This is a genomic window from Hyphobacterium lacteum (assembly GCF_036330345.1).
In the GTDB taxonomy this organism is placed as follows: domain Bacteria; phylum Pseudomonadota; class Alphaproteobacteria; order Caulobacterales; family Maricaulaceae; genus Hyphobacterium; species Hyphobacterium lacteum.
The window spans coordinates 1-112,895 of the sequence record NZ_JAZDRP010000001.1; the positions used below are offsets into that span (position 1 = coordinate 1).

Consider the following 112,895-nt stretch of genomic DNA (forward strand, 5'->3'; position numbering starts at 1 on the left):
CCCCCTCGTCCCTACGGGACACTCCCCCCGCAAGCAGGGGGAGAAAAGGACAATGCCATGAGATTGGGCGGACGCATCGCAGCCGCGATCGAAATTCTCGACGCCATCGAAACCCAACACCGCCCGGTCAAGCTGGCGGTGAAGGAATGGGGTGCCGCCCACCGCTTTGCGGGATCGGGCGACCGCGCCTTCATTTCCGGCCTGGTGATGGATGCGCTGCGCCGCAAGGCGTCTCTGGGTTTTGCCATGGGCGATGACAGCCCGCGCGCGCTGGCCATGGGCGTTGTCGGCCGTATCTGGAAGATGACGCCGGCGGATCTGGCGCAGGCCTTTGCCGACGACCCGCACGCGCCCGAACCCCTGACGGACGCCGAGATCGAGGGCTTCACCCGCGATATCCATGACGCGCCCGCCCATGTGCGCGGCGATTATCCGGAATGGCTGGACGAAAGCCTGCTGCGCGTCTTTGGCGAGTTCGCCGCGGAAGAGGGCGCCGCCATGTCCGACCGCGCGCCGGTCGATCTGCGCGTCAATGAGTTGAAATCCGATCCGGACAAGGCGCTTTCTGCTGTCACGGCGAAAATCCCCACCGCCCATGCCGGGCATCTGGCGCGCTCCTGCATCCGCATTCCGCAGACCGATCCGACGGGCAAGTCGGCCCCGGCAGACTCGATCCCTGCCTATGGCAAGGGCTGGGTGGAAGTGCAGGATGAGGGCAGCCAGCTGGCCGGGCTCGCCGCGGGTGTGAAGCCGGGTGATCAGGTGCTCGATCTGTGCGCGGGGGCCGGCGGCAAGACGCTGGAGCTCGCCGCCATGACCGGCAATACCGGACAGATCCATGCCTGGGATATCGACTGGCGGCGGCTGCGCGCCATCTGGCCAAGGCTCCAGCGGGCGGGCTGCAGGAACGTTCAGGTCCATGACGGGCCGGAAGACGAGCTGGCCGAGCTGGAAGGCAAGATGGATGTGGTCTTCGTGGATGCGCCGTGCACCGGCACCGGCACCTGGCGCAGGCGGCCGGATGCCAAGTGGCGGGTCAGCGAGAAAGCCTTGAATCAACGCATTCAGGAACAGGATCAAGTTCTTGATACGGCAGCGAAATACGTAAAGGCGGGCGGGCGCCTCATCTATGTGACGTGCTCCATATTGCCGGAAGAGAATAATGACCGCGTCGAGGCGTTCCTGACGCGCGATCGCGACTTTTCCCAGCTGGACACGCTGGCGGAACTGACCCGCTCCGGCGGGCTCGTCGAGGGTGCGGAAGCCACACTTTCCGGTTGCAATGTGCCCGGCGGTGCGCTCCAATTATCGCCGCGAAGAAGCGCCACGGATGGCTTCTTCATCGCGGTGATGAAGCGGGCAACCTAGCCACCACCCCCACTTCTTCCTTGCGTCACCACCGGCTTTGACTAGCGTTCTCCTTAAGGGGGAGATACGCAATGATCCTGGCAAACTTGGCCAAGGCGCTCCGGACACAGAACTGGTTCGCGGTTTTGGTCGAATTCCTGATTGTCATCGCCGGTGTGGTGATCGGTTTCCAGATCACGGCGTGGAATGCCGACCGCGCCGAGCGCGAGATCGGACGGGAATACGTGGTGCGTCTGCAGGGAGAGCTGGAGGCCAACCGGGACCAGCTTGAATACAATATCGCCTATGCCGACTGGGTGCGGGGCCACACGATTGCGGCGCTGGACGCGTTACGGGGTGATCCCGCCGGCCTTGATGAGGATTTCATCGTCGACGCCTATATTGCCGGGCACGGCATTGGCGTCCGGGTCCAGGCCGATACATTCGACGAATTGCTGTCGACCGGGGCTTTCCAGACCATTCCCGATGCCGATGTGCGGCAAAGTCTCGTGCGCTTCTATCGGATCGCGGAAAACTCCGAGAGCTTCATGATTGATGTGGGGCAGTACCAGTCCGCCCTGCGGCGGGCCATGCCCTATGACGTGATCACACGGCTCCGCGCCGTGTGCTCGGCTGTGTTCGAGGTGGATGAGCAGGGATCGACGATCTTCAACATCCCGGATACCTGTCCACCTGACCTCTCATCGCAGGAATTTGACGAAGCCATTCAAAGCCTTCTTGCGGCCGATCTGGTGCCCGAGCTCCGCGAATCTCTGGCGCTGATAGAGGTGAAGACCGTCGCGTTCCTGCGGGTTGGTTCCGCCGCCGCCGATGCGCTGGCCGCGCTGGAGCGGCTGGAATAGGGGAGGCCGCGATGGACACCGAGCGGATCTACGGACGCCTGTCGCTGGACAATGCCCTGTTGATGGTCGGTATTCCCGTGGCGCTCCTCTTCCAGATGTTTTTCGGTCCCAATCCGCCCGAGGAGATCCGCGTCTTTCTTTATGCGCTGTTCTGGCTGGTCATCGTGATTGTCGCCGTGCAGCACGCTGTCTTGCTGTTCCGGATCTATTACCTGGAACTGACGCCGGAAGGCCTGCGCGAACATGGCTCGGTGATCCGCCGCGAGGCTGCCTGGCGCGACATTCACAGCTTCTACGTTGCCGCACCGGGCATGACGGGCTGCCGCCTGACCAATGGCAAGAGCTTTTCGATCAGCCATCTGATCGGGCGTTCGCCGAACACGCTGATCCCGCTGCTCGAAGCCAGACGGGCCAAGGCGCTGGGGCTGGGCTCATAAGCGGCACGTTTTGTCGGCGCTGAAGGTCCAAGTTCATTCCTCGTCTTCCTCCGGTCCCCTGCATTCGCGAGGACAGGCAAGCCGGAGAAAGACGCGGTCTGTATTGTTTTCCTCCCCCGTTCACGGGGGAGGTGCTGAGCGTATGCGAAGCGGAGGGGGCCAGCCCCCCTCGGTCCTTTTCCCCGCCTTCGCGGGGACAGGCGGACCACTCCCCCCGCAAGCAGGGGGAGAAAAGCAGTGCTCCGGAATGACGAATTGATGGGTTCAATTCGTAGTGAGCGGACTCGCCAACTGCACCACTTGGGCCCAAAACTCCCGCTCATGACGAAAAAGCTCTCCTACGCCGCGCTTGACAAACTCGGACGGGTGCGCCTGTCGCCGAATTTCTTCTTCCGCGATTTTCTCTATTCCGAGATCTCCAATTATCACGGCATCCCCAATTTGCCGCATTATCCCGATGTCGCGATCGAAGCGGCCACACACTATTGCGAGCAGCTTCTCGAGCCCCTGACCGCGGCGTTCGGCAAGATATCGATCCGCTCGGCCTATCGTTCGCCGGAGGTGAACGCCTATGGCAATGAGCACGATCTCAACTGCGCCTCCAATGAAGCGAATTACGGTCGCCACATCTTCGATTATCGCGACAAGGACGGTGCGCTGGGCGTAATGGCGACCATTGTCGTCAATGCCTGGGTAGACGAATTCGAGGCCAGCAAAAACTGGCCCGCCATGGCCTGGTTCATCCATGATCACCTGCCATATTCGGTGCAGATCTTTTACCCCAAACTCGGCGCCTTCAACCTGTCCTGGTCGGAAAACCCGGAGCGCCATATCCGCAGCTGGGTGGAGCCCGCCGGCACGCTGACGAAGCCGGGCATGGATAATCATGAGGATGATCATTCGGCGCAATACGACACGCCGTTTTTCCGGGCGGCCGGGGAACGTTTGCGGGCGTATCTAGATCGATGACAATCGTCATCCCGGACAGGCGTCAGCCTGATCCGGGACCCATTCCGTGACGGTGAGGGTCCGGAATGGGTCCCGGGTTCACGCCCGCGGCGCGCCCCGGAATGACGAATAAGCGTAAACCTGAACATCCGGACTCGCGTTTCCCGCTGACTCGCGCTAATCGCTCGCCATGACAGACCTCTCCCAAGATCTTGCCAAGCATCATGAACGCGTCCTGGTGGTCGATTTCGGCTCCCAGGTGACCCAGCTGATCGCCCGCCGCCTGCGCGAAAGCGGCGTCTATTGCGAAGTCCATCCGTATAATCGCGCCGACCGGGCCTTTATCGAAGGCTTCGGCCCTCAGGCGATCATATTGTCGGGTTCGCCGCACTCCACGCACTGGGAGAACTCGCCGCGCGCAGATGACGCCGTGTTCGAGCTGGGCGTGCCGGTTCTGGGCATCTGCTATGGCGAGCAGACCATGATGGCCCAGCTGGGCGGTTCGGTAGAAGGCAGCGAGGACAAGGAGTTTGGCCGCGCCGACATCCAGATCGTCGCCGAGAGCCCGCTGTTTGACGGTTTTGGCGGTGTCGGCCATGAGGAACGCGTCTGGATGAGCCATGGCGACCGCGTCGCCAGCCTGGCGCCCGGCTTCCACGTCATTGCCACCTCGCACCATGCGCCCTTTGCCGCCATCGCGGACGAGGGACGGCGCTTCTATGGCGTGCAATTCCACCCGGAAGTCGTGCACACGCCGCGCGGCGCGCTCCTCTTGCGCAATTTCACCCACAAGATTGCCGGGCTGAAGGGCGACTGGACGATGGCGGCCTTCCGCGAGGAGGCGATGGCCAAGATCCGTGATCAGGTCGGCTCCGGCCGGGTGATCTGCGGTCTCTCCGGCGGTGTCGACAGCGCGGTCGCGGCCAAGCTGATCCATGATGCGATCGGCGACCAGCTGACCTGTGTCTTCGTCGATACCGGGCTGATGCGCCTGAATGAGGCGGAGGAAGTCGTTGGCCTGTTCCGGGACTCATTCAACATCCCGCTGGTACATGCCGACGAGGAAGCGCTCTTCCTCGGCGAGCTGGACGGCGTCACCGACCCGGAAGCCAAGCGCAAGACGATTGGCCGGCTCTTCATCGACGTGTTCGAAAAGCACGCCAAGGCCGCGGGCGGGGCGGATTTCCTGGCGCAGGGCACGCTCTATCCGGATGTCATCGAGAGCGTCTCCTTTGATGGCGGCCCGTCTGTGACGATCAAGTCGCACCACAATGTCGGCGGCCTGCCCGAACGTATGAACATGAAGCTGGTCGAGCCGCTGCGCGAGCTGTTCAAGGACGAGGTGAGGGCGCTGGGCCGCGAGCTGGGCCTGCCCGATGCCTTTGTCCAGCGCCATCCCTTCCCGGGGCCAGGCCTCGGCATCCGCATTCCCGGCGCGGTCTCCAAGGAAAAGGCCGACATCCTGCGCAAGGCCGATGCGATCTATATCGACGAGATCCGCAAGGCGGGGCTTTACGATACGATCTGGCAGGCCTTTGCCGTGCTCTTGCCGGTGCAGACCGTCGGCGTGATGGGCGATGCCCGCACCTATGACCACGTCCTCGCCCTGCGCGCTGTGACGTCAGTGGACGGCATGACGGCGGATTATTTCCCCTTCGATCATGACTTCCTCGGCCGCACCGCCACGCGCATCATCAACGAGGTGCGCGGCGTCAACCGCGTTGTCTATGACGTGACGTCCAAACCGCCCGGCACGATCGAGTGGGAGTAGGGGGGTGAGTTCGGACCGCCTCGATGCCCTGGAAATGCTCGCCGCTGAACAACAGCGCACGATTGACGAGCTGTCCGAGGTGATGACCCACCAGCAGCGCGAGATCGAACGGCTGAAAAAGCGTCTGGAAGCCTCGGACGACCGCATTGCCGAGCTCGAATCCGGCCTGCCCGCTCCGGGCAATGAAAAACCGCCGCATTATTGAGGTCGGACCTCCGGCGTTGTTTTTCCTCCCCCGTTTACGGGGGAGGTGATCGCGAAGCGAGCGGAGGGGGCCAAATCAAGCGTTAATCGCCCCCCTCGGCCTTTCAGGCCACTCCCCCCGCAAGCAGGGGGAGAAAACAAGCCTTCGCCACCCCGCGCAGGATGGCATCGCCCGCAAGTCCTGCTAACCTCGGCGGCAGGGGGAGTTTCCATGACGATTCAGCGGCGTTTGGCCGATGCGCTTCGACGGCAGGACTGGGTGACGGTGCTGATCGAGTTCGCCATGGTTGTGCTGGGCGTGCTCCTCGCCCTGCAGGTCAATACCTGGAATGAGGCGCGACACGCGCGAAGCCTTGAACGCCAGTATCTCGAGCGCCTGTTTGACGATCTCAACGGTTCGATCGAAGATTTCAACACCAATATCGGATGGGAAGTCAGCCGGCTGGAAACCCAGTACCTGGTCCTCGAGAGCCTGCGCGCCGGGGCGCTCGATCCCGGGGCCGAAACCATGTTTGAATCCGGTCTCGCCTGGGCCGGGATACACAATCCGCAGCGCCGCCGCTGGGGCACGGTCGAGGAATTATTCTCGACCGGCAATATTGCCCTGATCCGCGATGTCGAGCTGCGCTCGGAGATTTCCCGCCTGGGCGGCTGGTATGACCGCAATGACGCGATTGTCCGCGACGCCTCGGCCCGCGTCATCCCGCTTCGCGCCCAGCTGACCCGGCATTACGAGATCGTCCGTGCTGAATCGACTACCCACGGTGGACAGGCGGAAGTGAACTACGATTTCGAAACGCTGGCATCGGATCCGGCCTTCCTCAACACGTTTTCCGATCTCCATGTCCAATCGGAGCTCATATACGGCTTCTCCTATGGATCCATGGAAGAGTTCGCCGATCTGAGGGACCGCCTGGCCGGGGAACTGGGCATCCCCACAGAGGGGCTGCCGCAATTGCCGGACCATCCCGAACGGCCCTGGCGGAACTTCGATGAGGATGGCCAATGATCCTTCGGCGCCTGTCAGAACACGTTCGTGAGCAGAACTGGACGGCCATTGCGCTGGATTTCCTGGTCGTGGTGCTGGGTGTCTTCATCGGTCTGCAGGCCCAGCAATGGAATGAACGGCGGATGGATGCGGCACGCGGCCAAGCCTATCTGCACTCGCTTGCCAGTGATTTCGACGTGATCACTGCACGCCTGGAGGATGGGCAGGCGACCTTCCGCATCAGCGTGGAAAGCGCCGAGCTCCTGCTGCTCGCCCTGGCTGTCCACAATGGCGAAAGCGACGCCCCCATGCCGTCTGAAGATGATCTGGCAGGCGCGGCAATCGGCATTGGCGCAGGCCGTGTGCCGTCCGGACCCGCGGCCACCTTCGAGGAAATGGTGTCGCGCGGCGACCTGGCGCTCCTGCAGAACACGGAGTTGCGCAACCTTCTGTTCGAATATGCGGAATTTGCCTCGATTGCGCGCGATGCGTGGCGCACGATCCGGCAGGAATATGTCGAAAACCGCACCGCAATGGGCGGGTTGGTGCAGGTAGATATCGGCTTCGAGGAAAACGGGGATACAACCACTTCGCCCACCGCTTTCGACGACCAGCGCTTTTTCAGCGATCCCGATATTCCCGGCCATCTGACGATGATCCAGATGGTTCAACTGAACAATTACCAGCTGCTGGTCACCCAGTTACGCATTGCCGAGGAGATCGAGGCACTGATTGCGGAAGAACTGGGTGAAACCGTTACCGACTGACGCGGCGGTGCGTGCCTGCTAGTCTCCCCGCCAACAGGGGAGGAAATGCCATGTCCTATGTCGATGGATATGTGATCGCTGTGCCGACAGCGAACAAGGACGCCTACAGGAAACTGGCTGAGGCCATGGCGTCGAATTTCAAAGACCATGGCGCCCTCAGCGTGGTCGAAAGTTGGGGCGATGATGTCCCGGACGGCAAGCTGACAAGCTTTCCGCTGGCGGTGAAAGCCGGGGCCGACGAAACCGTGGTGTTCTCCTGGGCCGTCTGGCCGGACAAGGCGACACGCGATGCTGGCATGAAGGCAGTCATGGAAGATGAGCGCATGCAGGCGATTGGACCCGACAGCATGCCGTTCGACGGCCAGCGCATGATATTTGGCGGTTTCGAGGTCATCGTGGAGGCCTAGCCCGCCGTTGGCCCGTGTTCCAGCTCGCGGATAATGGTCTCGCGCAGGCGTTCTGCAGCGACGGGAAGAGACGGGGCTTCAATCAGCGCCATTTCCGTATCCTGAAGGTCCGGCAAACCACTTTCCTCTCCATCCAGCAGGGTGAGGTCGGACGGCACCATTTCCTTGGGCAGCACACTGACGCCCAGGCCGGCCCGCACCGCCGCATGCGTGCCCGCCAGCGATGTGCAGGTATAGGCAATCCGCCAGTGCCGCCCCGCCGAATCCAGCGCCTGTGTGGCCCGGCTGCGATAGACGCAAGGCGAGGGTGAAACCACCAGCGGCAAATCCTCCCGCTTGAGGATGTCCTCGCTATTGGCGACCCATACGAGGGGTTCGCGCCAGACCCGCCGGCCGGCAACACCGGCGCCCGGCTCGCGCTTGACGAGGGCGAGATCGAGCCCGCCCGCCTCGAAGCGGTTGATCAGATCCAGCGTCAGCTCGCAGGTCACTTCCAGCACCACGCCGGGATGGCTCCGGGAAAATCGCGACAGCACGCCGGGCAGGTGCGAGGTGGCAAAGTCCTCTGGTGCCCCCAGACGGACCACACCGGTCAGCGCCTGCTTGTCGAAGCGATTGGCCAGATCATCATGCAGGCTGAGGATCTTCCTGGCCTGTTCCAGCAGGGCCTCGCCCTCATTGGTCGGGCGGACCAGGTGCGGATTTCTTTCCAGCAATTGTACGCCCAGCCTTTCCTCCAGACGCTTGATCTGGAGTGACACCGCCGACTGGCCACGATTGAGCCGCTTGGCGGCCGCACTGAAACCCTGATGGTCGACGACGGCCACAAAGGCGCGCAGGAGATCGGGATGCAGGGCGTTTGGCATGATTGCAGAACGTAATAGTAAAGTTCATAACAATCAATTTCCAAAATGAATTGGACCGCCCTATATCGCGCCCGAACCTCCCCGGATTGCAAAGGAAATGGTCATGAATGCGCCCACCAAAACACAGGACTTCCCGCAATTTGCCGAAAAGGCCGAGACACCGCGCGTCACGGTTGCCTTTGGTGACGGGATTGGCCCGGAAATCATGCAGGCTGCTCTGGATGTACTGATTGCCGGCGGTGCGCAGATGGAAATCGAGCCGATCGATATTGGCGAGAAAGTCTACAAGTCTGGCATCAGCGCCGGCATCACGCCGGCCGCCTGGGACAGCCTCCGCCGTACGCGGGTTTTCTACAAGGCGCCCATCACCACGCCGCAAGGGGGCGGATACAAGAGCCTGAACGTGACGGTTCGCAAATCGCTCGGCCTGTTTGCCAATGTCCGGCCCTGCACGGCCTATGCGCCCTATATCGCGACCCGCCATCCGGACATGGACGTCGTCATCGTCCGCGAGAACGAGGAAGATCTCTATGCCGGCATCGAGCACCGCCAGACCGACGAGGTCTATCAGTGCCTGAAACTGATCACCCGCCCGGGGTGTGAAAAGATTGTCCGCTATGCCTTCGAATATGCGCGCGCCTATGGCCGCCAGAAGGTGACCTGCATGGTCAAGGACAACATCATGAAGCTGACCGACGGCCTGTTCCGCAAGGTCTTTGACGAGATTGCAAGCGAATATCCCGAGATCGAGGCCGATCACTACATTATCGATATCGGCACAGCCCGCCTGGCCGACCAGCCCGAGCGCTTCGATGTCATCGTCACGCCGAACCTCTATGGCGATATCATTTCCGACGTGGCCGCCGAGATTGCCGGGTCCGTCGGCATGGGCGCTTCGGCCAATATCGGCGAAAGCTGCGCCATGTTCGAAGCCATCCACGGATCGGCACCGGACATTGCCGGACAGAACATCGCCAACCCGTCAGGCCTGATCCTCGCCGGTGTCATGATGCTGGTGCATCTGGGGCAGGGCGAAGCCGCGGCCCGCATCCACAATGCCTGGCTGAAAACCGTGGAAGACGGTGTCGGCACCGGCGACATGAAGCCAGAAACCGAAACCCTCGGGACTAAGGAATTCGCGCGGGCCGTGATCGCGCGCCTTGGCCAGAAACCGTCCAAATTGCCCGAAGCCAGCTATGAGGCCGATCAGAAGCCGATCATCATCGAAACGCCGGAGCGGGCGGCGCCTGCCAGCAAGGCTCTGGTTGGTGTCGATATCTTTGTTCACGACTGTGAAAGCGCCGATGATCTGGCGGATCGCCTGAATGCGGCCGCCGAGGGTCCGTTCAAACTGGTGCTGATCACCAATCGCGGTGTGAAGGTCTGGCCGCAGGGATTGCCGGAAACCTTCTGCACCGATCACTGGCGCTGCCGTTTCGAGGCCGATGGCGAGGTTTCGACCACCCATGTCGCCAGCCTGATGGCGCAGCTGGCCGGCGCCGCGATCGACGTGGTGAAGACGGAAAACCTCTACACCTTCGATGGCGAACGCGGCTATTCGCTGGGGCAGGGTCAGTAGCCCTGGCGGCTGAGTGCGCTCCTGACCTTTGGCATGATCCGCCGGCTAACCGGGATGGTGTCAGAGGTCGAGAGCGCGAGCAGCCCCACGCCGCTGGCCTCGCGTGTCAGGCTGACAACAAAAGCAGTGTTCACAATATGTGAGCGGTGGACGCGCAGGAATGTTTCCGGGAGCTGACTCTCGATGTCATTGAGGCTGGTGGAGAAAAGCCTCGCACCACCATTGCTGAAATGAATTTCGACGTAATCGCCGGCCGCCTGCAAATGGACGATCTCGGAGATATTGAGCCGTTCCAGCTTGCCGGCGCTGTGGAGCTGGATCTGGACAGGCTCGGCCCGCAGCCTGGCCTGCTCCAGTGCCATTTCCAGCCGTTCGGCGCGATGAGATTCGGTTGCCGCGAGGCGTCGGGCACGGGCAAGGCTGACCGCTGAGTCGAAGAATTGCAGAAATAACAGCGCGCTCGCGAAATAGAAGATCGAAACATCGATGAAACGGTCCAGCGAAACAAAAAGCGCAAGTCCGAGCAGGCTGAAAACCAGCAGGTGGATGCGTACCAGTGCCCCGCCTTTGCGGCTCCACCAGGCCAGAAGGGGTAATGCGATCAGCAGCGGAATGATCAGTGCCAGCAATGTCTTGGGGTCATAACTGGCTGTGAAGGCCGTCACGACCAGCACAACAGTGCTCGACAGTGCAACCACGCCCCAGCGCAGGCGGGCGGACCAGCCGGAAAAGCGCTTCAGGATGTGCGCCAGCGCCAGCGCGCCAAAACCCGCTGCCATGGTAACCACACCGAACATTCTCCAGGCATGGAGCGGATAAGCGTAACCGAACAGGCCGCGGCTGGTTTCCAGGATGAGTTGCGCCGAAATGACCAACGCTGCCAGCGTCAGGATCAGAGCACCCTCCTTGTCTTCTCCGCGCAAGGCCGAGAAGCCGAAGACGAAAAAGGCAATGACAAAGACACCAAGATTGATCAGCGCGGGCCAGTATGCCCGCAGGATACGTTCGCGCGGCGAGGCAAATTCGGCCATCATCAGATAGTGAACGGGGTAAGCGAACTCGACCGGCCCGTGATGCGACGACATCAGGGCGGCGATTTCATTTTCGCCGGGCCGCAGAGTGTCCGGCGGTACAAACAGGACGGCATCCATCTGGCCGGGCTGCTCAGAGCTGCGGTTCAACCCCGGCCGGCCGTTGGAGCCAATCAAGCGACCGTTGATGAATATCGTTGTGGCCATCGCTCCACCAACGAACATGCCGAGCGGACGGTCTTCCGGCACGGCTGTGATGTCCAGTCTCATCTGGACCCAGATCAGCCGGCCCTGCGGATCGATTTCATGCAGATTGGTCGTCACGCAGCCTTCGCGTCCGAAATCCGGCGGCAATGTATCCGAAGGCCCGGCCTCACAGATGCGGGCCCCGGCCAGAGCCACGCTGGTCTGGCCGTGCGCAGCGGCGGCCAGGAAGATCAGCCCGAACAGAATGGAAACAGCTCTCATGGCGCCTTTCTACCGCCATTCACCGGAAACGTCCTGCCGCTGGACGGATAATCACTGCCGCTGACCGATTTCTTCCGGCCAGCGCCGGGCTCATCGGCCTAGCCTCGCCCGGATTGTCGATTGGAGGCACAAATGAAAACAATCTCTCTCGCCATACTCACGGGGCTGGCTCTGGCCGGATCCTGCTTTGGACAACCGGCCATTCTTCCCGATGAGACCGAGATCGAGTTTACCGCGTCCTCGGGCCAAACCGTCACCGCTTATCAAGGCGCGTTCCTGGTTCCTGAAAACCGGAATGATCCCGGTACGCGAACGATCGAGATCGGCTATATCCGTTTCCCCGCAACGACTGACAATCCGGGCTCGCCCATCGTCTATCTTGCCGGAGGGCCGGGAGGCAGCGGAACCGGCACCGCCCGTGGTCCGCGTTTCCCGCTTTTCATGGAGATGCGGCAACATGGCGATGTCTATGCTTTCGACCAGAGAGGGACCGGACTTTCGGCGAATGGAATTCCGGTTTGCACGTCCAGTGTTCCGGATCCGCAGGCAAGTCCGGTTACCGATACGGAATGGACGAGCCGGCACCTGCAGGCGGCCAGGGAATGCGCGGCGTTCTGGGACGATGAAGGGATTGATCTTCGCGGCTACACCACGATGGAAAGCGTCCGCGACCTCGAGGCGTTGCGGCAACATGCCGGAGCCAGTCAACTCAGCCTCTGGGGCATTTCCTACGGCTCTCATCTGGCTCTGGCCGCCATTGGCGAAATGGATGAGCAGCTTGATCGTGTCATCATCGCGAGCGCAGAAGGACTGGATCAGACGGTGAAGCTGCCGGAATACACGGCCGCCTATTTCCAACGCCTGCAGGATGCCGTCGACAGTCAGCCAGCCGCCGCAGCGGCCTATCCAGATATTCTGGCGCTGATGAACCGGGTTCATGACCAGCTGGAGCAACGCCCGCTGCAACTCGAGATTCCGCAGGAAGATGGTTCGACACGTGGCTTCCTGTTACAGCGCCACCACCTTCAATGGTTTGCCGGCGGCTTGTTGGCAGATCCCGAAAGAGCGCCGGTCATGCTCCAGCTATACGCATCTCTGGACGCCGGCAATGCGACGATTGCAACCGCCTTGATCCAGCGGTTTGTGCCACTGACCGACCATATCAGCCTCCGGGCCATGCCACTGGCGATGGACCGGGCATCCGGCATTACGCCGGAGCGGCTGGCGCGGTTCAATGAAACGGTCGCAGAAAGCCCAGTTGGACTTTATCTGAATGCACCCATGCCCCAATTGCTGGATTTCATGCCCGAAATTGATCTCGGAGATGAGTTCCGCGCGGGTCCGTCCGGCGACACACCGGTCCTGTTGCTGACAGGCACGCTCGACAGCCGGACCTATATCGAGGAGCAGGCGCAATCTGTTGCTGGCCTGGACAATGTCACGCAGGTGATCGTGAGGAATGCCGGCCATAATCTCTTCATGACCTCTCCTGCAGTCGCCGATCGGATGCATCAATTCATGCGCGGCGAGGCGGTCGATGCGGATGAGATCACGATTGATTTGCCGGACTTCACTGCCAGTCCGTTCAGCCGCTAACGCTCCCTGGAATGCAAACTTCAACTTGAATCGATACTTTAAGAGCGGGCATTCCGGTGGCCGCTCTTTTTGTACCCGCCGGCCCGGGTGAAGGCGAAAACCGATTCCGCACCAGACACTTGGGGGCAGAACATGAATCGATTTCTTACCTGGCGACTGACGCTGACCGGTGCTCCGGCGCTGAGGCAGATGCCGGATCAAGTCGGCTATTCAGGATGTTGCACGCGGCGGCGGAATTAATTTCAGACCGCCTGCCTCCAAATCACGTTAGCGTGGCGACTGACAGATTGAACGGCCGGTAAGGGCCGGGTCGATTGGAGGACAACAAGATGGAATTCACGGAACTTTTTTCCCGCTTCTGGTGGCTGCTTTTCCCGCTGATCTTCTTTATCTCGGCGGGCTGGAACAGCTTCATGAGCTATAAGCGGACCAAGGCGAAGGTCGAGCTTCTCAAGACCTATGCCCAGTCCGGCAACACCCCGCCGCCCGAACTGATCGCTGCGCTCGACAAGGATGAGCAACACAGCCGTCACGGCACGTCCGGCGGCGACGCCGATGACATGGCGGCCTGGACGCCCTTCCTCGTGGTTCTGTTTGCCGGCCTTTCCGCCGTCTTTGCCTTTGTCGGCTACCAGGAATGGCTGGGCGATGCGAATTCGATGTATTTCGTCGCCATGATCCTTGGCGTTCTGGCGATCGCTTTCCTGTTCAGCAGCCTGTTTGGCGGACGCCGCCGGAAATAGTTCCTGATGCCGCTGAGCGATGCCGACCTCGTCGCCGCAGCGCGGCGCGGGCGCGATGCGGCCTTCGGGCAGCTCGCCGTCCGTCACAGCCCGGCCCTGCGGAGTTTTCTCCGCGGGGTCTGCCGTGATCACGCACTGGCCGATGACATGGCGCAGGAAACACTGATCAAGGCCTGGCGGAATCTTGCCAGCCTTGAAAATCCGGATGTCTTCCGGAGCTGGTTATTCGGGATTGGCTGGCGGCTCGTATCGCAGCATCGCCGCGCGGCGGGCCGGCGTTTGCAGCGCGAGCAGGACTGGTCGGATGTACAAGGCCAGCAACGCTCCGAGGGCATATCACAGCAGGAAAGCCTCGCACTTGAAGCCGCCATGCACGCGCTGACACCGGATCAACGCGCCTGCATTTCCCTTTGCCTGGCGGGCGGATGGTCACATGGCGAGGCTGCCGAAGTGCTGGACATGCCGGTCGGAACCATCAAATCTCATATCAAGCGTGGGCGGGCGAAACTTCTGGCCGCGCTGGGAGGTGAAGCATGAGCCCGAATGAAAAGCTGACCTCATTCCTGATGGCAGATCAGGCCCCCGCCTTTGATCCGGGCTTCATTGCCGGGCTGGAAGAACGCATGGCACGGGATCGCCTGCTTTCGCGCTTGTGGCAGCTTGCAGTGCTGGCGATTGCCATAGGTGCCGTTTGCTTCGGACTGGCGATGGCCTCGGGGCCGCAAGTGCTGGCCACGGCGTTTTCAGGTATGGATGGCGTGATCGAAACGCCCGGCCTTCTGCTGGCGGCCATTATCGTTGCAGCGGGCGTATATCTGCCCCGGATCTTGCCTCGCGCGCTGATACGATAGTCGCGAACAAAAATCCTCATCCTTCGGCTTGCCTGCCCGCGCGAAAGCGGGGAACCGGAGGACCTCGCCAAGCCCGCAAGACTCGTCTTAACCTGCAGCTCAACTAGCGGGGGCGCTCATGATTTTCCTGATTATCGGTCTGGTTCTGTTTATCGGCATCCACTCGATCCGGCTGATACCGGGCGGCCGCAATGCCATGATTTCCGGCTTCGGGCCGGGTGGTTTCAAAGTGCTGTATTCCCTGATCTCGCTGGTCGGCTTCGGCCTGATCATCTACGGAAAGATCGAGGCCCACCCTACGGACAGCCTCTATTATCCGCCGGAATGGGGGCGAACACTGGCCCTGTTTGCGGTGCCGGCGGCCCTGATCCTGATTGTGGCGGCCTATACGCCCAGCCATATCCGCCGCTTCGTCCAGCATCCCATGCTGCTGGCGGTCGTGTTGTGGTCTGGCGCCCACCTGATGGCCAATGGCGAGCGGGCGGCCGTCTATCTGTTCGGTGCCTTCTTTGTCTGGTCAGTGCTGACCCTGATCGCCGCCTTCATCCGGGGGGATCATCCGCCCAAGCCGCCAGAGGGCTGGGGAGGGGATGTTGTTGCCATCGTGATCGGCGCCCTGTTTGCGGCTCTTCTGGCGCGTTTCCACCTTTACCTGTTCGGCGTCGGCATCATCGGATAGGGTTTGCATCCAATTTCGTGTGTCGCTGCATCTTAAGTCCGGAAGCGCCAATGGAGGCGCATTCGAGACACGAAAGGAAATGATATGGGACCCGATGTTCTTGCTCCCCTTACTGTATTTGGATCGGTCGTACTGATCGTCTGGATTGTTTATCATCACGGTTCCAAGAACCGCCGTGAAGTTCTTGAAACTGTCAGGCAGGCCGCCCAGAGCGGCACGCAGCTCACGCCGGATGTTATTCGAGCACTGGGCATGCCTCAGAAGAAAAAAGGCGGTGATATCCGCGCAGGAATCATTCTGCTGGCCGTAGCAGCGGCCTTTCTTGCCCTCGGTTTGGCTATCTCGGGTGCTGAAAGCGACCCTGAAGTGATCTGGATTATGGCAGGCGTGGCCGCCTTCCCTGGCTTTGTTGGCGCAGCATTGGTCCTGATGGGCGTGTTGTTCCGCGACAAATCGGAAAACGCCTGACGTAACGGCTGGACAGGAGGACGATTGTGTCTCGAGGTGCTTCGGACGAGGAATTGATTGCGCTGGTTGTCGCCGCCAGGGATGGCGCGGCCTTCGGCGAACTCGTCCGCCGGCACCAGGGAGTTGTGCGGGGGCTGATGCAGCGTATGTGCAGTAATCACGCCCTCGCCGACGACCTGGCACAGGAAGCCTTCATCAAGGCCTTTAACAAGATCGGCAGCTTTACCGGCAAGGGTTCTTTCCGCGCCTGGCTCTGCCGCATCGCCTACAACGAGTTTCTGATGTCCGCGCGCAAGCGCAAGGCAACGGAGAAAGCCATGGAACGCTTCAAGCACGATGTCGACGATGTCGAAGCCCCGCGGGACATGGGATCTGTGGTCGATCTGGACCGTGGATTGAAAACACTGAAGGAAGACGAGCGGGTTTGCGTCACCCTGTGTTATGCTGGAGGCATGTCTCACGCCGAGGCAGCCGAAGCGACCGGAATGCCGCTGGGAACCGTGAAGTCACACGTAAACCGGGGACGGGAAAAGCTGAAAGCCTGGTTTGAGGCCGAGGAGGCCATGGCGTCATGACCATGAATGATCCATTCGAAGACCGTTTGCGGGCTGCCTTTGCGGCCGCCCAGCCGGCCGATGACGATGCAGAGGATTTCGTCAAGAAGGTGCAGGGACGATTGGCGCGTCCGGACCGGCGCCGTGCGCTCGTATTGGGCGGTGCCGGGTCCACAGGGTCAGCCGTCGCCGGAACCCAGCTGGAAGGGTTCTTCTCCAATCCTGATCTCTTGCCGACAGATGGCATTATGGGACAGGTCTTCACCTACACCTCGCCGGAAATGCTGGCGGCGGGTGTGCTCGCCCTGATGATTGCGGGATTTGCTGTTGTGGTGCCGAAGAATCTCTATGCCGGCTAGCGGATAGCGATCTATCGCTGCGCTGCAACATGCGCTAGAGAAGCGGCTATGTCCGCTCAGAACAAGATCAAACGTATCGGTGTCCCGGAAATTCGCGCCCGCAAGGGTGGCGAGCCGCTGGTTTGCCTGACGGCCTATGATGCGCCGATGGCGCGGCTTCTCGATCCGCATTGCGACATCCTGCTGGTCGGCGACAGTCTGGGCATGGTGGTCCACGGGCTGGACTCCACCATTGGCGTCACCCTCGACATGATGATCCTCCACGGCAAGGCGGTGATGCGCGCTGCGAAGCAGGCGCTGGTGGTCATTGATCTGCCCTTCGGCAGCTATGAGAAATCCCCGCAGCAGGCGTTTGAAAGCGCGTCGCGCGCCCTGGCTGAAACCGGCGCCCAGGCAGTGAAAATCGAAAGCGGCGTCTATGCTGCCGAGACCATCCGCTTTCTCACCGAGCGCGGCATCCCGGTCATGGGCCATGTCGGCCTGCGTCCGCAGGCAGCACTCAATGAGGGCGGGTTCAAGGCCAAGGGCCGTGATGACGCCGAACGCGAGCGTGTTTTCCGCGAAGCCAGAGAAGCCGATGCCGCTGGCGCTTTCGCCATCGTCATCGAGGGCGTGGCCGAGGAAATCGCCCGTCAGATCACCGCAGAGATTGCCGCGCCAACGATCGGCATTGGCGCTTCAGCCGCCTGTGACGGGCAGATTCTGGTCACGCAGGACATGCTGGGCCTGTTTGACTGGACGCCGAAATTCGTCCGCCGATACGCCCAATTGTCCGGCGTCGTGGAGGATGCGGTGAAGGCCTATGGCGCCGATGTGAAATCCCGCGCCTTTCCGGCGGCTGCGGAAACCTATTCCTTCAAGCCGAAGAACGGCTAAGCGCGGTTGCCGCTGCGGTTTCACGCGGCTAGTGTCCGGCTCCGATTGACCAGAGAATTCAGGACGTTTTCCCGTGGCCGATATCTTCCACGAAGTTGAAGAAGAGCTCCGCAAGGACAAGTATAACGAGCTGTTGCGCAGCTGGGGGCCCTGGGCGCTGGGCGCCGCCGTGGCCATTGTGCTGGGCGCTGCAGGCTGGCAGGGCTGGGAATATCTCGAGCGCCAGTCGCGCTGGGAAGAGTCCGATCGCTATTTTGCGGCCCTCGATCTGATCGCAGATGACCAGCTGCTGGAAGCCGATCTCGAGCTGCAACGCCTTACCGAGGAAGGCTCGCCCGGCTATGCCGGCCTGGCGCTGATGCAGCGCGGCGAATTGCTGCTCCAGTCCGGTGACAATGAAAGCGCCGGCTACATGTTCGAGCAGGCCGCCGAGGCGTTCACCTTTCAGGCCTTCGCCGATCTGGCCCGCGTGAAAGCCGCCATGGCGCTGTTTGATATCCTGTCGATCGACGATCTCCAGAACCGGCTTGGCGAAACCATGCAGCCCGAGCGGCCATACCGCCTCCTGGCCATGGAAGTCATTGCTGCCAAGGCCTTCGCGATTGGCGATTATGCCCGCGCGGAAAGCGAGTATGACGCCATCGCCAACGATCTTGATGCGCTGACCCTGCCGGTCGCGCAACGGGCCCAGATCGCGCTCGACCTGATCCGCCGGATCCGGGCGACCGAAGGCGACACTGCCGAAATGCCCGCTGAAGAGAGCGCTGCCGAAACGTCATCCGGCGCCGGGGACGCGCCAGCCGAAGCCGGCGACGAGCCCATGCAGTTCAATTTGAACATGGGCGATGCCGCTGACGAGGACGCCGCAAATGGCCTCAATGTGGATTCGCCGGCCCTGCCAGATGCAGCCGGCTTGCTGAACACCGAAACCGAAGACGACGGACAGGACTGACCGCATGACATTCAATTACTCAGCCCGCCTGATCCTGCTGGCCGCCATGCTTGGCCTCGCCGGATGCTCGTCGGTCTCGGATACCGCTGCGACCCTGAACCCGTTCCGGGCACAGGAAACCGACGACCCGAATGCACCGGCCATTGATGATCGCGTCTCGATCCTGTCTTTCGAGCAAAGCCTGCAGGCTGACCCGGATGCCGCCTCGCAACCGGTGGACCTGCCGACGGCTTACGTCAATTCGATCTGGGCACAGCCTGACGGTTATCCAACGCACGCGATGCAACACACGCAGGCCAGCGGTAATCTGGATATCCTGTTCCGCCGCAGCTATGGCGCGGGCTCTGACCGCTCCAGCCGCATCAATACGCGCCCGATCTATGCCGATGGCCGCATCTATGTGATGGATGCCGAAGCGCGGGTGTATGCGCTTGATCCGGAAACCGGCTCGGAGATCTGGGAGCGCCGCATCCAGTCGGACAGCCGTAATGACCGGATCGGTTTCGGCGGCGGTCTGGCCTATGATAATGGCCGCCTTTTCGTGCATACGGGCCGCCGCTTCATGGCCGCTCTGGATGCTACCAATGGCAGCGAGATCTGGCGCGCTTCCTCGCTGACCCCTTTCCATTCCGGCCCGACTGCAGTGAATGGCACGGTGTTCGTTTCCACGGATGATAACGAGCTCTATGCCATCGACCAGGCCAGCGGCGATGTGATCTGGAACCACCAGGGCATTTCCGAGCCGGCCCGTCTGATCACCGCTCCGAGTGCGGCGGTCTTTGGTGAAACCGTTGTCGCACCCTATGCCTCCGGCGAGCTGACGGCCCTGCGTATCCAGAACGGCAACCCGATCTGGAACGACGCGCTGACCCGTTCCGGCGGCCTGACGCCGATCTCTGCCATTAATGATGTGGCCGGCAGCCCGGTGATCGTGGACGACCATGTCTATGCGATGAGCCATTCCGGTATTCTGGCGGCCTATGACCTTCGGACGGGCGAGCGCAACTGGACCCAGCCCGCCGGGGGGCTTCATGCCCCATGGGTCGCGGGCAATTTCCTTTTCCTGGTTACCACGGATGGCGAAGTCGTCTGCGTCCAGCGCGACGATGGCACCATTCGCTGGATACGCCAGCTGGCGACCTATCAACGCGCGGAAAGCCGCCGCGAGCGTATCGCCTGGGCTGGTCCGGTTCTGGCCGGTGGCCGCCTCTTCCTTGCCTCCTCGGGTGGCGATGGCGTTGTTCTGGATGCCACGACAGGTGAGATCATTCGCGAGATGAACCTTCGGGACCCGGTCTATGTCGCGCCGATCATCGTGAACGAAACGATTTATATCGTGACCGATGAAGCGCGCCTGATCGCGCTGCGCTAACCGCCATGGCTGTCCCCACAATTGCGGTGGTGGGCCGCCCGAATGTCGGCAAATCGACTCTGTTCAACCGCCTGGCGGGCAAACCGCTGGCTATTGTCGATGACCGTCCCGGCGTGACCCGTGACCGGCGCGAGGCGAGGGGCCGCCTCGGCGATATCCCGCTGCGCATTATCGATACGGCCGGCTTTGACGATGCCGATGCCACCAGGCTAGGCACGGATATGCGCGCCCAGACCGATGCCGCCTTGCGCGAAGCCGATGTCTGCCTGTTTGTCATTGATGCCCGCGAAGGCATTACCGCACTGGATCAGGCCTTTGGCGATGTAATTCGCCGATCCGGCAAGCCCGTTATCCTGATTGCCAACAAGGCGGAAGGCCGCGCTGGCGTGGACGGCATCACCGAAAGCTATGCGCTGGGATTTGGCGAGCCGGTGGCGATTTCCGCTTCCCATGGCGAGGGCATGGGCGATCTGCACGCCCGTCTGACACAGGAATTGGGCGATTTCGACCGGCTGGATGATGATCGCGAGGACGAGCCACCGCTACGGATCGCCGTGATCGGCCGTCCCAATGCCGGCAAGTCCACCCTGATCAATGCGCTGATCGGCGAAGACCGTCTGATCACCGGACCGGAGGCGGGCGTGACCCGCGATGCCATTGCCGTTGACTGGCTATGGGATGGCCAGCGTGTGCGCCTGCACGACACGGCCGGCCTGCGCAAGAAAGGCAAGGTCAATGACCGGCTCGAACGGATGAGCGCGGCCGATACGCTGCGCGCCATCAAGTTCGCCGAAGTGGTCCTGCTGCTGGTGGATGCCGAGCACCCGTTCGAGAAACAGGATCTGACACTGGCGGATCTCGTTCTGCGGGAAGGACGCGCGCTGGTCATGGTGCTGGCGAAATGGGATCTCGTTCCCAACCGTCAGGCGGCTCTGAAAGAGCTGCAATACGAGTTCGAACGCCTGCTGCCGCAGGCCAAGGGGGCGCCGCTGGTGCCGGTTTCGGCGCTGAAGAACAAGGGTCTCGAGGACATCATGCCGGCGGTCACCCGCCTGCACCGCGACTGGTCAGCCAAGATCAAGACCCGCGACCTGAATGACTGGTTGCAGGAAATGGTCTCGCGTCACCCGCCGCCCGCTGTTCAGGGAAAGCGGATCAAGCCGCGTTATCTGTCGCAGACGAAATCCCGTCCGCCGACCTTCGTGTTGATGTGTTCGCGCGCTGCCGATTTGCCGGAAAGCTACAAGCGCTATCTGATCAACGGCATACGCGAGGCCTTCGACATGCCCGGCGTGCCGATCCGCCTGATTGTGAAGGGCGGCAAGAACCCTTACGCAAAGGGGTGAAATTGCGTGGTTCGAGGCTGGCCTGCGGCCAGCACCTCACCAAGAGGTAAGCAGATAGATCAAACACACCTCATCCTGAGGTGCGAGCGGAGCGAGCCTCGAAGGACGAGGTGATCACCCCTCGCTGGGAAAGTCGATCCATTCGCCATGGCGGGTCACGTCCGGGCCCACCAGGGACAGGATCAGCGGCACCAGCGCATCCGGTGGTGGCAGCGTATCCTGGTCCTCGCTCGGGAAGGCTTTCTTGCGCATGGCGGTACGCATCGGCCCCGGATTGATCAGATTGATCCGCAGCGCGTCCTTACCATGTTCGTCGGCCCATGACTTCACCAGCGCATCGAGTGCCGCCTTGCTGGCTGCATACGGCGCCCAGAAGGCGCGGCACGATTTGGCCGCACCCGAGGTCAGGAAGACAGCGCGTCCGGCATCGGATTTCAACAGCAGTGGTTCAAAGGCGCGGATCAAGCGGGCCGGCGCGATCACATTCACGCCCATAACCTCATTCCAGGTCCTGGCGCTGACCTGAGAGGCCGGCGTCAGCTCGCCGAGCTGTCCGGCAGCGGCGACCAGGATATCCAGCTTGCCCCAGCGCTCGCCGACGATTTCCGCCAGCTTCTCGATCCCTTCCGGGTCCATCTGATCCAGTGGCACCAGCGTACACTGGCCGCCCGCGGCCTTGATCTCGTCATCGAGGGCTTCCAGACCACCTTGTGTCCGGGCCGTGGCAATCACATGGGCGCCTTCGGCGGCCAGTGCTTTGGCAATGGCGCGGCCAATGCCGCGCGAAGCGCCGGTGACCAGCGCCAGCTTGTCCTTCAACATCAATTCACTCATGCATCGACCAGCAACGAGAGCTGGCGGTCCTTGTCGGAAGCGGCGCGCTCATGATCGAGCAGCCGGGTGGTGTATTCGCCAGTAAAATAATGGTCGGCGAGCTGCGGTGACGTGTCGTTCCGGGTTTCACCCAGAACCGCCTGGTAAAGCCCGTCGATCGATAGAAAGCCCAGCGAGTCAGCTTTCAGAGCCCGCGCCATTTCATCGGCCTCCAGGGTCGAGGCCATCAATTCTTCCCGGCTGGGCATGTCGATGCCATAGAAATCCGGAAATTTGATCGGCGGGCAGGCCGAGCGGAAATGCACCTCTGTTGCACCGGCATCACGCATCATGTCGACGATCTTGCGTGACGTGGTGCCGCGCACGATGGAATCGTCCACCAGCAGCACGCGCTTGCCCTTCACGACAGGCGGGTTGGCCGAGTGTTTGCGGCGCACGCCCAGATCGCGCTTGGCCTGCGTCGGCTGAATGAAGGTGCGACCGACATAGTGGCCACGGATAATGCCCATTTCGTAGGGAACGCCGGCAGCCTGCGCATAGCCGAGGGCAGCAGGAACACCGCTATCGGGCACCGGAATGACGACGTCGACATCTGCCGGTGCATCCTTGTAGAGCTGGGCGCCCATGCGCTTGCGCGCCTCATAGACACTGAGGCCGGCAATGACCGAATCCGGACGGGCGAAATAGATGTATTCGAAGGCGCAAGGGCGCGCCGGACGGACCGGTGCAAAGCGTTCCGAAACAATGCCGTCCGCACTCACAATGATGGCCTCGCCGGGCTCGATATCCCGGACATAGCTGGCGCCGATGACATCAAGGGCGCATGTCTCCGATGCCACAATCGTCGCCCCGTCCAGCGCGCCCAGCACCAGCGGACGGATGCCGAACGGATCGCGGGCCGCGATCAGCTTGCCATTGACGAGGGCAACGAGGGCAAAAGCTCCCTCGATCTGTTTTAGGGCCGACAGGAAACGCCGCGTCGAACTGGCGCGATTGGACCGTGCGGCGATCTGCAGGATCACTTCGGTATCGCTGGTCGACTGGAAAATGGCACCGGATGCCACCAGCTCGTCCCGCAGCGTGCGGGCATTCGTCAGGTTTCCATTGTGGGCAACGGCAATACCACCGCCACGGACATCGGCATAAAGCGGCTGGATATTGCGGATGACCGTTCCGCCCGAGGTCGAATAGCGCACATGACCGATGCCGATATTACCCGGCAGGCGCTTGTGGGTTTCACCATCGGCAAAGTGCTCGCCGACCAGGCCCATATGGCGCTCTGCGTAGATCCGCGAGCCGTCATGAGTGACGATGCCACAGCTTTCCTGTCCCCGGTGCTGCAGGGCGTGAAGGCCCAGAGCAATCAGCAGCGCCGAGTCCTCGGCGCCATAGCTGGCGAAGACACCGCATTCCTCCCTCAGATGATCCGACTCCGGATCATAGGGGAGCGGGGGAGCTGGGAATTTCATCCGTCGTCATCCTCGCTGGCATCGCCGATCAGATCGTCGAGCCGGTTGCGGTCCCGTTCATCATAGGACTCTTCGCTGCGCCGGTCGGGCGTTTCCGCCGGCGATATAGGATCAGTTTGGCCAATACGCGAATCCCCGGGTGCGAGAGATTGCAGCAGGCGGGCCGAAGTGTTCACCAGCGGATAGAGCTGGGCATTGGTCAATTGGCTGGGCGGCTGTCCGGCATTCGCCAGGCTGGCAATGATCAGGAAGAAGCCCAGCGCCAGCAGCGCCCGGACAATGCCGAAGAAAAAGCCAAGCGTCCGGTCAACGAAGCCGACATCATCACCGCGCTTCACATTGGCGCGCATCGGCGCAGTCAGAAAGCTGACCGCCATGAAAACGAGTGTGAAGACGATCCCCAGCGTCACCAGATTGGCGATCCAGCCGCCCGGCACAAAATCATCGGCCAGCGTTACGAAGAGTGGCCGGCTCCACAGCGCGGCGATGGCGGCCACGATAGCAGCGGTCATCGACAGGGCTTCACTGACAAATCCGCGGACCAGCGCGTGATAGGCGGAGGCTCCGATGAAAAGGAGAATGGCGCCATCAATCGGGGTCAGTCCGCCCATGGTCTAGTCCTCCAGCCGCCAGGCACTCAGCGTCGTCACCAGATCACCGATCCCGGACAGGCCGCGCACCGTGACGGGGGGTGATCCTTCTGTCGCTGACATCGGGGCCAAAGCCTGGGAAAAGCCCAGCTTGGCAGCTTCCTTGAGGCGGGTCTCGTTGCGGCCCACAGCTCGGATGTCTCCGGACAGGCTGATTTCGCCGAACACCACTGCGTCCGCCGGGATGGGCGCGTTAAGCGCAGAAGACACGATCGCTGCTGCCACTGCCAGATCCGCTGCCGGTTCACCGATTTTCAAGCCGCCTGCAACGTTCAAATAAACGTCACGGCCGCCAAAAGATAGCCCGCATCTGGCTTCGAGTACTGCCAGCACCATCGACATCCGCCCGGAATCCCAGCCGACCACAGTGCGGCGAGGCGTGCCGAGAGGCGAGGCCGCGACCAGTGCCTGGATCTCGGTCAGCACCGGACGCGTGCCCTCCATGCCCGCGAAAACCGCCGAACCGGGTGTCGGATCGCCGCGATCATTGAGGAAGAGGGCGGACGGGTTTTCAACCTCCCTCAGGCCGGCATCGCCCATCTCGAAAACACCGATCTCGTCGGTCGGGCCGAAGCGGTTCTTCACCGCGCGCAGGATACGGAATTGATGGCTGCGATCGCCCTCGAAATACAAGACGGCATCGACCATGTGCTCGACCACGCGTGGCCCGGCGATCTGACCGTCCTTGGTAACATGGCCGACAAGGATGACAGCACAGCCGGACTTCTTCGCAAACCGCACCAATTCCTGCGCACAGGCCCGCACCTGTGCCACCGTGCCGGGCGCCGCCGCAAGCTGGTCGGACCAGAGTGTCTGAACGGAATCGATAACGGCGATATCAGGCTTTTCCGACTTCAGCCCGTCGAGAATGTTTTCCAGCGAGGTTTCCGCGGCCAGCGCCACGGGCCGGTCCGACAGGCCCAGCCGCCGGGCGCGGCTGCGGACCTGGTCGATGGCTTCTTCGCCGGAGACATAGACGGACTTTGCGCCCGATCCGGCCAGCTGTGCCACGGCCTGCAAGAGCAGGGTGGATTTGCCGATGCCGGGGTCGCCTCCGACAAGAAGCGCAGAGCCGGGAACCAGCCCGCCGCCGCAGACACGGTCGAACTCGGCGACGCCGCTCTGATGGCGCGGCGGTTCATCGCCTTCGCCCTGCAGCGGCAGAAGTTCCAGCCCGCCACGGCGGCCGGCCTTGCGCGGCTTGGCCTGAGTGCCAAGAGGGGCCGAGGCGATTTCCTCGACCAGCGTGTTCCAGCTGCCGCAATCGGCGCACTGGCCAGCCCATTTGGCATGGACCGCCCCGCAGGACTGGCAAACAAACTGGCTGTCTCCACGCGCCATAAACGAATCACTTCACTGCTTGAACAATCAGTGTCCGGCGCAGGGCGTCCGGCTTCAAGGCGCTAATGCGCGATCCCTTCATAGCGGTCATCGCGGGTGAGGTCGGAGAACTTGGTGCGGGCGGCATCGAAGGCCAGATCGACCGTGCCGATCGGACCATGACGCTGCTTGCCGATAATGACTTCCGCGCGCCGTTCGATCTGACGGAATTCCTCTTCCCAGGCGAGGTATTCCGGCGTGCCTTCCTTCGGCTTCTCGCGTTCCTTGTAATAGCTTTCGCGGTAAACAAACATCACCACGTCGGCGTCCTGCTCGATCGAGCCGGATTCTCGCAGGTCAGACAGTTGCGGCTTCTTGTCCTCGCGCTGTTCGACCTGACGCGACAGCTGCGACAGGGCAATCACCGGGACCGACAATTCCTTGGCCAGCGCCTTCAGCGCCTGGGTCACCTCGGACACTTCCTGCACCCGGCCCTGGCTGGCCTTGTTCTCAGACGCCGTCACCAGCTGCAGATAGTCGACCACGATAACGTCCAGCCCGTGCAGGCGCTTCAGCCGGCGGGCCCGCGCGCAAAGCGCACCGATGGACAGGCCACCGGTATCGTCGATGTAAAGCGGCAGGCCCTGGATTTCGAGCACCGCATCGCGGATCTCTTCATACTGGGCCGGATCGATATCGCCGCGGCGGATCTGATAGCCGGGGATTCCGGTGTAATCCGCGATCAGGCGGGTCGCGAGCTGTTCGGCGCTCATTTCCAGCGAGAAGAAGCCGACCACGCCGCCCTGTTCGGTCTTTTTGGCGCCATCGGGCAGGGTGGAATACTGGTAAGCCCGCGCCACGGCGAAAGCGATATTGGTGGCCAGCGCTGTTTTGCCCATCGACGGACGGCCGGCGAGGATGATCAGATCGGACGGGTGAAGCCCGCCCAGTTTTTCATCCATCGCCCGGAGGCCCGATGACATTCCCGACAACCCGCCTTCGCGTTCATAGGCGGCGGCGGCCATTTCGACCGACTCAGACAGGGCATCCTTGAAGGAGACAAAACCGCGCTGATTGCCACCGGTCTCGGCCAGCTGGAACAGCTTGCGTTCGGCGCTCTCGATCAGGTTCCGCGCATGGGTCTCGGGCGTGGCCTCTGTCGCCTCGTGGGACAGTTCCGCCGAGACGCGGATCAGGGCACGCCGCAGGGCGAGATCATAGATCAGCTGGGCGTATTCAACGGCGGCAACCGAGTCGGATGCGCTCTCCAGCAGCAGTGCCAGATAGGCAGCGCCACCAATCTCCTTCAGCCCGCCATCGCGTTCGAAATCTGTTTTAAGAACAATGGCATCGGCCAGAGCGCCGCGCTGGATCCGGTCGGATGTGGCCTGGTAGATGCGGCCGTGAACCGGATCATAGAAATGCTCGGCCCGCAGCCAGTCACTGACACGGTGCAGCACCTCGTTATCGTACAGAAGCGCGCCCAGAAACGCCTGCTCCGCCTCGATATTGTGCGGGGCTGCGTCGGTGCCGGTCTCTTCCGGATGGGGGAGGTCATGCAGTGCCATGAGATGGTTCTTAACGAAGTCCTAATTTGCAGCAACAGGCGCTTTTCGGTTGACATTGAGCTTTTCGAATTCGCCCACAGAAAAATGCCGTTCTGTGGATAACTCGAGTCGCCGGACAAGAAAAAAGGCGGACCGTTTCCGGCCCGCCTTTGATCCTTGGAAGGAGGAAAGGGCTTACGCCTTGTCTTCCTCTTCGCCGGCTTCGGCTTCGGCCGCGGCCTCGGCTTCGATCTCGGCATTTTCTTCGGCCGCGATCAGATCTTCCGGCTCGGCACCGGCTTCAAACAGCTCGGCTGCCTGGGCTTCGGCAATAGCGCGATCTTCGTCGGCCTGGGCCGCGATCACGTCTTCACCGGCAGCCTGACGCTCGGCTTCATCTTCGGAGCGAGCAACATTGATCGACACCGTGATGGTGACTTCCGGGTGAAGCTTGATTTCAACCTCGTGCAGACCCAGCGTCTTGATAGGGTCGTGCAGGACCACCATTGAGCGGGCGACCTTCAGAGTGTCGGTCGAAACGGCATCGGCAATGTCGCGCGTGGTGACAGAACCGTACAAGTGTCCGGTTTCACCAGCTTGACGGATCATGATGAAGGTTTCGCCATCAACGCCGTCAGCCGATTTGGCGGCTTCGTCGCGACGTTCCGCATTACGCTTTTCCAGCGCTTCGCGTTGCGCTTCGAAACGCTTGCGGTTGGCTTCGGTTGCACGCAGAGCCTTTTCCTGCGGCAGCAGGAAATTACGGGCATAGCCCGGCTTTACGGTGACTTCCTCACCCATGGCGCCCAGATTGTCGACGCGTTCAAGAAGAATGACTTGCATCTTGAGGTCCTCCTTAATCGACCGCGTAGGGCAGGATAGCCAGCTGGCGGGCGCGCTTGATGGCGCGGGCCAGTTCACGCTGCTTCTTGGCAGACACAGCGGTGATGCGGGCCGGGACGATCTTGCCTTTTTCCGACATGTAGCGCTGCAGCAGCTTGGGATCCTTGTAATCGATCTTCGGGCCATTCTCGCCAGAGAACGGGCACACTTTCCGGCGGCGCTGGAACGGGCGGCGGGCCGGGATGTTCGAGATATTCAGATCAGACATGTTTGTGTCTCCCTCGTCCTAGCGATTGTCCCGGCGGCGCCGGTCATCTTTTTTGGACAGGATGGCGGACTGGTTCTCGGTGTGCTCTTCAACACGAACCGTCATGTAGCGGATGATGTCGTCAGACAGGCGCTGACGGCGATCCAGCTCTTCCAGGGTTCCGGCCGGCGCGTCAATGTCCAGCAGGCCATAATGGCCCTTGCGGTGCTTGTGGACGCGGTAGGCGAGATTGCGAAGGCCCCAATACTCGGTCTTGCCGACCTTGCCGCCTTTGGATTCGACAAGGGTTTTGATCTCTTCGGTCAGAGATTCAACTTGCGCCGGCGAAATGTCCGGGCGCGCAATGAAGACATGCTCGTAAAGAGCCATGTTGGTACTCCCTTCTCTCATGGGTGCGGCGCCGATCAACCGAAGGGTCGGGATGATCCGCGGTGGCTCCTTTTCCCATGCGCCCTGTGCGCACGTTACAAGCGGGAGAAAGGACCGCATCCGTTCGAAGCGGCGGCTCTTACAGGAAAGGCCTGGAGGTGGCAAGTGGGGCAGGGCTATTCGCTGCCATCCGTTCGGGTGTGAACGATCCTGGCGATTTCGATCAGATCGTCATCGACCCGCCGATAGATGATCTTGTGCTCGCCCGAGAGAAAATACCGGCAATCGATCCCGCGAAAAACGACGCGGATGCCCATGCCCGGAAACCAGGCCAGCTGGTCACAGGTCTCGATGAGGTGATCGATGTAAACTGCCGTCTGTCGCACACCCCAGTTCTGGCGTGTGTATTCGGCAATCTGACGCACATCGTCCAGCGTCAGTTCGGAAAAGCGGAAGGCTTTCAATCCTCGGCGACCCGGTTCACCAACTCGTTCTTCAGCTGCATCAGTGCTGTGCGGCCATCGACAGTCTTGCCGGCATCCAGCTGGTCAAATCCTTCCTGAATCGCCGCGCTGATTTCCGGGTCCTGGACCAGTTTGTAGAATTCGAAGGCTTCGGCGGACATTGCGATAATAGCCCCCCGCCCGTGTTTTTCGATCCGCACCGGCCCGCGCTGGGCATCATCCAGCAATTGCCCGAACTTGTTCTTGGCTTCGGTCGCGGTGTAGGTCTTCATGGCTTTGTCCAGAATGGCTAATTCAGCTAAAATAGCTAAAACGGTCCGTATCGCAAATCACTCCGCTTCCGCCTCCTCGCACCAGCGCCCGGCGATATGAAACGTCCCGCCGCGTTCCTCGCAGCGTTTCATCGGGTCGGCCACGATCGCGATGCCCATCAGGATGGACCCGCCGACGACCAGGAACAGCACCACATAGAGAAAGCGTAAGGCAAGCGGCGGACGTTTGCGCATGGTCTTTGCCTCTTTCCGGTGAAGCACGGGTTATCCAGCTTGTCCTGACTGCGTCGAATTGTCATTCGAAATCAGAGCGATCCGCTCTGGCCAGGACGTTCTGCCGCTTTATGTATCTGGACGGGCGTTGCGATTCAGCCAACAAGGCCATAACCGGCAGCGGGCCCTAGGGGGAGACGGCCATGCCCTACACGATACGGTATCTGCCCGAACACAACGTCTTCGAGATGCGCACGCATGGCGAGATGAAGATCGAAGAGATCGCCGCCTATTCCCCCGACTGCATGTCACGTCCGGAATGGAATGAGGACTGCCAGATTCTGGGCATTGCGGGCGTTGAAGCCGATTTCAGCGGCTTCACGCTGGAGGGTTACAGGACGGTCCTTATCCCCGCCATGAAGGCTGCCCGCTCAGGCAAGTATGCCGACTTGAAGGAAGCCATTCTGGTCGAGAAAGACCTCGATGTCGGCATTATCAAACTGTTTGAAATGCTGGCCACCGATGTGCCCAGCCTCAACACACGTGTGTTCCGCAGCCGCAATGAAGCGCTGGACTGGCTGACCTCTGACGATTGATTAAACGCGCTGCGCTGTTTATCCGTGCCCCTGATGTTGCGAGGGAGAAGCGCGGCCATGACACTGGCATTCGTATTTCCGGGACAGGGATCCCAGGCCGTCGGAATGGGTACGGAGCTGGCGGGAGCCTTTCCGGCCGCCCAGGCCGTACTCGACGAGGTCGATGAGGCGTTGGGCCAGAAATTGTCCCATCTGATGGCGGACGGTCCGATCGAGGATTTGACCCTGACGGAAAACGCCCAGCCGGCCATCATGGCAGCCTCACTCGCCGTGATGCGGGTGCTGGAAACCCAGTACGGCATTGATGTGTCCGCCGCGAAATTCGTCGCCGGTCACTCGCTCGGTGAGTATTCCGCGCTGGCCGCTGCCGGATCATTGTCGATCACCGATGCAGCGAAGCTGCTGAAACTGCGCGGCCAGTCCATGCAGGCGGCCGTGCCGGTCGGCGAGGGGGCGATGGCGGCCCTGATCGGCGCCGATATCGAGACCGCTCAGGCGGCCGCTGATGCCGGGGCGAAGCACGGCGTCTGCCAGTTCGCCAATGACAATGCGCCCGGTCAGATCGTGATCTCCGGCGCCAGGGCTGCCGTTGATGCGGCCATTGAATTTGCCAAGGAACAGGGCGTAAAGCGCGCCATGCCATTACCCGTCTCCGCGCCTTTCCATTGTTCCCTGATGCAGCCCGCCGCCGACGCCATGGCCGAAGCGCTGGCAGCCGCCACCATCAACGCTCCGAAAGTGCCGGTGGTGGTCAATGTCCGCGCCCGTCCGGAAAGCGATCCCGATACGATCCGCAGCCTGCTGGTCGAGCAGGTCACCGGCCGCGTGCGCTGGCGCGAAAGCGTTGAATGGATGGCCGGCGAGGGCGGTATAACCGAATTTGCTGAGGCCAGCGGCAAGGTCCTCTCCGGCATGCTGCGTCGCACCGCGCCGGATGCCACCGGCACGCCGCTCATCACTCCGGAAAATCTCGACGCCTTCGCGTCGTCTCTGAAAGGATAATTCCCATGTTCTCACTGGATGGAAAAACCGCACTGGTTACCGGCGCTACCGGCGGCATTGGTGGCTCGATCGCCCGCGCGCTGCATGCCCAGGGCGCAACAGTCACCATTTCCGGCACGCGTCAGGAAAAGCTGGACGAGCTGAAAGCCGAGCTGGGCGAGCGTGTTCATGCCATCGCCTGCAATCTGTCTGACGGAGAGGCGGTCGATGCCCTGCCGAAACAGGCCGCCGAAGCGATGGACGGGCTGGATATCCTGGTCGCCAATGCCGGCATCACCAAGGATGGCCTTCTGATGCGCATGAAGGACGAGGACTGGGAGCAGGTCCTGAAGATCAATCTGGAAAGCTATTTCCGCCTGTCACGCGCAGCCCTGCGCGGCATGATGAAGGCGCGCCATGGCCGTATCATCGGCATCACCTCGGTGGTCGGCGTGATGGGCAATCCGGGTCAGGCGAATTACTGCGCCTCGAAGGCCGGCATGATCGGCTTTACCAAATCCCTCGCTCAGGAAGTGGCTGCCCGCGGCGTCACCGCCAATTGCGTGGCGCCGGGCTTTATCGCCTCGCCGATGACCGATGCTCTGAATGATGAGCAGCGCGCCGCCATCATGGCGAAGATCCCGGCCAATGATCTCGGCAGCGGCGATGACATTGCGGCCGCCGTGGCATATCTGGCCAGCAACGAGGCCCGCTACGTGACGGGGCAGACCCTTCACGTTAATGGCGGCATGGCGATGATCTAAAAGACACATTCACAAGCGGCACCGGCTGGCCAATCTCAAAAGAGCGTGCTAGGTGCCGATTTCCGGTCATGGAGGGGCCGAAGCGCATGTCATAAGCGCTTCACGAATAGTCCAGCCCCGCATAAGGTTTTGCGAGAGTTTGCAGAAGGGAATCGCTTATGTCCGACGTTCTTGCCCGCGTTACAAAAATCGTTGTCGAGCATCTCGACGTTGAAGAAGACAAGGTCACCGAGAAGGCCTCCTTCATTGACGATCTCGGCGCTGACTCGCTCGACAATGTCGAGCTGGTCATGGCGTTCGAGGAAGAGTTCGACATCGAGATCCCGGACGATGCCGCCGAGCACATCCAGACGGTTGGCGACGCTGTGAAGTTCATCAGCGAGAAAGCCGGCTAAGCACGGTTTGTGATGCGCCGCGTTGTCGTTACCGGACTGGGCATCGTATCGCCGCTGGGATGCGGTGTGGAGCCTGTCTGGAAACGGCTGATATCCGGTGCATCGGGCGTCAGGCCCATCGAGCATTTTGATGCCAGTGATCTGGGAAGCCGGATCGCTGGCATTATTCCAAGGAAGGACGGCCGGGGGGGCGGAGCGGATGACCCGCACGCTTTCGATCCCGACACCGTCATGCCGCCGCGCGAACAAAAGCGCATCGACGAATTCATCCTTTATGGAATTGCTGCCGCCGACGAGGCGCTCGCGGATTCCGGCTGGAAAGCCGAAACCGAAGAGCAGGCCGAACGCGCCGGTGTTCTGATCGGATCCGGCACGGGCGGCCTCAACACCATTTACGAGACCTCGATCCTGCTGAAGGAAAAGGGTCCGCGCCGCGTTTCTCCCTTTGTCATCCCCGGCATCATCATCAATCTGATTTCCGGTCAGGTTTCGATCCGTCACGGATTGAAGGGGCCGAACCATGCTGTGGTCACGGCGTGCTCGACCGGCGCGCATGCCATTGGTGATGCCGCCCGAATGATCAGATATGGCGATGCCGACATGATGGTGGCCGGCGGTGCCGAAGCCGCCATTGGCCGCCTCGGCGTTGCCAGCTTCGTCGCTGCGCGGGCCATGTCCAGTGGCTTCAATGATCGGCCGGAAAAGGCTTCGCGCCCGTATGACAGGGACCGTGATGGTTTCGTCATGGGCGAGGGGGCCGGTGTCCTGGTGCTCGAGGAATTTGAAAGCGCCAGGGCGCGCGGTGCGAAGATCTATGCCGAAGTGGCGGGCTATGGCCTGTCGGGTGATGCTTTCCACATCACCGCACCGGCCGAGGATGGCAATGGCGGCTACCGCTCCATGAAGGCGGCGCTGAAAGATGCCGGCATGGAGCCTTCGGACATCGATTACGTGAATGCCCATGGCACGTCGACGCCCAAGGGCGACGAGATCGAACTGAAAGCCGTCGAGCGCCTGTTTGGCGATCACGCAGGCAATATCGTCATGTCTTCGACCAAATCCTCTGTCGGGCACCTGCTGGGGGCGGCCGGAGCCGTGGAGGCGATCTTTTCGATCCTTGCCATGCGTGACGGGATCTGCCCACCAACGCTCAATCTCGACAATCCGTCCGTCGAAACGCCGATCAATCTCGCTCCACACAAGGCTGTGGAGCGGCCTGTCCGGGCGGCCCTGTCAAATTCCTTCGGCTTTGGCGGCACCAATGCCACTGTCATCTTCCGCGCCGTGGATTAACGTGCGCTCATGAGTGAAACGCGTTCCGAGAAAAAGAGTTCCGGCCTGATCGGCAAGCTGCTTGTCTGGGCCCTGATCCTGTTGCTGGGCGGTGCTTTGCTGCTGGCGGGTGGCGCGTTTCTGGCCTGGAACTGGATGCAGGGTGAAGTGGCCGAGCCCGGTCCCGCCGCCGAGGAAACCATCGTCACCTTGCCGCGCGGCTCCGGCCTGATCGCGATCGCCAACCGGCTGGAAGAGGCGGGTGTCATCGAGGATGCCCAGCTCTTCCGGATCTGGGTGACAATCGATGGCGGCGACCGGGATTTGCGGGCCGGCGAATATGCCATTCCGGCAGGGGCCAGCCTGCAGGACATTTATGACCAGTTGCGATCCGGCGATACGATCCAGTATTTCGTCACTGCTCCGGAAGGCCGCACCAGCGCCCAGATCGTGCGCATCCTGAACGAAAACCCGGTCCTGACCGGCGAGATCACTGAAGTGCCGGCCGAAGGCACGCTGCTGCCGGAAACCTACAGCTTCCATCGCGGTGATACGCGTCAGCATATTCTCGACCGCATGCGGGAGGATCAGCAGGCCTTGCTTGACCAGCTCTGGCCCGACCGGGCGGATGATCTGCCCTTCGATACGCCGGAAGAGGCGATCATTCTGGCATCTATCGTTGAAAAGGAAACCGGCGTGGCGTCCGAGCGTCCGCTGGTCGCCTCGGTGTTCGTCAACCGCCTGCGCCGCGGCATGATGCTGGAGAGCGATCCGACGATTATCTACGGCATCACCGGTGGCGAGCCTCTGGGCCGCGGTATCCGCCGCTCGGAACTGGATAATGACCAGAACCCCTACAACACCTATTTTATCGATGGTCTGACACCGACGCCGATTGCCAATCCGGGCCGCGACGCAATCGCGGCGGTCCTGAATCCGCCGGATACCGGCTATCTTTTCTTCGTGGCGGACGGCACGGGCGGCCATGCCTTTGCCGAGACCTATCGCGAACATCAGCGGAATGTGGCTAACTGGCGCCGTATCGAGCGGGAACGGCGATAATGGCAGCCTTATCCGGAATGACGGGATTCGCCCGGGCAGTGGCCACGCATGGCGGTTGCACGATTACCTGGGAAATCAAGAGCGTAAACGGCAAGGGGCTGGAGGTCCGCTTCCGAACGCCTCCGGGCTTCGACGCACTGGAGCTGGCGGCCCGTGATCGCGCCAAGACGGCCTTCGCACGCGGCTCCCTTCAGGCAGGGCTGACCATCACACGCGAAGCCAGCGAAGCCGGTATCGTGATCGACAGTGACAAACTTCAGGCCCTGATTGACGCCAGCCGTCCCTTTGTCGAGCGCGGAGAGGCCAGTCCGCCCGCCTTTGATGGCTTGCTGGCGATCCGGGGTGTTCTGAAGGGCGAGGATGACTGCGCCGATGACGATCGCGAAGGTCTGGAAAAAGCGGTTCTTGTAACCTTCGACGAGGCATTGAGCGCGCTGAAATCGGCGCGCCGCGAAGAAGGCGCTGCGCTGTCCGGCATTCTGTCCACCGTGCTGGATGAGATCACCGCATTGCGCGATCAGGCCGCCGATGTGGCCGCTGCGCGCCCGGAGGCGATGCGCGACAAGTTTGCTGCCAAATTGGCCGATCTGCTTGATGGTGATTTGCCCGAAGACCGGCTCGCTCAGGAGGCCGCCATCCTGGCGGTCAAGGCGGATATCCGCGAAGAACTGGACCGGCTGACCGCTCATATCGACAGCGCCCGCATCCTGCTGGACGGAGGATCGCCGGTTGGCCGCAAGCTGGATTTCCTGTCGCAGGAGTTCAATCGCGAGGTCAACACGCTATGCTCCAAGTCCGGCGATTCGGAGCTGACCCGTATCGGGTTGGCGCTGAAGGCGTCCGTGGACCAGTTCCGGGAGCAGATCCAGAATGTCGAATGACCGCCCCAAGGCTCCCCGTCACAGGGGCGGACGCAGAGGCATGATGCTGGTCCTGTCCAGCCCTTCAGGGGCTGGCAAGACAACGCTCTCGAAGCGATTGATCATGCATCATCCCGATGTGGTCCTGTCGGTCTCCTCGACAACCCGTGCGCCGCGTCCGGGTGAGGTGGATGGGCAGGATTATTTTTTCGTTGACCACGCCGAATTTGAGCGCCAGATCGCTGCGAACGAGTTCTTCGAGCATGCCAAGGTGTTCGATCAGTATTACGGCACGCCCAAGTCGCCGGTCGAGGAAGCTCTGGCCGATGGCCGCGACGTCGTGTTCGACATCGATTGGCAGGGCGCTCAGCAGCTGGCCGAACAGGCGCCGCGTGATGTCGTCCGCATCTTCATCCTGCCGCCATCCATGAAGCTGCTGGAAGATCGGCTGCGCAAGCGCGGACAGGACAGTGAAGACGTCATCAACGGGCGCATGGAACGCTCCGAGGATGAGGTTTCGCACTGGGAAGAATACGATTATGTCATCGTCAATGAGGACTTTTCCGGCGCGCTGGACGAGCTTGAACAGATCCTGAGGGCCGAGCGCCTGAAACGCCAGCGCCGGCCCTGGCTGCGCCGCTTTGTCGACGAGCTGATGAACGAGCGGCGCTAGCCCTTCGCTGCCCGCCAGGCCTCGGCCAGTCTGAAAAAGCCGTTCGGATCAATGGTCTCCGCCCGTGCGCCCGGATCAATGCCGGCGGTTTCCAGCAGGCTCTCGGAGGACGTACCGGCTTTTCCGGCGGCAATGCCGAGGCTCTTGCGCAGCGTCTTGCGCCGTTGTCCGAATGCGCTCTCGGTGACGATTTCCAGCGCTTCTAGATCGGCAAAGCGTTTATCTTCCGGCAGCGGATCGAGAACCACAACGGCGCTGTCGACTTTTGGGGGCGGGGTAAAGGCCCGGGCCGGGGCTTTCAGCGCGAGGCGGGCTGAGGCCACGGCTGCGGTCAGGATGGCCAGCCGTCCATAGGCCTTCGATCCGACAGGGGCGACCACGCGGTCGGCAACTTCTTTCTGGAACATCAACACCATGCGCCGCCAGTAGAGCGGGTTGGCCTTGAGCCATTTGATGAGAAGGGGCGTACCGACATTGTAGGGCAGATTGGACGCGATCACTGCCGGGCCATCGCCGATCAGCGCCGCCTCATCGGCTTTCAGCGCATCCCCCTCAACAATCTCGAAGGGGGTCTCATAGGCTTCACCCGTCTGCTCGAGAACCGGGATGAAGCGCGCATCCATTTCGATAACGACCATTTTTTGCGGACCCAGCGCCAGCAGGGGGCGTGTCAGCCCGCCCGGACCCGGGCCAACTTCGATCAGCGCCGCATCGGAGACATCGCCGCACAGGCTGGCAATCTTCGCTGTCAGGTTCAGATCAAGCAGGAAGTGCTGCCCAAATCCCTTGTCCGCCCGCAGACCGTGCTCGGCGATCATGTCACGAAGGGGCGGCAGATCATTCATTGGCTGCGTCGTTCGGCCATGCCGGACGCCATCCGGATTGCAGCGATCAGGCTGTCGGCGCGCGCCCGGCCCTGACCGGCAATCGCGAAGCCGGTGCCATGGTCCGGCGAGGTGCGGATCACGGGCAAGCCCAGCGTGACATTCACGCCGCCCCAGAAATCCAGCGCCTTGAACGGGATCAGGCCCTGATCATGATAGAGACAGATGGCGGCGTCATAGCCGGCGCGGGCCTCTTCGTGGAACAGGGCATCGGGCGAGACCGGCCCGGAAACGTTCAGCCCCTCGGCCTGCAGGCGCTGAATGGCCGGAGCGATGATCTCGATCTCCTCCTGGCCCAGAGCGCCGTTTTCACCGGCATGCGGGTTGAGCCCGGCGACCGTAAGGCGTGGCGCTGCAATGCCGAAATCCCGCGCAAGCGCCTGCGCCGTGACTCTGGCCGTATGCAGGATTTTCGCTTCGCTTAGCCCGTCAATGGCCGTCCGTAAGGGTTCATGGATCGACACCAGTGAAACCCGTAGCTTGTCTCCCGCCAGCATCATCACCGGTCCGCGATCGCCAGCAACAGGCAAATTCTGCGTCAGCATGGCCAGATACTCGGTATGGCCGGGATGCCTGAAGCCGGCCTCGTAAAGCACGGACTTGGCGATCGGATTGGTGACGATCCCTGATGTCAGGCCTGATGCGGTCAGATCAACGGCCTGTTCGATCGACGACAGGATGGCCGCCGCATTGGCGCCGTCCGGAGTGCCAGGCCTGCAAGCGGATGCCAGCAAGACCGGAAGAACAGGCAGTTTTTCGTCAAAGACGGCAAACGCCTCGGCAGGCGTCCCGACAGCCTGCGCCCCATCGCCATAAAGTGCCGGATCGCCAATCACCAGAAAGGGCTGATTTTGATTTCGCAGGGCCTGCCATGCGGCGAGCGTGATTTCCGGTCCGACACCAGCCGGATCGCCCATCGTCACCGCAAGCGGTGCGGTCATTACCGGATCTCGATCGTGGAATCGCGGCGAAGGTCACGCAGCCAGCGGCGCGACAGCATGGACAGCTGCTGATTGCGCAATTGGCGCTCAATGTCTTCGCGAGTCGGAACGCCGGGACCCCCGATGGAACGGTCGCAGACAAAATAGACCTGGCGCCCGGCCGGCGTCTCGATGGCCCCGGTGTTCTCACCCGGTCCAAGCGAAGACAAGCGCTCGGCGATTTCCGGCAGCAGCGCATTCAACGAAATCTGGCCCAGCCGCGAAGAGAAGGCTCCTTCCACAGCGCTGATACCACTGTCGATTCCATCACAGGAATTGATACGCGAAATGGCCCGGTCGAAAGCGGCCACGGAGGCGTCATTCACGCGGCTGGCGGGCAGGGTCGCCTGGACAAGGTCATACTGGATGGACGCGGAGCTTTCGCGCTGGTCGATCAGGGCAATGATCATCAGACCGCCCGGCACGCGGAACGGACGTGACAGTTGTCCCGGTTCGAGCGCGCGCGCTACCTGGGCCACTTCCGGCCGCATCTGGCCTTCCAGCAGCCAGCCAACCTCACCGCCATTCGCCGCGGACGGCGCATCGGAGAATTGCTGGGCAACGGCCTGGAATGGCGCGCCCTGCGTCAGCTGGGTCATGACAGCGACCGTGCGCTGTTGGGCTTCTGCTTCGCTGGAGGACACCGGAATTTCAATGAAGATCTCGGCGAGGCGATACTGTGGCTGCGAGGCGGAAGCAGCAACGCGTTCCAGCGTGGCCTCGATCTGCTGGTTCGAGATCCGGATCCGGTTGTTGTAGCGGCCGCCGACAATGATCTGCCAGGCAATTTCGGCTTCCAGCTGGCGGCGCAAGGTGATGATATCGACACCGGATGCTGCGAGCTCGGCTGCAATCTGGTCCGGATCGGCATTGTTCTGGACAGCGATATTGGCAATCGCCGCATCAATTTCAGCCGGATCGACCTGGATTTCATATTCCAGCGCTTCCTGGATCTGCAGCGTCTCGTCGATCAGCGAACGCAGGGCTTCCTGCTGGATGCGGACCAGCGCTTCTTCAGTCGGCTGGATGCCCGATGACACGATGATAAGGCGCATCCGGTTGCGGACGTCGACCGTGGTGATCGGATAATCATTCACCAGGGCGGCAATGCCTTCGACCTGCTGGGCGTGCGCGTGGCTGCCCCAGAAAGCGGTCATCAGCAGGGCAAGAAATGCGGTAAGGCTGCGTTTCATCGTAAAGCCAATAAGTCTCTGTTCGGAGCCGAAAATACCCATACGAGCGTCATAAGCAACGCTCTGGAACGGCAAGGCGCTGTTATTCGGAGCCTATGCCGCCGAGTGTGAAGAGAGTGACACGGAACTGGATCGATTCCGAGGGGCCAAGTGCACCTACATTCAGGTTCTCACGCTGATAGAGAACTTCGAAATCGGTACAGAAGTCCCGATAGCGGAATCCGACCTGCTGGCGCCGGTTCACATCGGCGTCCAGATCGCGCTGGAGATTGTAGACAAGGCTCCACCGGTCGGTGAGCCGGGTCTGCGAAGTCAGCTGGATTTCCTCGCTGGTTCCCGCCCGGTTCAGGGCGTCGTCAAAGCCGAAATAGCGAATCTGCCCGTTGAAGCGGTCATTCGTATAGGACGCCACAACATCAACCCGGTTCAACGTGCCATCATTGGAGTCGACGCGCGTGCGCGCCATGACCGAGAACTGGCCGAGATCGACCTCGCCCGCCACGATGATATCGGAATCATCGTCGAACAGGCCACTATTGGCCGGGAAGACCGGATTGCCGTCGATGCGCCGGCTCTGGCCGATGAAGCCGCGCAGGCGGTTATTTTCGCCCCAGAATGTTGTGGACCGCAGGCCATAGGTAACACGCGTACCTTCTTCCCATAGATCATAACCGGTGGCCCGGTTGTGATCGAACAGCAGCGTCTCATCGAGCTCGGCAGTGAGGCTGTCCTCATTTATGATCCGCGCCTGTTCGCTGGCGTCGGAGGCAAACAGGCCCTGGATCATCGGTTCGAGGATGGTGTCGGTTTCACCGGATGAATTGATCAGCGGCCAGCTCAGCTCGGCCCCGGCATAGCCCAGGAAGCGGCCGAAGGAATCCTCGGTCACCGGATCCGTAGGCAGGGCGCCAGGCACGTCTTCAAAGCTGTAATAATCAGCGCGGCCCGCCGCGAACGGTTCGAAGACCAGGCCGGCAGGCGCGATAAACCGGGCCTGCCAGTCGACGGAAGCCGATGCGCGTTGATAATCCACGCCGTCATTCCGGGTCAGAACGGCGGTGGATGCAATGGTCCGTACGCGGCCAAAATTCTCGCCGGCCGGGTAGGTCAAGCGGACTTCACCAATCGGCGCCATCACCGGCAAACGATCGTCAATTTCTGTTTCGCGCAGGCTTTGCACACCGGCCGTAGCCAGCTCGGCATAGTAGTGATCGCCGCGCCCGCGAATGTAGAGCTGGTTCATCAACCGTCTCGGGGCCGGCTGGAACAGGCCCGGATAGTCATTATACGTTTCCGAGATGTCATAGGTGCGCAGATGGAAGTCGTCTGACGCCAGCTGTACGCCAAATCCCCAGACCCAGTTCTCGTTAAGGTCAAACTCGCCGCCGCCGAACAAATGCCAGCGGTGTTCGGAATCGTTGAAGAGGTTGCCGTCACTGTCGAGGTCCCGCTCATTGGTATAGCTGGCCTCGAATTCCATATCTCCGGACCAGAACCGTTTGCGATAGGCGATTTCCATCAGCGGATTGGAATTCGCCATGACCCGGGGTGTCAGTGTCAGGTCCTGATAGGGTGAAATCGCCCAGTAATAGGGCTGGCCATAAAAGACGCCGAGCCTGGAGGATGCGCCGAAAGACGGAAACAGGAAGCCGGAACGCCGCTGCGAGGACGGGTCTGCATGCGCGAAGGCCGGTGCATAGGCGACCGGAACACCCAGCACTTCCAGCCGAACATCACGGTAATAGATCATCTCGGCTTCGGTATCCTGCACGGCACGGGCGGCCCGCAGGCGCCAGGTCGGTTCCTCGCCATTGCCGCCTATCCGGCAGGCCGTGTAGTACGCATTGGTCAGCTCCAAAGAGCCATTGGCCCGGCGCGCAGCGAACGCTGCGGCGGCGCGGCCATTATTTTCCAGCAAGGTCGAGAAGCCGACAGCAAGGCCTTCACCCAGCTCGTCATCCAGCTCGACCTCATCGGCATATTGAGGCGGTGCATTATCCGAGAAGATGGCAACATTGCCGCGCGCAATGACGCGGTTCTGGCCTGGCCGGTATTCCAGTTCGTCGGCCTCGACCGTGCGCCCGCTCTGGCGGGCCACGACATTCCCGCGCGCGATATAGCTGCCGGCTTCGCGGTTCTCGATCAGCGTGTCGGCTTCGATGTAAACCGGTTCGTCACTGGTTTCCGCCGTCAAAAGCCCGGTCTGCTTGTCCAGCCCGATCTCGCATTCCGAGGCAAGGGATGCGCCCGGAACCAGAACGCTCAGACAGACCGCAGACAAAAGCAGTGACCGCATCAAAAACTCCTCAAGGCGCGCGCCGCCCTGACAACGCTTAAACGGTTCGCCGCGAACCGTCCACGCCTAGGCTAACCATCTTCTGTTGAAGCAATATAGGCAAGCGCCAGAAGCGTCGTGATCATCGGCGCAGCCCAGGCGGCGGTGATCGGCGGGAGCGTGCCGTTTTCGCCCAGCGTGTGCAGGACTTCCTGCACGAAGTAGACAAGGAAACCGGCCGCACCGCCGGTCAGTGCGAAGGCTGCCGCTCCACCCAGCCGGTAAAGCCGCAAGGTGGCGGCAGCGGCAATCAGGCTGGCGGCGATCAGCGTCAGCGGCAAGGTGAGAAGCCCTTGCCAGCGCAGTTCGAACCGCTCCACGGCCAGTCCGGAGGCTTCCGCAGAAGCAATCAGACCCGGCAAATCCCAGAAGGATACCCCGCGCGGCGACCGGATGCGCTCGAACAGGGATTGCCGGTCGATCGAGGTCGGCAGAGAAACCTCTCCGATTTCGAGTGGCTCAGCCCCCGGCGAAAGTTCAACCGCGTTCTCCAGCGTCCAGAACCCGGCTGCGAGCCGTGCCAGATCAGCGGAAACCCGGCGGTCGAGATCCGGCGTGCCGTTCTCGCTGGTCACATAGAAATGGAAGACCGGGTGCAGCAATTCACGGACGTTTTCTTCCAGCTGTCCGGCGGAGATCACGATAAAGCCATCACTGGTGGTTTCCCGTAGCCAGATCTGCTCGGCCCGCGGTGTATCCGTCTCGATTTCCGTAAGCTGGTCGCGCCGGGCTTCGAACTCGGCATTCAGGGCTGAGCCCAGCGGATTTAGAAGGGTGGCTGCCAGGAGGCCGAAAACCAGGGCGATCATCACCGCCGGCGTCACGATCCGCCAGGCCGAATAGCCGGAAGCGCGCATCACGACGAGTTCGCTGCGCCGGTTCAGGCGGAAGAGGGCAAACAGCACACCGAACAGAAAGATAAAGGGCAGGGTCTCCTCCAGCAGGAGGGGCGCACGCATCATCGTCAATGTCAGAAGCTCGAAGGCTGAAATCTCGATGCGCGTGCCGATGGCGCGCGATTGTTCGACGAAGTCCACGAGGATGATGATGGTGGCCACAATGGCGCCGGCGACCAGAAGACCGAACAGGATCTGCCGCGCCAGATACCGCCCCAGCTTGTTGGGAAGCAGACTCATGACGCGGCTCCCTCGGCGACCGGTGCCCGGCGCCGGGTTTTCGGTTTGCGCCACCAGATGACCATGATGGAACCGATGATTGCCGCAATGGGGATGGCGTACTGCACATAGTTGAACGCCATATCGTCAGTGGCCGCGGACTGGGCGGCAAAGCCTGACAATCTTACCGCCAAAGCAATGGCAACGGCGATCACGACCTTGCGTGTATTGCCCATCCGCGAATGGGCGCCCGACATGTAGGCTGCCGCCGCGATCAGCGCGAGCGCGATATTATACAGGGGGCCGGCGAGGCGGTAATGCGCCTCGGCCTGCAGGCGTTCCACGCCCCGCGCCCGGGCCAGCGAGGCGGCGCTGGGATAGAAAAGCTCGTGCAGGAAAAGGTCCGATTCCTTGAAGAAGAAAATCAACTGGGGGTCGACGAAATCGCCCAGATCGAACTCATAGCGGTCGAAGGTCAGGAAGCTGAGCGCGCCGGTCTCGTCGATCTGCTGCACATTGCCGTCGATCAGCACCATGGACGGGCGCTCCGCGCCGCGCACGATCACGCCCTCGCGTGCCGCATAGCTGGATACCTCGTCCGGATCGCGGGCATCGTGAATGAAGATATCACTCATCCGCCCGCTGCCATCGGATTCGCGTGCATAGAGCGTCACGCCAGCGGCAAGATTGGCGAATTCGCCTGGCCGCACGAGGCTGGCAGCAACATCCGTACGCAGCTCGTATACGCTGCGGCGCATTTCCTGATAGGCCAGAGGCTGGATGAAGAGGTTGACCACCAGGTTCAGCAAGGCGGCCAGAAAGGCCAGCCGCATCACCGGTGACAGCAAACCCCAGCGCGACAGGCCGGAGGCCGATGCCACCGTGGCTTCTGAATCCGAATACAGCCGCGAAAGCCCCGCCAGCACGGCGATGAACAGGGCAAAGGGTGATAAAAGGGCAATCAGCTGCGGCAGCGCCAGAAAGGTCACCTTGATGAAGGTGAAGGCGGTTTCCCGATAATTCGAGATGAAATCGATGTTCGACAGCGATTGTGTCAACAGCGCCAGACCCGCAAACGCAACGGCGGCGGTGAGGAACGGCATCAGCAATTGCCGGAACATATATCTCTGTACGAGAATCATTCGACCTGCAGTCTCTTGCGGTTTCGGCCTTCTATATCACCGTTTGATCGGATACCACTTCGCCGACACATTTTGCGCGGCAGTTTGCATCGCGCGTCAACCACCACCGAGGGATGAGGCATGGAAATCAAGTTTGCAGCAGCACCGAAATCCGGCTCGATCGCCGTCGCGGCGTTCGAAAAGGCGGCGTTGTCCGATGCGGCCAAGGCCGCTGACAAGGCGAGTGGCGGGGCGATTTCCCGCGCTATCAAGGGTTCCCGCTTCAAGGGCGGTGCCGGCGAAACCCTCGTTCTGTCAGCGCCGTCCGGCATTGATGGCGATCGCGTTGTGGTATTCGGCGTTGGCAAGAAAAAGACCGATGGAAATACGATGGAGCAGGCCGGTGCCGGCCTGACCAAGGCGTTGCTGACCTCGGGTGAAAAAGCCCTCCACGTTGATCTGGCCGGCGTTTGCGATGCCGAGTGTGCGGCGCGATTCGCACTGGGCGCCATGCTGGCCGCCTACCGCTTCGACAAATACCGCACAAAACTGTCCGACGACAAAAAGCCGTCCCTGTCCAAGCTGACCATCGCGACCGACGACATGAAGGCGGCCAAAGCGGCCTGGACACACGCCAGCGCGGTGGCCGATGGCGTCTATATCGCCCGCGATCTGGTCAACGAAGCGCCGAATTTCCTGCGTCCGCCGGAATACGCCAAGCGCGTCGAGAAGCTGGCCGATCTGGGTCTCGAGATCGAGATTCTCGGCGAAAAGGAAATGAAGAAGCTCGGCATGCACTCCCTGCTGGGCGTCGGCCAGGGTTCGGTGGCTGAAAGCAAGATCGCCATCATGAAATGGAATGGCGGCAAGAAGGATGACAAGCCGCTGGCCTTCATCGGCAAGGGTGTCACTTTCGACACCGGCGGCATCTCGCTGAAGCCCGGCCAGGGAATGGACGAGATGAAGGGCGATATGGGCGGGTCTGCCGCCGTTGTCGGCCTGATGGCGTCGCTGGCGAAGCGGAAAGCCAAGGTCAATGCAGTCGGTCTCATCGGGCTGGTCGAGAACATGCCCGATGGTGATGCACAGCGCCCGGGCGACATTGTCACCTCCATGTCCGGTCAGACCATCGAGATCCTCAATACAGATGCTGAAGGCCGCCTCGTGCTGGCTGATGTGCTCTGGTATGCGCAGGACAAGTATGATCCGGAATTCATGATCGATCTGGCTACGCTGACCGGAGCGATCCTGATCTCGCTGGGCCATGAGCATGCGGGCATCTTCTCCAACAATGACAAGCTGGCTGACACGCTCACCAAGGCCGGTCTGGCCACCGACGAGAAGGTCTGGCGCCTGCCGATCGGTCCGGAGTATGACCGCCAGATCGACTCACCCGTCGCTGACATGAAGAATATCGGTGAGGGCCGTTTCGCCGGCTCCATCACGGCTGCGCAATTCCTGCAGCGCTTTGTCAATGACAAGCCATGGGTACATATCGACATTGCCGGTACCGGAATGTGGTCAGGCGCAAAGGATGCCCGCCTGCCGACCTTCGGTACGGGCTATGGCGTGCGCCTGCTCGACCGCTTCGTCGCCGACAATTACGAGAAGTAGGCAGGTATGCCCGGCGAGCTGTGGTTCTATCATCTCGAGCGGACCACGCTCGCCGACGCCTTGCCGGAATTGCTCGAAAAGACACTCGAAAAGGGCTGGCGGGCGCTGGTGCGCACGTCCAGCACGGACCGGCTGAAAGAGCTGGACCAGCGCCTGTGGACGGTGAAGGAAGACAATTTCCTGGCCCATGGGCGCTCGGACGAGCCCGACCCGGATCGTCAACCCATCCTGCTCTCTCTCGAAGAAGACAATGCCAACAAGGCTCAGGTCCTGTTCACCCTCGACGGGGTAGAGCCGGAAAACCCGGACGGATTCGAACGCTGCTGCGTGATGTTCGATGCGGCCGACGAGGCTGCCATCAACGCGTCCCGCGCACTGTGGAAGAAAGCCAAGGGCGAGGGACGGTCCGTCGCCTATTGGCAGCAATCGGTTGAAGGACGCTGGGAGAAGAAGGCCTGAACATGATGAAACAGACAAGATTTTTCGCCATCCTGCCTTTCCTTGCCCTGTCGGCTTGCGCCACCCCGCCCGCCGAAGCGCCGATCGAACGCCCGGTTTTCGACGATAATGCCTGCGATGCCGATGCGCTTTTCTACCTGGTTGGCCAGAATATCAACGAGGTCGACACCGACACGCTGCCGCATCCCTACCGGGCTATTTCGCCGGGCATGGCCGTGACGATGGATTACCGGGCTGACCGCACCAATTTCGAACTCGATGAAAACGACCGCATCGTTCGGGTCTATTGCGGGTAGAAAAGCTTTTCCTCCCCCGTTCACGGGGGAGGTGGCAGCGAAGCTGACGGAGGGGGCAGCGGGAGCAGCGAACGCCCCCCTCGGCCTTTCAGACCACTCCCCCTGCAAGCAGGGGGAGAAAATCTCCAACTAACTAGTCCGCCTCCGCTGCTTCCAGCCTCTCCAGCGCGTCCAGCCATTTCGTTTCCGCCGCATCGATCAGCTCTTCGGCCTTGGCCCGCTTGATCTGCAGCTCGGTCGCGGTTTTCGGATCTTTCTCGTAAAGGCCCGGCGCAGCCAGCCCCTTGTCGATGGTCGCCAGCACACCGCGCAAACGCTCGGCTTCCTTTTCCCATTTCGCCGCTTCCTGTTTCAGCGGCTTGATTTGTTCGCGGCGCTGCGCCGCCTCTCGGCGGCGTTCGGTCTTTTCGTCAGCCGGCGCACGATTGCGCCCGCGCTCGTCTTTCGGCGTCTTGCCGGTGACGAACAGGCGGTAATCCTCCATGTCCCCGTCATAGGGCGCGATGCCGCCATTCGCGCATAGCCACAAACGGTCCACACAGCTCTCGATCAGATGCCGGTCGTGGGCGATCAGGATCACCGCACCTTCATAGCTGTTGATCGCATCGATCAGGGCCGCCCGGCTGTCCATGTCGAGATGGTTGGTCGGTTCGTCGAGGATGAGAAGGTTCGGCCCTTCAAACACGATGAGGTTCAGCAGGAGTCGCGCCTTCTCACCCCCCGAGAGCTGTTTGGCCTTGGTTTCCTGCAGATGGATAGGCAGGCCGAAACTGGCCAGCCGCGACCGGCGCTGGGCCTCTGTGGCCTCTTCCATACGGTCCAGCACATGGTCATAGGCGGACTTTTCCGGTGGCAGCACGTCCAGCTGATGCTGGGCAAAGAAGGCGGTCGTGATTTTCTTGTGAAAGCGGAAATGCCCGTCCATCGGCACCAGCCGTCCGGCCAGCATTTTGGCAAAGGTCGACTTGCCTGAACCGTTCTTGCCGAGGAGGGCAATCCGGTCATCCGGATCGATCCGCAGATTGAGATCGCGCAAGACGGCCTTGCCGTCATAACCCAGAACCGCATTCTCGATCCGCATCAGGGGCGGGGCCATATCCCGGTGCGGCGAGGGGAAGACAAAGGGTGCAACCGGATCTTCGACAACCGTGGCCACGGGCTGCATCTTCTCCAGCCGTTTGATCCGGCTCTGGGCCTGCTTGGCCTTGCTGGCCTTGGCGCGGAAGCGGTCGACAAAGCTCTGCAGATGGCGGCGTTCATCGTCCTGCTTGGCCTTCAGCTTCATTTGAAGGCGTTGGCGTTCGGCCAGCGTCTTTTCGAAACTGTCGTAGCCGCCTGCATAGATGGTGATCTTCTTCGCACGCAGATGGGCGATCTTGTCCATGGCGTTCAGAAGATCGCGGTCGTGACTGATGATCAGCGCCGCTCCGGGGAATGAGCGCAGATAGCTTTCCAGCCAGATCGCGCCTTCCAGATCGAGATAATTGGTCGGCTCGTCCAGCAGGAGCAGATCGGGCCGCGCAAACAGCGTCGCCGCAAGCGCGACCCGCATCCGCCAGCCGCCGGAGAATTCCGAACAGGGGCGGCGTTGCTCTTCCCCGGTAAAGCCCAGGCCCGCCAGAATCGTGCCGGCGCGCGCTTCGGCGGAATGCGCTTCAATGTCTGACAGTCTTGTCTGGATCTCGGCGATGCGGTGCGGATCGGTGGCGGTCTCGGCCTCTGCCAGCAGGCTGGCGCGCTCGGTATCGGCGGCCAGCACCACATCCATCAGGCTTTCCGGGCCGCCAGGGACTTCCTGATCGACCGAGCCCATCCGCGCACCCTTGCGGATGGAAAAATCCCCCGCTTCGGCGCCGAACTCGCCCTTGATCACGCGGAACAGGGTGGACTTGCCCGAGCCATTACGTCCGACCAGACCCATCCGGGTCTTCGGCGGCAGGTGGAAAGTCGCCTGATCGATCAGGACGCGGCCTTCCATCCGGCAGGTGAGGTCGTTGACGTGCAGCATGGGAGGCAGCGGCTAGCACGGCTTCACAAGAGACGAAAGCGTCTCTATAAGCCCGCGCGACTCTTCAACTCCTCCCCAAGAACCGGAGCATTTCAAATGGCGATCCAGCGCACCTTCTCGATTATCAAGCCCGATGCCACTGCCCGCAACCTCACTGGCAAGATCAACGCCAAGATCGAGGACGCCGGCCTGCGCATCATCGCGCAAAAGCGCATCCACATGACCAAGGAACAGGCAGAGGGCTTTTACGGCGTTCACCGCGAGCGTCCTTTCTTCAATGACCTTGTCAGCTTCATGATCTCCGGCCCGGTGGTCGTGCAGGTGCTGGAAGGCGAAGACGCCATCGCGAAATACCGCGAAGTCATGGGCGCCACCAATCCGGAAAATGCCGAGCCGGGCACGATCCGCAAGGAATTCGCCGAGTCGATCGAAGCCAATTCCGTGCACGGTTCCGATGCTCCGGAAACCGCCGCCCAGGAAATCCCCTTCTTCTTCTCCGACGACGAGATTGTTGGATAAGGAGATAGGTTTTCCTCCCCCGTTTACGGGGGAGGTGGTCGCGAAGCGACCGGAGGGGGCCGGCGCGTAACGTCATTGCCCCCCTCGGCCCTTTGCCCCGCTTTCGCGGGGACAGGCGGACCACTCCCCCCGCAAGCAGGGGGAGAAACAAAAATTCATAAGCCCGGCCAGGTGCCGGGCTTTTTCTTGTCTGTTTAGGGGGATAGCCCGCTGACCGGTCCCAGTTGCCGGTAGGCGGACGTGTCTGGCAAAGGTGGGCGCGCGTCAGGGGGCGCCAACAAGAAACGAAAGCTTTGCCATGTTATCCCTTATTGCCAGCGCGGCGTTGACCGCCACTCTTTCCGCCGACCCGGTGTCGGCCGAGTTCCAGTCCAACGAGCACCACACCTTCAGCGCAGAAGAAATCGCGCTCATCGATGCCCGGCTGGACGCTGTTCATGCCGAGGTCGAGGCTGTCTATCCGGCACTGGCGGATACCGTATCAGTCACGGTGATCCCGGTTCACCGTCCGGCGCTGGATGCGCTGGGAGGCGTGACCGGCCGGGCCGAGCGCCCCGGCGAGCTGGTGGTCGAAATTTCCGTTACCTATCCCGGTGGCATCGAGGCGGCCGTCGAGACCGGCCTGCGCACAACAATGGCCCACGAGCTGCACCATACCGTCCGCGGCTGGACGATGCAGGGCAATCATTATGGCCACGGCATCCAGATTGCCGTGATCAATGAGGGCCTGGCCACGGTGGCGGCCGAGGAGATCACTGGCGCGGTCAATGCTTCCGATCTGCCGCCGGAGAATATCGAGGAATGGGCCGAGGAAGTTCTCGCCCTGCCGCAACGCTCTAACTATGGCGAATGGATGTTCATGCATCCCGACGGGCGCGAGGCGATCGGCTATCGCACCGGCCGCTGGGTGGTCCGCCAGGCCATGGAGCGTTCGGGTCTGACCATCGAGGAGCTGACGGATCGCAGCCCGGCGGCGATCTGGGCTCTGGCCGGGTTCGATTGGGACCGCACGATGCGCTAGGCGCGCTAGTCCTCCCGGGCCGGTTTCTGGCGCAGTGCTTTCGTCTGGGAGCGCTGCGCCTTGCCGGCCTTCACCTTGCGGATGGAAGCAAGGGAAGGGCGGCTCTTCTTGCGCGGTTTGGGCTTGTACAGGGCCCGGATGACAAGCGTTTTCAGACGTTCGCGCGCCGCAGCGCGATTGCGCTCCTGCGAGCGGGATTCGCTGGCTTCGATGATCAGCACGCCATCTTTTGACATTCGCCGTCCGGCTAGCCGCGTCAGGCGCGCCTTGACCTCGTCTGAAAGCGCGCTCGTCCTCGCCACATCAAAGCGCAACTGCACGGCGCTTTCGGTCTTGTTGACATGCTGGCCACCCGGGCCGGAAGCACGGATAAACCGCTCTTCCAGCTCGCTTTCCTCGATGAAGATGGCCTCATTGATTTGCATGCCGTGTGACTAGCACAGCTTTCGCAAACACGCCGGATAGAGCGTGTGTTCCTCGATCAGCACGCGCTTTTCCAGCGTCTCGGCCGTATCGCCGGGCAGAACCGGTACGCTGGCCTGTCCGATGATTTCACCGGCATCCATTTCAGGCACCACGTAATGCACCGTACAGCCGGCCTCGGCATCGCCCGCATCCAGCGCGCGCTGGTGCGTATGGAGGCCGGGATATTTCGGCAAGAGGGAGGGGTGGATGTTGATCATCTTCCCGGCCCATTTATCGACGAAACCCGGCGTCAGGATCCGCATGAAACCGGCCAGGCAGATGATATCGGGCCTGGCAGCGGATAGCACTTCGTGCAGGGCCGCGTCGAACGCTTCCCGCGTGGCATATTCCTTATGATCGACCACGGCATGCGCAATGCCTTCAGCCGCCGCATATTCCAGACCGCCCGCGCCGGGCCGGTTCGAAAGGACCAGAATCGGCTCCGCCGGAAAATCCGCGGCTTTCATGGCCTCGCACAGGGATCGCATGTTTGATCCCCGGCCGGAAATCAGGATGGCGACACGTTTTGTCACTTCGCGGTCAGTTCGCCACAGATGAAGGCGTCCTCGCCGGCATCATTGAGGGCGACCACAATCGCTTCGGCATCTTCTGCCGCGACCGCCAGCAGCATGCCGATCCCGCCATTGAAGGCGCGCCGCATCTCGCTTTCATCAATGCCCCCGGTCTGCGCCAGCCAGTCAAAGACCGCCGGGCGCTGCCAGGACGTGCAATCCAGCTCGAAACCGAGATGATCGGGCAGCATGCGCGGTGGATTTTCAACCAGCCCGCCACCGGTGATATGGGCAAGGCCCTTGATCAGCCCCTCGCGGATCAGTGGCACGCAGGATTTGATATAGAGCCGCGTCGGCGTCAGCAGAGCCTGACCGACGCTCTCGCCGGGTGCAAAAGGCGCATCGTCGGTCCATTTCAGACCGGAAATCTCGACGACCTTGCGGATGAGCGAATATCCGTTGGAGTGCGGGCCTGATGAAGCCAGCCCGATCAGCACATCACCGGCCTGCATGTCGTCCATTCGTGGCAATAGCGAACCGCGCTCGGCAGCCCCCACGACAAAGCCGGCCAGATCGAAATCATCGCCTGCATACATGCCGGGCATTTCCGCGGTTTCACCGCCGATCAGGGCACAGCCGGACTGGCGGCAACCTTCTGCAATGCCGGCGACAATGGCTTCGCCGCGGGCCGGATCGAGCTTGCCTGTAGCGAAATAATCCAGAAAAAACAGAGGCTCGGCGCCCTGGGCGAGCACGTCGTTGGCACACATGGCGACCAGATCGATCCCGATCGTATCGAAAATGCCGGTCTCGATCGCGATCCGCAGCTTGGTGCCCACACCGTCCGTGCCGGATACCAGGATCGGATCCTCATAGCCGGCCGCTTTCAGGTCGAAAGCACCGCCAAAACCGCCCAGAGCGACCTCGGCGCCGGGCCGGGCCGTGGACTTTGCCAGCGGCTTGATCCGGTCGACCAGTGCGTCTCCGGCATCGATATCCACACCGGCATCGGCATAGGTCAGGCTGTTGCGGCGGTCTTCGGTCATGGCAGGTTTTCCAGATTCGGCCTTGCGGGAATGTCCCTCAAAACTCAGCTTTGGCGCAAGACACGGGCTTCACCGCGCGTCTCAGGCGGGTATAACGGGGCGTATAGCTCAAAGCGAAGGGAAGCGCGCCATGATGCGTCAGTTATTTGCAGCCATCGCCGCGATTGTGGTCTGGACCGGTCTCGCAGAAGCGGATTCGCCTTACACGGTCGTGGGCGTGCCCATCGATGCCACGGCGGATAACGCGCTGGAAGCGCAGACGATTGCCATGCGGCGCGGCCAGGTGGCGGCGGTTCATGCACTGCTCGCACGGCTGACCCTGCCGGAAGACCGGCTGCAAGTGCCCGAGATTACCAATGAGGCTGCGGCCGAGATGATCAGCGGCCTGCAGGTTCGCAATGAACAACGCAGTGCCACGCGCTATCTGGGCGAGCTGACGGTCAGCTTCGATCCCCGGGCGGTTCGCATCTGGCTGAACGGGCTGGGTGTTCCTTTTGTCGAAGGCCAGGCGCGAGAAATTCTGGTCCTGCCGGTGCTGCAGACAGCTTCGGGCAATTACTGGCTCTGGAATACGACCAATCCGGAAACCGGCGAAGTCAACGAACAGCCCTGGCTGCGCGCCTGGCGCACGGGTGGTTACCAGCACGCCCTGTCTCCGGTCAGCGCACCGTCGGGGGATGCCGGCCGCATGCTGATTGATGGCAACAGTGCGGTCCAGATGAATGAAAGCCAGCTGCGCTCGGTTGCACAAGCCTATGGCGTCTCGCGCGTCGCGGTCATGGTCGCGCGCCAGGGCGAGGGCGGTGTCCGCGTCGACGGGCGTCTGTTTTCCTTCGATGGATCCGGTGAAGTCTCCAGCCAGCAAATCCCGACCATCGCCACGAACACTTTCCGTGGCGCAGCAACCCGCTTCGTGACAGATCTGGAGAATGCCTGGAAAGCGGAAGCGATCGTTCGCGGCGGCGGTGCTGAATCGCTGAATGTCACCGTGCTCTACAACTCCCTGAGCGAATGGCGCCGCCTGCAGAACGCGATCACCGGCACTTCGCTGATCCGTTCGGCCCAGCTGGATGCCATCGCGCCGACCGGCGCGATGATGACGCTGGAATTCCGCGGCCAGTTCAGCCAGCTGCAGCGTGAACTGGATGCGCGCGGCGCACGTCTGATGGAAGATCCCGACCTCGGCCTTGTCGTCAGGTCGCGATAGAAAGAGACCCGATGGGTGAACAACTCGCGCTTGGCCTGCCTCCGCGAGAGGATTACAGCGCGGCCAGCTTTATCGCCGGCGCTGCGAATGCATCTGCGCGCTCGGCGCTGGCGGGATGGAAGGCCTGGCCCGGCCGGGTTCTTGTCCTTTACGGGGCGCCCGGTACCGGCAAAACCCATATGGCGCATCTCTGGGCGGAGGAAACCGGCGCCATTCTGGTGCCGGGAGAACATCTGGCGGTCATGCTCGAACGCTTGCCTGACGGCCGGCCTGTCATTGTCGAGGATGCCGACGCCCGGGCCGACAGGACGGCGCTGTTCCATCTGATGAACCGGGCGCTGAATGAAGCGCTTCCGGCTCTCCTGCTGACCGGGCGGGAGGCGCCGTCGCGATGGGACACTGACATTCCCGATCTCAAATCCCGTTTGCTGGCCGTCTCGACCGCGGAGCTTGAAGAGCCGGATGATGTCCTTCTGGTCCGCCTGTTGAAGAAACTGTTTGCCGATCGACAATCCCCGCTGGTGGACGGGCTGATCGAATACCTGCTGCCGCGCATGGAACGCTCGGTGGAAGGCGCACGGCGTCTGGTTGAGGCACTGGACCGCGAAGCTCTGGCGCGGCGCACGCCGATCAATCGCGGCGTGGCACGCCGCGTGCTTGGCGGTCAGGACAGTGACGAGGACGTTTGATGGATGATGCCGTGACACCGCAGGCTGCAACGGCCGAGCCGGAGCTGATGGGCTCGCCAGAGCGTTTCCTGAACCGGGAATTGTCTTGGCTGCAATTCAATACGCGTGTCCTCGAGGAGGCTGCGAACAAGGACCACCCCGTCCTGGAACGCCTGCGTTTCCTGTCCATATCCGCCAGTAATCTGGACGAATTCTACATGGTGCGCGTGGCCGGTCTGCGGGCCCAGATGCGCAATGGCGTTTCCACGCCATCGATTGACGGGCTGACGCCGGCCGAACAATTGCGCCGCATCAACCAGTTTGCCGGTGAGCTGATGCAGGAACAGCAGATCCGCTGGCAGCAATTGCGCAAGGAGATGACGCGGGTGGGGGTCAAGGTGCTGGATGCCCAGGATATCTCCCAGCAGGACCGCGATTGGCTGGCGGAAGATTTCCTGAAGCACATCATGCCGGTGATTACGCCGCTGGCGATTGATCCGGCGCATCCTTTCCCTTTCATTCCCAATCTCGGCTTCTCGATGGTCTTCAAGCTGCGGCGCAAGAAGAACCGCAAGCCGATGACCGCGCTGATTCCCATGCCGTCTGGCGTGAACCGTTTCATCCAGCTGCCGGATCGCCGTTACAACAAGGCCGGCCACCCGATCCGCCGCTATGTGGCGCTGGAGACGGTTTTTTCCATGTTCCTCGACAAGCTGTTTCCGGGACATGTGCTGGAGGGCTATGGGGCGTTCCGCATCATTCGCGACAGCGATATCGAGATAGAGGAAGAAGCCGAGGATCTGGTCCGCGAATTCGAGGAATTGCTGAAGGAGCGCCGCCGCGGCGTGCTAGTGCGCCTGAAGATAGAGACCGGCATGCCTGAGGATCTGAAAGCCTTCATCATCCAGCATTTGAAGGCCGAGCCCGACGATGTGATCGAGGTGGACGGCATTCTGGGCCTCGCCCAGCTATCCCAACTGATCCCGGATGAGCGCCCGGATCTGGTCTTCAAGCCCTATGAGCCGCGCTTTCCCGAGCGGATCAAGGATTATGGCGGCGATTGCTTTGCCGCGATCAGGGCCAAGGACATTCTCGTTCACCATCCCTATGAAAGTTTCGATGTGGTGGTCCAGTTCCTGCGCCAGGCGGCGCTGGATCCGGACGTGGTGGCGATCAAGCAGACGCTCTACCGGACCTCGAAGAATTCGCCGATCGTTGCGGCCCTCGTGGAAGCGGCGGAAAGCGGAAAGAATGTCACGGCCCTGGTCGAGCTGAAGGCACGCTTCGACGAGGAAGCCAATCTGAAATGGGCGCGCGACCTGGAACGGGCCGGTGTGCAGGTCGTCTACGGCTTTACCGAATACAAGACCCACGCAAAGGTCAGCCTGGTTGTGCGGCGCGAGGCCGGTGAGCTTCAGACCTATGCGCATTTCGGGACCGGCAATTACCATCCCATCACGGCGCGGATTTATACCGATCTGTCGCTTTTTACGGCCGATCCGGCATTCGGCCGCGATGCAGGACGGATATTCAACTATGTCACCGGTTATGCGCGTCCCAAGGACATGGAGCGCCTGTCGATCTCGCCGGTCAGCCTGAAAAAGAATTTGATCAAGATGATCAATCGCGAGATCGACAATGTGAAGGCCGGAAAGCCCGCCGGCATCTGGGCCAAGCTGAATTCGATCACCCATGACGAGGTGATTGATGCACTTTACCGGGCCAGTCAGGCCGGGGTCAGGATCGAGCTTGTGGTCCGCGGCATCTGCTGTCTGCGGCCCGGCGTTCCGGGCCTGTCGGAGAATATCCGGGTCAAGTCGATCGTCGGCCGCTTCCTTGAACACTCGCGGATTGTCTGCTTTGCCAATGGCGAGGAAATGCCCAGCCCCTCGACCCGGGTGTTTATTTCGTCCGCCGACTGGATGCCGCGCAATCTGGACCGGCGCGTGGAAACGCTGTGCCCGATCCAGAACCCCACCGTGCACCGCCAGATCCTCGATCAGATCATGGTGGCCAACCTCAATGACGAGGAACAGAGCTGGTATATGCGGGGCAATGGAGAATATGAGCGGGTCGATGTCAGCGATGTCGCCAGACCGTTTAGCGCGCACGAATATTTCATGACCAATCCCAGCCTGTCAGGGCGCGGGCAGGCGGTGAAGAATGATCAGCCGCTGACCTTGCCCTATGCCGGACCTCGCCTTTGACAAAAGCCTCGAAAAAGCTGAGCGCCGAAAATGCCATCGAGCGCGACATCGCGGTGATCGATGTCGGTTCGAATTCCATTCGTCTCGTGCACTTCCGGCTTGAGGGAAGAGCGCTCTGGCCGGTGTTCAATGAAAAGACCAGTGCCGAACTTGGCAAAGGGGTCGGCGAGACCGGAAAGCTGAACCCTGAAGGCGTGGAGAGCGCGCTTCGGACCTTGCGCCGCTTCACGATATTACTGGATGCCAAGGGCGTCAGCGAGCGTATCGTCTTTGCCACCGCCGCTGTACGCGATGCCGAGGACGGTCCCGTTTTTGTCAGGCGCGCGAAAGAGGAAGCCGGTGTCAAAATCAAGGTTCTGACCGGCAAGCAGGAAGCGCTGATGTCAGCGCTCGGCGTTGTGGCTGGCATTCCCAATGCGACCGGCGCGGCGGCCGATCTCGGTGGCTCCAGCCTCGAGATCATTCCGGTATCTCTGGCGGCACCGGGCAAGGGCATCACTTTGCGGCTGGGGCCTTTGGCAGCGCCGGACGGTTTGATGTCCAGCCGAAAGGCAGCCAAGGCCTGGATCGACGAGCGCCTGAAGGAAGCCGGACCGGTCTTCAAGGAATGCGGCGACACTCTCTATGCCGTGGGCGGCGCCTGGCGGGCTCTGGCCCAGCTGGCGATTGCCGAGGCGGACTATCCTTTGCAGGTCATCCACCAGTTCCAGCTGAGCCGGGGTGCTGCCAAGCAGATTGCTGATTTTGCCGCGCGGCTGTCGCCAGCGTCGCTGGCCGGAACACCGGGTGTCAGCCTGCGCCGTGCGGAAATGCTGCCCTATGCCGGGCTTTTGCTGAAGCGGTTGATGAAGAAGGGCAAGTTCAACCGGGTCGTGTTTTCCGCCTTTGGTTTGAGGGAAGGCGCTGTATTCGATCGGCTGCCGGAGATTATCCAGGCCGTGGACCCGCTTCTGGCGGGGGCCGAGGCGGTAGCCCGTCCGGCTGCGCCCAGTCCCAGCTTCGGACGTGCGATTGCTGCCTGGCTGGAGCCGGTCTTCGCCAGCCGGGATCATTTCTTCGGCAATCGAAGCCCGTTGATCCGCGCGGCCGCCGCCCGTCTCTGTGATGTCGGTGCGCGTCACCACCCCGATCACCGCGCGGCCCTTGGCCGCGAGCTCGCCCTGTTTGCGCCCTTTGCCGGCGTGGCTCATGCCGAGCGGGCCTATATGGGCCTGGCCTTGCACCATCGCTATGATGGCAAGCGGACACCGGCTGACAGCCGGGTTTTCCATCATCTGCTGGATGAAGAAACCCGCCAGATGGCGATGAGCTACGGGCTGGGCTTGCGCTTCGCTGCTGCCTTGTCAGGCCGTTCGGAAGCGTTGCTCAGCCGGTTTTCGTTGTCGGTGGAAGACGGCAAGCTGGTTCTCAGCGCGCCGGAAGCCGATACGGATCTTGTGGTGGAACGCGCGCGCGGGCGCTTCGAACAGATGGCCGTATCGCTGGATCTCGAACCGGTACTGGTCAGCGTCTAGAGCTGTTTTGCCGTCACCCGGCCGTTTTCCAGCATCAGCCCGATCTTGCCGTGCTTGAGGGCGAGGGCGGTTTCCCCGAACACATCACGCCGCCAGCCGCGCAGCGCAGCCACATCGGCCTCATCGCTGGTGGCAATCTCTTCCAGGTCCGGCACGGTCGCAATCAGGCGCGCGGCAACACCGGCTTCCTCGGCTACCAGCTTCAACAGCACTTTCAGCAATTCCACCGTGGCGCTGGCGCCTTCCGGACGTTTGGGCGGCGGCGGCAGTGTGGGTGCGTAGGCTTTCGGGTCGGCCAGTGCCGGTTTCAGTTTCTCGATCAGGCGTTCAGCCGGGCGCGAGCGCTCGAAACCGCGGGGCAGGGCACGCATGCCCTTCAGATCATCCGGTGTTTCCGGCGCGGCATGCGCAATCTCGTAAAGGCCTTCATCCTTGACGATGCGCTGGCGCGGAATGTCGCGGCTTTGGGCTTCTTCCTCGCGCCAGGCGGCAGCGGCTTTCAGCGCGGCGAGCCATTTCGGATGGTTTTTCCGGACTTTCAGGCGCTGCCAGGCGTTTTCAGGATGCTGCTCATACGTCGCCGGATCGGTCAGAATGGCCATTTCCTCGGCCACCCAGCTCATCCGGTTGGCGCTTTCGAGGCGTTCGCGGATGATCGGGTAGAGGTCGCGCAAATGCGTGACGTCGGCGATGGCATAGCCTTCCTGCGCCTTGGTCAGCGGCCGGCGCGCCCAGTCGGTAAAGCGCGAGCCCTTGTCAATCGGCCGCTTCAGAACGGCATGGACCAGCTTGTCATAGGCAATCGAGTCGCCGAGCCCGAGCGCCATGGCGGCCACCTGGCTGTCGAAGATCGGATGCGGGATCAGCCCGTCAGCCATGTGGAAGAAGATTTCCAGATCCTGCCGAGGGGCATGAAAAACCTTCATGATCCGGTCGTCGGCCATCAGGTCCCAGAACGCTTCCAGATCAATGCCATCCGCCAGCGGATCGATCAGCACTTCGGTCTCACCGCCGGCGGCCTGGATCAGGCAGAGCTGCGGCCAGAAGGTGCTTTCGCGTATGAACTCGGTGTCGACGGCGATGAAATCCTGCTGCCGCAGATCATCGCACGCCGACTCGAGCTGTTGTGTGGTCGTAATGAGTTCCATTGACCACCGCGTTTAACGGGCTTCACCTAACTTGGCGAGGGGCTTTGACCGCGAAGCTTCATCATCCTGATAAAAGCAACGATGGCGACGATTGCGCTGACCCCGGCGATATACAGGAAGGCGGTTTGAAGAGGCAGTGCAACAAAGGCGATGGCGGCCAGCGTGAACTGTCCCAGGGTTGCCGTGAAGGCGTTCATCAGCCCGCCAGCGGCCAAAAGGCGCCCGCGAATGGACTCCGGCGCACGGCGTTGCGCCATGGCCTGTAGCGGAACCACGAACAGGCCAGCGGACACAGCCGCCAGAACGAGATCGATCAGCAGCCGGCGATTGGCGGGATCCTGAACAAATTGCATGCCGGGAATGAGTTCCGCATCGGCCGGTACGGGCGGATTGTTCCAGGTGATCATGGCCACATCGACATTGAAAATGACGAGGCCGATCGCCCCGGCGACCGAGAAGGGGAGCGCATCTCCCTTGCCCGAAAGCGCGCCACACAGGATGGCGCCGATTGCCGCACCGATCGTGAACAGCGCGCTGAAAAGCAGAACGGCGGTTTCATCCGTCCCCAGCACGCCGCGCGCAAAATTGGGAATGAGTGTGACAATGGACGCGGCCAGCATCCAGAACCACGCCGCGCCGAGGAGAGGGCGCAGAACCTGAGGATTCTCGAAGGCCGACCTCAGCACACGCACAATCTCCCAGATGAAATTGTAGGACAGTTTCATTTCGGGGTTGCTGGCAGGTGCGGGTGGCAATTGCCGCATGGCAATCCAGCCGATCACCGCAACACCGACAAGTACTGAGCCCACGATCAGCGGCCCATTTTCGCGGGTGATCAGGACGGTGCCGAAGCCGATCCCGATCAGCACCGAAATGTTCAAAAGGCCGGAAATCATGGCGTTTCCGGGCACCAGTTCATGGGGCTCGAGGAGAGTTGGCAGGGCTGAATTCTTGGCCGGGGCAAAAAAGGCCGACTGCACACCCATGAAGAAGAGGGCAACAATCAGGAGAAGTGGCTCTCGCAGCATGAAACCGCAAGCCACGATCAGCATCAGCCAGATCTCGGCAAACTTGGCAAACCGCATGATCCGAGTGCGGTCCACCTTGTCCGCCAATCGCCCGGCAAAGGCCGAGAAGAGGAAGATCGGCAAAGTGAAGGCCGAGGCCGCGATCGGCACCAGCATTTCTGAATTCAGCCCGAACAGGGTGACGCCCTGGAAGGCGACAATCGTCACCAGAGCATAGCGGAAGAAATTGTCATTGAAGGCGCCCAGAGACTGGGCCACGAGCATCGGCCAGTAACGGCGCTGGCCGACGAGATTGATGGCGATCTTGGCACTCATTGCTGCGCCTCCTTTTCCAGGCGGCGCGTGTGCGCCTCGACCGTGGTTTCCAGCGTGGCCATGAAAGAGGCCGCGTCAAGTTTCGGGGATAAGGGTTCCAGGAATTCGATGACCGCTATGCCGGGGTGCTTGCTCCATTCCTGTTGCGGCCAGAAACAGCCCAGATTGGTGGCAACCGGCACAACGGGCCGCTCCAGCTGCGTGGCCAGGCGGTATACGCCCTTGCGATAGGGTTTGCCATGGCCCACCGGCACCAGATGGCCTTCCGGATATATCAGGATCGGGCGGGTTTCTTCCTGTGAGCGGCCAATCCCGTCATTCAGCGACTGGTGCGCCTTCCGCCCACCCTGATTGTTCACCACGATGGCACCGACCCGCGTCAGCACCCAGCCGATCAGCGGGTATTTCAGCATGTGATCACCGATCACGAAGTTCACATTCCCGGTCTTGGCCACCAGCACGATGCCATCGCCCCAGGACTGGTGCTTGGCAGCGATAATCACCGATTTGTTCTTCGGCGGCTGGCCGCGCACCTCGACTTTGATGCCGCAGATGACGCGCATCAGAAGGACGGTCAGGCGGCAATAGGAACGCACGCCATGCATCAGGAAGAATTTCCCCGGGATCAGCGCCAGAATGGCGCACAAAACCGCGTAGATGCCGGAAATCGTCCAGTAGAGAATGTTGAAGATCGTCGAGCGCATGGCGCTTATCCTTCGCTTCTCAGAACGGCCATGACGCCAGCCGTGAACGTATCGATCAGGTCGGTCAGCGGCGTGGTGATGCGGCCATAAAGGCGGTATTCGGCCGATTGCAGCACGACCCCCATCGCCATGGCGGATTTCAGCTCCGGATCGCCCCTGGGCACCTCTCCGGCGCCCATCGCCGCTTCCAGCCGGCGCGCCAGCAGGGTGGACGGGTCCGCCCCGCCATCGCCGGCGCGGGCCAGAACGGTGTTGCGCGCGGTCAGGTGATAGGCAAAGGCGGCGGGATCGCTCTCGGCCAGTTCGCAATAGGCGGCGACCAGCCCGCGGACAGTGGCTTCCAGCCCGTCATAGGGCGCGACCTTTTCCTTCAGAACGCCCAGCAGATTGGCATGAATGGCCTGGAACAGTGTGTGGGCGAGGGAATCCTTGCTGTCGAAATGCCGGTACATGGCGCCATCGGATATCCCGCAGGCCTTGGCGATTTCCTTGATCGAGACACCATCCACGCCCTTGGCCGCGAACAGTTTCAGCGCATTGCGTTCGATCCGGGCCTTGGTCGAGCCCGGCCGGCCGGTAATTCCCCGGTCGTCGGGGCCTCGCTCCAGCAAGCTTTGATCCAGATATGTATCCATGACCAACCTCCGTTGTGAATGATCATTTACAACGGGTATGGCGAGCGCCTGATCTTTATGCAAGTGAATAATCACTTATATCGCAAGTTTCGGGTGGAAAGCCCCGCAGGGAAACGGCATCAAGCGTGCGAAAGTCTGTATAGGAGACCGTAATGTTCCGGATCGAATCCCTCGACCCCACGCCCTTTGCCCCGCTGTTCGCCCTCGACGAGGCAGAACTGGCCGATCGTCTGGCGAGGAGGGTCGTGGCCAGCGCTGACATGGGCTTTCCATGCCGTGCGAGCCTGCGCGATGCGCCGAGGGGCGAGACGTTGATCCTCGCCAATTACCAGCACCAATCGGCAGCTACGCCGTATCAGGCCACGCATGCCGTCTACATACGCGAAAACGCGGAGAAGGCGGAGCTGAGGCCCGGCGAGGTCCCGGCGATGTTCGAAACTCGGACGCTATCGCTACGCGGCTTCGATGCCAGGGGATTGATGCGCGATGCGGCGGTCGTCGAAGGCCGGGATTTGGCCGGCGCGCTCGATGCTCTATTCGGCAATCAGTCGATCGCGGAAATCCATATCCATTTCGCGGCGCCGGGCTGCTTTGCGGCGCGGGCCGTGCGGGCAGGGTAGATTACACGCCACAGCCGCCTCGTTTCCTTGACAGGCAGGGTGCTTCGCGGGCACATCGCGCCCTTCTGAACGATATATCCCAGAGGGGCTTCGCCGCCATGCATGCCTATCGCACCCACACTTGCGCCCAGCTTCGCGCCAGCGATGTCGACACCACAGCCCGTATCTCGGGCTGGATCCACCGCAAGCGGGACCATGGCGGTCTGCTCTTCGTCGATCTGCGCGATCATTACGGTCTGACGCAGTGCGTTCTCGAGCCGGAAAGCCCGCACTTCCAGACGCTGGAACGCGCCCGCGTGGAAAGCGTTGTGACGATTACTGGCAAGGTCGTGGCGCGTTCTGCCGAGACGGTAAACGCCAATCTTCCCACCGGCGAGATCGAGGTTCGGGTCGAGGATCTGACCGTTCAGTCTGCCGCAGAGGAATTGCCGATGCCGGTGTTCGGTGAGCCCGAATGGTCGGAAGAAGTGCGCCTGAAGCACCGCTTCCTCGATCTGCGCCGTGAGACCCTGCACAACAACATCATGCGCCGCGTGGCCGTGATCCGCGCCATGCGTGACAAGATGGCGGCTGCGGGCTTTTTCGAGTTTGCCACCCCGATCCTGACCGCGTCGTCGCCGGAGGGCGCGCGCGACTTCCTGGTGCCGTCGCGTCTGCATCCCGGTAATTTCTACGCACTGCCGCAGGCACCGCAGCAATACAAGCAGCTGATCATGGTCTCCGGCTTTGACCGCTACTTCCAGATTGCGCCTTGTTTCCGCGACGAGGACCCGCGCGCGGACCGTCTGCCGGGCGAGTTCTACCAGCTCGACGTGGAAATGAGCTTCGTCGAGGAAGAAGACGTCTACACCACGATGGAGCCGGTGATCCGGGAGGTCTTCGAAGACTTTTCCGAGGGCAAGCCGGTCACGGCCGAATTCCCGCGTATTCCCTACGATGTTGCCATGGCGAAATACGGCACCGACAAGCCGGATTTGCGTAACCCGATCGAGATGCAGGACGTGACGGAGCATTTTGCCGGCTCCGGTTTCAAGATTTTCGCCGGCATGATCGAGAAGAACCCCAAAGTGCGTGTCTGGGCAGTTCCGGCCCCGTCGGGCGGATCGCGGGCTTTCTGCGACCGGATGAATTCCTGGGCGCAGAAGGAAGGCCAGCCTGGCCTGGGCTATATCTTCTTCCGTGACGGTGAGGGCGCGGGCCCGATCGCCAAGAATATCGGTGAGGAGCGGACAAATGCCGTGCGTCAACAGCTCGATCTGAATGATGGGGATGCTGTCTTCTTTGTGGCCGGTGTGCCGTCAGAGTTCGCGTCCTTTGCCGGCAAGGCCCGTGACCGTGTTGGTACAGAGCTGAACCTTGTTGACGAGGACCGGTTCGAACTAGCCTGGATTGTCGATTTCCCGATGTATGAATGGGACGAGGACAACAAGAAGATCGATTTCTCTCACAATCCGTTCTCCATGCCGCGCGGCGGTCTGGCGGCGCTGGAAGCCGCCGAGAAGGAAGGCAATGAGGCGCTGTTAGCCCTCAAAGCCCAGCAGTATGATCTGGTCTGTAACGGCTTCGAGATCGCCTCTGGCTCGATCCGGAACCATATCCCGGAGACCATGATCAAGGCGTTCGGCATTACCGGCCTCGGCCCGGATGTGGTGAAGGAGCGTTTCGGCGCCCTCTACCGGGCATTCCAGTATGGCGCACCGCCTCACGGTGGCATGGCTGCCGGTGTGGACCGGATTGTCATGCTGCTGGTGGGGGCGAAAAACCTGCGCGAAGTCAGCCTGTTCCCGATGAACCAGCAGGCGGCCGATTTGTTGATGAATTCGCCGGCTCCGGCAGATGCAGCGCAGTTGCGCGATCTGAGCCTGCGCGTGGTTCTGCCAGACGCCAAAAAGGGCTGATCAGTCTTCGGTGGATTCCGGGGCCGGAGGCGGAGCAGGCGCTTCGCCGGGCCCTTTGGGTCCCAGCGGTTCAGAGGCGGGCATTTCAAAGACCCACTCATACCGGCCATTCAACTGATAGCGGTTGCCGTTGACGACCACGGAAGGACTGCGCGGATCGGGATAATGGCTGCCTGTCTCGTCGATGAAGATCAGACGTTCGCCTGACTGCCTCACCAGGCGGAGCATGTCAGGATTGGACCGCATCTGGTCTGCGAAATCAGCCTCGCGGACCTGCAGTTCGATTTCCATCTCGCGGACCTCGCGCAGCTCCTCCTCGATCTCTGCGGCAAGCTCCTGACGCGTCCCGATATCGATCTCCGTATCTCGGAGGATGCTTTCTGCTTCGACCATGGCACGTCGTGTCTCCACGATGGAACGCCGCACCGCCTCGAATTCCGCAACAGCCCGGGCCTGTTCGGCGCGGATTTCCTCGATGCGTTGCACGTTCTCGGCGTCGCGCACGATAAACACATTCTGCTCGGGACCACTGGTCGTGAAAGACAGGCGCAGCGGACGGCGCGGTTCAGGCGCGCGCGTCGTGCGTTGTGGCAATTCACTGCAGTCGCGCAGCTCGATACCATCGGGAAGCTGGCTGGCGGCCGTGGAACAGGCGTCCCGCAAGGCTTCGGGTGTCAGGCCCGTCACCTCGATCATGATCGTCCCTTCCAACCGTGCGCCTTGCAACACGGCTCCGGAAAAATCAGCGCGGACAAAATGTGCGCCGGACAGATCGACACCGCGCATGTCGGCTTCGCTGAAATTGACGTCGCGCCCCTCTGTGCCGCGCATGATGGCGCCCGGCAGGTTGGCCGCCGTGAAATTGGCACCGTCCAGCGTTGCACCGTCAAAACGGGAATTGAACAGGCGGGTTCGGACGAAGCTGGAATCCGTCAAATCGGTTTCCATGAAATTCGCCAGTATCAGTAGCGAATCCGTCAGGTCCACACCGGTCATGATGGAGCCATCAAACCGCAGGCGCTCGCCATGCAGACTGACCAGCACGGCGCCTTCCAGCTCGGACTCCTGGAACATCACGCCCGAAAGACGCGATGTGGTGAAATCAGCCCGGTTCAGGCTGGAGCCGATAAAACGCGTCTCGACCTGGACGGAATGATTGAGGTTGGCGTCGTTGAGATCGGAGGCGATGAACGTCGCGCCGATGATTTCGGCACCATAAAGGTTTTCGCGTGCCAGATCGCAGCTCTGGCATTGCCCGGAAATCGTGATTGTCCGGTGAGGGTGTTCATCACCCGCCCGGGCCGCGCCGGAGACGCCGATCAGGCAAAGCCCGGCAAGGATATGTCTGGCAATTTCTTTCACGGAATGAGCAAATAAAGAAAACTTGTCCGCATGACGACTTAAATCGCTGTAAGCCCGCAGACATTTTCTAATCAGCATACGGGTATACGCAAGCCCCTTGGAAGTTGGGTGGCTCCGTCACCGCAAGCCCCGTCCAGCTGTGTCTGGGTCAGTCCGCGGACCCGCTCCATCTCGGCACCTGACAGGATCGCACCGCTGAGGCGCGCCCCGGAAAAGTCAGCGCTGCCGAAATAGGCTCCTACCAGATTGGCGTTCTCCAGATTGGCATTGCGGAAGCTGGCACCCGTAAACCGGCCGCCGAACAGGTCGGCAATGGACAGGTCCGCCCCGCTGAAATTCGCGCGGTTCATTGTTGCGAGGGCCAGGCTGGCTTGCCGCAAGCGGGCATTAGAGAGGTTCACGCCGGGCAAATCACGATAGGACAAATCGGCCTGGAACAGATTGCAGCCGCTGCAGGACTGACCGCTCTGGACGCGCGCGATCTCGCCAGCATTCTGCGCCGCAGCGGCGGCAGACAGGCTCAGCATCAGGACGGCAAGACAGGCCAGGCGTTTCATAGCGGTGCGCTCCAGTACATTTCCCCTGACGGTTGCAAGATCGGGGCCGGGCTCAACTAACGGCCTTCTTATCGGATTTCATTGAGTTAATCCTTAATCCATGGCATTTCGTGTGGCAGGGGAGATTCCATGGGCAATTTGGTTCGCGAATTACAGCGCCGGAACGTGATTCGGGTGGCTGCGGCCTATCTCGTGGTCGGCTGGATCGTGATGCAGGTGGTTGATGTCATCGGCGCCGCCTCTGGCATGCCCGGCTGGGCGAGCAGCTTTGCGCTCATCATCCTGATCGTTGGCTTCCCGGTCGTGCTGTTTATCGCCTGGGCATTCGAGCTGACGCCTGAAGGCATCAAGCAGACCGCATCGGTTCCGGAATCGGAAAGCCGTACGGCCGAGACCGGACAGATCCTGAATTATGCCATCCTCGGAGCGGTCATCGTTCTGGTTGCCATTATCGGCTGGCGCCAGCTGGCGCCGTCCGACACTGGTTCCGGCGCGCAAATGGCCGCGACCCAACCTGTTTCCGGGCCGGAGGCGGTTCAATCCGAGACGGAAAATGTCGCTGAACCCGCGCCGGCGGCCTCCAGCGATCATTCCATTGCCGTCCTGCCGTTCGAGGCTTTCTCCAATGAGGATAGCGACCGCTTCTTTGCCGACGGACTGACCGAGGAAATCCTGAATGCGCTGGCGGCTTTGCCGGATATCCGGGTGACATCGCGCACCTCGTCATTCCAGTTCCGCGGAGCAGAAATCCCTCCCATTCCTGAAGTCGCTGCCCGCCTCGGCGTCAATCATGTGCTGGAAGGTTCGGTCAGAAGCAGCGGTAATCGCGTCCGGGTGACGGCCCAGCTGATCCGGGCTTCAGATGATGCACATCTCTGGTCCCAGACCTATGACCGGACGCTGGACGATGTTTTTGCCATCCAGGAAGAAATAGCGGTCAGCGTCGCTGATATTCTCGAAGTCGCGATGGATGAGCGCGCGCGCCAATTGATGCGCGATTCCGGTGCGCGGAGTATCGAGGCCTTTGTCGCCTTCCAGCAGGGCCAGGAGATTTTCCGCGAGCGGCATCTCAACGATACGGAAACCCAGCTGGGCGACGCCAGCGCGTTGTTTGAACGCGCCACCGAGCTCGATCCGAGATTTTCGGAAGCCTATCTCTTGTGGAGCGACCAGTATGCCCATGAGATGATTGTTCTGGTCGAGCGTTCTCTTCAGCGCGTGCAGGAGGATGCATCCGGCGAGCCGGTTACGGCCACGTTTGATCAGGAAGCGTTTGATGCGGCCCATGCCGAACATACGCGTTTGCTGGAGCTGGCAGAGGAAACGGCGCCGGATGAAGTGCGCGGCGCGATCGCTCATGCCAACCGCCTGCTTTTTTCGGACGACTGGCAGCTGGCCTACCCGATTATCGAGACGGTCATGCAGACCGATTTATGCGTCGAGGACAATTACCTGAACACGCTGGTCGCATTTGCCGAGCCGTCGATGGAGCACGTGAACTTCTATTCCGAACAGGTCGCCTGTGATCCCCTCAATTCCACAATTTGGAGTTCCTATGAGCGTGTCCTCTTTGCGAATGGCCTCTACGACCGTGCGCTCGAGGCCCACAGGGAGCACCTCGAACTCGGCATTGTCACCACTGCGCTTGGACAATCGGAATTTCTGGCGATGGATATCATGATGGCGCAAGGCCGTTTTGATGAGGTCGACGCGATATTGCAGGAGCCCGGTCTGGATCCCCGCGGTGTGATTTTCTTCGCCCTGAGATTGGCGTCGCTGCGCGGAGATGCGGAGGCTGCCAGTGAATTGGCAGAACAGGTGCTGGCGATACCGGGCTTACCCACGCAGTTCGAGGTACTGGTTTATGCGATGATCGGCGATCGAGAGAATGCGAACGCGGCGGCCGCACTGGTGGATAGCCGCCCGCTGTCGCCGGTCGTTTTAAGTCAGATGATAGGATTTTGCAGTTGCGGTGCCCCCTTCGATCTGGAAGCCGCGCCGAATTTCGCCGCCCGGCTCGCAGAGGCCGGTTTTCCATGGCCGCCCGCGACCGATTTCGGCTACCCCTTGAAGGACTGGTAGGGGATGGGCCGTTTCCTGCACGAGCTGAGACGGCGGAATGTTTTCCGGTTTGCAGCCGGCTATCTGGCTGTTGCCTGGGTCACATTCGAGGTGATTTCCGGCGTCAAGAATGCCGCGGGATTGCCCGTCTGGGCCGACAGCGTTGCCCTTATCATCCTGGTCGCAGCCTTCCCGGTCATTCTGTTCGTCGCGTGGACGTTCGAACTGACGCCCGATGGCATCCGCACAACCCGTAGCCCGGAGTCAGGCGCGAATGACGTGCCTCTGACGCCGCGGCCGATGGATTACGTGTTGATGGCGGCCATTATTCTGTTCGCCGGATTATTGGCCTGGCAGCCCATCAACAGGACAATCCGCACCGGTGCGCCGCCTCTGGCCCGGACGGGTGAGGAAGTGAACATCGTCTCGTCCGCTGAGACGGAAGGCGGCGCCGAAGCTGAAACCGATGGGCAGGAACCGGCAGCCATTCCCGAACTGACCGTTGCGGTTTTGCCTTTTCTGGCGATGAGCTCAAACGAGGATGACGGCTATTTCGCAGACGGGCTGACCGAGGAGATCCTGAATTCGTTGGCCGCCGTGCCCGAATTGCGCGTCACCTCGCGGACGTCGGCCTTCCAGTTCCGCGGTAATGATCTTCCGTCCATTCCCGAGATCGCGAACAGTCTGGGCGTGGCCCATGTCCTGGAGGGCTCGGTCCGGCGCTCGGGCGATCAGGTGCGCATCACGGCCCAGCTGATCCGCGCGGAAGATGATGTGCACCTCTGGTCCCAGACCTATGACCGGTCACTGGACGATGTTTTCGCCATTCAGGAGGATATTGCCGAAAACGTTGCCGGCGTGCTCCAGATCGTTCTCAGCGAAAACAATCGCCGGCAGATGCGCAATTCCGGGACCCGGAACATTGATGCTTTCATCGCGTTCCAGCAGGGCAAGACGCTGTGGGACCGGGGCCATCTCGAGGATGATGGTGACGCGCTTCTCGAACAGGCTGATGCATTCTTTACACGCGCAACGGAACTCGCCCCGGATTTCTCCGAAGCCTATCTGCTGCAGAGTGATTATTACGCCCATATCCTCAGCGAGTATGCGCTGGAAGAAGAATTCGGCGAGGACGAGCTGGACGCTGCGCGCGAGCGCCACACCGAATTGCTGGAGCGCGCTCACGAGACGGCGTCAACGGATACGCGGCGGGCGATTGTCGAGGCCAACCAGATCTTCTTTTCCGATGACTGGCGTAATGCCCGGGGTGCCATCGAGGATGCCCTGACCTCGCAGGAATGTGCCCACGACAACTGGCTGCAGGATTTTGCCCGTGTCTATGACAATCTGGATCATCGCCTCGACTATGCCGAGCGCCAGGTTCGCTGTGATCCGCTAAACCCCGATACCCGCCTTTTGCTGGGCAACACGCTTCTGGATCGCGGTGATTATGACGCGGCGCTGACGCTGGCCGACGAACTCGTCAATCAGGGCATGGACTATGAGTCCGAAGTGATCCGCTTTGACGCGTTGCTGGGGTTGGGGCGGCTGGACGATGCCGAGGCCATGTTACAGCCGCACTGGGAATGGGAACGGATCCGGCTGGCGGCGATGCGCGGCGGCGATGAAGCCGAGACGGTGATCCGCCCGTTCGCGACCGATGAAACCGGCTGGTTCGACATGCTGATGCATGCCTTTCTCGGCGATCGCGAGGCCGCCAATGCGATGGCTGCAGAGATTGATGCGCGGCCTTACGGTTTCATCGACCTGATGACGGCTATCGATTCCTGCCGGTGTGGCACCCCGTTCGACAGAGACGCAGCCCCTGATTTCTCGATGCGTTATGCCCAGTCCGGTTTCGCCTGGCCACCAGCCGGTGATCTGGGCTTTCCGTTGATGGAGACGACAAGCGATGAGTAACCTGATCAGCGAGCTTCAGCGGCGAAACGTCTTTCGGGTTGCAGCAGCCTATCTGGTTGTCGGCTGGATCGTCATGCAGGTGGTGGACGTCATCGGTTCGGCGGCCGGGATTCCGCCATGGGCCAATGCCTTTGCCCTGATCGTCCTGATCGTCGCTTTTCCGGTGATCATATTTATCGCCTGGGCATTCGAACTGACGCCGGATGGCATGAAACGCACCGCCGATGTACCGATGGAGGAAAGCCGGACCGGACAGACCGGTTCGGTCCTGAATATCGCCATCATTGCCGGTCTGGCGATCGTGGTCGTGTTGCTGGTCTGGCAGCAATTCTCTCCAACGGCGGATCAGCCGCCAGCTGTTGTTGATACCGCGCAAGCCAGCGACGATGACGAAGGCAATGATGATCTCATAGACGCCGTGGCACCACCAGAGCGGTCTGTGGCGGTGCTGCCCTTCCTGTCATTCAGCTCGAACGAGGACGACCGGTATTTCGCCGATGGCCTGACCGAGGAAATCCTCAACTCGCTGGCCTATGTGCCCGAGCTGATCGTGACCTCGCGCACCTCTGCTTTCCAGTTCCGCGGTGACGATTTGCCATCCATTCCCGAGATCGCGGAGCGGCTGGGCGTGGCACACATCCTCGAAGGCTCCATCCGCCCGTCGCGCAATGGCGAGCAGGTGCGGATCACCGCCCAGCTGATCCGGGCGGCCGACGATGCCCACCTCTGGTCCCAGACCTATGACCGGTCCTACGAGGACGTTTTCGCCGTCCAGGAGGACATTGCCGAGAACATTGCTGCCGTGCTCGGGGTCGCTCTGGATGCCGAGGCGCGCGAGCGCATGGACGATGCCGGCACCAACAGCCTGGAAGCCTTTATCGCGTTCCAGCGAGGCTATGCCCTGCATTCGGCAGCGCATGATGGCAACGGCGCGATTGTCGGGGAGCTGGAGGAAGCCAACGCCTTCCTGATGGAGGCGGTATCCTATGACCCGGACTTCAGCGAGGCCTACAATATTGCAGCGGATCTCTACGCCCACCGCATGCTCGAAATCTTGCGTCTGGAGCCCGAGATCGATGAACAGCAGTTCGAGGCGGCGCGGCAATCCTATTTCGACCTGCTCGACCAGGCCGCGGCCAACACACAGGATGCCTCGACGCGCGCTCTGGTGGCACTGGACCGCTTGTATTTTTCCGACAACTGGATCGGCGTGAGCGAACAACTGGACAATGTCGATCCACAGCAGGGATGTGGCCGGGGGGCGTGGTTGCCGGAGTTTGTCGCGATTTCCGGCAGGGCGGAGGAATTCCTGCCCTATTACCGGCGCTGGGTGCAATGCGATCCGCTCAACCCGCTGGCATGGTCGGTTCTGAACCGGATCGCGTTTGCAGCCGGTGATTTCGAATTGTCTGCGGAAGCCGCCCGGCGCGATCTTGAGTTGAACCCGGACGGCAATTTGGGCCGATATTCGCTTGTTGCGGCCGTGGCAGCGTCGGGTGACCGAGAGACGACCTTGAGGCTGTTGCGGGAATTCTCGGCGCCGGCCGGATTTGTCAGCACATTCGAGGCCATACTGGCCGGCGGCGAAGGTGACGCCGGCCCGGCCCGGGCGCTCATTGAAAGCGAGGCAGAAGGAAATTCCCAGGAAGGCTTTCGGGGACTCGGACAGTTTACCCTTCTTGCCATCGTGGATGATCGCGAGCGGCTGAATGCCTTGGTCGCCGACGTCGATCAACGACCGCTGGGCTATTACCAGATTATCCGGGTTCTCATTGATTGCCGCTGTGGTGTTCCCTTCGATATGGAGGCCGCGCCGAATTTCGCCCGCCGGATCGAGCAGGCGGGCATCGACTGGCCACCGCCGGGTGAAGGGCGCTTTTCGGACGCGGACTAGGTTCCGCTTTCCTCGCGCTTGGACCATCCACAGGCCTGGCAATCCAGCGTACCGTCATTAAGGCGCGCAACGGTGAAATGCCCGCATTCAGGGCAGGGGTCGCCATCATAATTGTCCGGTGTCAGCACTTCGGCTTCTTCGGCGTCGATAGCACCGCGTTCCTCTGCCTTCGCCTTGCGCATGTCATTGGTCAGCATGACGACATTGTCGGGTAGCTGGCCGCGCGAGAAGCCCTTGGAGATGAAGCGTGAAGCGTCTTCCTCGAGGATTTTTTCCTGCGCCACGCCGCGGCCGATGCCGCCGCTGACATCCGGCTGTACCTCGGCCAGATCGGTCCGTCCGAGATAGGAAACGGCCAGTTCGCGGAACAGATAATCCAGGATAGAGGTCGCATGACGGATTGAGTCATTGCCTTCGACCTCACCAGCCGGTTCGAACCGGGTGAAGACAAAGGCATCGACGAATTCTTCCAGCGGCACGCCGTATTGCAAGGCGATCGAGATCGCGATGGCGAAATTGTTCATCAGTGAGCGGAAGGCCGCGCCTTCCTTGTGCATGTCGAGGAAAATCTCGCCCAGCTCGCCATCATCGAATTCACCGGTATGCAGATAGATTTTGTGCCCGCCGACCGTGGCTTTCTGGATATAACCCTTGCGCCGGTCCGGCAATTTGCGGCGGTTGATCGGCTTTTCAACGATCTTCTCAACGATCTTTTCAACGATGCGTTCCTCGCCGGGCTCGAGATCATCGCCGATCTCGTCGAGCAGCGCGGTCAGACCCGTTCCAGCCCGCTCGATCCGCATCTGGGACAATCCGGCCTTGCCGGCTTGCCGCATCAGCCGCGCAACGACATCCGGGCCGGCATCAGCGGGCAGGGACAGATTGACCAAAACGGGGCCGGTGAGTTCGGTCTGCAGCACGTCAGCCAAAGCTATGACGGCATCAGGCGCAGGCCGGGCAAAGGCGGTCATGGCGCTCTTGTCCGCCATGCCGAGACCCAGGGTCTTCAGGCCCTCGATCACGCTATTGCGGAATTCGCGGCTCGCACCTTTTTCGACAAGAATGTCATTCAGCGGCGACAGGCCGATCGAGTCGGCTTCCATCATCCGGGCCAGATCGCCGTCCGGAGCCTCGGCAGAGACGATCACCCGCTCGCCTGCGGCAGATATGGCCGCTTTGGCGATAGTGCGAGCCAGCTCACGGGCCTCTTCGCTGTCATAGGCCAGACCTTTGGCTGCAAACATCGCAGCAAACCCGGTCAGGGAGATCGTCCCGGCTGTCTCGGATTTCCTGACGCCGGAGCGCAGCGCGCCTGACCAGCGGGAAATCACCGCCTTGAGGGTCTTCAGGTCACCGGATGTGGCAGGCAGGTTGAGATAGAGGTGTGGCCCGGCGGCTGTTCGTTCCGGCGCAAAGCTCAGCGCGGGCGCACCGAAGCTCCAGATCGACTGGGCGATCTGTTGCCACCAGGCCCGTGCGGGCTCCTCGGTACCGTCATGGAATGCCCAGTCACTGTCGGCGGCTTCGGCTTCGATCAGATCAGCGGGAATTTGCAATGCGGGAATATCAATCGGCGCGGTGGGCTGGAAACCCAGATCAGGTTCATCGAACTCGCCTTGCCGTGCCAGAGCCAGCGCATGCTCAATGGCTTCATCGGGAGCGCCATCGCGCCGTGCCGCCTGCAGTGCCTTCTTCAGCGCTGGATTGGTGGCCGGGTCGAGACAATCCTCGACATCGCCAGCGCATTGGGCGATCGCATCGCCAATCGCCATCAGCCTGTCACGCAGCACGCGCGCACCAACATCACCAATCGCGGCTTCCAGATGCGCTTTGCTTATGTCATGGGCCAGCGTGCGGGCCTCGCTCGTATCCGCGCCGATCTGCGTGACCGCGGGAATCCGTGCCTGGCCCGGCAGTTTGTCGCCATAGGCGATGTCTGTCCCCGCATTCGCCCACAGGAAAGGCTCGGGCGATATGAAGCGTTTCTCGAAATCGGCCTTCAGCGCCCCCATCAGCGCCTTGTCCTTGGCTGGCCGGGCGAAATGCAAGGCGATCCGGTTGAAAACTTGCTCGGCATCGCTTTCAAGCGCCCGGTCTTTTCCATCAGCCACCCGCGGGCGAAGCCAGTCGGGACCTTTCGTTCCAGGCTTGGGCTTGGTCGCAACCGGGCGCGGAGCGGCGCATAATTCTGCCAGGGCAGCTACCGCACCCACATCCCAGCCATCGGGCGCGCGGAAGGAAACATCCTCCCCGCCATCGGGATCGCGGAGCGTGAAAGTCGAATACTGGATCTTGCCGGATTTTGTCATGGGAATGCCGCCTGAAAGAATCACCCGAATCAACGCAAAGCATACGCCTCGCTGCGGCACTGCCCAATGCAGGCAAAGCCCACTGGACCAATAGGGTGTGGATAGGCATATTCCGCGCCGAGTCTGATCCCTTCAAAGGACACGCGCCATGCTCGGAAAACTGTTCGCCTGGTGGAATGATGCCACGCCCGGTACCTATCTGACCCTCGCCATGAAGGGGGCAAGGAAGGTGGGCGAGGATGCCTACGGCAATCGCTATTTCGAGGAAAAGAAGGCCACCGGCTCGGATGGCCGGGTGCGCCGGTACGTGGTCTATAAGGGCTATGCTGATGCCAGCCGCGTTCCGATGGAATGGCATGGCTGGTTGCATCACACTTTCCAGGATCCGCCGACGGGCGATGAGCCGCGTCACGCCTGGGAACAGGAACACGAGCCGAACCTCACCGGCACGGTCCATGCCTACAAGCCGTCCGGCTCGCTGTCGCGCGGCGGACATCGTCAGGCCAATAGTGGTGATTATGAAAGCTGGTCGCCTGAGGGGTGATCGCTCTCGACGCGGGGGCCGCATCGCGGCATCATGAAGCCATGACTGTTATCCGGCGTCTTATCCTTTGTGTTCTTCTGGCCCTGCCGCTGGGCCAGGCTGCAGCCCAGAATCTGTCCAGCCGTCCCGGCACGGTGCTGGTCATGCGTGGTCTCGACAAGGTCACGGCCCGCACTCAGGACTTTGAAATCCGTATCGGCGAGGAATACCAGTTCGGTTCGCTGACCATCTTGCCGCGCTATTGCCGCGAGCGTCCGCCAGAAGAAACGCCGGAGACATTTGTCTTCGTCGAGATTTTCGAGCGCCGCCAGGACGATGGCAGCATGCTGGAAGAGGGCGGCGAGCGGATTTTCTCGGGCTGGATGTTCGCCTCCAACCCGGCGCTCAATCCGCTGGAACACCCGGTCTACGACGTCTGGCCGATTGACTGCAGGGCCTGAGCCCCGCTCGCATTTTCCGCTAACCGGTGAAAGTCTGCGTCGATGGCAACAGCCTCGGCAAGCCTTTGCTTGTAGATTTCCGCGGTAACTTCCTCGGTTCCGAACTGGCTGAGATGCCGGGTCATGAATTGTGCATCCAGCAATCTGAAGCCGCCGGTGATCAGCCGGGCGACCAGGTGGACGAGGGCGACTTTGGAGGCATTGCTGGCGCGCGAGAACATGCTTTCGCCGAAAAAGGCGCCACCCAGCGAAACCCCGTAGAGGCCGCCTGCCAACTCTCCCTCGAGCCGGCATTCAACGGAATGGGCATGGCCCATCTCGAACAATTCGCCATAGAGCCAGCGGATCGGCCGGTTGATCCAGGTATTGTCGCGGTCGGGTGCCGGCGCCGCGCACATCGCCACGACCTTGTGGAAGTCCCGATCGATCGTGATCTCGAATTTGCCCTGTCGAACCAGCCGCTTCAGGCGCCGCGGAACGTGGAAACCCTGCAGCGGAATATTGGCGCGTAGAGGCGGATCAACGAGGAACAGGCTGGGATCATCGGCGGAATCCGCCATCGGGAAGATGCCGTCACGATAGCAATCCAGCAGGTCAGCCGGTCCGAAGCCCGGCATCGCCTAGTCTTTCGCGCGGTCGGCAAGCCAGCTTTCGAGCCAGCGGATGTGGTAATCGCCGGACCGGAAGGCCTCTTCTTCCAGCAGGGCGAGGTGTAGCGGGATCGTTGTCTTGATACCGCCAACCACCATTTCTTCCAGCGAGCGCTTCAACCGCAGCAGGGTTTCCTCACGCGTCTTGCCGGAAACGATCAGCTTGCCGATCAGGCTGTCATAATAGGGCGGGATCGAATAACCGGCGTAAAGGCCGCTATCGAGGCGCACACCCAGACCGCCGGGCGCATGGAATTCCGTGACCTTGCCCGGAGAGGGCGCGAATGTTGCCGGATCTTCCGCATTGATGCGGCATTCGATGGCCCAGCCTTCAAACGTGATGTCATCCTGCGTGTAGCCCAGCTTCTCGCCAGCGGCGATGCGGATCTGCTCGCGCACGAGGTCGAGACCGGTGATGGCTTCCGTGACCGGATGTTCCACCTGCAGGCGGGTATTCATCTCGATGAAGTAGAATTCGCCATTCTCGTAGAGATATTCGACCGTGCCGGCGCCACGATAGCCGATGGCGGCCACAGCATCGCGTGTGATCTCGCCGATCCTGGCGCGCGCCTCGGTATCCAGAGCCGGCGAGGGAGCCTCTTCCAGCACTTTCTGGTGACGGCGCTGCAGCGAACAGTCGCGCTCGCCCAGATGCACGACATTGCCATGCTGATCGGCCAGGACCTGGATCTCGATATGGCGCGGCTTGCCGAGATATTTCTCCAGATAGACGGCACCGTCGCCGAAAGCGGCCTCAGCCTCGCGGGAGGCCGTTTCCACCGCTTCACGGAAATCCTTCGGCGTCTGGGCAACCTTCATGCCGCGCCCGCCACCACCGGCAGCCGCCTTGACCAGGACGGGATAGCCGATCTCGTCGGCGATCTTCTTGGCTTCTTCGATGTCGGTAATACCACCATCCGAGCCGGGAACGACCGGGATGCCGGCATCCTTCACGGCCTGCTTGGCGGTGATCTTGTCGCCCATCAGGCGGATATGCTCAGCCGTCGGACCGATAAAGACCAGGCCATGGGCTTCGACGATTTCGGCAAAGCGGGCATTTTCCGACAGGAAGCCATAGCCCGGATGGATGGCCTGGGCGCCGGTAATTTCGCAGGCAGCGATGATCTGCGGGATTTTCAGATAGGACTGGTTGGCCGCATTCGGCCCGACGCAAACGCTTTCATCCGCCAGTTTGACATGCATGGCTTCGCGGTCGGCCTCCGAGTGGATGGCCACCGTCTTGATGCCCATTTCACGGCAGGCGCGGTGAACCCGGAGCGCGATCTCGCCGCGATTGGCGATGAGGACTTTATCGAACATCTCGCCCGCGCCGATCAGTCGATCACAAACAGCGGTTCACCGAATTCGATCGGCTGGCCGTCTTCCACCAGCATGGCGGTGAGCTTGCCGGATTTCGGTGCGATGATCGGGTTGAAGGTCTTCATGGCCTCCACCAGCAAAATGGTATCGCCTTCTTTCACCGCATCACCGATCTTGGCGAACTCGTCAGCGTCCGGATTGGGACGGAGATAGACTGTGCCGACCATCGGCGAAGGAACGGCATTGTCCGGAGCTCCCCCCGAAGCGGCCGGTGCCGCAGGCGCAGCAGAAGGTGCCGGAGCCGCAACAGGCGCCGCGGCAACAGGCGCAGCAGCAACATGCTGGACAGGGGCGGCCTGAACAGTGCGGGCGACATACATGCGCAGCCCGTCGCGCTCGACCTCGATCTCGGTCAGTTCGGTTTCGCGGAGGATCTCTGCGAGTTCCCGCACCAGTTTCGGATCAAAAGCGGTGTCCTGCTTCGTACCTGCCTTGGATGACGTGGCCATGCTTGTCGTTCGCCTCTCGGGTTTCGGATTCGGCGTGTTCTAGATCAGCTTGGCGGCAATCGCCACCGCTTCGGCATATCCGGCAGCACCTTTCCCGGAAATCGTCCGGTTGGCTACCAGGCCGACATAAGACTGATGCCGAAACGCCTCCCTCTTCTCTGGATCGCTGATATGCACTTCTATCACCGGTATGGATACCGTCTTTAAAGCGTCATGAAGAGCAATGGAAGTATGCGTGTAAGCCGCCGGATTGATGATGATGGCAGCAAATCCGTTGCGCGCTTCCTGTATCCAGTCGATCAGCACGCCTTCATGGTTGGACTGGCGGAAATCGATCGACAGGCCGTGCTCGGCGGCAGCCTTCGCACAGAGCGATTCGATGTCGGCCAGCGTCTCATGGCCGTAAATCTCCGGCTCACGCGTGCCGAGCAGGTTCAGATTGGGTCCGTTCAGGATCATCAGCGTGGATGACATGTGTGCCTTGCCCCTTGACGTGAGGGCCGGGTTCTACGACCTCCAGACGGTAGATTACAAGCAGGCGAGGCCGCTGGCGTGAAACTGACGATCAATGGCGAGACACGCGAATTCGCTGACGGGCTGACGATTTCCGGCCTGGTAGAAGCGCTTGGCCTGAATCCGAAAAAAGTCGCTGTCGAGCGCAATCTGGAAGTCGTGCCCAAATCACTGCACCCGGAAACCGTGCTCGCCGATGGCGACAGGATCGAGATCGTCCAGTTCGTGGGCGGAGGATAGTTTCATGGAAGATACCCCCTTCATCGTCGCCGGCCGCGAACTGAAGTCGCGCCTGATTATCGGCACCGGCAAGTATGAAAGCTATGAGCAGAATGCCCGCGCACTGGAGGCTTCCGGTGCCGAGATGATCACCGTGGCGGTGCGGCGGGTGAATCTGACCGATCCGGACCAGCCCTTGCTGGTCGATTACATCGATCCGGAGAAATACGTCTTCCTGCCCAATACGGCGGGCTGCTTCACGGGAGAGGATGCCGTGCGCACACTGCGCCTGGCGCGCGAGGCCGGCGGTTGGGACCTGGTCAAGCTCGAAGTCCTGTCCGACCCGAAACATCTCTACCCCGACATGGAAGAAACGCTGCGGGCCGCCGACATGCTGATCAAGGACGGATTCCAGGTCATGGTCTATTGCTCGGACGATCCGGTCTACGCAAAGAAGCTGGAGGAGGCGGGCTGCTGCGCAATCATGCCGCTCGGTGCGCCGATCGGTTCAGGGCTCGGCATTCAGAACCCGGTGAATATCCGGCTCATCATCGAAGCCGCGAATGTGCCGGTCATCGTCGATGCCGGTGTTGGCACGGCCTCGGATGCCGCTGTGGCGATGGAGCTGGGCTGTGATGGCGTCTTGATGAATACGGCCATCGCCGAAGCGAAGGACCCGATCCGCATGGCCTCGGCGATGAAGCATGCCGTCATCGCAGGGCGGGAAGCCTATCTGGCCGGCCGCATGTCCAAGAAGCGCTATGCCGACCCGTCCAGCCCGCTCAGCGGTATGATCTAAACAAATTTGGCGTCGCCCTCCGACTTGATCGGAGGGCCTGAACGCCAGGCCGCTCTTGCCGAGGTTCTCCGGTTAAATCGGAGGAAAACGGAATTAGAAGTTCAGCCTACTGGCCACCACCATTCTGTGCGCGGCGCACGGCGGCGATCTCGCTGGCCAGCGCCTGATCCAGGGCATCACGATTGGCACCGGAAATCGGCCGGCCATTGATGATGAAGAAGGGTGTTCCGTCCGCACCGATCGCGCGCCCCAGCGCGTAGACCTGTTCGATATGCGTCTGGATCGCCGGATCGGCCATGTCTTCCTGCATTTGCTCGATATCCGCGCCGGCGAGCCGGGCGAAATTCTCGATCCGGCCAGACGGTAGCGGGCCGCTGGACTGGATCATGGCCGTATGGAAGCGCCAGTAAACATCGTCGCCCTGACGCAGCACGGCCAGTGCGGCGCGCGCGGCTTCGCGTGATTCCTCGCCGAGGATCGGATACTCCTTGAATACAAAGCGGATATGCTCGCCATAGGCTTCGCGGGCTTCGTTCACCCATTGCGAAGCGATCCGGCAATAGCCGCACTTGTAGTCCATGAATTCGACGATCACGATCGGCGCATCGTCATCCCCGAACGACGGGTCGCGGGCATCGTTGAAGATCAGGTCGGCATTGGCGCGGATCGCGCCCATCATGGCTTCGGTCTCGCGCTGGCGGGCGCGCCGCTGCAGCTCGATCAGGGCTTCCTCGATGATCTCGGGATTTTCCAGGATGTAATCGCCGATCATCTCGCGGATTTCGGTGCGCTGCGCATCCGACAGCGATCTGTCAGATTGTGCTGAGGCCGGGCCGGCAAATGCCAGCAGGGCAAGGATACCGGTCAGAGCGGCAAAAAACGCTTTCATGAAACTTCCCCGTTAAATACCCGGACTGATTTAGCCGGATGCGATGCGCCTGCCAATGACGATGCTGTTAACGGTCGCGGCGGCTCTGGCGGGGCGCCTCGTCGGCCATGCGGGCCTGTGCCACCGCCATCAACTCGCCAGCCCGGAACCGGTCGACCGATCCGACCTCGAGATGCGGCATGGCGCGGGCAGCAAACTGGATGGCCCGGCCGTTATTGCCGACCGCAAAGGCCTGTTCGGCGATCGCCAGCTGGGCGCGCGGCGTGTCGCCATTGCGTTCATGGACAATGGACAACTGGTACCAGGCAAAGCTGTTGTCCGGCTCGATATCCAGCGCGACGCGCAGATGCTGGCCTGCAGCTTCGAGATATTCCGCATCTTCCGAGGCGATCATCGACATGGCGAGATTGACCCTCAGCAGCGGTGCGCTCGGCATCAGATCGACAGAACGCTGATGGTATTCGATCGATTCCGCGGCGTGGCCGCTTTCAAACAGCATCTGGCCATAAAGCTCGTAGAAGTAGGGATTGTCCGGCTCTTCCTCGATCAGGGATTCGATCTCTTCACGCGCATGATCCATTTGCGCATCGCGGTAATAGGCGACGGCCCGGGCATAGCGCGCCGGCAGGCTGTGATCGGTGACAGGATAACGGAAGAAGACATGGCCCGGCTCGGCCATGAAGCCGTAGATTTTGGCCTGCAGCCGCTCGAGGCGCTCGACTTCTTCAGGCGGTGCTGCCTGTTCGACAAATGGTGAGCTGGCCACGCCCTCGCGCAGCGACGTCACGCGGGCTGAAGACAGGGGGTGGGTGCGGAAATAGGGATAGCGGCGAGCGGCACTGAAGGCTTCCTGATAACGGAAACGCTCGAAAAACTGCAGCAGGCCTGCCGGTGAAGTTCCGGTTTCATTGAGGAAGCGCAGCGCGGCCTGATCTGCCGAGGATTCCTGGGTACGCGTATAGCTGAAGAATTGCAGCGCGCCGAATTGCTGGCTCGAGGCCATCAGCGCGGCTCCGGCCTGTCCTTCACCGGCCAGCGCAGCCAGGATGCCCAATCCCATCGTCGCAAACATCGGAATGGCCGCCTGGTTCATGGCTTCCCCGGTCCGCGCCAGGTGTGCGCCAGAGATATGTCCGGTTTCGTGCGCAAGCACGCCCTGGACCTGCAGCGGGTTTTCGGCCTCCAGAATCAGGCCGGTATGGATGAAGATATTCTGGCCTTGCGTGACGAAGGCATTGATTTCCGGGTCAGCGATTATGTAGAGGCCGACATCGTCCGGTATCAGGCCCGCGGCCTCCAGGAACGGGTCGGTATAATCCCGCAACATGATCTCGATCTCGGTATCGCGGATCAGTGACTGCGCAGAGGCAGGCGCGGCGGCAATAGCCGCGGAAAACAGAACCGGGATCAAAGCGATAAGGGCACGCATAGAACTTCCTTCGAACAGCCCCCGCTGAATTCGAACACTAGCATACGCAACGAACGGGCCAAGCCCGTCCGTCGCATATCACTCATCTGTTATTTTCCGCCAAACAGCTTGCCGCCGCGCTGCCACCAGCCCGTGCGCTTGGGCTTGTCATCTGCAGCTTCGCCTGAGTCAGTCTCGGCCGTGTCAGCCGCCTTGGCGTCATCATCGCTCTTCTTGCGGCGCGTACGCTTGGGCTTTTCCTCGGCCTTCGCTTCGGCTTCCTCGGCAGGCTTGGCCTCTTCAGCCGGAGCAGCCTCAGCGGCTTTCTTGCGGGCAGTCCGCTTGCGTTTGGGCTTTTCTTCGGCACCGGGTTCTTCCGGCTTGTCCTCGGTTTCAGCCTTTGGCTCGGTCTTGGGTTCAGCCTTCTTGCGAGGCGCCCGCTTGCGCTTGGGCTTCTCCTCGGCTTCGGCTGTTTCTTCCGGCTTGTCCTGGGCAACAGGCGTTTCGGCCTTGGCGTCGGTGTCCACCTTCGGCTCGGCTTTCTTGCGGCGCGAGCGGCGTTTGGGTTTTTCGGCTTCGGCTTCAGCGTCGGGTGCCGGCAAATCCTCGGCCGCCGCTTCCGGATCGATCACCTGCATGCCTTCCGGCGTTTCGTTATCGCTGCCGGATTCGGCGGATTCTGCATTTTCGCTATTCTCACCGGCTTCCGTATTGCGGTTGCGGCGCCGGCCACGTCCACCGCGGCGGCCACGGCGCCGGCGCTTTCTCGGCGCAGCGTCCTCATCATCCTCGCCGGAACGCGTTCCGCGGTTCTCGTCCTCGCCTTCGTCGTCTGTGCTGGTTTCAGCCTCGCCGGAGGCGTCTGCATCCTCGTCCTTCCGGCGGCGCCGGCGACGGCGGCGGCGCGAGGAATTGCCAGCATCATCCGGCTTGACGTCTTCTGGCGATACAGGAGTTTCCGCGACAGCTTCCGCGTCATCAGAATTGCCGCTGTCGCGGGTTTCCAAAATGTCGACCCGGAAATCCGGCGGGATCAGGTCCGGATCCGCCGAGATCAGCACGCGGAATTCGTAGCGCTCCTCCAGAGCCAGAACGTGATCACGCTTTTCGTTTAAAAGGTAGAGCGCCACATCAGTCGGGACATTGATGCGCACGCGGGCGGCGCGTTTACGCGCGCCTTCCTCTTCCAGCGCTCGCAACGCCACCAGCGAGCTGGACTGCGGCGTTCGTTGATATCCTTTGCCGCCACAATGCGGACAGGTGCGAGTCGAACCCTCCAGGATCGAAGTGCGGCGCCGCTGACGGGAAATTTCCATCAGGCCGAATTGCGAGATGCGGCCCATCTGAAGGCGCGCACGATCCTTTTTCAGCGCATCCTTCATCCGCTTCTCGACGGCCCGGATATTCCGGTTTTCTTCCATGTCGATGAAGTCGATCACGACCAGGCCGGCGAGATCGCGCAGGCGCATCTGGCGAGCCGCCTCATCGGCCGCTTCCAGATTGGTCTTCAGCGCGGTGTCTTCGATATTCCGCTCGCGCGTGGCGCGGCCCGAGTTCACATCAATCGCGACCAGAGCTTCGGTCTGGTGGATGACCAGATAGCCGCCGGACTTCAGCTGGGTTTCAGCGTTATAGGTCGCCTCCAGCTGGTCTTCGACATGATGCCGGACAAAGAGCGGCATCGGTTCCTTGTATTGCTGCACCTTCGAGGCATGCGAGGGCATCAGCAGTTTCATGAAATTCTTGGCGTCCTTGTAGCCGCCTTCGCCTTCCACCAGCACGATCTCGACGTCGCGATCATACATGTCGCGGATGGCCCGGCGCACCAGATCGCCTTCTTCGTAGACGAGGGCAGGGGCGACAGATTCCAGCGTTTTGGAACGGATGTCGTCCCAGACCCGGCGCAGATAGTCATGGTCACGGCGGATTTCGGCCTTTGTACGGCTGGCACCCGCAGTGCGGACGATCAGGCCCATACCGGTCGGCAGCTCCAGCTCTGAAACGATTTCTTTCAGGCGCTTGCGGTCGCCGCCATTGGAGATCTTGCGGGAAATGCCGCCGCCGCGCGGCGTGTTCGGCATCAATACGCAATAACGTCCGGCCAGCGAGAGATAGGTCGTCAGGGCAGCGCCCTTGTTGCCGCGCTCTTCCTTGGCGACCTGGACCAGCAGGATCTGGCGGCGCTTGATAACTTCCTGAATCTTGTATTTGCGGAAGAATTGCCGGCGCTTGCGGGCGACGGCTTCCATTTCGGCGTCGGTATCGTCCTCGCCCTGCTCGTCACTATCTTCGGCGTCGGGTCCGGCAGCTTCCGCCTCGGCGACAGCCTCTTCGACGGCTTTTTCTTCCTCGGCTTGCAGCTCGAGACGATCCTCATGCGGGATCTGGTAGTAATCCGGATGGATTTCGTTGAAGGCGAGGAAGCCGTGGCGGTTGCCGCCATATTCGACAAAAGCGGCCTGGAGCGAAGGTTCGACCCGAGTAACTTTGGCCAGATAGATGTTTCCGCGTATCGGTTTTTTCGACGCGGACTCGAAATCAAACTCCTCGACGCGGTTTCCTTCGACGATTGCGACACGAGTCTCTTCCGAGTGGCTCGCATCGATCAGCATTTTCTTGGACATTAAAATTGGCTCCTGCGCGCGTCCGGAGAGGACGCAGCGGCGCGGCGCAGCGGACAGACCCGATGTCTTCTATTGTGTGGGACTGGAAAATCGGCGCGACGCGCATGTTTAACTTTCCTCGTGCGATTTCAGCAATTTGCAGCTTCATCGCGGCGGTTCGGGTCGCAGCCGGATAGTGGTGGCTGCGGATAATAGCGTTTTGGCGATGACTCGCCTCGGCGCGCTCCGGACAAGGACCTCGGCCAGGCGGCGCAAGCGCTTCGCCTTCCGGAACGAGTGGCAACATGCCTTAAAGCTGTGAAATTGGAAAGCGCTTGTTCAGCAAGCCGGAATTTCCGTTTTCGTCAACCAAACGTCAATGCAAAGCGGGTAACACTACAAAAAAGCCGTGCACCGAATCGCGGCGTTTGCGATGGTGGAGTTATGGGCAGAACGTCCGGAATCCTTTTCTTGGCATTGATCGCGGCTTTTGCCAGCTTCGCGCCGGCTGTGGCTATCGATGGCTCGGAAATCCGTCAGGTCCGCTTTGGCGGTGGTGATGACGAGACCCGCGTGGTCGTCGAATTGTCCACCGATATCGAGTTTCGCGCCTTTACCGTTTCCGAGCCCACCCGCCGCCTGGTGCTGGATATTTCGCGCGCGGCCTGGTCCGTTGAAGGGCTGGAGACGGGTGAGGGGCTGGGCTTCGGCCTCGTGGATGATTTCCGCTTCTTTGACCGCTCCGCCGAGGCGTCCCGCCTCGTATTCGAGCTGGAAAGCCCGGCGGTCATCGTCAACCAGTTTGATATTCCGGCCAATGCCGACAATCCGCATCATCGCCTGGTAATCGATCTACGCCGTGTCGAGGCTTCGGAGTTCGAGGAAGAATCCGGTTTTCCGGAACCCTCCGATCTCAGCCAGCTGATTGCCGAGCGCGGCGATGCAACCTTTGCCGAACCGGAACGCGAGCGCCGCGTCATCGTTATTGATGCCGGTCATGGTGGTCATGATCCGGGCGCCTCGGCCAATGGCGTTGTCGAGGAGACCATCAATCTGGCCGCCGCTCTGGAATTGCGCCGCCGCCTTGTTGCGACAGGCCGTTATGACGTCATTATGACCCGTGACAGTGATCATTACCTGACCCTCCAGGAGAGGGTGAATGTGGCGCGTGCGGCCAATGCTGATCTGTTTATCTCTTTGCATGCCGACAGTGCCGGAGCCGGATCGTCGGCGCGCGGTGCAGCCGTTTATACGCTGTCTGACAGCGGTGCAGGCCGGGCTTCGCGCCTGCCGGAAAATGCCAGCGACTGGAACCATCTTTCCGGCGGAACACAGCCGCCGGTGGTTCGCAATATCCTGCTTTCCCTGTCTCTCCGGGAAAAACGCAACCGTTCGGCCATTTTTGCTGAGATGGTGCTGGATTCCATGTCCGAAGTCGGCCCGGTGCTGACCAATGGTCACCGCCAGCGCGGCTTTTATGTGCTGCTTGATTCGCAGGTGCCGGCGGTGCTGGTTGAGATGGGCTTCCTGACCAACCGTGACGACGCGGCCAATCTGAACTCGGCGGCCTATCGGGCCCGCCTGATGCAATCGCTCGCGGAAGCGGTCGATGATTATTTTGATCGCGACGATGTCAGTGATGACAATCCGGTGCGTTCGGCGCAGCTGACGCCGATCCCCTGATACAACTGAGGCGATAAACGCCTTTCACTCCATGCTGGGCTTCGCCATAATGTTGCCCGGTAAGACAGCCACGACTCGGGGTCGGACGGGAACGGCATGAAAATTTTCTCCTGGCGTAATTTCTTCAGACTGGTGATCTGGGGCGGTGGCACGGCCATTGTTCTCGGACTGATCGCGACGGTCGCGGCGGCCATCTATGTGGCCCGCCTGTCGCAGGATCTGCCGAGCATTGAGCAGCTGGCCGAGTACGAGCCGCCGATCACCAGCCGTGTTCACGCTGGTGACGGACGCCTGATTGCCGAATTTGCCCGTGAACGCCGGGTCTTTGTGCCGATCGACCGGATTCCGCCCAATCTGACCAATGCATTCCTCGCCGCCGAGGATGCCAATTTCTATGAGCATGGCGGCCTCGATTTCGTGGGCATTATCCGGGCGACACTCAACAATATCGGCAATGTGCTGCGCGATGACCGGCTGGAAGGTGCCTCCACCATCACCCAGCAGGTGGCCAAGAACTTCCTTCTGTCATCCGAACAGCGCATGGAGCGGAAAATCCGCGAAATGCTGCTGGCGCGCCGCATTGAGCGGGCATTCGAGAAGGACGAGATCCTCGAACTTTATCTCAACGAGATCTATTTCGGCCGCCGCTCCTATGGTGTGGCTGCTGCAGCAATGAACTATTTCGGCAAGTCACTGGACGAGCTGACCCTGTCGGAAAGTGCTTTCCTGGCGGCCGTCGTGAACGGGCCGGCCCGTTTCCACCCGATCCGCCATCCCGAGCGCACGCTGGACCGGCGCAACTGGGTCCTGTCGCGCATGGTCGCCGAAGGCTTCATCACCCAGGAAGAGGCCGAGGCGGCCGCCGCCGAACCCCTTCGTGTGATCGAGCGGTTCCGGGGAGAGGAATACCTGGCCGCAGAATACTTCGTCGAGGAAGCCCGCCGCCAATTGTTCGATACCTATGGCGAGGAACAGCTTTATAATGGCGGCCTGTCGATCCGCACCACGCTGGACACCCGACTTCAGCTGGCCGCGCGCGATGCGCTGCGTGGCGGGCTGGAAGCCTATGACCGCCGCCATGGATATCGTGGAGCGCTTGGCGAGATTGAGACCGGAGAGGGCTGGGCAGACAATCTGGCCGCCTTCGAAGAGGTCCCGCCCGACCTTGATGAAGGCTGGCTGACGGCGGTCGTTCTGGCAGTGAACGAGAATAATGTACGGATCGGTTATCTCGAGCCTGCGGAAGACACAGGTGACGACATCATCGATGTCGAGAACCAGGACGAAGCCGAAGAGGACACCGGTCCGGTCGCCGCGGAAGGCACGATTGCCCTTTCAGAGCTGGAATGGGCCCGGCAGGCGCTGGAAGACGGGCTGATGGGACCGACCATCCGCCGCCCGTCGGACGTTTTGTCTGTGGGCGATGTCATACTCGTTGAAGAAATCTGCAACGAGGAAGGCGAATGTCAGGGCTTTGCAATGCGGCAGGTGCCTGCAGTCAATGGCGCCTTGCTGGCGCTGGATCCGCATACGGGCCGCGTTCTGGCCATGGCCGGCGGATATTCCTTCCAGCAGAGCCAGTTCAACCGGGCCACTCAGGCGCGCCGCCAGCCGGGCTCGTCGTTCAAGCCCTTCGTCTACGCCGCGGCGCTGGACAATGGTTATACGCCGGTCTCGATGATCCTGGATGCGCCCTTCGTGGCCTCGGGTGGTCCGGATCTGCGTTTCTATCGTCCGCAAAACTACTCCGAGCGCTTTTACGGCATGTCGACGCTGCGTCTGGGGCTGGAGCTTTCGCGGAATGTCATGACGGTGCGCCTGGCGCAGGAAATGGGCATGGAGCCGATCTCCGAGTATGGCGAGCGCTTCGGGATTTATGACGATCTGGAACCGGTTCTGGCGATGTCACTCGGCGCTGGTGAAACCACACTATGGCGGCTGGTGACGGCCTATGGCGCGCTGGTCAATGGCGGGGCGCGTATCGAGCCGACCATTCTTGACCGCGTGCAGGATCGAAATGGCGAGACCATTTACGTTCACGACCCGCGGGCGAGCGATGATTTTGACATCGAAGAATGGACACCGGGCCTGACCGAGCCGGAGGTGCCGGAGCTGGGCGAGGAGGTGATCTCGCCGGTCACTGCCTATCAAATCGTGCACATCCTTGAGGGCGCTGTTCAGCGAGGGACCGGTAGAGCTTTGCGCTCGCTTGGCCGTCCGCTCGCTGGCAAGTCCGGCACGACCAATGATTTCCGCGATGCCTGGTTTGTCGGTTTCGGCCCGGACATCGTGGTCGGGGCCTATGTAGGGTTCGATACACCGTACCAGATGGGCTCAGGCGAAGCGGGCGGTGTCTTGGCCGCGCCCATCGTCCGTGATTTCCTGGAAGTCGCCCTGCAGAATTATCCGGTCGCACCCTTCCGTGTACCGGAAGGGGTCAGCCTGGTGCCAATCGACGCGCGTACCGGCGAACCGTCCGTTCTGGGCCGTCCGGGCACGATCCTTGAAGCTTTCCAGCCGGGCACCGAACCCAGCCGCTCTGGCGATTCCGGCGAAACCGGCCTGACCTTCACCGGCAGCTCGGTTTCGGGTGGCGATGATGACGGGGCTGACGACGAGGATCTCGGCGGCATCTACTGATCCTGTGCGGATGGCTGCAGTCGCCTGCTTGATAGGGCAGGCGGGCACGGCTATCCGGTGTGTGCAACTCTCATCGAGGCAAACATGCGTGCGGACATCCAAACCCTTTCGGACGAAATCCAGCGGTCGGTCGGACTGCTGAGGAGGCGTCTTTGACTGGGATACAGCTGAAAAACGTTTCGACGAGCTGACCGCGCGGACAGAGGATCCGTCCTTCTGGGATGATCCGCAGAAAGCCCAGTCCCTGATGCGCGAGCGTAACCGGCTGGAATCCGCCATGAAGGCGATCCGCGAGCTGGAAGGCGAGCTGGCAGACAATATCGAGCTGGCCGAGCTGGCAGAGGCCGATGGCGATGATGATTTGATGGAAGAGGCTGTCGCCGCGCTGGAAAAGGCGCGCGAGCGGGCCGGCCGCGCCGAACTGGAAGCATTGCTCTCGGGCGAGGCCGATTCCAATGACAGCTATCTGGAAATCCATCCAGGCGCCGGCGGAACAGAAGCCGCCGACTGGGCCGCCATGCTGCAGCGCATGTATTCGCGTTGGGCCAATGATCATGGCTACAAGGTCGAGGTGATCGAGGAGCAGGCCGGTGACGAGGCCGGCATCAAGTCCTGCACACTGCTGATCAAGGGCGAGAATGCCTATGGCTGGCTGAAGACCGAGGCCGGGGTCCACCGGCTGGTGCGGATTTCACCGTATGATTCCTCGGCACGCCGCCATACCAGTTTTGCCAGTGTCTGGGCCTATCCGCTGGTTGACGACACGATCGAGGTGGAAATCCCTGAAAGCGAGGTCCGCACCGACACCTACCGGGCGTCGGGTGCCGGTGGTCAGCACGTCAACAAGACCGATAGTGCGATCCGCCTGACCTACACACCGCCAGGCGAAGACAGCCCGATCGTTGTGCAGTGCCAGAATGACCGTTCCCAGCACAAGAACCGCGCCACGGCGTGGAACATGTTGCGGGCCCGCGTCTATGAGCTGGAGTTGCAAAAGCGTGAGGCGGCGGCTCAGGCGCAGGCGGATTCCAAGACCGAGATCGGTTGGGGCCGGCAGATCCGGTCCTACGTTCTGCAGCCCTATCAGATGGTCAAGGATTTGCGCACGAATGTGGAGACGTCCAATACGCAAGGCGTGCTGGATGGCGATCTCGACGAGTTCATGGCGGCCGCTCTTGCGGCCCAGCTGGGCGAAGAGACCAAAGAAAACGCCGCCGACTGATAGCCGGCGGCGCTTCCTTCAAACTTGTGTTTGGCCCTAGGCCGAGGACTTGGCTTTCGGCAGGTCCAGCGACGGGCTGGTCGACGAGCCCGAAGTGCTCGAGGACGAAGCGCCCGAGCTCATATCATTGCTCGGCTTGCTCGAAGAGCTGCCGCCGGACGGCGCGCTGCTGTTCGGTGCAGGCGCGGCCTTCTTGGCACTGCCGGCATCGGCGACCGGGTCGGACGAATGGCGGCAATGGCCATCGAAGAATGCACCGCTCTCCATCGACAGGGCCGAGTGAACGATGTCGCCTTCGATACGCGCGGTTGAAGCCAGCTGTACCTGGCGGGCCTTGATCGAACCTTTGACGCGTCCACGCACGATTACGGATTCGGCGACAACCTGACCGTCAACGGCAGCATCTTCGCCGATCGTCAGCGATCCGGCGCGCACATCCCCTTCGACAGTACCGTCGAGCTGGACTTCGCCTTCCGAAGTGATCGAACCTTGCAGCACCATGTCTGCGCTGATGATGGAGGGGGCTTTGGATTTCATAGCGGACCTTTTGGAGGGGGGCGGGGGGACTGCACCAGAAGTGCTGTCAGACTGGGTATCTTTAGTTCTGTTGAACATACTGTCCGGCTCTCATAAAGCGTTCGGGGTCTAGCGTCTGCCGATTGCTCCAGACTTCATAATGCAGGTGAGTGCTGGTGGAGCGGCCAGTGGAACCCATTCCACCGATGCGCTGGCCAGTTTGCACCGTATCACCGCGTCTGACGTCAATCGAGTTGAGGTGACCATAACGGGTCATGAACCCGTACCCATGATCGATCTCTACAGTGCGACCATAACCCGAGCGCCAGCCCGCGTAAACGACCCGTCCCGGCCCAGTCGCCTGGATAGGTGCGTTCCGGTAGGCCACAAAGTCCTGACCGGAGTGGAAAGCCGGGCGGCCGGTAAACGGATCAATGCGGGCGCCATAATCGCTGGTTTCACGGAATTCGGCACCGATCGGGATGTGCAGCGGCAGCGAATTGACGGCGGCTTCAATCTCGCGGGCCTCGATCAGGCGCGTTGCGATCCGCGCCACACGGGCCGAGAAGGCATCTTCCATGTCCAGTTCGGCACTGAAGGCAGAACCGGCAATCGACAGGAAGGGACCACCGCTTTCTTCATTCTCGCGGTTTTCGCTGAGAATTTCGTCTGGACGCAGGCCAGTGAGGCGCAGCACCGCGCGCAGGTTTTCCAACCGCGCTTCGGCAGCATCCTCGGCCTCGGCCAGCACAACATCCTGCTGTTCGATCAGCGAGGTCACGCGGTCTTCCGGTGCATTCGGGTCGGCGACCGAAAGTTCCAGTTCGTCGCGGGCGCGCCGCGGGGTCGGGTCTGCCGGGGTCGCCGCCATCAGCAGCCGGCCGCCATCGAGGGCTGGCGAGGGATCGTATTCTTCGCCGTCAATGTCCTCGACCAGAGCAATCAGCTGGCGAAGTGTCTCATGACGGGACTGAAATTCGTTGGCGGTTGAGCGGAATTCCTCAACACGGGATTCAAACAAGGCTTGGGTGGCAGCCTCATTGGCCATGGCTTCATTGACCATGCGCGAGGATTCCAGCCGGACCCGTTCCATCTCGGCTGTCTGCTGGGACATCTGGTATCCATGAAGCGCAACCGAAATCGTGGTGAAGCAAAGCCAGCCGGTCAGCGCCACAACGGTGCCCAGCGAGCCGACCTGCATCGTCGTGGTCAGTTCGAAATAGCGAACCTGACCTTCACTACGATGGTAGATCTGGCGGTTGGGGAACCATTGCTCAGCAATATCCCATACCTTTTGAAAGACGCCGGAAATCATACCGTCGGTCCGCACCTGTACTGTTACCACCCGATCCGCCGGGCATAGGACACGAAACAGCCCGACTTATCAACATTTCGTTATGCAATGCGCGGGCCAAATAACACATGAAAAATCAGTCAGAAAGCGACCGCACTGCTTCGAGCACTTCGGCGGCGTGGCCCTTCACTTTGACCTTTGGCCAGAGTTTTTGAATTAATCCTTGCGAATCAATCAGAAAGGTTGCGCGCTGAATTCCCATATATTTGCGGCCATACAGGCTCTTTTCGACCCAGACGCCGTAATCTTCTGTCACCTTGCCGTCCAGATCCGCGCCGAGCACGACTTTCAGATCATTCTTGGCCTTGAAATTGTCATGCCGTTTGACGCTGTCGCGCGACACGCCCACGACAACCGCGCCGGCCGCCTCGAAATCGTCTGAAAGCGCGCTAAAGTCGATGGCCTCGTTCGTGCATCCCGGCGTGCTGTCTTTGGGATAGAAGTAGAGAACCACAATCTTGCCCTTGAGATCCGCCAGGCTGACACGGCCATCTCCATCGGTTGGCATATCGAAGGCCGGAGCTTTCTGGCCAGCTGTGAGTTCGCCCATTTCATCTCTCCCTGTAGCGTTCGGGTGCAATAGTTTGGCGTCTGTCATACAAGATTTTCCGGTGAAGAAAGCCCCGCCGCCTGCACGAGTGACACCGTCATGATCAAACGCTCGCTTCGTGTCATCGGCCTTTACGCGCTTGAAGCGATTGCAGTTCTGTTCGCGCTGGTCCTTTTTGCAGGCGGAGCACTGCTCTGGCGCCTGGCGCAAGGCCCGATGGAGCTGGATTTCCTGATGGCCGATGCCCAGGAAAGGCTGGGGGCGGCTTTCGAAGGCGACCTGGTATCCCTGAGCTCGCTGGAAGCCCGCTTCGATACGGAGACCGGGTTATTGTTTATCAGCGCCCGTGATGTGACCGTGGCTGAAGAGGGGGGTACCGTCCTGACCCGGGCGCCACTGATCGAGGCCGGTTTCGGTCTCGATAGTTTCTTGTCTGGGCATTTCGCCCCCTCGCAGGTTGCCATTGAAGGCGGGGCCGTGGCGATTGTCCGCCGCGCCGACGGGGCGGTGGGGGCCGGACTGGGTACGCCGGAACGCGTAGCTTTGCAGGCTCGCCCGCCGGGTTCGGGCCGGGATGTTGATGCCATTCTCGAATTGCTCCGAAATCCTGGAGACAATGCGCTTCTCGGCCGTCTGACAGATGTCTCCATCCATTCCGCCTCGATCCGGGTGGTCGACGCGGTCAATCAGCTGGACTGGTATGTCGACGAGGCCGAGTTGCGTCTGGCCCGGGATGCTGAACGCCTGCGCGGCGATCTCGCAGGGCGTTTCGCGACGACGGCCGGTTTCGCCGCAGTCGCCCTGCGTCTCGAAGCCGGTGCCGATCTCGACACATTTCTGATGGAAATCCGGGCTGACAATCTGTCGCCAAGGGCAATTGCACCGCTGTCCGGACCGTTTGCATCGGCCGGGCAGATCAGCGCGCCGATCAACCTGGAAGCTTTTGCCAGCGCTTCACGCCGTGAAGGGATCAGGGCCGCCAGCGTGAATCTGTCGGTCGGGGCCGGGCAGATCGGCCGGGGAGAAGCCGCACAGCAGATTCGCGGGCTGACCGCGGTCATTGATTACGAACCTGTCGACGGCGCAATCCGGATATCCGAGCTGGACGTCGATAGCGACATTCTGGACACCAGCCTGACCGGCCGGATTTATGATCTGCGCGAGTTTGACGATGCGTTCCCGCGCCGCTGGCTTTACGAGCTGGACATTGAGGAGGGGCGGCTGGATCTGGGCGGCGTCTTCGAGGCGCCGCCGGAGTGGCTTGGTATCCGGCTGTCAGGCGAGATGAATGCCCGCGACTTCGAAATCGGCTTTGAGTCGCTGGTAGCGGAGATAGGCCCCATTACTGCACGTCTCGAAGGCCTCGCGCGCCTTCGCCAGCTGGAAACCGGCGAATGGTTGCCGGATATCCGTTTGACAGGGCCGGTCGAGGGCGAAATTCCACCCGATCTTGTGCTGAGGTACTGGCCGGTGGAGCTGGCAGACGGAGCCAGAGACTGGGTCGAGGGTGCCATTATCGGGGCGCGCATTTCCGATGCCGCGATTGATCTCGATCTGAATGCCGAATCCTTGCTGGCGGGACGCCTCGCCAACGAACGCATGGCTCTGAGTTTCGCGTTCGAGGATGCAGCTTTCCGGTACATTTCGACGATGACGCCGGTTACCGGTGCACGGGGCAGGGCCACGCTGTTTGGCAATTCATTCTCGCTGGAAATGAGTGAGGGGCTTATCGGTGAAACGCCGGTCCGGCACGGATTTGTCGATATTCCACGGCTCAATCCGAGGGGTGCTGTGGCCCGTTTCGGGGGCGAAGCGCGGGCCAGTGCGCAGGCTGTTCTCTCCCTGATCGACGAGGAACCGCTCAACCTGGTGTCGGATTATGGTCTCGACCCACAGGCGATTACAGGTCAGGGCGATGTGCGCTTTGAAATCCGGCGGCCGATGCTACGGGATGTCCCGGTGGAGGATGTCGGCTTCGACATTCATGCTGTTTTCACCGACGTGACGATGGATACCGGCGTGCGCAATATGGTGCTCACGGGAGGCGATGTTGAGTTGATCGCCACGCCGGATGCCATCGAAGCCGCCGGCACAGCCAGTCTCGGTGAGGCGCGGGCGCGAATCCGGTGGGTGGAGACGTTCGGCCTTGAAGACGATGCGTCCTCGACAGTGCTGGAACTGGAAGCGCAAGTGCCAGCGAGCGCACTCGACCGGTTCGGCCTTCCCGTCAGGCGTTATGTGGACGGTGTAATCGGCGTTGAGCTGTCAACACTTGGCGATGTCTTCGATTTCGAACGGATCACCCTGCACACCGATCTGACGTCCGCAGAAGTGGAATTGCCGGGCGGGTTTTTCGTGAAGCCTGCCGATGAAGCCGCCATAGCCAATGCCGAGATCGTCTTTACCGAAACGGGTGAGATCAACATTCAGGAATTCGATCTGCAGGCCGACGGTCTGGATGCAGAGGCAACCGCCCAGTTCGGACCGGATGGGCGTTTGCTGGCGGCAGATGTCTCCCGGATATTCATTGATAACTATATCGACGCGTCGGCCTCTGCCTCGCGGCTGGGCGGCGTTGAAGGACCGCTGGCCCTGGCGGTTACCGGTGCATATTTCGACGCGGCCTCGCTGATATCCAATCTATCCGATTTCTCGGGCACCGGGGGTGCACCGCCGCCGCTCGGTCTGACCGTTGCGCTTGATGAGGTCCGCGTCTCGCCGTCGGTCATCTATTCCGACCTGATGATTGACTGGCAGGCGCGCGAGACAGGCGAGGAAACACTGGTGCTGCGTGCTGATACAGGCGACGGCGAATTCGCAATTGACCTGACAGCGCCAGCCGGAGGCCGGCGGGAGATCGTCTTGAGCGCACCGGACTTCGGTGAATTGCTACGCATGCTGGATCTCTATCAGAATGTTGAAGGAGGTGCGCTGACCATCACCGGCTCGATGCCGCCGGCAGGCCAGGAGGGGCAGTCGGACTATGTCGTCAGCTCGGAAGACTTCACACTCGTTCGAATGCCTGTGCTGGCGCGCGTGCTGGCCGCCGGGTCGCTGCCAGGTCTGGCGGCCTTGCTGAGTGGAGATGGCGGTATCGCCTTCGAGCAATTACAGGCCAATGTCTCTATCCGCGATGACATCATTTCTGTTCAGGAGGCCAGAGCCTCGGGCCCGTCACTTGGCGTCACCACCGAGGGTGCAATCAATATGGCCGGTGAACGGCTGGCGCTGGATGGTGTTCTGGCCCCGTCCTACGGGCTGAACTCGCTGGTGGGCAATCTGCCACTGGTCGGAGAGGCACTGATCTCGCGGCCGGGGGAGGGTGTGATCGGCATTACCTTCTCGGTGGAAGGTCCGTTTGGCCAGCCGACCGTTATCGCCAATCCGCTATCCGTGCTGGCTCCGGGCGTGCTGCGGCGCCTGTTCGAAGGCACGGCCGCTGATCGTGAACGCGAGCGTCAGGGGCAGGATGAGGAGATCGACGATGCAGCGCCGGAAAGCTTGCCCGAAGACGGGATCGAACAGGAAAGCACCACGCCGGAAGAGCTGGTCCCGGATGATGAAGCGGAAGGCGTGCCGCCGGATGCCACATTGGAAGATAATCCGGCCGACGGCGATCAGCCCGGTAACCCCGATAATTGATCAGGCGGGCTTGCCCAGAGCGTGACGCTTCTTGCCGGCCGAGATCTTGATGGCGCCACCGTCGAGATCGTCCGCGGTGACCACGGCTTGTGTATCGCTAACGACCTCGCCGTTCACGCGCACGCCACCGCCCTTGATCAGGCGCTTGGCTTCGCCGTTGGACTCGGCAAATCCGGCCCCGGTCAGAAGGCCCAGTACCGGAAAGCCGCTGGCCAGCTCCGCAGAAGGGATGTCGAAAGACGGCAACGCGCCGCCAGATCCGCCCGCCGCAAAAGTGGCCCGCGCGGTCTCCTCGGCGGCTTTTGCGGCTTCCGCGCCATGCATCATGGCAGTGGCTTCATTGGCGAGACGGACCTTCACATCATTCAGCTCGGCGCCTTCGCGCTGTTCCAGCGCCGCGATCTCGTCGAGCGGAACATCGGTGAAGAGGCGCAGGAATTTGCCGACATCGGCATCTTCGGTATTGCGCCAGAACTGCCAGTATTCATACGGGCTCAGCAGATCGTCATTCAGCCAGACAGCGCCATCGGCGGTCTTGCCCATCTTGGCGCCTGAAGCCGTGGTGATCAGCGGCGTGGTAAAGCCGAAGACCGGCTTCTGGTCGATCCGGCGGCACAGTTCCACGCCATTGATGATATTGCCCCACTGATCACCGCCGCCCAGCTGCAGTGTGCAGTCATAGCGGCGCGACAATTCCAGGAAGTCGACGGCCTGCAAAAGCATGTAATTGAATTCGAGGAAGGTCAGGGGCTGTTCGCGCTCCAGGCGCAGCTTCACCGATTCGAATGTCATCATCCGGTTGATGGTGAAATGCGGGCCATAGGTCCGCAGGAATTCCAGATAGCCGAATTTCGACAGCCATTCGTCATTGTTGACGACGATGGCATCGGTCGGGCCGTCCCCGATCGTCATCAGTTTTCCGAACGGTTTGAGGATGCCGGCCAGATTTTCCTGGATGCGTTCCTCGGTCATCATCTGGCGCGACTGATCCTTGCCGGACGGATCGCCGATTTTCGTTGTACCACCGCCAATCAGGATGATCGGCCGGTGCCCGGTCTGTTGCATGCGCCGCAGCATCATGATCTGCACCAGCGAACCGACATGCAGCGAGCTCGCCGTTATATCAAAGCCGATATAGCCGGTGATCGGACCCTTCGCGGCTGCCTCGTCCAGGGCGTCGATATCGGTCGCCTGGTTCAGATATCCGCGGGAAACCAGTGTCTGGATGAGTTCGGACTTGTATTCGGTCATGGCTTCGGCCTGATTAGGGGTTGGCCGCGTCTTTTAGCGGTGCTTTTTGCAGGCCGGAAGGGGGCAGCATGTATCGCGTGATCGGATTGATGAGCGGCACCTCGCTCGATGGGGTCGATGCAGCGCTGATCGAAACCGACGGTGAGGCCGGCATCCGCTTCGGTCCGGGCGCCGAACATCCCTATGCAGGTGATCAGCGCCGAACCCTGCAGGAGGCGGTCAATGCGGCTATTGCCTGGCAGTTCGACGGGGCAGAGCCCGGGATTTTCAAGTCTGCCGAAGAGGCCCTGACGGACGCCCATGCGGCGGCGATCGGGAATGTGTTGGCCATGGCGGGCCTGACAGCCGCGGATATCGATCTGATCGGCTTTCACGGTCAGACGGTCCTGCATCGTGCGCCATCGGCGCAACGGGCAGGCGCCACGCGGCAGCTGGGCGACGGCCGGGCGCTGGCGGAGGCCGTGGGCATTGATGTGGTCTATGACTTCCGCACCGCGGATGTCGCCTCTGGTGGTCACGGCGCGCCGCTGGCCACCCTCTATCACGAGGCCCTGTTCCGCCGTGACTCCCTGCCGGGCCCGATAGCAGTGCTCAATCTGGGCGGTGTTGCCAATGTTTCCTGGCTCGGTGACGGGGATCCGAAAGCCTTTGATACTGGCCCCGCCAGCGGACTTCTGGACGCCTGGTGTGAGCAGACCATCGATCGGCCCTTTGACCGCAATGGTGAGCTGGCCGCGAAAGGGAAGGTCGACGAGGCGGCATTGGCGCAGCTGATGGCTCACCCGTATTTCCCGCTGCCACCCCCGAAATCGCTCGATCGTTGGGATTTTTCACTGGATCCGGTTCAGGGCCTGTCTCCGGAGGACGGGGCGGCCACGCTGACCGCCTTCACGGCAAGAACCGTTGCGGAGGCGATCGCCGGCATGGGCCAACCGCAGCGCGTGCTGGCCACGGGTGGCGGGCGCAAGAACCCGGTCATGATGGCGGCTATTGCGGCGCAACTGGGCCGGCCGGCAGAGCCGGTCGAGGCGGTGGGATGGAATGGCGATCTGATGGAAGCGCAGGCCTTTGCCTGGCTTGCTGTCCGGTCGTTGAAAGGATGGCCGCTCAGCCTGCCATCGACGACCGGTGTGCCGCAGCCGATGACAGGCGGAAAGCTGGCGAAGGCCGGTTAGCGCCGCGGGCGCTGGTTCTTGCGTTCCTCGATGACAATCGGCAGGCGGCGGTTGAGATAGGTCTCGATGCGCTTTTCCAGCTCTTCGAGATGATTCGAGAACATGTGACCGGCACCCGGCACTTCCTCGCGCTCGATCTCGATACCTTTCTGGACGCGCACCTTGCTCATCATGCGTTCCATGTCGTCGTAAGGGACGATCTTGTCTTCCGAACCGTGCAGAATGATGCCGGAGGCCGGGCAGGGCGCCAGGAAGTTGAAGTCATACATGTTGGTGGGTGGTGCCACCGAGATGAAGCCGGCGACTTCCGGGCGGCGCATCAGAAGCTGCATGCCGACCCAGGCGCCGAAGGAATGCCCGGCCACCCAGGAAAACGGTGCATTGTTGTTATAGGCCTGAACCCAGTCCAGAGCCGTCGCGGCGTCGGACAATTCGCCCAGCCCCTGATCATAACTGCCCTGGCTGCGGCCAACGCCCCGGAAATTGAATCGCAGGGTTGCAAAGCCGCGCTTGCGGAAAATGTCATACATCATGACCGAGGTATGGTTTTCCATATTCCCGCCGCCAAGCGGGTGCGCATGGCAGATCAGCGCGATCGGTGCGTTGTCGGCTTCACCCGGAGAATAGCGGCCTTCGAGGCGCCCTTCCGGGCCGGGAATAATCACGTCAGGCATGGCGAGTCCGTCTTCCTTTTATCGGTTTCCATACAATCCACTAGGTCTTTGAACTGCAACAAACCGATTTATTCATGTTTTCGGGCCGCAAAAAGTTGACTAAAACACTAGGAGAAATAACTCACGGCGTGTTTTGAGCCAGCCACCCGAGCAAGGCTGGGCGCGTGATAGCACACACCGCCTGAAAAATGCGAGGGTTTTGGGGAGTGAAGACATGAAGTTAAGCACCAAGGGCCGCTATGCCGTCATGGCAATGGCCGATCTGGCCCGCCGTTCTGCGAACGGTCCGGTCACCCTCGCGGACATTGCCTCGCGTCAGGCGATATCCCTGTCCTATCTCGAGCAATTGTTCGCCAATCTGCGCAAGGGCGGGCTGGTTGAATCGATCCGGGGGCCAGGCGGCGGCTATACGCTGGCGCGTCCTGCCGAAGAAATCCGAGTCTTCGAAATCATGTCGGCGGTGGATGAGTCGATCGACATCACCCGGTGTGAGGGCGAGACAAAAGGCTGCATGGAAGATGGCCGCCGATGCATTACACATGATCTCTGGGATGAGCTCAGCCGCCATATCTATCTCTTCCTCGGCTCGATCTCGCTGGAAGATGTGATTGCTGGCCGTGTTATGGGTACGGCGCGCGGCGCAAATGATGCGGCCACGGACTCTTTGGCGGCGCAATAGGAAAGCAGGCCAACGCACCAATGCCGGTCTATCTGGATCATAACGCCACGACCCCGGTTCGCCCGGAGGCCCGTGAAGCGCTCCTCGAGGCGCTGGACCGCTGCGGCAATGCCTCGGCGGTGCATGCCATGGGGCGCGATGCCCGGTCCTTGCTGGAAGAGGCGCGCACGCTGATCGCCCGATGCGTGAAGGCGCGCCCTGCCGATGTGGTGTTTACCTCCGGCGGCACCGAATCCGACAATATGGCCATTGATGGCGCCATTCGTGGCGGCGGTATCACGCATATCTTCCATCCGGTCGGCGATCATGAAGCGGTGGCGAATTTTGCCGCCACGACGGGTTTGCCGGTCGAGCTGATCCCGATCGGCGCTGACGGCGTGATCGATCTGGACTGGCTGCAAGACCGTCTGGATGCGTTTGGCGAAAGCGAGCGGGCACTGGTCTGTCTGCATGCCGCCAATAATGAGAGTGGCGTCATCCAGCCTTTTGAGCAGGTCGGGCGCATGGTGCGCGAAGCGGGTGGTCTCTTCCACATTGATGCGGTCCAGGCCCTGGGCAAGATCCCCTTCGATTTTGCCGCCTCGGGCGCTCATTATGCAGCCGTTTCGGCGCACAAGGTGGGCGGACCACAAGGCATTGGCGCGCTATTCATCGCCTGTGATGCGCCTTTCGAGGTGCTGCGCAAGGGCGGTGGCCAGGAACAGGGGCGCCGGTCCGGCACATCCAATGTCGGCGGCGCCTGGGCGTTTGCGAAGGCGCTGGAAGCCTGCCTGGCGGACACGGCGAAATGGGACGAGATCCGCGCCTGGCGTGATGAGATGGAATCCCGGTTGGCCGTGGCCGAGCCCGGTATCAGTTTTCTGGGGCAGGGCGCGCCTCGCCTTCCCAACACGTCCGCGGTCTGCATGCCAGGATGGCAGGGCAGCATGCAGGTGATTGCGCTCGATCTCGCCGGCTTCTGCGTCAGTGCAGGCTCGGCTTGCTCATCGGGGCGTGCTGCCATATCGCCGACATGGTCTGCCATGGCGGGAGAGGAAAAGGCCGGATCGACCATCCGCGTCAGCCTTGGCTGGAACACCACGAAGGCAGATGTCGATGCCTTCGTTTCAGCCTGGATCAAAGAATTTGAACGGGTAAAGCCACGCTTGAAGGAAATGGCGTAAGCTATTGTAATTGAATGCCAGCAGTTAAAGAAACCATCGAAGACGTCAAGCGCCTTGAAGCCGACAAGTACAAGTACGGCTTCACCACTGATGTCGAACAGGAAATGTCTCCGAAGGGCCTTTCGGAAGACACGATCCGGTATATCTCGGCCAAGAAGGACGAGCCGCAATGGATGCTGGACTGGCGTCTGGAGGCCTATAAGCGCTGGCTGGAAATGACCGAACCCGACTGGGCCAAGGTCGATTATCCGAAGATCGATTATCAGGACATCTACTACTATGCCGAGCCAAAATCTGGCGCAAAGTATGAGTCCATCGATGATGTCCCACCGGAAATCCTTGCTGATTTCGAAAAGCTGGGCATTCCGCTACGCGAACAGGAAGTCCTGCTGGGTGTGAAGGGCGCGGCCGAGACCGCCGCCCAGGCCCGCGAGAAGCCGCGTGTCGCCGTCGATGCTGTCTTTGACAGCGTCTCTGTGGCCACCACCTTCAAGGAAGAGCTGTCCAAGGCCGGCGTGATCTTCATGTCCATTTCCGAGGCCATTCGCGAGCATCCGGACCTTGTCCGGAAATATCTCGCATCGGTGGTTCCGACCTCGGACAACTACTTTGCCACGCTGAACAGTGCGGTCTTCTCCGATGGCACCTTCGTCTATGTGCCCAAGGGCGTTCGCTGCCCGATGGAGCTGTCGACCTATTTCCGCATGAATGCGGAAAATACCGGCCAGTTCGAACGCACCCTGATCATCGCGGACGAGGGCGCCTACGTCTCCTATCTGGAAGGCTGTACCGCGCCGATGCGCGATGAAAACCAGCTGCACGCCGCCGTGGTGGAGCTGGTCGCGCTGGATGATGCCGAGATCAAGTATTCCACCGTCCAGAACTGGTGGCCGGGAGATGAGAATGGCAAGGGCGGGGTCTATAATTTCGTCACCAAGCGCGCCGACTGCCGCGGCAAGAATTCCAAGGTGTCATGGACGCAGGTCGAGACCGGCTCGGCGATCACCTGGAAATACCCGTCCTGCATTCTGCGCGGCGATAATTCCGTGGGCGAATTCTACTCGGTCGCGGTGACCAATGGCGCCCAGCAGGCCGATACCGGCACCAAGATGATCCATCTGGGCAAGAACACGCGCTCGCGCATCATCTCGAAGGGCATTTCGGCGGGCCGGTCAGACAACACCTATCGCGGTCTCGTCTCGATCCACGCGAAAGCCGAGGGATCGCGCAATTTCACCCAGTGTGACTCGCTGCTGATCGGTGATCAGTGCGGCGCTCACACCGTGCCCTATATCGAATGCAAGACGCCGAAAGCCCAGCTGGAGCATGAGGCGACGACCACCAAGCTCGCCGAGGACCAGCTCTTCTATGCGCGCCAGCGCGGGCTGGACGAGGAAACCGCCACGGCCTTGCTGGTCAACGGTTTCGTCCGTGAAGTGCTTCAGGAATTGCCGATGGAGTTTGCGGTGGAAGCCCAGCAACTCCTCAAGGTCTCGCTCGAAGGGAGTGTGGGATGATCGAATTCGCCTTTGCCGCAGCGCTGATGGCGCAGGACGCAGATGCCAACGATTCCATCTTCGTTTTGTCGCCGCTTTCAGAAAACTGTGCGTCTCTGGATTCCAGCCAGCAGCACAGTGACTGTTACCTTATGCCCGCAGATGGTCGTGAACTGTTGATTTCATTTTCGTTCGAGGAGGGTGAGTGGTCCGAACGAGGCCGGATGATCGTTCAAGCCGCCCTGGTCTCAACCAATTCGGATGGCGAACGACAACGGTGCCCGGACGGCTGTCTGCTTCAAACCTTCTACTTCGAAACCGAAAGCTTCTTCTACCCGTCTCTGGCGGACATCAATGATGATGGCTTTCAGGACATCCGCATCCCACTGGTCACCGGCAATGTGAATACGGAATACGCGATCTTCATGGGCACGGAGGACGGCTTCCTCCATCAGCCCTGGCAGGTCAGCGGCTTTGCCGTGGAGTCGGCGAACTATGACAGCCTGATCGTTGCGCGTTCGCGCTCCAGCGCTGCTGAATCCTATGCCGAATTCTATCGCTTTGATGGCGAGCGCGTGATCGGCGAGGCCACCGTGCTTTTGTCCTTCATGAATGTCGAAAACCCCGACGACGGCCCGGACTGTTCCCTGGTCGATGGCGGCGAGTATGAGGGCGAGCATTATTACTGTTCGCTGGCGCTGAACCGATGAAAAAGCTGATCCTTTCATCCCTTCTGGCCGTTTCGGCCATCGCCTGTGCCCATGCGCAGGAAAGCCGCGACATGGAAATCTACCGCGTTGAAGGCCTGCCGGACTGGGCGCCGTTCAGCTCGGTCGTGCGCGCGGGCGACATGCTCTATGTCTCCGGCCATCTGGGCCGCCATCCCGGCACGACGGAGATCGTCGAAGGCGGGGCAGGCCCGGAAACCACCCAGACCATGGCCAATATCGAGACTTCACTGGCGCTGGCCGGCGCCGATCTGTCGGATCTGGTGACCTGCACCGTCTATCTCACCGACATGGCGGATTATCCGGCCATGAATGAAGCCTATGCCGCCGCCCTGAACGGGCATCAGCCGGCCCGCGTTACCGCCGGCATCCAGGCGCTGGCGCTTGGCGCCCGCGTTGAAATCGCCTGTGTGGCCTATGCCCCGATCGAGGAATGAGAATTGAGCATGCTTGAAATCAAGAACCTTCACGCCAGCGTTGGCGAAGACGAGAAAAAGCCGATCCTGAAAGGGCTGGATCTCGTCGTCCCGAAAGGCGAAGTGCACGCCATCATGGGACCGAACGGCTCGGGCAAATCGACCCTGTCCTATGTGCTGACCGGCCGCGACGACTATGAGATCACCGACGGATCGATATCCTATGACGGCGAAGACCTTGCCGAACTGGAAGCCGATGAGCGCGCGGCGAAGGGCCTGTTCCTGTCCTTCCAGTATCCGGTCGAGATCCCCGGCGTGCCGACGCTGACTTTCCTCAAGGAAGCCCTCAACGCCCAGCGCAAGGCGCGCGGCGAAGAGGAGATATCGGCGCCCGATTTCATGAAATTCGTGCGCGAGAAGGCGAAGGTTCTCAACGTGTCGCCGGACATGCTGAAGCGTCCGCTGAATGTTGGCTTCTCGGGCGGCGAGAAGAAGCGGCTGGAAATCCTGCAGGCAGCCGTTCTTGAGCCGCGCTTCCTGATCCTCGACGAGACGGATTCAGGGCTCGATATCGACGCGCTGAAAGTGGTCTCCGATGGCGTCAATTCGCTGCGCTCGCCCGAGCGCGGCATGCTGGTGATCACCCACTATCAGCGCCTGCTCGACCATATCGCACCGGACAAGGTGCATGTGATGAGCGCCGGCAGGATCGTGGCCAGCGGTGGTCCGGAACTCGCTCGCGAGCTCGAGGCCGAAGGCTATGACAAATATGTGAGAGCGGCCTGATGGGAGCGAATTTCGAACCCAATAATGGCGAGGCGATTTTTATCGCCATGCTCGATGGCTCGGACGGCTGGCGCAAGGATGTGCGCGACCGGCTGGTGGCAAAAGGCCTGCCGACGAAGCGGGATGAAGCCTGGAAGTGGAGCGATCTGCGCCGGGCTGCCAGGGATATCACCAAGCGGGGCTCGACCCAGTTGCGCGCGGAAATGGCGCCGCAATGGGCCGATCTGAAGCGCGAGACGGGTGATGAATTTTCAGCCGGAGCGCTGGCGCAGGCAGCTGCGCATCAGACCGCCTTCTTCCGCCACCATCTGGGCGGCACGTATAATATCGAGCTGGGTGCCAGTGTGGGGGCTTCGGTCGCCTCGGTGGTGATCTCGCTGCCAAGGGCCCTCGAATACACCATTCTCGAGCATTATCGGGCGGCTGATGGCGCGCTGGCCATTGCCAATGTCGATTATGAGGTGGGGCCGGGGGCAAAGGTCAATCGCGTTGTCCTGTTCGACGATGCGCCGCAAGCCGGCTGGGTTCTCAGTTCGAATGTCTCTCTTGCACCGGGGGCCAGTTTTACCCAGACCAGTTTGACGTTCGGGGCCAAATTCCTGCGTCAGGAGACCCGTCTCAGCCATCCCGGCCAGGGCGCAACCGCCACATTGAATGGTGCCTATCTGGTGGGTGCCGGCGGACATGCCGATATGACCTCCATCGTCAACATGCAGGGTGAAGGTGGTGAGCTGGATCAGCTGACCAAGGGTATTGTCCATTCCGGTGGACGCGCCGTCTTCCAGGGCAAGATCCATGTCGACCAGGCGGCGCAGAAAACCGCTGCCAACATGACCCACCGGGGCATGATCATCGATGACCGGTCCGAGATCGATTCCAAGCCGGAACTGGAAATCTATGCCGATGATGTCGAGTGCAGCCATGGCAATGCCATCGGCACGCTGGACGAAATGGCGCTGTTCTATATGCAGCAACGCGGCCTGCCGGAAGCGGACGCGAGGCGCCTGCTGGTCGAGAGCTTCCTTGATGAAACGCTGTCGGCCGTGAAGGACGAGAAGACGCGTGACTCGCTGAGTGGCCGCATCGCCGCCAAGCTGAAAGGCCTGGTATGACGGCTCATACGCCCATAACCGCGCTGGATATTGCGGCCATCCGGTCCGAATTCCCGATCCTGAAGCGGGAGATCAACGGACGGCCGCTGGTCTATCTGGACAATGCGGCGTCGGCGCAAAAGCCCGAAGCGGTGATCGAGGCGGTCTCGAACGTTTACCGCTCGTCCTATGCCAATGTGCACCGCGGCCTGCACACACTGGCCAATGAAGCCACCGAGGCGTTCGAGGGCGCACGCGGCAAGATTGCCGCTTTCCTGGGCGCGCAGCGCGCGGAGCAGATCGTCCTGACCCGCGGCGCGACAGAAGCTATCAATCTGGTCGCCCAGTCTTTCGGGCAGGGGCTGAAAGAGGGTGACGAGATCATCCTCAGCCAGATGGAACACCATTCCAACATCGTGCCCTGGCAACTGACCGCTGAACGCTCTGGCGCCGTCATCCGCTGGTGCCCGGTCACCGATACAGGCGAGCTGGACTATGAGGCACTGGAAAGCCTGATTACCGACCGCACCCGGATGGTAGCGATCGTTCACATGTCCAATGTTCTGGGCACGGCCAATGATGCTGCCCGCGTCGTGAAGCTTGCCCATGACGCCGGCGCGGCCGTCCTGCTCGACGGATCACAGTCCGCGGTGCACATGCCCGTGGATGTAACCGGGCTGGGCTGTGACTTCTTCGTTTTCACGGGCCACAAGCTCTATGGCCCGTCGGGCTGTGGCGGTGTCTATGCCGCCGGCGACTGGCTGGACCGTCTGCCGCCCTGGCAGGGTGGCGGTGAGATGATCGCCGATGTGTTCGAGGACGGCTCGACCTGGGCGGACGTCCCGCACAAATTCGAGGCCGGAACGCCGTCCATCGCCGATGTCATTGGCCTTGGCGCTGCCATCGACTGGATGCAGCGCTTTGACCGCACGGCGGTGATGGAGCACGAGCGCGCGCTTCTCGACCGCGCCACACAGCAGATCTCCACCATTGACGGTGTGAAGCTGATTGGGACCGCCCAGGACAAGGGCGCCATCCTGTCCTTTGCCGTCGAAGGCGCGCATTCACACGATCTCGCCCAATTGCTGGACAAGTATGGTGTGGCTGTCCGCGCAGGGCATCATTGTGCCCAGCCGCTGATGCGCCGCTTTGGTGTTGAGTCCACGCTGCGCGCCAGCTTCGCCATCTACAACACTGCCGAGGAAGTCGATGCCTTCATCGAGGCATTGAAAAAGGCCAAGGGGTTTCTCATCTAAGCCATGGATATGACCAACAAGCCTCGCGATATCATTGATGTGTCCAGCAAGCCGGAAGATAAGCCGGCTGCAGCTGAAGTCGTGCCTGCCACCAACATCCCGGATGAGGAATTGGAGCGGATCACCAAGGACGTCGTCGAGGCAATGAAGACGGTGTTCGACCCGGAAATACCGGTCGACATTTACGAGCTGGGTCTGATCTACAAGGTCGACCTGGACGATGACCGGACCTTGCACATCCAGATGACGCTGACAGCGCCGGGCTGCCCGGTTGCCGGCGAGATGCCGATGTGGGTGCATGATGCCGCGGCCAAGGTCGAAGGCGTTGAAAAAGTAAAGGTCGATCTTGTTTTTGAGCCCCCCTGGACGCCGGACCGGATGACCGACGAGGCGCGCCTCGCGCTCAACATGTTCTAGGAGAGAGATGATGGCGAGCAAGCAGGCATTGACGATTTCCGACAAGGCCGCCGAACGGGTCAAGGACATCATGGCATCGCGCGGTGCGGGCTATTTGCGCGTGGGTGTGAAGAAGGGCGGCTGTGCGGGCATGGAATATGTCATGGACTATGTCGAAGCGCCCGAGCCCATGGACGAGGTTGTCGAGGACAAGGGCGTGACCATTGTCGTTGACGCGACATCCCTGCTTTTCCTGCTTGGATCGGAAATTGACTGGGACGTGACGCCGATCTCTTCGAAATTCGTGTTCCGGAACCCCAATGAGACCGATGCGTGCGGTTGCGGAGAAAGCGTCACGCTGGTTCCGGCCCAGTCATCCTGACATTGCCGGTCATCTGCTGCGAAAACCCTTTCGCCTGAAGGCCTTCTGCACCGTAAATACCGCCAACGGTCACACGACTGGGTGTGAGCCGAACCACTTTGGAGCGCTGACGTGAAGCTCTTGATGACCGAAACCTCGCCCTATGCGCGCAAATGCCGGGTCCTGATCCGCGAGCAGGGGCTGACCGAGCGCATCGAGGAAGTCCACGCCATGCCGCTGGACGATCCCGAGGAGCTGCTGGACTGCAATCCTCTCGGCAAGGTGCCGGCGCTGATCCGCGCAGATGGTACGCCGCTGTTCGATAGCCCGCTGATCTGCGAGTATATCGATAGCCTGGATGATGATCGCTGGATCCCGAAATCCGGTACGGCGCGCTGGCGTGTGTTGCGCTTTCAGGCGCTGGCAGATGGCATGCTCGATCTGACCGTGGGGCGCCGGGTGGAGCTGACCCGCCCGAAGGAGAAGCAGTTCGATCTCTGGGTCCAGCGTCAGGAAAACGGCATTCGCCGGTCACTGGATCTTCTGGAAGCCGAATCCGACAAGTTTGCCGGTGCTTTCGATCTGGGAGCGATGTCGATCGCGGTCGCGCTCGGTTATCTCGACTTCCGCTATCCGGAAAGCCAGTGGCGCGAGGGCCGTCCTGTCCTGGCGGGTTTCTATGAGAAGTGGGCCAGCCGCCCGTCGTTCGAGAGCACTCAGCCGCCCGCCGACGCCTGAGCCGCATCGGCCTGTTTATAGGCACGCCGCGACAGCCAGTACATGACCGGGCCGATCAGGAAATAGGCGCTGCCGCCGAGATAGGAGATATTCTGCGGCAGGGCGAGCGCGCTGACCGCAGCGATCAGCGATACGCCTATCGCGGCGATGCCCTGATCGACCTCCAGCCGTGTGACAATGCGTTCGGCGGCAGACAGACCCAGATCGTCGGCCCGCTGCAGAGCATGCGCATAAAGCAGCGCAAATACGCCGAATACCGCCGCATAACCCATCGCATAGATAACGATGAACTGGTCCACCCGTGAGAGCGGCATGACATTGTCGACCGCTTCCAGCGTGTCGAAATAGCCGGTGAAGAGATTCACCATGAACAGCGCCAGATATTTCAGCGGATAGGCGAAGATCATGATCAGGAAGAGCACGATCGAATTCAGAAAGATCGTGCGGCCATCGTCCAACCCGTAGCGGCGGTGAAAAGCATGGTGTTTCGACCAGATCAGCAACACCAGCGCAAAACACATCGCCACCGCGATGGCTTCACGCCAGAGACCGATCAGGGCGTCAAAACTGGTGGGAACCGATGACGCCACAATCAACGTCAGTGAAAGAGCAAAGACAATGTCAGAGAGGTTTTCGACCCGCGTCACATCACGGCCGCGCCAGGTAAAATACTTTTCGGAAGAAGTATGCTCGGTCATGAAAAAGCCCCGGCTGACGAACCGGGGCTGAGACTATTCGGCTTTGACGGGAACCGCTAGGCGGCCGAGCGAACGTTCCGGCTGTCGGTCGTGACCCGGTTACGCCCGTCTTTTTTCGACTTGTAGAGATTGGCGTCGGCACGCTCGATCAACTCCTCGATAGCCTCGCCATGCCGGTATTCGGAAACGCCGAGCGAAATCGTGATATTGCCGAGATCCTCGCTGGTCGATTTACGCAGCAGGCGTTTGCCTTCGACCGTCATGCGGATCTTCTCGGCCAGAGCATTGGCTTCCGGCAAAGTGGCCTTCGGCATCACAACAGCAAATTCCTCACCGCCATAGCGCGCCACCGTGTGGTGGTCGGATGCATTTCGGGTCATGCAGCCAGCTACAAAACGGATGATCTGATCGCCCGTCTGATGGCCCCACGTATCGTTGAAGCGCTTGAAATAGTCGATATCACACAGGATGAGACACATCGCGTCATTGTTGGTGTCGGCAGACCGGCGGCCTTTTCGCAGCATTTCATCGAATCGTTTGCGGTTAGCGATGCCGGTGAGGGCATCTGTCATGGCCTCTTCACGGACCCGTTCGAGATTGGAGCGCAGCTTGACGACTTCGCTGGAAGTTTCCTGAAGTCGGCGCTCCAATTCTTTCGAACGGGTTTGCATCTTCGTTGTGGCAGAGACCAGCGACCGGATCACATCCCGGACATGGCCGGGATCGGCATCCTCGTCGAAGGCGCCTTCAGCACCGGCCAGAGTCTCTCCGTATTCCGCAGTATGACGTTCGGCAGCTTTCAGTGTCTCGCGGACCTGCACCAGTTCCTTTGCCATGGCCCCGGAGCTGGCCATAACCGCTTCCTGGATTTTGGCGATCGCGAAATGATCGCTGTAAAGCATATCGCAGAAAGGCTGGTCGAAAGGCTCGCCGGACTCGATGCGCTTGCTGATCGCTTCGCAGAGTTCAGGCAGGGAATCAGACGTGTAGCAGGAGAAAACGGCGTAGTTTTCCGGGGTCGGAGCAATATCGTAACGCTCCATCAGATCGAGCGTTTCTTTTGCGAGAGCGCGACCTTCTGGTCCTTGCAAGCGTCCGTTCACGGCCAACCCCTTCAAAATACACTAGGCAAGACGCGCCAATCCCAACGACTCACCTTTCGAGCAAGATGCATTTCAAAGGAAAAGAAGCGGTAAACAGAAAGGCCGCAACGGCTCAGAAAATATCAAAAAAAGCCGGGACGTCGTCACCGAAGCCTTTGACGGATGCTTTCTGTCCGGACTCCTTCTGCCGGCCGCCCTTGCCCCGCTTTGTGTCACGCTTGCCGGTGTCTGCCGGCCTGGACGTCCGTGAGGTCTTTTGAGCGTCCGCTTTTTTCTCCGGCGCCGCTTCGGTCTTGTCCACCTTCTCCGGCTTTTTCGATTCAGCAGATGTCTTCTGGCTGGATGTGGGGCCGGATTTCGCGCGCTTTGCTTCGGAGAAGTCTGCCGGTTCGATCGGCCGGCCGATCATTTTCTCTACCGCAGCCAGCAGCTTTTCGTCGCCAGGCGCAAAAATACTGACGGCTTCGCCTTCCAGGCCAGCGCGGCCGGTTCGTCCGATCCGGTGCACATAATCCTCGGAATTATGCGGAATATCGTAGTTGAAAACGTGGCTGACGGCCGGAATGTCGAGTCCCCGCGCAGCGACATCACTGGCCACAAGGAAGCGAAGCTCGCCGGATTTGAACTGGTCGAGCGTCTTTGTGCGGACCGACTGGTCAAGATCTCCATGAATTGGAGCCGCAGAGAGGCCGTGTTTCTGAAGTGAGCGGGCGACTACATCGACGTCGCGCTTGCGATTGCAGAAAATGATCCCGTTCTTCACGCCGTCCCGGTCAATCGCCTTGCGAAGCATTTCCCGCTTTGTCTTGGGCGTCTTGTCCGATACGCGCGCCAGTAATTGCGTGATCGTGGTGGCGGTCGTGGCCGGACGCGAGACTTCCACGCGCTCGGGATCTTTCATGAACTTGTCGACCAGCGACTGGATTTCCGGCGGCATGGTCGCCGAGAAAAACAGCGTCTGGCGCCGAGCGGGCAAAGTTTTCAGGATGCGCTCGATATCCGGGATGAAGCCCATGTCCAGCATGCGGTCGGCTTCATCGATCACCAGGACCTGCACGCCGTTGAGTAGTACCTTGCCGCGTTCGAACTGGTCGAGAAGACGGCCCGGTGTTGCAATCACCACATCGGCCCCGCGATTGAGAATTTCCTCCTGCGGACCGAAAGCGACGCCACCAATCAGCAGCACTTTCGTCAGCTTGGTATGTTTGGCGTAATTATCGAAATTCTCGGCGATCTGGGCTGCCAGCTCACGCGTCGGCGACAGGATCAGCGATCGTGGCATGCGCGCCTTGGCGCGGCCTTTCGACAGTTTCTCGATTAGCGGCAGCGTGAAGGACGCCGTCTTGCCGGTGCCGGTCTGGGCAATCCCCAGCACATCCTTTCCGGCGAGAGCAGGCGGAATGGCTCCGGCCTGAATGGGCGTCGGTTCCTTATACCCGACCGCTTCAAGCGCATCGAGAATCTTCTGGCCAAGACCGAGGTCGGCAAATGTCGTCATATAGACAGTTTCTTCCATCCTGAAAGGATAACGGTCGCGTCTATCTCAAGACGCGACCGCTTGAAATTTGGCGGCACCATACGAATGGCACCTGACCTGTCAATCGGGCGAGAGCCCTAGTGCCGATATCCGAACGGCGTTGTGTCCTCTATGTCAGCATAGCGGTCACGCAACCGGGTCTGGCGAGATGTCAGGTCTGTGTCCTCGCCATCGATGATGACGTGGGTCGGAGCCGACATCACTTCCAGCGGATCCCCATCCCAGACAACGACATCGGCGATATAGCCTGGAGCCAGAGCGCCCAGCTGGTCATCGACGCCGAAGACTTCGGCAGGGGTTAGCGTGATGGCGCGGAATGCATCAGCCCATGGCACACCATTGGTGACAGCATTTCCGGCATGCTGGGGCAGCAGGCGCGGATTGAAATAGCCGTCTGCTGTCTGGGTCGTGTAAGCCACTGAAACGCCTGCATCGTTGAGGCGTGCAGCGGCTTCCAGCGTCGAGCCCAGCGCATCGAAAGAGGAGGGCAGGTTCCGCATCGGATCCATCAGCACCGGAATGCCCGCCTCGGCGAGATCTTCGCCCACGATCCAGGCTTCCGCACCGCCATATATGATGATCTGGAGCGGAGCATTATCCTCGGCAAGACGGATAGCCCGGCGGATATCGCTGGCCCGGTCAACCTGCAGGATCAAAGGCGTCCGCCCGCGCACGACATCCACCAACGCAGCAGCGTCATAGCGGTTCAGCGCATCGCCGCTGCCTGACGAATACCGGCCAGGATAAGCGCGGGCATCGCCGAAGGCGGCTTCCAGGAAGGCCCAGGCGGCTGAGCGTGAACCACCCGCCGTGCTGGCACCGGACTGGCTGAGATCGGCATAGACGAAGCTCTGCGTCTCAAACAGTGAGTCCGCGTTGCCGGACGTGTTGCCCAGGGCACCCTGTCCAGCGAACAGGTTGTGTCCGGTCGACGGGAAGACGGCAAAGCGCGTGATCCCTTCCATCCGGTTGGTCGCCAGATAGGTGCCGTTCGGATTGAAACTGTCGACAACGTCCAGGGCCACGGAAAAATCACTTTCCGAGGCACCGGCATCATTGGTCGAGCTTTCAAGCGCGACCTCGATCAGCCCCAATTGTGTGAAGGGCGCGAAGATGCCCGGCGTTATCCAGCCGCCATTGGCGTCGATCGTTGTGGCACCGTCGGGAACGGTGATGTTGGCACCGACTTCCACGATCACTCCATCCCGCACCAGCACGCCGCCGGTTTCGATCTGGCCCTGAGCAGTGTTGGTAATGACCCGGCCGTTGATGACCGCGATGTCCTGAGCCAGAGCCGTGCCCGAAAGGGCAAGGCCGGCAGTAATCAGTGTGACGAGCATTTTCATCAGTCGTCTCCCTCACCAATCTGGCCCAGATCGAAATCGCTCACCGGCTGCAGGCCGTTTTCACGATCGAAGAGCAGGGCGCCATCGATGTAGACATTGTCAGCCTGCGCATAGGTCGAGAACGGGTGAGCAGACCAGATCACGATGTCGGCGCGCTTGCCGACTTCCAGTGATCCGGTTTCGTCCAGAATGCCCAGACCGCGCGCCGGGTTCGATGTGAACCAGGCCACAGCTTCGGCATCGGAGATGTCCAGCCCCATTCTGCGTCCATCAGCCAGAGCCTTGGCGACTTCCTGGTTGAGGCGCTGTATGCCCAGCGCATCATCCGAGTGGATCATCGCGCAACCGCCATTGGCATGAACAAGCGGCAGGTTTTCACGGATCGTGTCATAGGCCTCCATCTTGAAGCCGCCCCAGTCAGCCCAAACGGCGGCGCAGATATCGGCTTCCTGCAGAAGGTCGGGGATCTTGTAGGCTTCCACAGCGTGGTGGAAAGTCGTGACCTGATAGCCAAATTCGCGGCTCATATCGATGACTTGCGCCATCTGATCGGCGCGATAG

111 protein-coding genes (1 of these 111 running past the window's edge) are annotated in these 112,895 nt (G+C 61.2%); 64 read left to right on the plus strand and 47 right to left on the minus strand.

Translation table 11 applies throughout. The annotated features are described in order from the left end of the window. Nucleotides 1-57 precede the first annotated feature (57 nt). From V0U79_RS00005 to V0U79_RS00045, 9 genes are all read left to right on the plus strand, one after another. Nucleotides 58-1,368, plus strand: coding sequence for an RsmB/NOP family class I SAM-dependent RNA methyltransferase (locus V0U79_RS00005; protein WP_330197400.1), 1,311 nt, complete (start codon nt 58-60; stop codon nt 1,366-1,368). A gap of 71 nt (nt 1,369-1,439) precedes the next feature. Continuing rightward, a complete protein-coding gene (locus tag V0U79_RS00010) occupies nt 1,440-2,210 on the plus strand; it encodes a hypothetical protein (protein ID WP_330197401.1) in 771 nt (256 codons plus the stop codon). A gap of 11 nt (nt 2,211-2,221) precedes the next feature. Further along, on the plus strand, nt 2,222-2,647 hold the full coding sequence (locus tag V0U79_RS00015) for a hypothetical protein (protein WP_330197402.1): 426 nt from the start codon (nt 2,222-2,224) through the stop codon (nt 2,645-2,647). Between the two features lie 321 nt (nt 2,648-2,968). Next, nucleotides 2,969-3,616 (plus strand): hypothetical protein, encoded by a 648-nt coding sequence (locus V0U79_RS00020; protein ID WP_330197403.1) that lies wholly within the window; start codon nt 2,969-2,971, stop codon nt 3,614-3,616. A 169-nt stretch (nt 3,617-3,785) separates the two neighbouring features. After that, complete coding sequence (gene guaA / locus V0U79_RS00025) at nt 3,786-5,366, plus strand: glutamine-hydrolyzing GMP synthase (protein ID WP_330197404.1); 1,581 nt, start codon at nt 3,786-3,788, stop codon at nt 5,364-5,366. Nucleotides 5,367-5,370: 4 nt separating this feature from the next. After that, entirely contained in the window at nt 5,371-5,571 is a 201-nt protein-coding gene (locus V0U79_RS00030; protein WP_330197405.1) for a SlyX family protein, read from the plus strand. Nucleotides 5,572-5,781: 210 nt separating this feature from the next. Continuing rightward, nucleotides 5,782-6,579, plus strand: a complete 798-nt coding sequence (locus V0U79_RS00035; RefSeq protein WP_330197406.1) for a hypothetical protein — start codon at nt 5,782-5,784, stop codon at nt 6,577-6,579. After that, entirely contained in the window at nt 6,576-7,325 is a 750-nt protein-coding gene (locus V0U79_RS00040; protein ID WP_330197407.1) for a hypothetical protein, read from the plus strand. Before V0U79_RS00035 ends, V0U79_RS00040 begins: the two co-directional genes overlap by 4 nt. Before the next feature lie 50 nt (nt 7,326-7,375). After that, on the plus strand, nt 7,376-7,732 hold the full coding sequence (locus V0U79_RS00045) for a DUF1428 domain-containing protein (RefSeq protein WP_330197408.1): 357 nt from the start codon (nt 7,376-7,378) through the stop codon (nt 7,730-7,732). Here the strand turns inward: V0U79_RS00045 and V0U79_RS00050 are convergent. Next, on the minus strand, nt 7,729-8,598 hold the full coding sequence (locus tag V0U79_RS00050; protein ID WP_330197409.1) for a LysR substrate-binding domain-containing protein: 870 nt from the start codon (nt 8,596-8,598) through the stop codon (nt 7,729-7,731). The genes V0U79_RS00045 and V0U79_RS00050 overlap by 4 nt on opposite strands. A 103-nt stretch (nt 8,599-8,701) precedes the next feature. On the opposite strand from V0U79_RS00050, the gene V0U79_RS00055 reads away from it, so the two are divergent. Continuing rightward, complete coding sequence (locus V0U79_RS00055) at nt 8,702-10,177, plus strand: NADP-dependent isocitrate dehydrogenase (RefSeq protein ID WP_330197410.1); 1,476 nt, start codon at nt 8,702-8,704, stop codon at nt 10,175-10,177. Here V0U79_RS00055 and V0U79_RS00060 read toward each other — a convergent pair. Next, nucleotides 10,171-11,676: a LytR/AlgR family response regulator transcription factor gene (locus tag V0U79_RS00060; RefSeq protein WP_330197411.1), complete on the minus strand. Its 1,506-nt coding sequence runs from the start codon at nt 11,674-11,676 to the stop codon at nt 10,171-10,173. The genes V0U79_RS00055 and V0U79_RS00060 overlap by 7 nt on opposite strands. 132 nt (nt 11,677-11,808) lie before the next feature. Between V0U79_RS00060 and V0U79_RS00065 the strand changes: the two genes are divergently transcribed. From V0U79_RS00065 to der, 12 genes are all read left to right on the plus strand, one after another. Next, the gene (locus V0U79_RS00065; RefSeq protein ID WP_330197412.1) at nt 11,809-13,272 is read left to right on the plus strand and encodes an alpha/beta fold hydrolase; all 1,464 of its coding nucleotides are present in this window, start codon (nt 11,809-11,811) and stop codon (nt 13,270-13,272) included. A gap of 329 nt (nt 13,273-13,601) precedes the next feature. Next, on the plus strand, nt 13,602-14,015 hold the full coding sequence (locus V0U79_RS00070) for a hypothetical protein (RefSeq protein WP_330197413.1): 414 nt from the start codon (nt 13,602-13,604) through the stop codon (nt 14,013-14,015). A gap of 6 nt (nt 14,016-14,021) precedes the next feature. After that, nucleotides 14,022-14,552: an RNA polymerase sigma factor gene (locus tag V0U79_RS00075; protein WP_330197414.1), complete on the plus strand. Its 531-nt coding sequence runs from the start codon at nt 14,022-14,024 to the stop codon at nt 14,550-14,552. Beyond that, nucleotides 14,549-14,866 carry a hypothetical protein gene (locus tag V0U79_RS00080; RefSeq protein ID WP_330197415.1) on the plus strand — a complete coding sequence of 106 codons (318 nt, stop codon included), beginning with the start codon at nt 14,549-14,551 and terminating at the stop codon, nt 14,864-14,866. Before V0U79_RS00075 ends, V0U79_RS00080 begins: the two co-directional genes overlap by 4 nt. A 118-nt stretch (nt 14,867-14,984) precedes the next feature. Further along, on the plus strand, nt 14,985-15,545 hold the full coding sequence (locus V0U79_RS00085; protein ID WP_330197416.1) for an NnrU family protein: 561 nt from the start codon (nt 14,985-14,987) through the stop codon (nt 15,543-15,545). 84 nt (nt 15,546-15,629) lie between these two features. Beyond that, a complete protein-coding gene (locus V0U79_RS00090) occupies nt 15,630-16,013 on the plus strand; it encodes a DUF6249 domain-containing protein (protein WP_330197417.1) in 384 nt (127 codons plus the stop codon). Between the two features lie 26 nt (nt 16,014-16,039). Next, complete coding sequence (locus tag V0U79_RS00095; protein ID WP_330197418.1) at nt 16,040-16,588, plus strand: RNA polymerase sigma factor; 549 nt, start codon at nt 16,040-16,042, stop codon at nt 16,586-16,588. Next, on the plus strand, nt 16,585-16,926 hold the full coding sequence (locus tag V0U79_RS00100) for a hypothetical protein (RefSeq protein ID WP_330197419.1): 342 nt from the start codon (nt 16,585-16,587) through the stop codon (nt 16,924-16,926). The genes V0U79_RS00095 and V0U79_RS00100 overlap by 4 nt, the downstream gene beginning before the upstream one ends. Nucleotides 16,927-16,974: 48 nt before the next feature. After that, complete coding sequence (panB, locus tag V0U79_RS00105) at nt 16,975-17,802, plus strand: 3-methyl-2-oxobutanoate hydroxymethyltransferase (RefSeq protein ID WP_330197420.1); 828 nt, start codon at nt 16,975-16,977, stop codon at nt 17,800-17,802. 73 nt (nt 17,803-17,875) lie between these two features. Continuing rightward, entirely contained in the window at nt 17,876-18,754 is an 879-nt protein-coding gene (locus V0U79_RS00110) for a tetratricopeptide repeat protein (RefSeq protein ID WP_330197421.1), read from the plus strand. Between the two features lie 4 nt (nt 18,755-18,758). Then, complete coding sequence (locus tag V0U79_RS00115; RefSeq protein WP_330197422.1) at nt 18,759-20,126, plus strand: outer membrane protein assembly factor BamB family protein; 1,368 nt, start codon at nt 18,759-18,761, stop codon at nt 20,124-20,126. A gap of 5 nt (nt 20,127-20,131) precedes the next feature. Continuing rightward, nucleotides 20,132-21,472, plus strand: coding sequence for a ribosome biogenesis GTPase Der (gene der, locus V0U79_RS00120; RefSeq protein WP_330197423.1), 1,341 nt, complete (start codon nt 20,132-20,134; stop codon nt 21,470-21,472). A 114-nt stretch (nt 21,473-21,586) separates the two neighbouring features. Here the strand turns inward: der and V0U79_RS00125 are convergent, their stop codons facing one another. The 11 genes from V0U79_RS00125 to V0U79_RS00175 form a co-directional block, all read right to left on the minus strand. Further along, entirely contained in the window at nt 21,587-22,306 is a 720-nt protein-coding gene (locus V0U79_RS00125; protein ID WP_330197424.1) for an SDR family NAD(P)-dependent oxidoreductase, read from the minus strand. Next, nucleotides 22,303-23,775 (minus strand): amidophosphoribosyltransferase, encoded by a 1,473-nt coding sequence (gene purF, locus V0U79_RS00130; RefSeq protein ID WP_330197425.1) that lies wholly within the window; start codon nt 23,773-23,775, stop codon nt 22,303-22,305. The genes V0U79_RS00125 and purF overlap by 4 nt, the downstream gene beginning before the upstream one ends. Next, complete coding sequence (locus V0U79_RS00135) at nt 23,772-24,386, minus strand: CvpA family protein (RefSeq protein ID WP_330197426.1); 615 nt, start codon at nt 24,384-24,386, stop codon at nt 23,772-23,774. Before V0U79_RS00135 ends, purF begins: the two co-directional genes overlap by 4 nt. Before the next feature lie 3 nt (nt 24,387-24,389). Next, the gene (gene radA, locus V0U79_RS00140; RefSeq protein WP_330197427.1) at nt 24,390-25,766 is read right to left on the minus strand and encodes a DNA repair protein RadA; all 1,377 of its coding nucleotides are present in this window, start codon (nt 25,764-25,766) and stop codon (nt 24,390-24,392) included. A 62-nt stretch (nt 25,767-25,828) separates the two neighbouring features. Beyond that, nucleotides 25,829-27,313: a replicative DNA helicase gene (locus V0U79_RS00145; RefSeq protein WP_330197428.1), complete on the minus strand. Its 1,485-nt coding sequence runs from the start codon at nt 27,311-27,313 to the stop codon at nt 25,829-25,831. A gap of 174 nt (nt 27,314-27,487) precedes the next feature. After that, nucleotides 27,488-28,135: a 50S ribosomal protein L9 gene (gene rplI / locus V0U79_RS00150; RefSeq protein ID WP_330197429.1), complete on the minus strand. Its 648-nt coding sequence runs from the start codon at nt 28,133-28,135 to the stop codon at nt 27,488-27,490. A gap of 13 nt (nt 28,136-28,148) precedes the next feature. After that, nucleotides 28,149-28,403 (minus strand): 30S ribosomal protein S18, encoded by a 255-nt coding sequence (rpsR, locus tag V0U79_RS00155; RefSeq protein WP_330197430.1) that lies wholly within the window; start codon nt 28,401-28,403, stop codon nt 28,149-28,151. Between the two features lie 18 nt (nt 28,404-28,421). Beyond that, nucleotides 28,422-28,772: a 30S ribosomal protein S6 gene (gene rpsF, locus V0U79_RS00160; protein ID WP_330197431.1), complete on the minus strand. Its 351-nt coding sequence runs from the start codon at nt 28,770-28,772 to the stop codon at nt 28,422-28,424. Between the two features lie 176 nt (nt 28,773-28,948). Further along, nucleotides 28,949-29,236: a type II toxin-antitoxin system RelE/ParE family toxin gene (locus tag V0U79_RS00165; protein WP_330197432.1), complete on the minus strand. Its 288-nt coding sequence runs from the start codon at nt 29,234-29,236 to the stop codon at nt 28,949-28,951. Further along, nucleotides 29,233-29,508, minus strand: a complete 276-nt coding sequence (locus V0U79_RS00170; RefSeq protein ID WP_330197433.1) for a type II toxin-antitoxin system Phd/YefM family antitoxin — start codon at nt 29,506-29,508, stop codon at nt 29,233-29,235. The genes V0U79_RS00165 and V0U79_RS00170 overlap by 4 nt, the downstream gene beginning before the upstream one ends. A gap of 57 nt (nt 29,509-29,565) precedes the next feature. Further along, a complete protein-coding gene (locus tag V0U79_RS00175; protein ID WP_330197434.1) occupies nt 29,566-29,742 on the minus strand; it encodes a hypothetical protein in 177 nt (58 codons plus the stop codon). A gap of 182 nt (nt 29,743-29,924) precedes the next feature. Here V0U79_RS00175 and V0U79_RS00180 point away from each other — a divergent pair, with 182 nt between their 5' ends. The 8 genes from V0U79_RS00180 (at nt 29,925) to gmk (ending at nt 36,324) form a co-directional block, all read left to right on the plus strand. Beyond that, complete coding sequence (locus V0U79_RS00180; RefSeq protein WP_330197435.1) at nt 29,925-30,317, plus strand: hypothetical protein; 393 nt, start codon at nt 29,925-29,927, stop codon at nt 30,315-30,317. A gap of 57 nt (nt 30,318-30,374) precedes the next feature. Further along, entirely contained in the window at nt 30,375-31,319 is a 945-nt protein-coding gene (gene fabD, locus V0U79_RS00185; protein WP_330197436.1) for an ACP S-malonyltransferase, read from the plus strand. Between the two features lie 5 nt (nt 31,320-31,324). After that, nucleotides 31,325-32,062, plus strand: coding sequence for a 3-oxoacyl-[acyl-carrier-protein] reductase (gene fabG / locus V0U79_RS00190; protein WP_330197437.1), 738 nt, complete (start codon nt 31,325-31,327; stop codon nt 32,060-32,062). Nucleotides 32,063-32,220: 158 nt separating this feature from the next. Beyond that, nucleotides 32,221-32,457 carry an acyl carrier protein gene (locus tag V0U79_RS00195; protein WP_330197438.1) on the plus strand — a complete coding sequence of 79 codons (237 nt, stop codon included), beginning with the start codon at nt 32,221-32,223 and terminating at the stop codon, nt 32,455-32,457. 12 nt (nt 32,458-32,469) lie between these two features. Further along, nucleotides 32,470-33,750: a beta-ketoacyl-ACP synthase II gene (fabF, locus tag V0U79_RS00200; protein ID WP_330197439.1), complete on the plus strand. Its 1,281-nt coding sequence runs from the start codon at nt 32,470-32,472 to the stop codon at nt 33,748-33,750. A gap of 9 nt (nt 33,751-33,759) precedes the next feature. Then, nucleotides 33,760-34,791, plus strand: a complete 1,032-nt coding sequence (mltG, locus tag V0U79_RS00205) for an endolytic transglycosylase MltG (protein WP_330197440.1) — start codon at nt 33,760-33,762, stop codon at nt 34,789-34,791. A 17-nt stretch (nt 34,792-34,808) separates the two neighbouring features. Next, nucleotides 34,809-35,672 carry a YicC/YloC family endoribonuclease gene (locus V0U79_RS00210; protein WP_330197441.1) on the plus strand — a complete coding sequence of 288 codons (864 nt, stop codon included), beginning with the start codon at nt 34,809-34,811 and terminating at the stop codon, nt 35,670-35,672. Next, nucleotides 35,662-36,324 (plus strand): guanylate kinase, encoded by a 663-nt coding sequence (gene gmk / locus V0U79_RS00215; protein ID WP_330197442.1) that lies wholly within the window; start codon nt 35,662-35,664, stop codon nt 36,322-36,324. The genes V0U79_RS00210 and gmk overlap by 11 nt, the downstream gene beginning before the upstream one ends. On the opposite strand, the gene rsmA is transcribed toward gmk, so the two are convergent. From rsmA to V0U79_RS00245, 6 genes are all read right to left on the minus strand, one after another. Beyond that, a complete protein-coding gene (gene rsmA, locus V0U79_RS00220) occupies nt 36,321-37,169 on the minus strand; it encodes a 16S rRNA (adenine(1518)-N(6)/adenine(1519)-N(6))-dimethyltransferase RsmA (protein ID WP_330197443.1) in 849 nt (282 codons plus the stop codon). The genes gmk and rsmA overlap by 4 nt on opposite strands. Next, entirely contained in the window at nt 37,166-38,149 is a 984-nt protein-coding gene (gene pdxA, locus V0U79_RS00225; RefSeq protein WP_330197444.1) for a 4-hydroxythreonine-4-phosphate dehydrogenase PdxA, read from the minus strand. The genes rsmA and pdxA overlap by 4 nt, the downstream gene beginning before the upstream one ends. Continuing rightward, a complete protein-coding gene (locus V0U79_RS00230; RefSeq protein ID WP_330197445.1) occupies nt 38,149-39,381 on the minus strand; it encodes a peptidylprolyl isomerase in 1,233 nt (410 codons plus the stop codon). Before V0U79_RS00230 ends, pdxA begins: the two co-directional genes overlap by 1 nt. Before the next feature lie 82 nt (nt 39,382-39,463). Beyond that, nucleotides 39,464-41,677 (minus strand): LPS-assembly protein LptD, encoded by a 2,214-nt coding sequence (locus V0U79_RS00235; RefSeq protein ID WP_330197446.1) that lies wholly within the window; start codon nt 41,675-41,677, stop codon nt 39,464-39,466. A 71-nt stretch (nt 41,678-41,748) separates the two neighbouring features. Further along, complete coding sequence (locus tag V0U79_RS00240; RefSeq protein ID WP_330197447.1) at nt 41,749-42,852, minus strand: LptF/LptG family permease; 1,104 nt, start codon at nt 42,850-42,852, stop codon at nt 41,749-41,751. Next, nucleotides 42,849-43,973 (minus strand): LptF/LptG family permease, encoded by a 1,125-nt coding sequence (locus tag V0U79_RS00245; RefSeq protein WP_330197448.1) that lies wholly within the window; start codon nt 43,971-43,973, stop codon nt 42,849-42,851. The genes V0U79_RS00240 and V0U79_RS00245 overlap by 4 nt, the downstream gene beginning before the upstream one ends. Nucleotides 43,974-44,093: 120 nt before the next feature. On the opposite strand from V0U79_RS00245, the gene V0U79_RS00250 reads away from it, so the two are divergent. From V0U79_RS00250 to V0U79_RS00260, 3 genes are read left to right on the plus strand one after another with little or no spacing between them, the layout of a single operon-like run. Then, nucleotides 44,094-45,566, plus strand: a complete 1,473-nt coding sequence (locus tag V0U79_RS00250) for a leucyl aminopeptidase (protein WP_330197449.1) — start codon at nt 44,094-44,096, stop codon at nt 45,564-45,566. A gap of 6 nt (nt 45,567-45,572) precedes the next feature. Beyond that, nucleotides 45,573-46,025 (plus strand): DNA polymerase III subunit chi, encoded by a 453-nt coding sequence (locus V0U79_RS00255; RefSeq protein WP_330197450.1) that lies wholly within the window; start codon nt 45,573-45,575, stop codon nt 46,023-46,025. 5 nt (nt 46,026-46,030) lie between these two features. Beyond that, complete coding sequence (locus V0U79_RS00260) at nt 46,031-46,321, plus strand: I78 family peptidase inhibitor (RefSeq protein ID WP_330197451.1); 291 nt, start codon at nt 46,031-46,033, stop codon at nt 46,319-46,321. Nucleotides 46,322-46,454: 133 nt separating this feature from the next. On the opposite strand, the gene V0U79_RS00265 is transcribed toward V0U79_RS00260, so the two are convergent. Continuing rightward, complete coding sequence (locus tag V0U79_RS00265) at nt 46,455-48,329, minus strand: ABC-F family ATP-binding cassette domain-containing protein (RefSeq protein WP_330197452.1); 1,875 nt, start codon at nt 48,327-48,329, stop codon at nt 46,455-46,457. A gap of 96 nt (nt 48,330-48,425) precedes the next feature. Here V0U79_RS00265 and ndk point away from each other — a divergent pair, with 96 nt between their 5' ends. Together ndk and V0U79_RS00275 are read left to right on the plus strand one after the other, a co-directional pair. Beyond that, nucleotides 48,426-48,848, plus strand: coding sequence for a nucleoside-diphosphate kinase (gene ndk / locus V0U79_RS00270; protein WP_330197453.1), 423 nt, complete (start codon nt 48,426-48,428; stop codon nt 48,846-48,848). A gap of 298 nt (nt 48,849-49,146) precedes the next feature. Then, complete coding sequence (locus V0U79_RS00275) at nt 49,147-49,869, plus strand: DUF2268 domain-containing putative Zn-dependent protease (RefSeq protein ID WP_330197454.1); 723 nt, start codon at nt 49,147-49,149, stop codon at nt 49,867-49,869. Nucleotides 49,870-49,874: 5 nt separating this feature from the next. Here the strand turns inward: V0U79_RS00275 and arfB are convergent, their stop codons facing one another. From arfB to purM, 3 genes are read right to left on the minus strand one after another with little or no spacing between them, the layout of a single operon-like run. Then, a complete protein-coding gene (gene arfB, locus V0U79_RS00280; RefSeq protein WP_330197455.1) occupies nt 49,875-50,294 on the minus strand; it encodes an alternative ribosome rescue aminoacyl-tRNA hydrolase ArfB in 420 nt (139 codons plus the stop codon). Between the two features lie 9 nt (nt 50,295-50,303). Further along, nucleotides 50,304-50,867: a phosphoribosylglycinamide formyltransferase gene (purN, locus tag V0U79_RS00285; protein ID WP_330197456.1), complete on the minus strand. Its 564-nt coding sequence runs from the start codon at nt 50,865-50,867 to the stop codon at nt 50,304-50,306. Next, entirely contained in the window at nt 50,864-51,892 is a 1,029-nt protein-coding gene (gene purM, locus V0U79_RS00290) for a phosphoribosylformylglycinamidine cyclo-ligase (protein ID WP_330197457.1), read from the minus strand. The genes purN and purM overlap by 4 nt, the downstream gene beginning before the upstream one ends. 130 nt (nt 51,893-52,022) lie before the next feature. On the opposite strand from purM, the gene V0U79_RS00295 reads away from it, so the two are divergent. From V0U79_RS00295 to V0U79_RS00310, 4 genes are read left to right on the plus strand one after another with little or no spacing between them, the layout of a single operon-like run. Further along, entirely contained in the window at nt 52,023-53,099 is a 1,077-nt protein-coding gene (locus V0U79_RS00295; protein WP_330197458.1) for a DUF2066 domain-containing protein, read from the plus strand. Nucleotides 53,100-53,110: 11 nt separating this feature from the next. Further along, nucleotides 53,111-53,788 (plus strand): P-loop NTPase family protein, encoded by a 678-nt coding sequence (locus V0U79_RS00300; RefSeq protein WP_330197459.1) that lies wholly within the window; start codon nt 53,111-53,113, stop codon nt 53,786-53,788. Next, nucleotides 53,788-55,974 carry an RNA degradosome polyphosphate kinase gene (locus tag V0U79_RS00305; RefSeq protein ID WP_330197460.1) on the plus strand — a complete coding sequence of 729 codons (2,187 nt, stop codon included), beginning with the start codon at nt 53,788-53,790 and terminating at the stop codon, nt 55,972-55,974. Before V0U79_RS00300 ends, V0U79_RS00305 begins: the two co-directional genes overlap by 1 nt. Continuing rightward, on the plus strand, nt 55,971-57,488 hold the full coding sequence (locus tag V0U79_RS00310; protein WP_330197461.1) for a Ppx/GppA phosphatase family protein: 1,518 nt from the start codon (nt 55,971-55,973) through the stop codon (nt 57,486-57,488). The genes V0U79_RS00305 and V0U79_RS00310 overlap by 4 nt, the downstream gene beginning before the upstream one ends. Here V0U79_RS00310 and rnd read toward each other — a convergent pair. From rnd to V0U79_RS00330, 4 genes are read right to left on the minus strand one after another with little or no spacing between them, the layout of a single operon-like run. Then, nucleotides 57,485-58,636 carry a ribonuclease D gene (gene rnd, locus V0U79_RS00315; RefSeq protein WP_330197462.1) on the minus strand — a complete coding sequence of 384 codons (1,152 nt, stop codon included), beginning with the start codon at nt 58,634-58,636 and terminating at the stop codon, nt 57,485-57,487. The two genes, V0U79_RS00310 and rnd, sit on opposite strands and share 4 nt — an antisense overlap. A gap of 26 nt (nt 58,637-58,662) precedes the next feature. After that, nucleotides 58,663-59,979, minus strand: a complete 1,317-nt coding sequence (locus V0U79_RS00320; RefSeq protein WP_330197463.1) for an MFS transporter — start codon at nt 59,977-59,979, stop codon at nt 58,663-58,665. Next, nucleotides 59,976-60,683, minus strand: coding sequence for a lysophospholipid acyltransferase family protein (locus tag V0U79_RS00325; RefSeq protein WP_330197464.1), 708 nt, complete (start codon nt 60,681-60,683; stop codon nt 59,976-59,978). The genes V0U79_RS00320 and V0U79_RS00325 overlap by 4 nt, the downstream gene beginning before the upstream one ends. A 5-nt stretch (nt 60,684-60,688) precedes the next feature. Beyond that, complete coding sequence (locus V0U79_RS00330) at nt 60,689-61,318, minus strand: TetR/AcrR family transcriptional regulator (RefSeq protein ID WP_330197465.1); 630 nt, start codon at nt 61,316-61,318, stop codon at nt 60,689-60,691. 152 nt (nt 61,319-61,470) lie between these two features. On the opposite strand from V0U79_RS00330, the gene V0U79_RS00335 reads away from it, so the two are divergent. Continuing rightward, on the plus strand, nt 61,471-61,938 hold the full coding sequence (locus V0U79_RS00335) for a DUF1203 domain-containing protein (RefSeq protein ID WP_330197466.1): 468 nt from the start codon (nt 61,471-61,473) through the stop codon (nt 61,936-61,938). Between the two features lie 98 nt (nt 61,939-62,036). Further along, nucleotides 62,037-63,836, plus strand: a complete 1,800-nt coding sequence (gene aspS / locus V0U79_RS00340; protein ID WP_330197467.1) for an aspartate--tRNA ligase — start codon at nt 62,037-62,039, stop codon at nt 63,834-63,836. Here the strand turns inward: aspS and V0U79_RS00345 are convergent, their stop codons facing one another. Both V0U79_RS00345 and V0U79_RS00350 read right to left on the minus strand, forming a co-directional pair. Then, nucleotides 63,837-65,198: a pentapeptide repeat-containing protein gene (locus V0U79_RS00345; RefSeq protein WP_330197468.1), complete on the minus strand. Its 1,362-nt coding sequence runs from the start codon at nt 65,196-65,198 to the stop codon at nt 63,837-63,839. A gap of 71 nt (nt 65,199-65,269) precedes the next feature. Beyond that, complete coding sequence (locus V0U79_RS00350) at nt 65,270-65,755, minus strand: pentapeptide repeat-containing protein (RefSeq protein ID WP_330197469.1); 486 nt, start codon at nt 65,753-65,755, stop codon at nt 65,270-65,272. A 129-nt stretch (nt 65,756-65,884) separates the two neighbouring features. On the opposite strand from V0U79_RS00350, the gene V0U79_RS00355 reads away from it, so the two are divergent. Genes V0U79_RS00355 through V0U79_RS00365 form a run of 3 tightly spaced genes read left to right on the plus strand, consistent with a single transcriptional unit; the run spans nt 65,885 to nt 71,630 of the window. After that, nucleotides 65,885-67,837: a hypothetical protein gene (locus tag V0U79_RS00355; RefSeq protein WP_330197470.1), complete on the plus strand. Its 1,953-nt coding sequence runs from the start codon at nt 65,885-65,887 to the stop codon at nt 67,835-67,837. Nucleotides 67,838-67,840: 3 nt separating this feature from the next. Beyond that, entirely contained in the window at nt 67,841-69,736 is a 1,896-nt protein-coding gene (locus V0U79_RS00360; protein ID WP_330197471.1) for a hypothetical protein, read from the plus strand. After that, nucleotides 69,729-71,630 carry a hypothetical protein gene (locus V0U79_RS00365; protein WP_330197472.1) on the plus strand — a complete coding sequence of 634 codons (1,902 nt, stop codon included), beginning with the start codon at nt 69,729-69,731 and terminating at the stop codon, nt 71,628-71,630. Before V0U79_RS00360 ends, V0U79_RS00365 begins: the two co-directional genes overlap by 8 nt. Here V0U79_RS00365 and V0U79_RS00370 read toward each other — a convergent pair. Next, entirely contained in the window at nt 71,627-73,939 is a 2,313-nt protein-coding gene (locus V0U79_RS00370; RefSeq protein ID WP_330197473.1) for a TSCPD domain-containing protein, read from the minus strand. The two genes, V0U79_RS00365 and V0U79_RS00370, sit on opposite strands and share 4 nt — an antisense overlap. A 148-nt stretch (nt 73,940-74,087) precedes the next feature. Between V0U79_RS00370 and V0U79_RS00375 the strand changes: the two genes are divergently transcribed. Beyond that, the gene (locus tag V0U79_RS00375) at nt 74,088-74,483 is read left to right on the plus strand and encodes an NADH:ubiquinone oxidoreductase subunit NDUFA12 (RefSeq protein ID WP_330197474.1); all 396 of its coding nucleotides are present in this window, start codon (nt 74,088-74,090) and stop codon (nt 74,481-74,483) included. A gap of 41 nt (nt 74,484-74,524) precedes the next feature. Then, complete coding sequence (locus V0U79_RS00380) at nt 74,525-74,923, plus strand: DUF2155 domain-containing protein (RefSeq protein ID WP_330197475.1); 399 nt, start codon at nt 74,525-74,527, stop codon at nt 74,921-74,923. Here V0U79_RS00380 and aat read toward each other — a convergent pair. Genes aat through aroQ form a run of 4 tightly spaced genes read right to left on the minus strand, consistent with a single transcriptional unit; the run spans nt 74,890 to nt 77,876 of the window. After that, complete coding sequence (gene aat, locus V0U79_RS00385; protein WP_330197476.1) at nt 74,890-75,540, minus strand: leucyl/phenylalanyl-tRNA--protein transferase; 651 nt, start codon at nt 75,538-75,540, stop codon at nt 74,890-74,892. The genes V0U79_RS00380 and aat overlap by 34 nt on opposite strands. Nucleotides 75,541-75,543: 3 nt before the next feature. Continuing rightward, complete coding sequence (gene accC / locus V0U79_RS00390; RefSeq protein WP_330197477.1) at nt 75,544-76,893, minus strand: acetyl-CoA carboxylase biotin carboxylase subunit; 1,350 nt, start codon at nt 76,891-76,893, stop codon at nt 75,544-75,546. Nucleotides 76,894-76,907: 14 nt separating this feature from the next. Then, nucleotides 76,908-77,402, minus strand: coding sequence for an acetyl-CoA carboxylase biotin carboxyl carrier protein (gene accB, locus V0U79_RS00395; RefSeq protein WP_330197478.1), 495 nt, complete (start codon nt 77,400-77,402; stop codon nt 76,908-76,910). Between the two features lie 39 nt (nt 77,403-77,441). Continuing rightward, nucleotides 77,442-77,876, minus strand: coding sequence for a type II 3-dehydroquinate dehydratase (gene aroQ, locus V0U79_RS00400; RefSeq protein ID WP_330197479.1), 435 nt, complete (start codon nt 77,874-77,876; stop codon nt 77,442-77,444). Nucleotides 77,877-77,954: 78 nt separating this feature from the next. Between aroQ and thiS the strand changes: the two genes are divergently transcribed. Together thiS and V0U79_RS00410 are read left to right on the plus strand one after the other, a co-directional pair. Next, nucleotides 77,955-78,155 (plus strand): sulfur carrier protein ThiS, encoded by a 201-nt coding sequence (gene thiS / locus V0U79_RS00405; protein WP_330197480.1) that lies wholly within the window; start codon nt 77,955-77,957, stop codon nt 78,153-78,155. A gap of 4 nt (nt 78,156-78,159) precedes the next feature. Then, a complete protein-coding gene (locus tag V0U79_RS00410) occupies nt 78,160-78,933 on the plus strand; it encodes a thiazole synthase (protein ID WP_330197481.1) in 774 nt (257 codons plus the stop codon). 106 nt (nt 78,934-79,039) lie between these two features. Here the strand turns inward: V0U79_RS00410 and V0U79_RS00415 are convergent, their stop codons facing one another. The 3 genes from V0U79_RS00415 to V0U79_RS00425 form a co-directional block, all read right to left on the minus strand. Continuing rightward, a complete protein-coding gene (locus tag V0U79_RS00415) occupies nt 79,040-79,822 on the minus strand; it encodes a DsbA family protein (protein WP_330197482.1) in 783 nt (260 codons plus the stop codon). A gap of 67 nt (nt 79,823-79,889) precedes the next feature. After that, complete coding sequence (locus V0U79_RS00420; RefSeq protein ID WP_330197483.1) at nt 79,890-81,251, minus strand: M48 family metalloprotease; 1,362 nt, start codon at nt 81,249-81,251, stop codon at nt 79,890-79,892. Nucleotides 81,252-81,340: 89 nt separating this feature from the next. After that, nucleotides 81,341-83,854: a ribonuclease E/G gene (locus tag V0U79_RS00425; RefSeq protein ID WP_330197484.1), complete on the minus strand. Its 2,514-nt coding sequence runs from the start codon at nt 83,852-83,854 to the stop codon at nt 81,341-81,343. A 450-nt stretch (nt 83,855-84,304) separates the two neighbouring features. On the opposite strand from V0U79_RS00425, the gene V0U79_RS00430 reads away from it, so the two are divergent. From V0U79_RS00430 to prfB, 3 genes are all read left to right on the plus strand, one after another. Continuing rightward, nucleotides 84,305-85,516, plus strand: a complete 1,212-nt coding sequence (locus V0U79_RS00430; protein ID WP_330197485.1) for an N-acetylmuramoyl-L-alanine amidase — start codon at nt 84,305-84,307, stop codon at nt 85,514-85,516. A gap of 96 nt (nt 85,517-85,612) precedes the next feature. Next, nucleotides 85,613-88,156: a penicillin-binding protein 1A gene (locus tag V0U79_RS00435; protein ID WP_330197486.1), complete on the plus strand. Its 2,544-nt coding sequence runs from the start codon at nt 85,613-85,615 to the stop codon at nt 88,154-88,156. 84 nt (nt 88,157-88,240) lie between these two features. Beyond that, nucleotides 88,241-89,378, plus strand: a protein-coding gene (gene prfB / locus V0U79_RS00440) for a peptide chain release factor 2 (RefSeq protein ID WP_330197487.1) whose coding sequence is annotated in 2 segments (ribosomal slippage) — nt 88,241-88,309 and nt 88,311-89,378 — 1,137 coding nt in all. Because the reading frame shifts where the segments join, the coding sequence is not laid out codon by codon here. 36 nt (nt 89,379-89,414) lie between these two features. On the opposite strand, the gene V0U79_RS00445 is transcribed toward prfB, so the two are convergent. The 3 genes from V0U79_RS00445 to bcp form a co-directional block, all read right to left on the minus strand. Then, nucleotides 89,415-89,915, minus strand: a complete 501-nt coding sequence (locus tag V0U79_RS00445; protein ID WP_330197488.1) for a bactofilin family protein — start codon at nt 89,913-89,915, stop codon at nt 89,415-89,417. Nucleotides 89,916-89,976: 61 nt separating this feature from the next. Further along, nucleotides 89,977-91,239 carry a M23 family metallopeptidase gene (locus V0U79_RS00450; RefSeq protein ID WP_330197489.1) on the minus strand — a complete coding sequence of 421 codons (1,263 nt, stop codon included), beginning with the start codon at nt 91,237-91,239 and terminating at the stop codon, nt 89,977-89,979. Nucleotides 91,240-91,324: 85 nt separating this feature from the next. Further along, entirely contained in the window at nt 91,325-91,798 is a 474-nt protein-coding gene (bcp, locus tag V0U79_RS00455; protein WP_330197490.1) for a thioredoxin-dependent thiol peroxidase, read from the minus strand. A 99-nt stretch (nt 91,799-91,897) separates the two neighbouring features. Between bcp and V0U79_RS00460 the strand changes: the two genes are divergently transcribed. After that, nucleotides 91,898-95,440, plus strand: a complete 3,543-nt coding sequence (locus tag V0U79_RS00460) for a YhdP family protein (protein ID WP_330197491.1) — start codon at nt 91,898-91,900, stop codon at nt 95,438-95,440. Here V0U79_RS00460 and tyrS read toward each other — a convergent pair whose 3' ends face one another. Beyond that, nucleotides 95,441-96,691 carry a tyrosine--tRNA ligase gene (tyrS, locus tag V0U79_RS00465; RefSeq protein ID WP_330197492.1) on the minus strand — a complete coding sequence of 417 codons (1,251 nt, stop codon included), beginning with the start codon at nt 96,689-96,691 and terminating at the stop codon, nt 95,441-95,443. It lies immediately after the preceding gene. A 68-nt stretch (nt 96,692-96,759) separates the two neighbouring features. Here tyrS and V0U79_RS00470 point away from each other — a divergent pair, with 68 nt between their 5' ends. Further along, entirely contained in the window at nt 96,760-97,866 is a 1,107-nt protein-coding gene (locus V0U79_RS00470; protein ID WP_330197493.1) for an anhydro-N-acetylmuramic acid kinase, read from the plus strand. Here the strand turns inward: V0U79_RS00470 and V0U79_RS00475 are convergent. Next, nucleotides 97,863-98,540, minus strand: a complete 678-nt coding sequence (locus V0U79_RS00475) for an alpha/beta hydrolase (RefSeq protein WP_330197494.1) — start codon at nt 98,538-98,540, stop codon at nt 97,863-97,865. The genes V0U79_RS00470 and V0U79_RS00475 overlap by 4 nt on opposite strands. Before the next feature lie 214 nt (nt 98,541-98,754). On the opposite strand from V0U79_RS00475, the gene V0U79_RS00480 reads away from it, so the two are divergent. The 11 genes from V0U79_RS00480 to V0U79_RS00530 all read left to right on the plus strand — a co-directional run bounded on the left by V0U79_RS00480 (nt 98,755) and on the right by V0U79_RS00530 (nt 107,650). Beyond that, complete coding sequence (locus tag V0U79_RS00480) at nt 98,755-99,219, plus strand: Rrf2 family transcriptional regulator (protein ID WP_330197495.1); 465 nt, start codon at nt 98,755-98,757, stop codon at nt 99,217-99,219. Nucleotides 99,220-99,239: 20 nt separating this feature from the next. Continuing rightward, nucleotides 99,240-100,382: a cysteine desulfurase family protein gene (locus V0U79_RS00485; RefSeq protein WP_330197496.1), complete on the plus strand. Its 1,143-nt coding sequence runs from the start codon at nt 99,240-99,242 to the stop codon at nt 100,380-100,382. Between the two features lie 14 nt (nt 100,383-100,396). Beyond that, nucleotides 100,397-101,899 carry a Fe-S cluster assembly protein SufB gene (gene sufB / locus V0U79_RS00490; RefSeq protein WP_330197497.1) on the plus strand — a complete coding sequence of 501 codons (1,503 nt, stop codon included), beginning with the start codon at nt 100,397-100,399 and terminating at the stop codon, nt 101,897-101,899. After that, complete coding sequence (locus V0U79_RS00495; RefSeq protein WP_330197498.1) at nt 101,896-102,588, plus strand: hypothetical protein; 693 nt, start codon at nt 101,896-101,898, stop codon at nt 102,586-102,588. The genes sufB and V0U79_RS00495 overlap by 4 nt, the downstream gene beginning before the upstream one ends. Continuing rightward, a complete protein-coding gene (locus tag V0U79_RS00500) occupies nt 102,585-103,043 on the plus strand; it encodes a RidA family protein (RefSeq protein ID WP_330197499.1) in 459 nt (152 codons plus the stop codon). The genes V0U79_RS00495 and V0U79_RS00500 overlap by 4 nt, the downstream gene beginning before the upstream one ends. Nucleotides 103,044-103,052: 9 nt before the next feature. Continuing rightward, entirely contained in the window at nt 103,053-103,808 is a 756-nt protein-coding gene (sufC, locus tag V0U79_RS00505; protein WP_330197500.1) for a Fe-S cluster assembly ATPase SufC, read from the plus strand. Beyond that, entirely contained in the window at nt 103,808-104,920 is a 1,113-nt protein-coding gene (locus V0U79_RS00510) for a SufB/SufD family protein (RefSeq protein ID WP_330197501.1), read from the plus strand. Before sufC ends, V0U79_RS00510 begins: the two co-directional genes overlap by 1 nt. Continuing rightward, complete coding sequence (locus V0U79_RS00515; RefSeq protein ID WP_330197502.1) at nt 104,917-106,155, plus strand: aminotransferase class V-fold PLP-dependent enzyme; 1,239 nt, start codon at nt 104,917-104,919, stop codon at nt 106,153-106,155. Before V0U79_RS00510 ends, V0U79_RS00515 begins: the two co-directional genes overlap by 4 nt. Before the next feature lie 9 nt (nt 106,156-106,164). Then, a complete protein-coding gene (locus V0U79_RS00520; protein WP_330197503.1) occupies nt 106,165-106,572 on the plus strand; it encodes an SUF system Fe-S cluster assembly protein in 408 nt (135 codons plus the stop codon). 10 nt (nt 106,573-106,582) lie between these two features. Beyond that, nucleotides 106,583-106,933: a HesB/IscA family protein gene (locus V0U79_RS00525; protein ID WP_330197504.1), complete on the plus strand. Its 351-nt coding sequence runs from the start codon at nt 106,583-106,585 to the stop codon at nt 106,931-106,933. Between the two features lie 111 nt (nt 106,934-107,044). Then, nucleotides 107,045-107,650, plus strand: a complete 606-nt coding sequence (locus tag V0U79_RS00530; protein ID WP_330197505.1) for a glutathione S-transferase N-terminal domain-containing protein — start codon at nt 107,045-107,047, stop codon at nt 107,648-107,650. Here the strand turns inward: V0U79_RS00530 and V0U79_RS00535 are convergent. The 5 genes from V0U79_RS00535 to V0U79_RS00555 all read right to left on the minus strand — a co-directional run. After that, nucleotides 107,629-108,348 carry a TMEM175 family protein gene (locus V0U79_RS00535; protein ID WP_330197506.1) on the minus strand — a complete coding sequence of 240 codons (720 nt, stop codon included), beginning with the start codon at nt 108,346-108,348 and terminating at the stop codon, nt 107,629-107,631. The genes V0U79_RS00530 and V0U79_RS00535 overlap by 22 nt on opposite strands. 56 nt (nt 108,349-108,404) lie before the next feature. Further along, the gene (locus V0U79_RS00540) at nt 108,405-109,451 is read right to left on the minus strand and encodes a GGDEF domain-containing protein (protein WP_330197507.1); all 1,047 of its coding nucleotides are present in this window, start codon (nt 109,449-109,451) and stop codon (nt 108,405-108,407) included. A gap of 112 nt (nt 109,452-109,563) precedes the next feature. Next, the gene (locus tag V0U79_RS00545; protein WP_330197508.1) at nt 109,564-110,949 is read right to left on the minus strand and encodes a DEAD/DEAH box helicase; all 1,386 of its coding nucleotides are present in this window, start codon (nt 110,947-110,949) and stop codon (nt 109,564-109,566) included. 116 nt (nt 110,950-111,065) lie between these two features. Beyond that, entirely contained in the window at nt 111,066-112,334 is a 1,269-nt protein-coding gene (locus tag V0U79_RS00550; protein WP_330197509.1) for an amidohydrolase family protein, read from the minus strand. After that, nucleotides 112,334-112,895 carry the end of an amidohydrolase gene (locus V0U79_RS00555; RefSeq protein WP_330197510.1) on the minus strand. It continues 860 nt past the right edge of the window, so only the last 562 of its 1,422 coding nucleotides appear in the window; the start codon falls outside the window, past its right edge; the stop codon is at nt 112,334-112,336. The genes V0U79_RS00550 and V0U79_RS00555 overlap by 1 nt, the downstream gene beginning before the upstream one ends.

What these genes read in the sequence shown, in the direction of transcription:
- V0U79_RS00005 (WP_330197400.1), top strand. Translation starts at nt 58, where the DNA reads ATGAGATTGGGCGGACGCATCGCAGCCGCGATCGAAATTCTCGACGCC.
- V0U79_RS00010 (WP_330197401.1), top strand. Translation starts at nt 1,440, where the DNA reads ATGATCCTGGCAAACTTGGCCAAGGCGCTCCGGACACAGAACTGGTTC.
- V0U79_RS00015 (WP_330197402.1), top strand. Translation starts at nt 2,222, where the DNA reads ATGGACACCGAGCGGATCTACGGACGCCTGTCGCTGGACAATGCCCTG.
- V0U79_RS00020 (WP_330197403.1), top strand. Translation starts at nt 2,969, where the DNA reads ATGACGAAAAAGCTCTCCTACGCCGCGCTTGACAAACTCGGACGGGTG.
- guaA (WP_330197404.1), top strand. Translation starts at nt 3,786, where the DNA reads ATGACAGACCTCTCCCAAGATCTTGCCAAGCATCATGAACGCGTCCTG.
- V0U79_RS00035 (WP_330197406.1), top strand. Translation starts at nt 5,782, where the DNA reads ATGACGATTCAGCGGCGTTTGGCCGATGCGCTTCGACGGCAGGACTGG.
- V0U79_RS00040 (WP_330197407.1), top strand. Translation starts at nt 6,576, where the DNA reads ATGATCCTTCGGCGCCTGTCAGAACACGTTCGTGAGCAGAACTGGACG.
- V0U79_RS00045 (WP_330197408.1), top strand. Translation starts at nt 7,376, where the DNA reads ATGTCCTATGTCGATGGATATGTGATCGCTGTGCCGACAGCGAACAAG.
- V0U79_RS00050 (WP_330197409.1), bottom strand. Translation starts at nt 8,598, where the DNA reads ATGCCAAACGCCCTGCATCCCGATCTCCTGCGCGCCTTTGTGGCCGTC.
- V0U79_RS00055 (WP_330197410.1), top strand. Translation starts at nt 8,702, where the DNA reads ATGAATGCGCCCACCAAAACACAGGACTTCCCGCAATTTGCCGAAAAG.
- V0U79_RS00060 (WP_330197411.1), bottom strand. Translation starts at nt 11,676, where the DNA reads ATGAGAGCTGTTTCCATTCTGTTCGGGCTGATCTTCCTGGCCGCCGCT.
- V0U79_RS00065 (WP_330197412.1), top strand. Translation starts at nt 11,809, where the DNA reads ATGAAAACAATCTCTCTCGCCATACTCACGGGGCTGGCTCTGGCCGGA.
- V0U79_RS00070 (WP_330197413.1), top strand. Translation starts at nt 13,602, where the DNA reads ATGGAATTCACGGAACTTTTTTCCCGCTTCTGGTGGCTGCTTTTCCCG.
- V0U79_RS00075 (WP_330197414.1), top strand. Translation starts at nt 14,022, where the DNA reads ATGCCGCTGAGCGATGCCGACCTCGTCGCCGCAGCGCGGCGCGGGCGC.
- V0U79_RS00080 (WP_330197415.1), top strand. Translation starts at nt 14,549, where the DNA reads ATGAGCCCGAATGAAAAGCTGACCTCATTCCTGATGGCAGATCAGGCC.
- V0U79_RS00085 (WP_330197416.1), top strand. Translation starts at nt 14,985, where the DNA reads ATGATTTTCCTGATTATCGGTCTGGTTCTGTTTATCGGCATCCACTCG.
- V0U79_RS00090 (WP_330197417.1), top strand. Translation starts at nt 15,630, where the DNA reads ATGGGACCCGATGTTCTTGCTCCCCTTACTGTATTTGGATCGGTCGTA.
- V0U79_RS00100 (WP_330197419.1), top strand. Translation starts at nt 16,585, where the DNA reads ATGACCATGAATGATCCATTCGAAGACCGTTTGCGGGCTGCCTTTGCG.
- panB (WP_330197420.1), top strand. Translation starts at nt 16,975, where the DNA reads ATGTCCGCTCAGAACAAGATCAAACGTATCGGTGTCCCGGAAATTCGC.
- V0U79_RS00115 (WP_330197422.1), top strand. Translation starts at nt 18,759, where the DNA reads ATGACATTCAATTACTCAGCCCGCCTGATCCTGCTGGCCGCCATGCTT.
- der (WP_330197423.1), top strand. Translation starts at nt 20,132, where the DNA reads ATGGCTGTCCCCACAATTGCGGTGGTGGGCCGCCCGAATGTCGGCAAA.
- V0U79_RS00125 (WP_330197424.1), bottom strand. Translation starts at nt 22,306, where the DNA reads ATGAGTGAATTGATGTTGAAGGACAAGCTGGCGCTGGTCACCGGCGCT.
- purF (WP_330197425.1), bottom strand. Translation starts at nt 23,775, where the DNA reads ATGAAATTCCCAGCTCCCCCGCTCCCCTATGATCCGGAGTCGGATCAT.
- V0U79_RS00135 (WP_330197426.1), bottom strand. Translation starts at nt 24,386, where the DNA reads ATGGGCGGACTGACCCCGATTGATGGCGCCATTCTCCTTTTCATCGGA.
- radA (WP_330197427.1), bottom strand. Translation starts at nt 25,766, where the DNA reads ATGGCGCGTGGAGACAGCCAGTTTGTTTGCCAGTCCTGCGGGGCGGTC.
- V0U79_RS00145 (WP_330197428.1), bottom strand. Translation starts at nt 27,313, where the DNA reads ATGGCACTGCATGACCTCCCCCATCCGGAAGAGACCGGCACCGACGCA.
- rplI (WP_330197429.1), bottom strand. Translation starts at nt 28,135, where the DNA reads ATGCAAGTCATTCTTCTTGAACGCGTCGACAATCTGGGCGCCATGGGT.
- rpsR (WP_330197430.1), bottom strand. Translation starts at nt 28,403, where the DNA reads ATGTCTGATCTGAATATCTCGAACATCCCGGCCCGCCGCCCGTTCCAG.
- rpsF (WP_330197431.1), bottom strand. Translation starts at nt 28,772, where the DNA reads ATGGCTCTTTACGAGCATGTCTTCATTGCGCGCCCGGACATTTCGCCG.
- V0U79_RS00170 (WP_330197433.1), bottom strand. Translation starts at nt 29,508, where the DNA reads ATGAAGACCTACACCGCGACCGAAGCCAAGAACAAGTTCGGGCAATTG.
- V0U79_RS00175 (WP_330197434.1), bottom strand. Translation starts at nt 29,742, where the DNA reads ATGCGCAAACGTCCGCCGCTTGCCTTACGCTTTCTCTATGTGGTGCTG.
- V0U79_RS00180 (WP_330197435.1), top strand. Translation starts at nt 29,925, where the DNA reads ATGCCCTACACGATACGGTATCTGCCCGAACACAACGTCTTCGAGATG.
- fabD (WP_330197436.1), top strand. Translation starts at nt 30,375, where the DNA reads ATGACACTGGCATTCGTATTTCCGGGACAGGGATCCCAGGCCGTCGGA.
- fabG (WP_330197437.1), top strand. Translation starts at nt 31,325, where the DNA reads ATGTTCTCACTGGATGGAAAAACCGCACTGGTTACCGGCGCTACCGGC.
- V0U79_RS00195 (WP_330197438.1), top strand. Translation starts at nt 32,221, where the DNA reads ATGTCCGACGTTCTTGCCCGCGTTACAAAAATCGTTGTCGAGCATCTC.
- fabF (WP_330197439.1), top strand. Translation starts at nt 32,470, where the DNA reads ATGCGCCGCGTTGTCGTTACCGGACTGGGCATCGTATCGCCGCTGGGA.
- mltG (WP_330197440.1), top strand. Translation starts at nt 33,760, where the DNA reads ATGAGTGAAACGCGTTCCGAGAAAAAGAGTTCCGGCCTGATCGGCAAG.
- V0U79_RS00210 (WP_330197441.1), top strand. Translation starts at nt 34,809, where the DNA reads ATGACGGGATTCGCCCGGGCAGTGGCCACGCATGGCGGTTGCACGATT.
- gmk (WP_330197442.1), top strand. Translation starts at nt 35,662, where the DNA reads ATGTCGAATGACCGCCCCAAGGCTCCCCGTCACAGGGGCGGACGCAGA.
- rsmA (WP_330197443.1), bottom strand. Translation starts at nt 37,169, where the DNA reads ATGAATGATCTGCCGCCCCTTCGTGACATGATCGCCGAGCACGGTCTG.
- pdxA (WP_330197444.1), bottom strand. Translation starts at nt 38,149, where the DNA reads ATGACCGCACCGCTTGCGGTGACGATGGGCGATCCGGCTGGTGTCGGA.
- V0U79_RS00230 (WP_330197445.1), bottom strand. Translation starts at nt 39,381, where the DNA reads ATGAAACGCAGCCTTACCGCATTTCTTGCCCTGCTGATGACCGCTTTC.
- V0U79_RS00235 (WP_330197446.1), bottom strand. Translation starts at nt 41,677, where the DNA reads ATGCGGTCACTGCTTTTGTCTGCGGTCTGTCTGAGCGTTCTGGTTCCG.
- V0U79_RS00240 (WP_330197447.1), bottom strand. Translation starts at nt 42,852, where the DNA reads ATGAGTCTGCTTCCCAACAAGCTGGGGCGGTATCTGGCGCGGCAGATC.
- V0U79_RS00245 (WP_330197448.1), bottom strand. Translation starts at nt 43,973, where the DNA reads ATGATTCTCGTACAGAGATATATGTTCCGGCAATTGCTGATGCCGTTC.
- V0U79_RS00250 (WP_330197449.1), top strand. Translation starts at nt 44,094, where the DNA reads ATGGAAATCAAGTTTGCAGCAGCACCGAAATCCGGCTCGATCGCCGTC.
- V0U79_RS00255 (WP_330197450.1), top strand. Translation starts at nt 45,573, where the DNA reads ATGCCCGGCGAGCTGTGGTTCTATCATCTCGAGCGGACCACGCTCGCC.
- V0U79_RS00260 (WP_330197451.1), top strand. Translation starts at nt 46,031, where the DNA reads ATGAAACAGACAAGATTTTTCGCCATCCTGCCTTTCCTTGCCCTGTCG.
- V0U79_RS00265 (WP_330197452.1), bottom strand. Translation starts at nt 48,329, where the DNA reads ATGCTGCACGTCAACGACCTCACCTGCCGGATGGAAGGCCGCGTCCTG.
- ndk (WP_330197453.1), top strand. Translation starts at nt 48,426, where the DNA reads ATGGCGATCCAGCGCACCTTCTCGATTATCAAGCCCGATGCCACTGCC.
- V0U79_RS00275 (WP_330197454.1), top strand. Translation starts at nt 49,147, where the DNA reads ATGTTATCCCTTATTGCCAGCGCGGCGTTGACCGCCACTCTTTCCGCC.
- arfB (WP_330197455.1), bottom strand. Translation starts at nt 50,294, where the DNA reads ATGCAAATCAATGAGGCCATCTTCATCGAGGAAAGCGAGCTGGAAGAG.
- purM (WP_330197457.1), bottom strand. Translation starts at nt 51,892, where the DNA reads ATGACCGAAGACCGCCGCAACAGCCTGACCTATGCCGATGCCGGTGTG.
- V0U79_RS00295 (WP_330197458.1), top strand. Translation starts at nt 52,023, where the DNA reads ATGATGCGTCAGTTATTTGCAGCCATCGCCGCGATTGTGGTCTGGACC.
- V0U79_RS00300 (WP_330197459.1), top strand. Translation starts at nt 53,111, where the DNA reads ATGGGTGAACAACTCGCGCTTGGCCTGCCTCCGCGAGAGGATTACAGC.
- V0U79_RS00305 (WP_330197460.1), top strand. Translation starts at nt 53,788, where the DNA reads ATGGATGATGCCGTGACACCGCAGGCTGCAACGGCCGAGCCGGAGCTG.
- rnd (WP_330197462.1), bottom strand. Translation starts at nt 58,636, where the DNA reads ATGGAACTCATTACGACCACACAACAGCTCGAGTCGGCGTGCGATGAT.
- V0U79_RS00320 (WP_330197463.1), bottom strand. Translation starts at nt 59,979, where the DNA reads ATGAGTGCCAAGATCGCCATCAATCTCGTCGGCCAGCGCCGTTACTGG.
- V0U79_RS00325 (WP_330197464.1), bottom strand. Translation starts at nt 60,683, where the DNA reads ATGCGCTCGACGATCTTCAACATTCTCTACTGGACGATTTCCGGCATC.
- V0U79_RS00330 (WP_330197465.1), bottom strand. Translation starts at nt 61,318, where the DNA reads ATGGATACATATCTGGATCAAAGCTTGCTGGAGCGAGGCCCCGACGAC.
- V0U79_RS00335 (WP_330197466.1), top strand. Translation starts at nt 61,471, where the DNA reads ATGTTCCGGATCGAATCCCTCGACCCCACGCCCTTTGCCCCGCTGTTC.
- aspS (WP_330197467.1), top strand. Translation starts at nt 62,037, where the DNA reads ATGCATGCCTATCGCACCCACACTTGCGCCCAGCTTCGCGCCAGCGAT.
- V0U79_RS00350 (WP_330197469.1), bottom strand. Translation starts at nt 65,755, where the DNA reads ATGAAACGCCTGGCCTGTCTTGCCGTCCTGATGCTGAGCCTGTCTGCC.
- V0U79_RS00355 (WP_330197470.1), top strand. Translation starts at nt 65,885, where the DNA reads ATGGGCAATTTGGTTCGCGAATTACAGCGCCGGAACGTGATTCGGGTG.
- V0U79_RS00360 (WP_330197471.1), top strand. Translation starts at nt 67,841, where the DNA reads ATGGGCCGTTTCCTGCACGAGCTGAGACGGCGGAATGTTTTCCGGTTT.
- V0U79_RS00365 (WP_330197472.1), top strand. Translation starts at nt 69,729, where the DNA reads ATGAGTAACCTGATCAGCGAGCTTCAGCGGCGAAACGTCTTTCGGGTT.
- V0U79_RS00370 (WP_330197473.1), bottom strand. Translation starts at nt 73,939, where the DNA reads ATGACAAAATCCGGCAAGATCCAGTATTCGACTTTCACGCTCCGCGAT.
- V0U79_RS00375 (WP_330197474.1), top strand. Translation starts at nt 74,088, where the DNA reads ATGCTCGGAAAACTGTTCGCCTGGTGGAATGATGCCACGCCCGGTACC.
- V0U79_RS00380 (WP_330197475.1), top strand. Translation starts at nt 74,525, where the DNA reads ATGACTGTTATCCGGCGTCTTATCCTTTGTGTTCTTCTGGCCCTGCCG.
- aat (WP_330197476.1), bottom strand. Translation starts at nt 75,540, where the DNA reads ATGCCGGGCTTCGGACCGGCTGACCTGCTGGATTGCTATCGTGACGGC.
- accC (WP_330197477.1), bottom strand. Translation starts at nt 76,893, where the DNA reads ATGTTCGATAAAGTCCTCATCGCCAATCGCGGCGAGATCGCGCTCCGG.
- accB (WP_330197478.1), bottom strand. Translation starts at nt 77,402, where the DNA reads ATGGCCACGTCATCCAAGGCAGGTACGAAGCAGGACACCGCTTTTGAT.
- aroQ (WP_330197479.1), bottom strand. Translation starts at nt 77,876, where the DNA reads ATGTCATCCACGCTGATGATCCTGAACGGACCCAATCTGAACCTGCTC.
- V0U79_RS00410 (WP_330197481.1), top strand. Translation starts at nt 78,160, where the DNA reads ATGGAAGATACCCCCTTCATCGTCGCCGGCCGCGAACTGAAGTCGCGC.
- V0U79_RS00415 (WP_330197482.1), bottom strand. Translation starts at nt 79,822, where the DNA reads ATGAAAGCGTTTTTTGCCGCTCTGACCGGTATCCTTGCCCTGCTGGCA.
- V0U79_RS00420 (WP_330197483.1), bottom strand. Translation starts at nt 81,251, where the DNA reads ATGCGTGCCCTTATCGCTTTGATCCCGGTTCTGTTTTCCGCGGCTATT.
- V0U79_RS00425 (WP_330197484.1), bottom strand. Translation starts at nt 83,854, where the DNA reads ATGTCCAAGAAAATGCTGATCGATGCGAGCCACTCGGAAGAGACTCGT.
- V0U79_RS00435 (WP_330197486.1), top strand. Translation starts at nt 85,613, where the DNA reads ATGAAAATTTTCTCCTGGCGTAATTTCTTCAGACTGGTGATCTGGGGC.
- V0U79_RS00445 (WP_330197488.1), bottom strand. Translation starts at nt 89,915, where the DNA reads ATGAAATCCAAAGCCCCCTCCATCATCAGCGCAGACATGGTGCTGCAA.
- bcp (WP_330197490.1), bottom strand. Translation starts at nt 91,798, where the DNA reads ATGGGCGAACTCACAGCTGGCCAGAAAGCTCCGGCCTTCGATATGCCA.
- V0U79_RS00460 (WP_330197491.1), top strand. Translation starts at nt 91,898, where the DNA reads ATGATCAAACGCTCGCTTCGTGTCATCGGCCTTTACGCGCTTGAAGCG.
- tyrS (WP_330197492.1), bottom strand. Translation starts at nt 96,691, where the DNA reads ATGACCGAATACAAGTCCGAACTCATCCAGACACTGGTTTCCCGCGGA.
- V0U79_RS00470 (WP_330197493.1), top strand. Translation starts at nt 96,760, where the DNA reads ATGTATCGCGTGATCGGATTGATGAGCGGCACCTCGCTCGATGGGGTC.
- V0U79_RS00475 (WP_330197494.1), bottom strand. Translation starts at nt 98,540, where the DNA reads ATGCCTGACGTGATTATTCCCGGCCCGGAAGGGCGCCTCGAAGGCCGC.
- V0U79_RS00480 (WP_330197495.1), top strand. Translation starts at nt 98,755, where the DNA reads ATGAAGTTAAGCACCAAGGGCCGCTATGCCGTCATGGCAATGGCCGAT.
- V0U79_RS00485 (WP_330197496.1), top strand. Translation starts at nt 99,240, where the DNA reads ATGCCGGTCTATCTGGATCATAACGCCACGACCCCGGTTCGCCCGGAG.
- sufB (WP_330197497.1), top strand. Translation starts at nt 100,397, where the DNA reads ATGCCAGCAGTTAAAGAAACCATCGAAGACGTCAAGCGCCTTGAAGCC.
- V0U79_RS00495 (WP_330197498.1), top strand. Translation starts at nt 101,896, where the DNA reads ATGATCGAATTCGCCTTTGCCGCAGCGCTGATGGCGCAGGACGCAGAT.
- V0U79_RS00500 (WP_330197499.1), top strand. Translation starts at nt 102,585, where the DNA reads ATGAAAAAGCTGATCCTTTCATCCCTTCTGGCCGTTTCGGCCATCGCC.
- sufC (WP_330197500.1), top strand. Translation starts at nt 103,053, where the DNA reads ATGCTTGAAATCAAGAACCTTCACGCCAGCGTTGGCGAAGACGAGAAA.
- V0U79_RS00510 (WP_330197501.1), top strand. Translation starts at nt 103,808, where the DNA reads ATGGGAGCGAATTTCGAACCCAATAATGGCGAGGCGATTTTTATCGCC.
- V0U79_RS00515 (WP_330197502.1), top strand. Translation starts at nt 104,917, where the DNA reads ATGACGGCTCATACGCCCATAACCGCGCTGGATATTGCGGCCATCCGG.
- V0U79_RS00520 (WP_330197503.1), top strand. Translation starts at nt 106,165, where the DNA reads ATGACCAACAAGCCTCGCGATATCATTGATGTGTCCAGCAAGCCGGAA.
- V0U79_RS00525 (WP_330197504.1), top strand. Translation starts at nt 106,583, where the DNA reads ATGGCGAGCAAGCAGGCATTGACGATTTCCGACAAGGCCGCCGAACGG.
- V0U79_RS00535 (WP_330197506.1), bottom strand. Translation starts at nt 108,348, where the DNA reads ATGACCGAGCATACTTCTTCCGAAAAGTATTTTACCTGGCGCGGCCGT.
- V0U79_RS00545 (WP_330197508.1), bottom strand. Translation starts at nt 110,949, where the DNA reads ATGACGACATTTGCCGACCTCGGTCTTGGCCAGAAGATTCTCGATGCG.
- V0U79_RS00550 (WP_330197509.1), bottom strand. Translation starts at nt 112,334, where the DNA reads ATGAAAATGCTCGTCACACTGATTACTGCCGGCCTTGCCCTTTCGGGC.